The organism is Rhizobium sp. 'Codium 1' (genome assembly GCF_020889605.1).
Classification (GTDB): domain Bacteria; phylum Pseudomonadota; class Alphaproteobacteria; order Rhizobiales; family Rhizobiaceae; genus Allorhizobium; species Allorhizobium algae.
In genome coordinates, this window is sequence record NZ_JAJGPW010000005.1 from 168433 (window position 1) to 280556 (window position 112124).

General features: G+C 61.2%; 109 protein-coding genes, 2 tRNA genes, 1 pseudogene and 1 riboswitch (2 of these 113 only partly in view). Of the genes and pseudogenes, 70 read left to right on the forward strand and 42 right to left on the reverse strand.

The features are described from left to right. Nucleotides 1-1097, reverse strand: the 5' portion of a protein-coding gene (locus LJE98_RS14360; protein WP_229575909.1) for a GNAT family N-acetyltransferase. It extends 169 nt beyond the left edge of the window; 1097 of the gene's 1266 nt are visible here — the first part of the coding sequence; it begins with the start codon at nucleotides 1095-1097; its stop codon lies beyond the left edge, outside the window. 113 nt (nucleotides 1098-1210) lie between these two features. Then, nucleotides 1211-1438, reverse strand: coding sequence for a DUF2842 domain-containing protein (locus LJE98_RS14365; RefSeq protein WP_229575910.1), 228 nt, complete (start codon nucleotides 1436-1438; stop codon nucleotides 1211-1213). Nucleotides 1439-1554: 116 nt separating this feature from the next. On the opposite strand from LJE98_RS14365, the gene LJE98_RS14370 reads away from it, so the two are divergent. Then, a complete protein-coding gene (locus LJE98_RS14370) occupies nucleotides 1555-2658 on the forward strand; it encodes a COX15/CtaA family protein (protein WP_229575911.1) in 1104 nt (367 codons plus the stop codon). A gap of 6 nt (nucleotides 2659-2664) precedes the next feature. On the opposite strand, the gene LJE98_RS14375 is transcribed toward LJE98_RS14370, so the two are convergent. The 5 genes from LJE98_RS14375 to rplM all read right to left on the reverse strand — a co-directional run bounded on the left by LJE98_RS14375 (nucleotide 2665) and on the right by rplM (nucleotide 6679). Further along, on the reverse strand, nucleotides 2665-3489 hold the full coding sequence (locus LJE98_RS14375; protein ID WP_229575912.1) for a DODA-type extradiol aromatic ring-opening family dioxygenase: 825 nt from the start codon (nucleotides 3487-3489) through the stop codon (nucleotides 2665-2667). Nucleotides 3490-3636: 147 nt separating this feature from the next. Next, entirely contained in the window at nucleotides 3637-4569 is a 933-nt protein-coding gene (gene argC, locus LJE98_RS14380) for an N-acetyl-gamma-glutamyl-phosphate reductase (protein WP_229575913.1), read from the reverse strand. 68 nt (nucleotides 4570-4637) lie between these two features. Then, nucleotides 4638-5591, reverse strand: coding sequence for an agmatinase (speB, locus tag LJE98_RS14385; RefSeq protein ID WP_229575914.1), 954 nt, complete (start codon nucleotides 5589-5591; stop codon nucleotides 4638-4640). A gap of 156 nt (nucleotides 5592-5747) precedes the next feature. Next, entirely contained in the window at nucleotides 5748-6212 is a 465-nt protein-coding gene (gene rpsI / locus LJE98_RS14390) for a 30S ribosomal protein S9 (protein ID WP_229575915.1), read from the reverse strand. A 2-nt stretch (nucleotides 6213-6214) separates the two neighbouring features. Then, nucleotides 6215-6679, reverse strand: coding sequence for a 50S ribosomal protein L13 (gene rplM, locus LJE98_RS14395; RefSeq protein ID WP_229575916.1), 465 nt, complete (start codon nucleotides 6677-6679; stop codon nucleotides 6215-6217). Between the two features lie 429 nt (nucleotides 6680-7108). Between rplM and LJE98_RS14400 the strand changes: the two genes are divergently transcribed. Continuing rightward, nucleotides 7109-7540, forward strand: coding sequence for a VOC family protein (locus LJE98_RS14400; RefSeq protein WP_229575917.1), 432 nt, complete (start codon nucleotides 7109-7111; stop codon nucleotides 7538-7540). A 114-nt stretch (nucleotides 7541-7654) separates the two neighbouring features. Beyond that, the gene (locus LJE98_RS14405) at nucleotides 7655-8119 is read left to right on the forward strand and encodes a CoA-binding protein (RefSeq protein WP_229575918.1); all 465 of its coding nucleotides are present in this window, start codon (nucleotides 7655-7657) and stop codon (nucleotides 8117-8119) included. 14 nt (nucleotides 8120-8133) lie between these two features. On the opposite strand, the gene LJE98_RS14410 is transcribed toward LJE98_RS14405, so the two are convergent. Continuing rightward, nucleotides 8134-8478 carry a hypothetical protein gene (locus tag LJE98_RS14410; RefSeq protein WP_229575919.1) on the reverse strand — a complete coding sequence of 115 codons (345 nt, stop codon included), beginning with the start codon at nucleotides 8476-8478 and terminating at the stop codon, nucleotides 8134-8136. A gap of 118 nt (nucleotides 8479-8596) precedes the next feature. On the opposite strand from LJE98_RS14410, the gene LJE98_RS14415 reads away from it, so the two are divergent. After that, on the forward strand, nucleotides 8597-9028 hold the full coding sequence (locus tag LJE98_RS14415; protein ID WP_229575920.1) for a CoA-binding protein: 432 nt from the start codon (nucleotides 8597-8599) through the stop codon (nucleotides 9026-9028). A gap of 4 nt (nucleotides 9029-9032) precedes the next feature. Here the strand turns inward: LJE98_RS14415 and LJE98_RS14420 are convergent, their stop codons facing one another. Continuing rightward, nucleotides 9033-9464 carry a DUF6455 family protein gene (locus tag LJE98_RS14420; RefSeq protein ID WP_229575921.1) on the reverse strand — a complete coding sequence of 144 codons (432 nt, stop codon included), beginning with the start codon at nucleotides 9462-9464 and terminating at the stop codon, nucleotides 9033-9035. Nucleotides 9465-9631: 167 nt separating this feature from the next. Here LJE98_RS14420 and LJE98_RS14425 point away from each other — a divergent pair, with 167 nt between their 5' ends. Together LJE98_RS14425 and LJE98_RS14430 are read left to right on the forward strand one after the other, a co-directional pair. Then, entirely contained in the window at nucleotides 9632-10918 is a 1287-nt protein-coding gene (locus LJE98_RS14425) for an O-acetylhomoserine aminocarboxypropyltransferase (RefSeq protein ID WP_229575922.1), read from the forward strand. 59 nt (nucleotides 10919-10977) lie between these two features. Beyond that, nucleotides 10978-11322: a cupin domain-containing protein gene (locus LJE98_RS14430; RefSeq protein ID WP_229576024.1), complete on the forward strand. Its 345-nt coding sequence runs from the start codon at nucleotides 10978-10980 to the stop codon at nucleotides 11320-11322. Nucleotides 11323-11334: 12 nt separating this feature from the next. Here LJE98_RS14430 and LJE98_RS14435 read toward each other — a convergent pair whose 3' ends face one another. Continuing rightward, nucleotides 11335-11790 carry a MarR family winged helix-turn-helix transcriptional regulator gene (locus tag LJE98_RS14435; RefSeq protein ID WP_229575923.1) on the reverse strand — a complete coding sequence of 152 codons (456 nt, stop codon included), beginning with the start codon at nucleotides 11788-11790 and terminating at the stop codon, nucleotides 11335-11337. A 152-nt stretch (nucleotides 11791-11942) separates the two neighbouring features. Between LJE98_RS14435 and LJE98_RS14440 the strand changes: the two genes are divergently transcribed. Further along, on the forward strand, nucleotides 11943-12740 hold the full coding sequence (locus tag LJE98_RS14440; protein WP_229575924.1) for an SDR family NAD(P)-dependent oxidoreductase: 798 nt from the start codon (nucleotides 11943-11945) through the stop codon (nucleotides 12738-12740). A 58-nt stretch (nucleotides 12741-12798) separates the two neighbouring features. Here the strand turns inward: LJE98_RS14440 and LJE98_RS14445 are convergent, their stop codons facing one another. Next, nucleotides 12799-13458 carry a glutathione S-transferase family protein gene (locus LJE98_RS14445; RefSeq protein ID WP_229575925.1) on the reverse strand — a complete coding sequence of 220 codons (660 nt, stop codon included), beginning with the start codon at nucleotides 13456-13458 and terminating at the stop codon, nucleotides 12799-12801. A gap of 118 nt (nucleotides 13459-13576) precedes the next feature. On the opposite strand from LJE98_RS14445, the gene LJE98_RS14450 reads away from it, so the two are divergent. Then, the gene (locus LJE98_RS14450) at nucleotides 13577-14602 is read left to right on the forward strand and encodes a helix-turn-helix transcriptional regulator (protein WP_229575926.1); all 1026 of its coding nucleotides are present in this window, start codon (nucleotides 13577-13579) and stop codon (nucleotides 14600-14602) included. Here the strand turns inward: LJE98_RS14450 and LJE98_RS14455 are convergent. Both LJE98_RS14455 and LJE98_RS14460 read right to left on the reverse strand, forming a co-directional pair. Further along, nucleotides 14550-15794 (reverse strand): cytochrome P450, encoded by a 1245-nt coding sequence (locus LJE98_RS14455; RefSeq protein ID WP_229575927.1) that lies wholly within the window; start codon nucleotides 15792-15794, stop codon nucleotides 14550-14552. The genes LJE98_RS14450 and LJE98_RS14455 overlap by 53 nt on opposite strands. A gap of 51 nt (nucleotides 15795-15845) precedes the next feature. Continuing rightward, complete coding sequence (locus tag LJE98_RS14460) at nucleotides 15846-17102, reverse strand: GGDEF domain-containing protein (protein ID WP_229575928.1); 1257 nt, start codon at nucleotides 17100-17102, stop codon at nucleotides 15846-15848. Nucleotides 17103-17459: 357 nt separating this feature from the next. Here LJE98_RS14460 and LJE98_RS14465 point away from each other — a divergent pair, with 357 nt between their 5' ends. The 6 genes from LJE98_RS14465 (at nucleotide 17460) to LJE98_RS14490 (ending at nucleotide 26692) form a co-directional block, all read left to right on the forward strand. Further along, nucleotides 17460-18095: an ATP-dependent Clp protease proteolytic subunit gene (locus LJE98_RS14465; RefSeq protein ID WP_229575929.1), complete on the forward strand. Its 636-nt coding sequence runs from the start codon at nucleotides 17460-17462 to the stop codon at nucleotides 18093-18095. A 286-nt stretch (nucleotides 18096-18381) separates the two neighbouring features. Then, complete coding sequence (gene clpX / locus LJE98_RS14470; RefSeq protein WP_229575930.1) at nucleotides 18382-19659, forward strand: ATP-dependent Clp protease ATP-binding subunit ClpX; 1278 nt, start codon at nucleotides 18382-18384, stop codon at nucleotides 19657-19659. A 458-nt stretch (nucleotides 19660-20117) separates the two neighbouring features. Beyond that, nucleotides 20118-22535, forward strand: coding sequence for an endopeptidase La (gene lon / locus LJE98_RS14475; protein WP_229575931.1), 2418 nt, complete (start codon nucleotides 20118-20120; stop codon nucleotides 22533-22535). Nucleotides 22536-22741: 206 nt separating this feature from the next. Further along, complete coding sequence (hupB, locus tag LJE98_RS14480; RefSeq protein ID WP_147182257.1) at nucleotides 22742-23017, forward strand: DNA-binding protein HupB; 276 nt, start codon at nucleotides 22742-22744, stop codon at nucleotides 23015-23017. A 139-nt stretch (nucleotides 23018-23156) separates the two neighbouring features. Next, nucleotides 23157-23309: riboswitch (FMN riboswitch) on the forward strand. A 134-nt stretch (nucleotides 23310-23443) separates the two neighbouring features. After that, nucleotides 23444-24349, forward strand: coding sequence for a DMT family transporter (locus tag LJE98_RS14485; protein ID WP_229575932.1), 906 nt, complete (start codon nucleotides 23444-23446; stop codon nucleotides 24347-24349). A gap of 144 nt (nucleotides 24350-24493) precedes the next feature. After that, entirely contained in the window at nucleotides 24494-26692 is a 2199-nt protein-coding gene (locus tag LJE98_RS14490) for an esterase-like activity of phytase family protein (protein ID WP_229575933.1), read from the forward strand. Between the two features lie 78 nt (nucleotides 26693-26770). Here LJE98_RS14490 and LJE98_RS14495 read toward each other — a convergent pair whose 3' ends face one another. Beyond that, nucleotides 26771-27757, reverse strand: coding sequence for an aldo/keto reductase (locus LJE98_RS14495; protein ID WP_229575934.1), 987 nt, complete (start codon nucleotides 27755-27757; stop codon nucleotides 26771-26773). A 137-nt stretch (nucleotides 27758-27894) separates the two neighbouring features. Between LJE98_RS14495 and LJE98_RS14500 the strand changes: the two genes are divergently transcribed. The 7 genes from LJE98_RS14500 (at nucleotide 27895) to LJE98_RS14530 (ending at nucleotide 34682) form a co-directional block, all read left to right on the forward strand. Further along, nucleotides 27895-28059, forward strand: coding sequence for a DUF2256 domain-containing protein (locus tag LJE98_RS14500; protein WP_229575935.1), 165 nt, complete (start codon nucleotides 27895-27897; stop codon nucleotides 28057-28059). A 31-nt stretch (nucleotides 28060-28090) separates the two neighbouring features. Then, entirely contained in the window at nucleotides 28091-29416 is a 1326-nt protein-coding gene (locus tag LJE98_RS14505) for an MFS transporter (protein ID WP_229575936.1), read from the forward strand. A gap of 206 nt (nucleotides 29417-29622) precedes the next feature. Continuing rightward, nucleotides 29623-30939: a UDP-glucose dehydrogenase family protein gene (locus LJE98_RS14510; RefSeq protein ID WP_229575937.1), complete on the forward strand. Its 1317-nt coding sequence runs from the start codon at nucleotides 29623-29625 to the stop codon at nucleotides 30937-30939. A gap of 2 nt (nucleotides 30940-30941) precedes the next feature. Then, nucleotides 30942-31958 (forward strand): NAD-dependent epimerase/dehydratase family protein, encoded by a 1017-nt coding sequence (locus LJE98_RS14515; RefSeq protein ID WP_229575938.1) that lies wholly within the window; start codon nucleotides 30942-30944, stop codon nucleotides 31956-31958. Nucleotides 31959-32062: 104 nt separating this feature from the next. Then, nucleotides 32063-32800 carry a GntR family transcriptional regulator gene (locus LJE98_RS14520; RefSeq protein WP_229575939.1) on the forward strand — a complete coding sequence of 246 codons (738 nt, stop codon included), beginning with the start codon at nucleotides 32063-32065 and terminating at the stop codon, nucleotides 32798-32800. Between the two features lie 96 nt (nucleotides 32801-32896). Then, a complete protein-coding gene (locus LJE98_RS14525; protein ID WP_229575940.1) occupies nucleotides 32897-33799 on the forward strand; it encodes a dihydrodipicolinate synthase family protein in 903 nt (300 codons plus the stop codon). Nucleotides 33800-33959: 160 nt separating this feature from the next. After that, nucleotides 33960-34682 (forward strand): NYN domain-containing protein, encoded by a 723-nt coding sequence (locus LJE98_RS14530; RefSeq protein WP_229575941.1) that lies wholly within the window; start codon nucleotides 33960-33962, stop codon nucleotides 34680-34682. Between the two features lie 9 nt (nucleotides 34683-34691). On the opposite strand, the gene LJE98_RS14535 is transcribed toward LJE98_RS14530, so the two are convergent. Further along, nucleotides 34692-34767: transfer RNA gene (locus LJE98_RS14535), tRNA-Val, on the reverse strand. Between the two features lie 338 nt (nucleotides 34768-35105). Here LJE98_RS14535 and LJE98_RS14540 point away from each other — a divergent pair. The 26 genes from LJE98_RS14540 to LJE98_RS14665 all read left to right on the forward strand — a co-directional run bounded on the left by LJE98_RS14540 (nucleotide 35106) and on the right by LJE98_RS14665 (nucleotide 64446). Then, nucleotides 35106-35182: transfer RNA gene (locus LJE98_RS14540), tRNA-Asp, on the forward strand. Between the two features lie 235 nt (nucleotides 35183-35417). Continuing rightward, a complete protein-coding gene (locus LJE98_RS14545) occupies nucleotides 35418-35783 on the forward strand; it encodes an NADH-quinone oxidoreductase subunit A (protein WP_006727567.1) in 366 nt (121 codons plus the stop codon). Then, nucleotides 35774-36352, forward strand: coding sequence for a NuoB/complex I 20 kDa subunit family protein (locus LJE98_RS14550; protein WP_229575942.1), 579 nt, complete (start codon nucleotides 35774-35776; stop codon nucleotides 36350-36352). The genes LJE98_RS14545 and LJE98_RS14550 overlap by 10 nt, the downstream gene beginning before the upstream one ends. Before the next feature lie 18 nt (nucleotides 36353-36370). Next, nucleotides 36371-36973, forward strand: coding sequence for an NADH-quinone oxidoreductase subunit C (locus tag LJE98_RS14555; RefSeq protein ID WP_112242697.1), 603 nt, complete (start codon nucleotides 36371-36373; stop codon nucleotides 36971-36973). Nucleotides 36974-36990: 17 nt separating this feature from the next. Then, nucleotides 36991-38181 (forward strand): NADH-quinone oxidoreductase subunit D, encoded by a 1191-nt coding sequence (locus LJE98_RS14560; protein ID WP_229575943.1) that lies wholly within the window; start codon nucleotides 36991-36993, stop codon nucleotides 38179-38181. Continuing rightward, the gene (locus LJE98_RS14565) at nucleotides 38181-38423 is read left to right on the forward strand and encodes a hypothetical protein (protein ID WP_229575944.1); all 243 of its coding nucleotides are present in this window, start codon (nucleotides 38181-38183) and stop codon (nucleotides 38421-38423) included. Before LJE98_RS14560 ends, LJE98_RS14565 begins: the two co-directional genes overlap by 1 nt. Before the next feature lie 18 nt (nucleotides 38424-38441). After that, on the forward strand, nucleotides 38442-39560 hold the full coding sequence (nuoE, locus tag LJE98_RS14570; RefSeq protein WP_229575945.1) for an NADH-quinone oxidoreductase subunit NuoE: 1119 nt from the start codon (nucleotides 38442-38444) through the stop codon (nucleotides 39558-39560). Nucleotides 39561-39571: 11 nt separating this feature from the next. Further along, entirely contained in the window at nucleotides 39572-40876 is a 1305-nt protein-coding gene (nuoF, locus tag LJE98_RS14575; protein WP_229575946.1) for an NADH-quinone oxidoreductase subunit NuoF, read from the forward strand. A gap of 12 nt (nucleotides 40877-40888) precedes the next feature. Continuing rightward, nucleotides 40889-41734, forward strand: a complete 846-nt coding sequence (locus LJE98_RS14580; protein ID WP_229575947.1) for a 5' DNA nuclease — start codon at nucleotides 40889-40891, stop codon at nucleotides 41732-41734. 141 nt (nucleotides 41735-41875) lie between these two features. Continuing rightward, nucleotides 41876-43957, forward strand: a complete 2082-nt coding sequence (gene nuoG, locus LJE98_RS14585) for an NADH-quinone oxidoreductase subunit NuoG (RefSeq protein ID WP_229575948.1) — start codon at nucleotides 41876-41878, stop codon at nucleotides 43955-43957. Nucleotides 43958-43969: 12 nt separating this feature from the next. Continuing rightward, complete coding sequence (nuoH, locus tag LJE98_RS14590) at nucleotides 43970-45013, forward strand: NADH-quinone oxidoreductase subunit NuoH (RefSeq protein ID WP_229575949.1); 1044 nt, start codon at nucleotides 43970-43972, stop codon at nucleotides 45011-45013. A 39-nt stretch (nucleotides 45014-45052) separates the two neighbouring features. Then, nucleotides 45053-45544 carry an NADH-quinone oxidoreductase subunit NuoI gene (gene nuoI, locus LJE98_RS14595; protein ID WP_147888484.1) on the forward strand — a complete coding sequence of 164 codons (492 nt, stop codon included), beginning with the start codon at nucleotides 45053-45055 and terminating at the stop codon, nucleotides 45542-45544. A 150-nt stretch (nucleotides 45545-45694) separates the two neighbouring features. After that, a complete protein-coding gene (locus tag LJE98_RS14600; protein ID WP_229575950.1) occupies nucleotides 45695-46309 on the forward strand; it encodes an NADH-quinone oxidoreductase subunit J in 615 nt (204 codons plus the stop codon). A 28-nt stretch (nucleotides 46310-46337) separates the two neighbouring features. Next, nucleotides 46338-46646 (forward strand): NADH-quinone oxidoreductase subunit NuoK, encoded by a 309-nt coding sequence (gene nuoK, locus LJE98_RS14605; RefSeq protein WP_229575951.1) that lies wholly within the window; start codon nucleotides 46338-46340, stop codon nucleotides 46644-46646. A 7-nt stretch (nucleotides 46647-46653) separates the two neighbouring features. Next, a complete protein-coding gene (nuoL, locus tag LJE98_RS14610) occupies nucleotides 46654-48648 on the forward strand; it encodes an NADH-quinone oxidoreductase subunit L (RefSeq protein ID WP_229575952.1) in 1995 nt (664 codons plus the stop codon). Then, nucleotides 48648-50159: an NADH-quinone oxidoreductase subunit M gene (locus LJE98_RS14615; protein WP_229575953.1), complete on the forward strand. Its 1512-nt coding sequence runs from the start codon at nucleotides 48648-48650 to the stop codon at nucleotides 50157-50159. Before nuoL ends, LJE98_RS14615 begins: the two co-directional genes overlap by 1 nt. 18 nt (nucleotides 50160-50177) lie before the next feature. Continuing rightward, the gene (gene nuoN, locus LJE98_RS14620; RefSeq protein WP_229575954.1) at nucleotides 50178-51623 is read left to right on the forward strand and encodes an NADH-quinone oxidoreductase subunit NuoN; all 1446 of its coding nucleotides are present in this window, start codon (nucleotides 50178-50180) and stop codon (nucleotides 51621-51623) included. Beyond that, the gene (locus tag LJE98_RS14625; protein ID WP_229575955.1) at nucleotides 51620-52387 is read left to right on the forward strand and encodes a biotin--[acetyl-CoA-carboxylase] ligase; all 768 of its coding nucleotides are present in this window, start codon (nucleotides 51620-51622) and stop codon (nucleotides 52385-52387) included. The genes nuoN and LJE98_RS14625 overlap by 4 nt, the downstream gene beginning before the upstream one ends. A gap of 18 nt (nucleotides 52388-52405) precedes the next feature. Next, complete coding sequence (locus LJE98_RS14630) at nucleotides 52406-54073, forward strand: ribonuclease J (protein WP_229575956.1); 1668 nt, start codon at nucleotides 52406-52408, stop codon at nucleotides 54071-54073. A gap of 55 nt (nucleotides 54074-54128) precedes the next feature. After that, a complete protein-coding gene (mce, locus tag LJE98_RS14635; RefSeq protein WP_229575957.1) occupies nucleotides 54129-54533 on the forward strand; it encodes a methylmalonyl-CoA epimerase in 405 nt (134 codons plus the stop codon). Nucleotides 54534-54686: 153 nt separating this feature from the next. Beyond that, on the forward strand, nucleotides 54687-54959 hold the full coding sequence (locus tag LJE98_RS14640) for a DUF1467 family protein (protein WP_229575958.1): 273 nt from the start codon (nucleotides 54687-54689) through the stop codon (nucleotides 54957-54959). A 509-nt stretch (nucleotides 54960-55468) separates the two neighbouring features. Further along, nucleotides 55469-56791 carry a proline--tRNA ligase gene (proS, locus tag LJE98_RS14645; RefSeq protein WP_229575959.1) on the forward strand — a complete coding sequence of 441 codons (1323 nt, stop codon included), beginning with the start codon at nucleotides 55469-55471 and terminating at the stop codon, nucleotides 56789-56791. A 64-nt stretch (nucleotides 56792-56855) separates the two neighbouring features. Then, nucleotides 56856-58163, forward strand: coding sequence for a lipoprotein-releasing ABC transporter permease subunit (locus LJE98_RS14650; RefSeq protein WP_229575960.1), 1308 nt, complete (start codon nucleotides 56856-56858; stop codon nucleotides 58161-58163). A gap of 14 nt (nucleotides 58164-58177) precedes the next feature. Then, nucleotides 58178-58867, forward strand: coding sequence for an ABC transporter ATP-binding protein (locus LJE98_RS14655; RefSeq protein ID WP_229575961.1), 690 nt, complete (start codon nucleotides 58178-58180; stop codon nucleotides 58865-58867). A gap of 332 nt (nucleotides 58868-59199) precedes the next feature. Then, a complete protein-coding gene (gene dnaE / locus LJE98_RS14660; RefSeq protein WP_229575962.1) occupies nucleotides 59200-62700 on the forward strand; it encodes a DNA polymerase III subunit alpha in 3501 nt (1166 codons plus the stop codon). Between the two features lie 162 nt (nucleotides 62701-62862). Further along, nucleotides 62863-64446 (forward strand): sulfatase-like hydrolase/transferase, encoded by a 1584-nt coding sequence (locus LJE98_RS14665; protein ID WP_229576025.1) that lies wholly within the window; start codon nucleotides 62863-62865, stop codon nucleotides 64444-64446. A 21-nt stretch (nucleotides 64447-64467) separates the two neighbouring features. Here LJE98_RS14665 and LJE98_RS14670 read toward each other — a convergent pair whose 3' ends face one another. The 5 genes from LJE98_RS14670 to LJE98_RS14690 form a co-directional block, all read right to left on the reverse strand. Next, nucleotides 64468-65700, reverse strand: coding sequence for a L,D-transpeptidase family protein (locus LJE98_RS14670; RefSeq protein ID WP_229575963.1), 1233 nt, complete (start codon nucleotides 65698-65700; stop codon nucleotides 64468-64470). Between the two features lie 129 nt (nucleotides 65701-65829). Continuing rightward, nucleotides 65830-66627, reverse strand: a complete 798-nt coding sequence (locus LJE98_RS14675) for a YoaK family protein (RefSeq protein ID WP_229575964.1) — start codon at nucleotides 66625-66627, stop codon at nucleotides 65830-65832. A gap of 8 nt (nucleotides 66628-66635) precedes the next feature. Further along, the gene (locus LJE98_RS14680) at nucleotides 66636-67919 is read right to left on the reverse strand and encodes a DNA polymerase IV (protein WP_229575965.1); all 1284 of its coding nucleotides are present in this window, start codon (nucleotides 67917-67919) and stop codon (nucleotides 66636-66638) included. 69 nt (nucleotides 67920-67988) lie between these two features. Further along, the gene (locus LJE98_RS14685) at nucleotides 67989-68645 is read right to left on the reverse strand and encodes a hypothetical protein (RefSeq protein ID WP_229575966.1); all 657 of its coding nucleotides are present in this window, start codon (nucleotides 68643-68645) and stop codon (nucleotides 67989-67991) included. Beyond that, nucleotides 68645-68938 carry a DUF3572 domain-containing protein gene (locus LJE98_RS14690; protein ID WP_229575967.1) on the reverse strand — a complete coding sequence of 98 codons (294 nt, stop codon included), beginning with the start codon at nucleotides 68936-68938 and terminating at the stop codon, nucleotides 68645-68647. The genes LJE98_RS14685 and LJE98_RS14690 overlap by 1 nt, the downstream gene beginning before the upstream one ends. A 138-nt stretch (nucleotides 68939-69076) precedes the next feature. Here LJE98_RS14690 and LJE98_RS14695 point away from each other — a divergent pair, with 138 nt between their 5' ends. After that, nucleotides 69077-69448: a response regulator gene (locus tag LJE98_RS14695; RefSeq protein ID WP_229575968.1), complete on the forward strand. Its 372-nt coding sequence runs from the start codon at nucleotides 69077-69079 to the stop codon at nucleotides 69446-69448. 12 nt (nucleotides 69449-69460) lie between these two features. Continuing rightward, on the forward strand, nucleotides 69461-70834 hold the full coding sequence (locus LJE98_RS14700; RefSeq protein WP_229575969.1) for a PleD family two-component system response regulator: 1374 nt from the start codon (nucleotides 69461-69463) through the stop codon (nucleotides 70832-70834). 774 nt (nucleotides 70835-71608) lie between these two features. Here LJE98_RS14700 and rpmG read toward each other — a convergent pair. The 5 genes from rpmG to topA all read right to left on the reverse strand — a co-directional run bounded on the left by rpmG (nucleotide 71609) and on the right by topA (nucleotide 78794). Next, nucleotides 71609-71776 (reverse strand): 50S ribosomal protein L33, encoded by a 168-nt coding sequence (gene rpmG / locus LJE98_RS14705; protein ID WP_003547442.1) that lies wholly within the window; start codon nucleotides 71774-71776, stop codon nucleotides 71609-71611. A gap of 90 nt (nucleotides 71777-71866) precedes the next feature. After that, nucleotides 71867-73048, reverse strand: a complete 1182-nt coding sequence (locus LJE98_RS14710) for an MFS transporter (protein ID WP_229575970.1) — start codon at nucleotides 73046-73048, stop codon at nucleotides 71867-71869. Nucleotides 73049-73303: 255 nt separating this feature from the next. Continuing rightward, nucleotides 73304-73738, reverse strand: a complete 435-nt coding sequence (locus LJE98_RS14715) for a DUF983 domain-containing protein (protein ID WP_229575971.1) — start codon at nucleotides 73736-73738, stop codon at nucleotides 73304-73306. Nucleotides 73739-73761: 23 nt separating this feature from the next. Next, nucleotides 73762-76113, reverse strand: a complete 2352-nt coding sequence (rnr, locus tag LJE98_RS14720; RefSeq protein ID WP_420710155.1) for a ribonuclease R — start codon at nucleotides 76111-76113, stop codon at nucleotides 73762-73764. 5 nt (nucleotides 76114-76118) lie between these two features. Further along, nucleotides 76119-78794: a type I DNA topoisomerase gene (topA, locus tag LJE98_RS14725; RefSeq protein WP_229575973.1), complete on the reverse strand. Its 2676-nt coding sequence runs from the start codon at nucleotides 78792-78794 to the stop codon at nucleotides 76119-76121. A gap of 244 nt (nucleotides 78795-79038) precedes the next feature. Between topA and LJE98_RS14730 the strand changes: the two genes are divergently transcribed. Then, on the forward strand, nucleotides 79039-79272 hold the full coding sequence (locus LJE98_RS14730) for a hypothetical protein (protein WP_229575974.1): 234 nt from the start codon (nucleotides 79039-79041) through the stop codon (nucleotides 79270-79272). Here the strand turns inward: LJE98_RS14730 and dprA are convergent. The 4 genes from dprA to LJE98_RS14750 are packed head-to-tail and all read right to left on the reverse strand — an operon-like array spanning nucleotide 79225 to nucleotide 83271. Beyond that, complete coding sequence (gene dprA / locus LJE98_RS14735) at nucleotides 79225-80382, reverse strand: DNA-processing protein DprA (protein ID WP_229575975.1); 1158 nt, start codon at nucleotides 80380-80382, stop codon at nucleotides 79225-79227. The two genes, LJE98_RS14730 and dprA, sit on opposite strands and share 48 nt — an antisense overlap. A 9-nt stretch (nucleotides 80383-80391) precedes the next feature. Beyond that, entirely contained in the window at nucleotides 80392-81009 is a 618-nt protein-coding gene (gene plsY, locus LJE98_RS14740) for a glycerol-3-phosphate 1-O-acyltransferase PlsY (RefSeq protein WP_229575976.1), read from the reverse strand. Between the two features lie 16 nt (nucleotides 81010-81025). Continuing rightward, nucleotides 81026-82318, reverse strand: a complete 1293-nt coding sequence (locus LJE98_RS14745) for a dihydroorotase (RefSeq protein WP_229575977.1) — start codon at nucleotides 82316-82318, stop codon at nucleotides 81026-81028. After that, nucleotides 82315-83271: an aspartate carbamoyltransferase catalytic subunit gene (locus tag LJE98_RS14750; protein WP_229575978.1), complete on the reverse strand. Its 957-nt coding sequence runs from the start codon at nucleotides 83269-83271 to the stop codon at nucleotides 82315-82317. Before LJE98_RS14750 ends, LJE98_RS14745 begins: the two co-directional genes overlap by 4 nt. A 221-nt stretch (nucleotides 83272-83492) precedes the next feature. Between LJE98_RS14750 and LJE98_RS14755 the strand changes: the two genes are divergently transcribed. Next, on the forward strand, nucleotides 83493-85136 hold the full coding sequence (locus LJE98_RS14755; RefSeq protein WP_229575979.1) for an acyl-CoA dehydrogenase family protein: 1644 nt from the start codon (nucleotides 83493-83495) through the stop codon (nucleotides 85134-85136). On the opposite strand, the gene LJE98_RS14760 is transcribed toward LJE98_RS14755, so the two are convergent. After that, the gene (locus LJE98_RS14760; protein WP_229575980.1) at nucleotides 85118-86053 is read right to left on the reverse strand and encodes an AEC family transporter; all 936 of its coding nucleotides are present in this window, start codon (nucleotides 86051-86053) and stop codon (nucleotides 85118-85120) included. The two genes, LJE98_RS14755 and LJE98_RS14760, sit on opposite strands and share 19 nt — an antisense overlap. A gap of 202 nt (nucleotides 86054-86255) precedes the next feature. Between LJE98_RS14760 and LJE98_RS14765 the strand changes: the two genes are divergently transcribed. Then, nucleotides 86256-86441 (forward strand): hypothetical protein, encoded by a 186-nt coding sequence (locus LJE98_RS14765; protein WP_229575981.1) that lies wholly within the window; start codon nucleotides 86256-86258, stop codon nucleotides 86439-86441. Beyond that, nucleotides 86438-86773, forward strand: a complete 336-nt coding sequence (locus tag LJE98_RS14770; protein ID WP_229575982.1) for a DUF6105 family protein — start codon at nucleotides 86438-86440, stop codon at nucleotides 86771-86773. The genes LJE98_RS14765 and LJE98_RS14770 overlap by 4 nt, the downstream gene beginning before the upstream one ends. On the opposite strand, the gene ruvX is transcribed toward LJE98_RS14770, so the two are convergent. Together ruvX and LJE98_RS14780 are read right to left on the reverse strand one after the other, a co-directional pair. Next, nucleotides 86707-87204: a Holliday junction resolvase RuvX gene (gene ruvX, locus LJE98_RS14775; protein WP_229575983.1), complete on the reverse strand. Its 498-nt coding sequence runs from the start codon at nucleotides 87202-87204 to the stop codon at nucleotides 86707-86709. The two genes, LJE98_RS14770 and ruvX, sit on opposite strands and share 67 nt — an antisense overlap. Before the next feature lie 19 nt (nucleotides 87205-87223). Continuing rightward, the gene (locus LJE98_RS14780; protein WP_229575984.1) at nucleotides 87224-87520 is read right to left on the reverse strand and encodes an alkylphosphonate utilization protein; all 297 of its coding nucleotides are present in this window, start codon (nucleotides 87518-87520) and stop codon (nucleotides 87224-87226) included. Nucleotides 87521-87665: 145 nt separating this feature from the next. On the opposite strand from LJE98_RS14780, the gene LJE98_RS14785 reads away from it, so the two are divergent. The 4 genes from LJE98_RS14785 (at nucleotide 87666) to LJE98_RS14800 (ending at nucleotide 90760) form a co-directional block, all read left to right on the forward strand. Beyond that, the gene (locus tag LJE98_RS14785; protein WP_229575985.1) at nucleotides 87666-88370 is read left to right on the forward strand and encodes a metal-dependent hydrolase; all 705 of its coding nucleotides are present in this window, start codon (nucleotides 87666-87668) and stop codon (nucleotides 88368-88370) included. A 66-nt stretch (nucleotides 88371-88436) separates the two neighbouring features. Beyond that, nucleotides 88437-88724 carry an Asp-tRNA(Asn)/Glu-tRNA(Gln) amidotransferase subunit GatC gene (gatC, locus tag LJE98_RS14790; protein ID WP_229575986.1) on the forward strand — a complete coding sequence of 96 codons (288 nt, stop codon included), beginning with the start codon at nucleotides 88437-88439 and terminating at the stop codon, nucleotides 88722-88724. A 78-nt stretch (nucleotides 88725-88802) separates the two neighbouring features. After that, a complete protein-coding gene (gene gatA, locus LJE98_RS14795; protein WP_229575987.1) occupies nucleotides 88803-90284 on the forward strand; it encodes an Asp-tRNA(Asn)/Glu-tRNA(Gln) amidotransferase subunit GatA in 1482 nt (493 codons plus the stop codon). Continuing rightward, a complete protein-coding gene (locus LJE98_RS14800) occupies nucleotides 90278-90760 on the forward strand; it encodes a GNAT family N-acetyltransferase (protein ID WP_229575988.1) in 483 nt (160 codons plus the stop codon). Before gatA ends, LJE98_RS14800 begins: the two co-directional genes overlap by 7 nt. Here LJE98_RS14800 and LJE98_RS14805 read toward each other — a convergent pair. Genes LJE98_RS14805 through LJE98_RS14815 form a run of 3 tightly spaced genes read right to left on the reverse strand, consistent with a single transcriptional unit; the run spans nucleotide 90757 to nucleotide 91581 of the window. Then, nucleotides 90757-91014, reverse strand: a complete 258-nt coding sequence (locus LJE98_RS14805) for a BrnA antitoxin family protein (RefSeq protein WP_229575989.1) — start codon at nucleotides 91012-91014, stop codon at nucleotides 90757-90759. The genes LJE98_RS14800 and LJE98_RS14805 overlap by 4 nt on opposite strands. Further along, the gene (locus LJE98_RS14810; protein WP_229575990.1) at nucleotides 90989-91273 is read right to left on the reverse strand and encodes a BrnT family toxin; all 285 of its coding nucleotides are present in this window, start codon (nucleotides 91271-91273) and stop codon (nucleotides 90989-90991) included. Before LJE98_RS14810 ends, LJE98_RS14805 begins: the two co-directional genes overlap by 26 nt. Nucleotides 91274-91323: 50 nt before the next feature. Next, nucleotides 91324-91581, reverse strand: coding sequence for a YjhX family toxin (locus LJE98_RS14815; protein ID WP_229575991.1), 258 nt, complete (start codon nucleotides 91579-91581; stop codon nucleotides 91324-91326). A 271-nt stretch (nucleotides 91582-91852) separates the two neighbouring features. Between LJE98_RS14815 and LJE98_RS14820 the strand changes: the two genes are divergently transcribed. Further along, nucleotides 91853-92362 (forward strand): GNAT family N-acetyltransferase, encoded by a 510-nt coding sequence (locus LJE98_RS14820; RefSeq protein ID WP_229575992.1) that lies wholly within the window; start codon nucleotides 91853-91855, stop codon nucleotides 92360-92362. Here the strand turns inward: LJE98_RS14820 and LJE98_RS14825 are convergent. Beyond that, nucleotides 92359-92691, reverse strand: coding sequence for a DUF1294 domain-containing protein (locus LJE98_RS14825; RefSeq protein ID WP_229575993.1), 333 nt, complete (start codon nucleotides 92689-92691; stop codon nucleotides 92359-92361). The two genes, LJE98_RS14820 and LJE98_RS14825, sit on opposite strands and share 4 nt — an antisense overlap. 137 nt (nucleotides 92692-92828) lie before the next feature. On the opposite strand from LJE98_RS14825, the gene gatB reads away from it, so the two are divergent. The 8 genes and pseudogenes from gatB to LJE98_RS14865 all read left to right on the forward strand — a co-directional run bounded on the left by gatB (nucleotide 92829) and on the right by LJE98_RS14865 (nucleotide 99731). Then, the gene (gene gatB / locus LJE98_RS14830) at nucleotides 92829-94334 is read left to right on the forward strand and encodes an Asp-tRNA(Asn)/Glu-tRNA(Gln) amidotransferase subunit GatB (RefSeq protein ID WP_229575994.1); all 1506 of its coding nucleotides are present in this window, start codon (nucleotides 92829-92831) and stop codon (nucleotides 94332-94334) included. Between the two features lie 5 nt (nucleotides 94335-94339). Continuing rightward, a complete protein-coding gene (locus LJE98_RS14835; RefSeq protein ID WP_229575995.1) occupies nucleotides 94340-94837 on the forward strand; it encodes a GNAT family N-acetyltransferase in 498 nt (165 codons plus the stop codon). A 193-nt stretch (nucleotides 94838-95030) separates the two neighbouring features. Then, entirely contained in the window at nucleotides 95031-95498 is a 468-nt protein-coding gene (locus LJE98_RS14840; RefSeq protein WP_229575996.1) for a GNAT family N-acetyltransferase, read from the forward strand. A 106-nt stretch (nucleotides 95499-95604) separates the two neighbouring features. Continuing rightward, on the forward strand, nucleotides 95605-96003 hold the full coding sequence (locus tag LJE98_RS14845; RefSeq protein WP_229575997.1) for an NADH:ubiquinone oxidoreductase subunit NDUFA12: 399 nt from the start codon (nucleotides 95605-95607) through the stop codon (nucleotides 96001-96003). A gap of 107 nt (nucleotides 96004-96110) precedes the next feature. Continuing rightward, a pseudogene (locus LJE98_RS14850) lies at nucleotides 96111-96533 on the forward strand (DUF2155 domain-containing protein); the annotation flags it as partial. 481 nt (nucleotides 96534-97014) lie between these two features. Continuing rightward, nucleotides 97015-97254, forward strand: a complete 240-nt coding sequence (locus tag LJE98_RS14855) for a hypothetical protein (protein ID WP_229575998.1) — start codon at nucleotides 97015-97017, stop codon at nucleotides 97252-97254. A gap of 310 nt (nucleotides 97255-97564) precedes the next feature. Continuing rightward, entirely contained in the window at nucleotides 97565-98044 is a 480-nt protein-coding gene (locus LJE98_RS14860; RefSeq protein ID WP_229575999.1) for a VOC family protein, read from the forward strand. Nucleotides 98045-98249: 205 nt separating this feature from the next. Then, nucleotides 98250-99731 (forward strand): phospholipase D-like domain-containing protein, encoded by a 1482-nt coding sequence (locus LJE98_RS14865; RefSeq protein ID WP_229576000.1) that lies wholly within the window; start codon nucleotides 98250-98252, stop codon nucleotides 99729-99731. 209 nt (nucleotides 99732-99940) lie between these two features. On the opposite strand, the gene aat is transcribed toward LJE98_RS14865, so the two are convergent. The 5 genes from aat to LJE98_RS14890 all read right to left on the reverse strand — a co-directional run bounded on the left by aat (nucleotide 99941) and on the right by LJE98_RS14890 (nucleotide 103759). Further along, complete coding sequence (gene aat / locus LJE98_RS14870) at nucleotides 99941-100555, reverse strand: leucyl/phenylalanyl-tRNA--protein transferase (RefSeq protein WP_229576001.1); 615 nt, start codon at nucleotides 100553-100555, stop codon at nucleotides 99941-99943. 4 nt (nucleotides 100556-100559) lie between these two features. Continuing rightward, the gene (gene accC, locus LJE98_RS14875) at nucleotides 100560-101912 is read right to left on the reverse strand and encodes an acetyl-CoA carboxylase biotin carboxylase subunit (protein WP_229576002.1); all 1353 of its coding nucleotides are present in this window, start codon (nucleotides 101910-101912) and stop codon (nucleotides 100560-100562) included. A 4-nt stretch (nucleotides 101913-101916) separates the two neighbouring features. Then, on the reverse strand, nucleotides 101917-102393 hold the full coding sequence (gene accB, locus LJE98_RS14880) for an acetyl-CoA carboxylase biotin carboxyl carrier protein (RefSeq protein ID WP_229576003.1): 477 nt from the start codon (nucleotides 102391-102393) through the stop codon (nucleotides 101917-101919). Between the two features lie 22 nt (nucleotides 102394-102415). Further along, complete coding sequence (aroQ, locus tag LJE98_RS14885; protein WP_229576004.1) at nucleotides 102416-102856, reverse strand: type II 3-dehydroquinate dehydratase; 441 nt, start codon at nucleotides 102854-102856, stop codon at nucleotides 102416-102418. Nucleotides 102857-102997: 141 nt separating this feature from the next. Next, complete coding sequence (locus LJE98_RS14890) at nucleotides 102998-103759, reverse strand: DsbA family protein (protein WP_229576005.1); 762 nt, start codon at nucleotides 103757-103759, stop codon at nucleotides 102998-103000. A gap of 195 nt (nucleotides 103760-103954) precedes the next feature. On the opposite strand from LJE98_RS14890, the gene LJE98_RS14895 reads away from it, so the two are divergent. Together LJE98_RS14895 and LJE98_RS14900 are read left to right on the forward strand one after the other, a co-directional pair. After that, the gene (locus LJE98_RS14895) at nucleotides 103955-105121 is read left to right on the forward strand and encodes an aminotransferase class I/II-fold pyridoxal phosphate-dependent enzyme (protein ID WP_229576006.1); all 1167 of its coding nucleotides are present in this window, start codon (nucleotides 103955-103957) and stop codon (nucleotides 105119-105121) included. 213 nt (nucleotides 105122-105334) lie between these two features. Next, complete coding sequence (locus LJE98_RS14900; RefSeq protein ID WP_229576007.1) at nucleotides 105335-105799, forward strand: GNAT family N-acetyltransferase; 465 nt, start codon at nucleotides 105335-105337, stop codon at nucleotides 105797-105799. Nucleotides 105800-105873: 74 nt separating this feature from the next. Here LJE98_RS14900 and LJE98_RS14905 read toward each other — a convergent pair whose 3' ends face one another. Then, nucleotides 105874-108795: an Rne/Rng family ribonuclease gene (locus LJE98_RS14905; protein ID WP_229576008.1), complete on the reverse strand. Its 2922-nt coding sequence runs from the start codon at nucleotides 108793-108795 to the stop codon at nucleotides 105874-105876. Between the two features lie 697 nt (nucleotides 108796-109492). Here LJE98_RS14905 and LJE98_RS14910 point away from each other — a divergent pair. Both LJE98_RS14910 and LJE98_RS14915 read left to right on the forward strand, forming a co-directional pair. Beyond that, entirely contained in the window at nucleotides 109493-110758 is a 1266-nt protein-coding gene (locus LJE98_RS14910) for an N-acetylmuramoyl-L-alanine amidase (RefSeq protein ID WP_420710156.1), read from the forward strand. A 236-nt stretch (nucleotides 110759-110994) separates the two neighbouring features. Further along, nucleotides 110995-112124: the 5' end (the start) of a penicillin-binding protein 1A gene (locus LJE98_RS14915; protein ID WP_229576009.1), read on the forward strand. 1324 nt of this gene lie beyond the right edge of the window; only the first 1130 of its 2454 coding nucleotides appear in the window; it begins with the start codon at nucleotides 110995-110997; the stop codon falls past the right edge of the window.

Consider the following 112124-nt stretch of genomic DNA (forward strand, 5'->3'; position numbering starts at 1 on the left):
TGGTGCTCTGTCTGGATATTGCACCAGCGCCGCTTGTAATCCTGATCTCCAATGCCGAAATCGAACACGGCCGCACCGCTCAGCGCGCTGCGTTCAATTACCAGCCAGAAGAGCAATTCGCCCGGGCTTGCATCGGGCAGCAGGCTGTCGTCGATTGATCCGAACTGGCAGATCACATGGTCGCCCTTGCGGGACAGGCCGGTGATCGCCGCGATCCTGCCCTCGTATTCGCCCTTGAGCCGGATTGCGTGAAGTTCGAGCGGCACGTCGCTGCCGCCCTTGTCGCTTTCGAGCAGCGTGCGGAAGAATGCCTGTGTATCCGCCGGCTGGAAGACGTTCGGCAAGCCGCCGGCAGCAAAGCGGGCGGCCTTTTGCTGGAAGAAGCACTCGAGCAGGCTCTGTTGTTCGCCAAGTTGCGTCGGTCGGATATGCTCGTATCCTCCGGCCGCATCCAGCTTTCGCATCTGGGCGCGGTATTTCTTGCGGCGGCTCTTGGCATTGAGCGGTGCGATGCTCTCTTCCATGGTTGCGGCAAGCGGCAGCTGAAAGGAAGCGTTCTGGTTCCGGACATGGGGAAGTGCAGCCAGCGGATGGCGTTCGCCGCGCCAGTTGAGGGGCACATGGGTCAGGCTGAGCAGGTCCGCATGATCGTGCAACGCCTCGATGAACAGGGCCTCCAGGTCACGCGGCGCGATGGCAGCGGCGGCCTGCCTGAAGGGGGCGCTGAACAGACCGCTGTTGAAATTCGTAAAGGGTGATCCGACCAACTGCGCCCTGCGCACAAGGAATTGTCGGTCTATCTCAAGTGGCAGCAGGAAGGCGATCTGACCGTCCAGGCGACCTTCGACGATGGCCAGCGGATGATCGTGTGTCTGAACCCAGGCCCGGCACCAGTCATACCCCTGGTGTAGCGAGTTCCAAGGATCGGCTTCGAGCTGTCGCCAGCTGGCCTCCACCGGTTCCATCTGGTGATGGATGGCAAGCGTAAGTTCGCCCGCCGGGGTGTCGAGCATGGCTTTGCCGTTCAAGACGGCAGGGCCGACATCGGGCAGTTCTTCGGCAGATGCCGTTGCATCATGGTGCATCTGGGCTCGCATGTCCCCACCCCGTCCGGTTTCAAAGATGAGCGGCAGCTTAGACAGACACTGCGAACAAACGGTTATTGCACCGGCACTAAGCGCTTTCGCGACGTGCGAGGGTTAAGGCGGGGTTAATCCGCATCCTTGTTCTTGAACGGGCCGGCCATCCATTTGATGATGAGCATTGCGGGGATCACCCAGAGCAGGCCGGTCAGAAGGAAATAGAGGAGATGCCCCCACCAGGGAGCCGTGGCGAGCGTCGCCGTGGCGATGGTCGTCGCGAGAAGGGCATAGATCGATACGATCAGGATGATCAGGATCGTGCCGATGAAGGATCTCAGTTTCGGGCGCCTTGTCATGCCTCATTCCTATTCGACATCGCGCCTGTCTGCGACGCGACCGCTTGCCGCAAACCGGCGGGCTTGTTTTGCACGGCCGACTGATGCAAATCAACGGGTGAAAAGAGGATTGACGAATGAGCGCTGTATTGACCGGACCCGAGCTGCAAGTGCGCAAGGAAATCGCCCGCGTGGAGTCTGACCGCAAGGCGATCCGCATCTGGCTCGGTGTTGTGATATTAGCGCTTTTCTGTCTCGTTCTGGTAGGGGGCGCAACGCGCCTTACCGATTCCGGCCTGTCGATCACGCAGTGGAAACCCATCCATGGCGTTATTCCGCCATTGACGGTTGCGGAATGGGAAGAAGAGCTGGAGCTCTATCGCCAGATCCCCGAATACCAGCAGATCAACAAGGGCATGAGCCTCGACGAATTCAAGTTCATCTTCTGGTGGGAATGGGCGCACAGGCTGCTCGCCCGTTTGATCGGCCTGATCTTTGCCCTGCCGCTCGCCTATTTCTGGATCCGCGGCAAGGTCGAGCCGGGCATTCGCGCACCGCTGGTGGGCCTGCTCGCGCTGGGCGGCCTGCAGGGCTTCATCGGCTGGTGGATGGTCTCCTCGGGCCTCAGCGAGCGCGTCGATGTCAGCCAGTATCGCCTGGCAGTCCATCTGATGATGGCTTGCTTCATCTTTGCGAGCTGTGTCTGGATTTTCCGTAGCCTCAGCGTGCACAGCACCGATGCCGTGCCAACCGGGAACAGCCGCCTTTTCGCGGGTGTCCTGCTCGCCATGACCTTCGTGCAGATCTATCTCGGCGCGCTCGTCGCTGGCCTCGACGCGGGTTACAGCTACAACACCTGGCCACTGATGGATGGCGCCTGGGTGCCGCAGGGCCTCTTCGTCCAGTCACCGGCCTGGATCAACATTTTCGAGAACCCGAAGACTGTCCAGTATATCCACCGCATCGGCGCCTATCTGCTCTTTGCCGCAGCATTGGCGCACATGGTCCAGTGTCTGCGGGCCGCGCCGCAAACGACCCATGCCCGCCGCAGCGTGGTCTTCTTTGCCCTGATCAGTCTCCAGGCTGTAATTGGGATCGTGACGCTCGTGACGCAGGTTCCGCTGCATGCGGGTGTCACCCATCAGGGCATGGCGCTGGTCGTGCTCGCCTTTGCGGTTGCGCATCTGCGCGGCTTTTATGGGGAGCGCCCGAAGCCGGTGCTTGTCGAAGTTCGCAATTAAGGTCCGTCAGCCGAAGCGATAGGCGGAATAGGGCTTTCCAAGGAATTCGCCCCGGAAGACCTGCCTTCCGCCATCCGAACCCGCAGCACCGGACGCCACGAAGATCGGGACGAGGTGATCGTGGTCCGGCACGTGGCAGGCGAGCGCATCCGGGTTCTGATCCCAGGTGGCGAGAACCTTCGCACGCGCGCCAGCATCGGACCAGGCGACAGCCTCCGTCAGCCAGTTGTCGAAACGGACCGCCTGCTGCACATGGGCGGGATCGGCCTGCCGGAACATTCGCATGTTGTGATAGCTCATGCCGGACGCGATGATCAGCACCTCCTCGTCGCGCAGCGGCGCGAGCGCCTTACCGATCGCCACATGGCTTTCGACATCCAGCGTGTTCTTCAGCGAAATCATCGTGATCGGCACATCCGCATCCGGATAGACCAGCATGAGGGGAATGAAGACGCCGTGGTCGAAACCGCGCTTGTCGTCCTCCGCGCTGTCGATCCCAGCTTCGGCCAGCAGCGCCCTTGCGCGTGCAGCAAGGTCAGGCGAGCCTGGGGCAGGGTAGGAGAGCTCGTAGGTGTGTGGGGGGAAGTTGTAGTAGTCGAACAGCATACCGGGCTTCACGGCTGTGCTCACCGTCGGCACCGGTTCCTTTTCCCAATGGCCGGAAACCACGAGCACGGCTTTCGGCCGCCGCCCGATCTCGGCATCCAGGCCCTGCAGGAAGCCGCGCAGGTCATCCCAGGGTGCCTTGCCCTCGGTATCCCGCGGAAACTCCATGAACGGCCATGGGCCGCCGCCATGCGGGATGAAATAGACGGGCAAACGATTGGTCATGGCGTGGTCTCACTTTCAAAGCGAGACTAGCACCCACAATCATTCTCCATAACCGCACTGATGGACGACATTTCGTTCGACAATAGTGAACGCGCTGCCGGAGAGGTTGAGAAGATCAGACCTGACAGGTCGTCACGATCAGCCCCTTCAAGCCGACAGCATCAGATCCATGTTCTGCACGGCCGCACCGGAGGCGCCCTTGCCGAGATTGTCGAGCAGCGCGACGAGGTTGACATGCGCCGCACCGGGAGTGCCGAAGACGAAGAGTTTCATCGTGTCCTGGCCGACCAGTTCTTCGGCATCCACGCGTGGCAGCTTGGCGCTGTCGGCAAGCGGAACGACGCTGACGATATCCTGACCGGCATAGTGGGCAACGAGTGCCGCGTGAATGCTTTCCACTGTCGTGCCAACGGCGAGGTCTTCGAGGAAGAGCGGCACCTGCACGATCATGCCCTGCGCGAAGCGGCCGACGGAAGGGGCAAAGAGTGGCGCCCGGTCAAGAAGGCCGTGCGCCTGCATCTCCGGCACATGCTTGTGCTTGAGCGTAAGTCCATAGAGGAAATTGTTGGCCGCCAGATGCTCGGGATGACCAACATCTTCCATCTGCGCGATCATCTGCTTGCCGCCGCCGGTATAGCCCGAGACCGCGTTGACCGAAACCGGATAGCCGTCCGGCAGGATGCCCGCGGCGCGCAGCGGGCGAATGAGGCCGATGGCACCCGTCGGATAGCAGCCGGGATTGGAGACATGGCGCGCCGCCTGGATCTTCGCCTTCTGCGCCTTGTCCATTTCGGCAAAGCCATAGGCCCAGTCCGGATGCACGCGAAACGCCGTGGAGGCGTCGAGGAGGCGGACATTGTTGTTCGCGGCCGTCATCTCGTAAGCCTGCTTCGAGGCATCGTCGGGCAGGCAGAGAATGGCGATGTCTGCGCTGTTGAGCATGTCCTCGCGCATCTTCTCGTTCCGCCGCTCGGCTTCGGGGATGGACAAGAGTTCCAGATCGCGGCGGTCAGCCAGGCGTGTGCGGATCTGCAGACCCGTTGTGCCGTGTTCGCCGTCGATGAAGATCTTCGCTGCCATTTGTCTAGTCCCGTCAGAGATTTAGGTGAGAATGCGGAATCTGGTTCTGAGTGTGTTGAATCAATGTGTCAGCCGCGTGTCGCAAGCTTCTCCGCGCGCAAGCCCAGCATATACATTGCAACCGTCGCACCGGCAATTGCGGTGATGTCGGCATGATCATATGCGGGCGCCACTTCGACGATATCGGAACCTCTGATGTCGAGGGCGCCGAGCTTGCGCAGGACCGACAGCATCTTGGCCGAGGATGGGCCGCCCGCGACCGGCGTGCCTGTGCCAGGAGCATAGGCCGGGTCCAGGCAGTCGATATCGAAGGTCATATAGACCGGCGCCGGGCCGACATGCGAAAGAATGGTGTCGGCAATCGCCTGTGCGCCCATGTCCTCGACCTCGTAGCCCGGAATGATCCGGATGCCGAAATCCTCAGGCGCATCGGTGCGGATGCCGATCTGGATCGAGCGGACAGGATCGATCACGCCCTCGCGCACGGCACGGCAGACGAAGGAGCCGTGATCGATCCGCTGGCCGTCGTCATCCCAGGTGTCTTGATGCGCATCGAAATGCACCAGCGCCAGTGGCCCGTGTGTCGCCGCATGCGCCTTGAGCAGTGGCCAGGTCACGAAGTGGTCGCCGCCGAGCCCGAGCAGATAGGCGCCGGATGCGATGATGCGGGCCGCTTCCTGTTCGATCAGGGCAGGGGTCTGCTGGTGATTGCCGTAATCGAGCAGGACGTCGCCGTAGTCGATGACGGCCATCTGCTCGAAGAGGTCGCGCGAGAACGGATATTGCGGGTCGTTGTCGAAGATCGCCGAGGCGCGCCGGATCGCTTGCGGTCCGAAGCGGGCGCCGGGCCGGTTGGAGACAGCAGCGTCGAAGGGAATGCCAAGCACGACGGCATCGACGTCGGTGAGGTCCTTCGAATATTTCCGCCGCATGAAGGAGAGCACGCCCGCATAGGTCGGGTCCGTGGCAGCCCCGCGGAGCGCCTTGGCGGTGAAGGCGTTGTCGATCGATTTGCTGGCCATATGCGCTTCTCCCGGATTGAATTTGATCAAATTAAACAGTCGACTCGCTCGGTCAAGCCTCGAGCGGGCGCTCTGTAGCGTGAAGCCGTGTGGGGAGAACGAAAAAAAGGCGGAGCCGAAGCCCCGCCTTGATTTCCGTTTCCGGTGGTCCAGCGATTAACGCTTGGAGAACTGGAACGAACGACGGGCCTTCGCCTTGCCGTACTTCTTACGCTCGACGACGCGGCTGTCGCGGGTCAGGAAGCCACCCTTCTTCAGGACCGGACGCAGGCCCGGTTCGAAGTAGGTCAGGGCCTTCGAGAGACCGTGACGAACTGCACCGGCCTGGCCGGAGAGGCCGCCGCCGTGAACGGTCGCGATGATGTCGAACTGGCCGTCACGGGCCACTGCGACGATCGGCTGCTGCAGGATCATCTGCAGGACCGGACGGGCGAAGTAGGCGCGGAATTCCTTGCCGTTGACGGTGATCTTGCCGGAGCCCGGCTTGACCCAGACGCGGGCAACGGCGTTCTTGCGCTTGCCGGTGGCGTAGGAGCGACCCAGGGAGTCGACCTTGCGGACGTGAGCCGGAGCTGCGTCCTGTGCCGGGGCAAGGTCCTTCAGGGAAGAAAGATCGGCCATACTTAGGCGCTCCTTGTGTTCTTGCTGTTCAGCGAAGCGACGTCGAGAGCGACGGGCTGCTGAGCTTCATGCGGGTGGTTCGTGCCAGCGTAAACGCGCAGGTTCTTCATCTGGCGACGGCCGAGCGGACCACGCGGAATCATGCGCTCGACGGCCTTCTCAAGAACGCGCTCCGGGAAGCGGCCTTCGATGATCTGGCGAGCCGTACGCTCCTTGATGCCGCCCGGATAGCCGGTGTGCCAGTAGTACTTCTTGTCGGCATACTTGTTGCCGGTGAGTACGACCTTTTCGGCATTGATGACGATGACGTTGTCGCCGTCGTCAACATGGGGGGTGTAGGTGGCCTTGTGCTTGCCACGCAGGTGCATGGCGATGATGGTGGCGAGGCGGCCGACAACGAGCCCTTCGGCGTCGATGAGGATCCACTTCTTCTCCACCTCTGCAGGCTTCTGAACGAAGGTAGACATTGGGGTCTCTTTCAGTGTGATCCCGCGGTTCCGTCTGTCGAAACTGCAGGCGTTTCTTGTTGCTTGTTTCGCGCGTGTTGGGCGCAAAAAAGAAAGCGGTCCCGAAGGGCCGCAGTCTTGGGAGCGGTATAGAGATCCAGCAGAAAGACGTCAAGATCGATCAACTTGGCACCTAGTCAGAAAAAGTGTGTGAAAACAAGTGGATGGAGATGGGGTATTATTTTACCCCAATCAGGGGCTCGCTCAGGCATTCGTCATGCACTCTCGGATGGACAGCGACGGGATGCAGAGAGGGGTGTTCCACTTTCTTTGCATATGGAACAGGTGTGTCGGGAGGCGCCTTCGCAACCTATGATTTGGCTAATATGCACATGAACATAATGAAAACATAAACCGAACGTATCGGCAGGACCCTGAATGGAGACAAGCATGTCGCTGGAACGCCGAATCTCGCTCATTACCCTTGGCGTCACGGACGTCGCCCGCAGCACGGACTTTTATGCGAGACTGGGCTGGACGAAATCGTCCGCTTCCAACGACGACATCACCTTCATCCAGTTAAAGGGCACAGTCCTCGGTCTCTTTTCCCGAGCGAGCCTTGCCGAAGATGCGCATGTGGAGAACACGGCTGCGGGTTTCCGGGGCGTCGCGCTCGCCTACAATGTATCGAGCGAAATTGGTGTCGATGCCGTCGTGAAATTTGTTGTCTCCTGTGGCGGCACCCTGGTCAAGGCACCCCGGAAGGTGACTTGGGGCGGGTATTCCGGCTATGTCGCGGACCCCGACGGTCATCTCTGGGAGATTGCGTTCAATCCCTTCTTTCCGCAGGACGAGCACGGCCATGTCGTGCTGCCCGTCTGATGGGTGGTATTTGAGTGATCCTCCGATGGGGTCGTTAACTCGCCAGCGCTACAGTCGGATCGGGACATGAAAGGACGGGTGAACCAGAGGCCCTCGCGGGCCGGGAGGAACGCCATGAACCACGATTTCTATGCGAACAGCGACCTCGCCGATATCCTTGCGACGGCCAAGAACGTGGCCGTCCTTGGCGCTTCGACGGATGACAAGCGCCCCAGTCACTGGATCTCCGGCTTCTTGCTGGGCAAGGGATACCGCGTCTTTCCGGTCAATCCCCTGCACACTGGCGAACTCATCCTGGGGCAACGCGTCTACGGCTCGCTGGCCGAGATCCCCGAACCCATACATCTCGTCGACGTCTTTCGCCGCCCTGAGCATCTTACCGGCATCGTTGAGGATGTGTTGGCACTGAGCCCGCGCCCGGCCGCGATCTGGTGCCAGCTCGGCATTCGTGATGACGCCGCAGCTGCAAGGGCAGAGGCGGGCGGCATCAGGGTCGTCATGAACCGGGCGCTAGTTTCCGAATATCCGCTGGTCTACGAGCGCATGCATCCGGGCTCGGCTCAGGGGCACGCGGCCTGAACGCCACGATAGCGTCAGAACCGGATGACGGGCTTGCCGAGGCCGAAACGACGCGACTCGGGATCGTAGTCCTGGCAGTTCAGGACCGGGCAGCGGTCGGTGTCGCGCGTCGGCACATAGGCCCGTTCCGCATATTCGTGCGGATCGCACATGGCACTGCGGGTAACGTAGCGATCATAAAGGGTCATGCCCTTCACCCGTGTCGACGGATAGCGCAGGATCACCGCGCGTTCGTTGATCACGCGCTGGCGCACCTGATCACAGGTGAGGGTCGTTGAATTGTAGCGTGAGATCGCAAGGGCAGGCTCGGCCAGCGTCATGGTCGCGATCGTCATGATGGCAAGGTGAGACAGTCGCATCACGTTCCTCCTTCTCGGCGCTCGATCAACGTGTTGTGCGTCGTGGCGGTTCCATGCCTTGTTGCAGGTCATTGCCACCCCATTTAATCCTCTGAATACGGTGAAAGAGGAGATGCAGATGGCCGATCACGATCAATATAGCGCTGATTATCTGAGGGGCATCCTCGGCGAGGTGAAAACCATCGCGCTTCTCGGCGCATCGCCAAAGCCGGACCGTCCGAGCTTCGGCGTGATGCGGTTCCTGCTGTCGAAGGGCTACAAGGTCTATCCGGTCAATCCCGGTCAGGCCGGCAAGGAGATCCTCGGCCAGACCGTGTTCGCCACGATGGCCGATATTCCAGAGGCGATCGACATGGTCGACGTTTTCCGCGCACCGGAACATCTTGGTGAGGTGGTGACTGAAGCGCTCGCCCTGCCAACCCGTCCAAAGGTGATCTGGGGACAGCTCTCCGTGCGCGACGATATCGCAATCAAGCCGGCCGAAGAGGCCGGCATCCGTGTGGTCATGGATCGCTGCCCGGCGATCGAGATACCCAGGCTCGGGCTCTGAAGGTCTAGGCGCCGATCAGTAGGTCGGGATTGGCGCGGAGCGCGTTCAGCGTATCGGCATTTCCGCAATAGTCGATAAAGATTTGCTCGGCCTGGCCCTGCTGCAGATGCTGACGGCAGGTGTCCTTGGACGAACATTGCGCACAGGTAACCTGCATGTCGAGGAACACCCGGCGCATGTGGTATTCGACTTCGGCCGGATCGATGTTGAGCGCCCGCATCATCGCCGGCATTTCGTCGGCCGCATGCGGGCCGGCCTTCACGAGCGCCTGCAACTGGTGGGCGTTGATGCCGCAATCGTCAGCCAGTGCCTGAACTTCGGCATCGGACAGGCCTGCGAGCATTTCGCTCTGCGCGGGTTGTTCGAAGCCTCGGGCGAACCAGGAGACTATTTGCTGCACGGTGTGGCGGACGGGATCGGCGATCGTGGGTGTCATGGGGCTCTCCTTTGACTGGGAAGAGCATGCCAGCACTTCGCGCGGCGACATTGACCTCGATCAAGTATGAATTTCCTGATCACTGCCGCACTTTGGAATAATCCGGGCTGACATCGGGCGGCGACCGATTATGATCCGCCCCGAAGTCACACAGGGAGGACCAAACAATGTCGGAGAACAATCCGGGTTTCGCCACGCTAGCCATCCATGCCGGCGCCCAGCCGGATCCCACCACGGGCGCGCGCATCACGCCGATCTACCAGACCACAGCCTATGTCTTCAACGACAGCGATCATGCGGCAAATCTCTTTGCGCTCAAGGAGTTCGGCAATATCTACACCCGCATCATGAACCCCACCCAGGGCGTTCTGGAAGAGCGGATTGCCGCGCTGGAAGGCGGCACGGCAGCACTCGCGGTTGCCTCGGGTCATGCAGCCCAGCTCCTGATCTTCCATTCGCTGATGCAGCCCGGCGACAATTTCGTCGCGGCAAGGAAACTCTATGGCGGCTCGATCAACCAGTTCGGCCATGCCTTCAAGAATTTCGGATGGCAGGTGCGCTGGGCCGATCCGGCGGATCCGGAAAGCTTCGCAGCCCAGATCGATGACAAGACCAAGGCCGTCTTTATCGAAAGTCTCGCCAATCCCGGCGGCACCTTCGTCGACATCGAAGCCATCGCCGAGGTCGCCCATCGCCATGGCCTGCCGCTGATCGTCGACAACACCATGGCAAGCCCCTACCTGATCCGCCCGCTGGAGCATGGCGCCGACATCATCGTGCATTCGGTCACGAAGTTCCTCGGCGGCCATGGCAATTCCATGGGCGGTGTCATCGTCGATGGCGGCACGTTCGACTGGTCGGCCAAGCCAGGCCAATATCCGATGCTGTCCGAGCCGCGCCCGGAATATAATGGCGTCGTTCTGCACCAGACCTTCGGCAATTTCGCCTTCGCCATCGCCTGCCGTGTCCTCGGCCTGCGTGACCTCGGGCCGGCGATTGCCCCGATGAACGCCTTTCTGCTTCTGACCGGCATCGAGACACTGCCGCTGCGCATGCAGCGCCACTGCGACAATGCGATGAAGGTCGCGACCTGGCTGAAGAGCCATCCGAAGGTCGCCTGGGTCAACTATTCAGGCCTTCCCGACGATCCGAACAATGCCTTGCAGAAGCGCTATTCGCCGAAGGGCGCCGGCTCCGTCTTCACCTTCGGCATCAAGGGCGGGCTTGAAGCCGGCAAGGCGCTGGTCGGTGGCTTGAAGCTCTTCTCGCATCTCGCCAATATCGGCGACACCCGCTCGCTGATCATCCATCCGGCCTCGACGACCCATGCGCAGCTTTCCGAATCCCAACAGATCGCCGCCGGTGCCGGACCTGACGTCGTGCGCCTGTCTATCGGTATCGAGGATGCCGAAGACATCATCGCCGATCTCGAACAGGCTCTTTCCAACGCCTGATCTGCCTCTCAGCGGCGGTGCGAAAAAAAACACCGCCGCTTGTCTATCTGGAGACCATGATGAGCTTGTTCCTGCCTTTTGATCCCTCCACCGTCACCCCGGAGGAGGGGGCTCCCGCTGCCGACCGCCTGATCTCGGGCGATCCGCACTTCACCACCTGGAACATCGAGGAAGCGGAGGGCGGCATCTATGCCGGCATCTGGCAGTCGACGCCGGGCAAATGGCGGATTTCCTATGACGAATGGGAATATTTCCACATTCTCGAAGGCCACTCGGTGGTGACCGAGGATGGCGGCGCAGCGGTCGTCCTGAGAGCCGGCGACCGCCTGGTGCTCAGACCCGGCTTCAAGGGAACCTGGGAAGTCCTTGAAACGACTCGCAAGGACTATGTGATCCGCCTGTAAGGTAAGGTTGCTTCAGTTGGAGTTGAAGGCCTTCGCGAAATCCGGGGATGCGATGAACGCCAGAGTGCGCCGCAGTTCCTCCGATCTCTCCTTGCCAAAGGCCTTATCGAAGCGGTCTTGTGCCTCACGCCAGGCTTTGAGCATCTCGTCGCGCTGGCGTAGCCCTTGCTCGGTCAGTTGAACGCGGCGGGCCCGTCCATCCTTTTCGTCCGGCACGAGGATCACGAAGCCGTCGCGGATCAGCGGCTTCAGCGTATGGCCGAGAGCAGACAGGTCCATGACCATGGACTCGGCCAGGGCCTTCTGTGTGGGGTTGCCGAGCACCGCTATCTGGGACATCAGCGAGAATTGCGTGCCCTTCAGGCCGCTATCTCCTATGGCCTCGTCATAGAGCTGGCCGAGTTGGCGCGTTGCGCGCCGGATGGCGCTATTGTTGCAGTGAAACCAGACATCCTTCTCGTTTTGCATCCCGCAATGTCCTTTCCTTGAACGGCCCGATCGTCTGGGGCCTCCGATAGCTAAACGAAATTTCAACAAAATTCGCGCGGGCCTTGAAGTCTTCCCCTGCTTGCTGCATATATAGTGGCATATGCCAGTAAATTAAAGCCCGGAGATTGATCATGTCCTCGACCCTTGGAACTGCCCTTGTCACCGGCGCCTCGTCGGGCATCGGCGCAACCTATGCCCGAAAGCTTGCAGAACGTGGTCATGACCTGCTGCTTGTTGCCCGCGACGAAGAGCGCCTGGCGGCTCTGGCCGCCGAACTTAAGGACGGGCATGGTATTGCCGCCGACATCCTCAAGGCCGACTTGACGCTTCCCGCCGACGTCAAGCGTGTCGAGGAGAGGCTGCGGGCCGATCAGGCGATCTCGGTCCTGGTCAACAATGCCGGCATCGGTCCGAACGGCGTTCTGCTGGACGGCGACATCGACTATCTCGATCGCATGATCGCCATCAACGTCACCGCCGCCAATCGGCTGGCCGTCGCGGCAGCCCAGGCGTTTGCCCAGAGAGGGCGGGGCACGATCATCAATATCGCCTCTGTGGTGGCCCTCGCGCCGGAGATCTTTAACGGGACTTACAGCGCCTCGAAAGCCTTCATCCTGGCGCTGACCCAGTCGCTGGCGCATGAATTGCGCGAGACCCCGGTACGGATCCAGGCTGTCCTGCCAGGTTTGACCCGCACGGAAATCTTCGATCGCGTCGGCTCGAGCTTTGACCACATCGATCCGGAAAGAGTCATGGATGTAGAGGATCTCGTCAGGTCCGCAGTCGTGGGCCTCGATCAGGGAGAACTGGTGACTGTCCCGTCTCTGGAAGACGCCTCCCTGCTGGCTCAGTTTGGTGCGGCTCGACAAAACCTTGGCCCGCATCTGTCGAAGCGGGTCCCCGCATCGCGCTACATGGCCAAAGCCTGAACATCATTGCTGCCCTGAGGACCGGTCGATCTGCGGGCGACCGGTCCTCACACTTCGATCAGCCTACAAGCTCTCTCGCCTTTACGGCCGCTTCGTGCATGGCGACCATCGCGGCATCCTCGGCCCAGACTTTCTGAATACTCGCGCGACCGTCGATACGCGCCATATAGGCCTGAAAGGCAGGGCGGGTTTCGACGAGGCCGAACATCGTCGTCCAGCGGAGCGCAATACCCCAGAGCAGATCGGCCGCAGTGAACCGCTCGCCGAGCAGATAGGGTCCCTTCTTCAGTGTCTCCTCCACCAGGTCGATGAGGGAATCGTAGCTGGCATAGGGTGTTTCATTCATCGAGGCCGGATCGCGCTTCATGTGGCGATCGACGACCGCCGGCTCGAAGCAGTTGCCATAGATGAACAGCCAGCGAACATAGGCTCCACGCTCCGGATCGTCGATGGCAGGAGCAAGGCCTGCCTCGGGGTATAGATCCGCCAGATAGAGGTAGATCGCGCCCTGCTCGGTGACCAGCGTATCGCCGACTCGCACCGCCGGCACCTTGCCAAGCGGGTTGATCGCGAGATAGGCCGGCTGGCGCTGCTCATCCGCCTTCATATTGAGAACATGCAGCTCGTAAGGCGCCTTCAACTCCTCCAGCAGCACACGCGCGCCGGTGGCGCGGGTCTGGGGCGAGTAGAAGAGGGTGATCGGCCGGTTCGTGGTCATCTTGTGTCTCCCTTTGAAATGCGTTTCGCCACGCGGCGATGAGGGGAGAATGCGCCACCATACCTGTCAGAACCTGTCAGGTTGGTTTAGCATATTCATCGAGACGAGGTTTTTTTCGATGCGCGCGAGCCGGCTGATCAATATTCTGACGACGCTTCAGGCAAAGGGGCTGGTAACGGCCGAGGCGCTGGCCGCGGAAAACGATGTGTCGGTGCGCACCATCTATCGCGACATCGACGCTCTTTCGCTGTCGGGCATCCCCGTTTACAGCGAGCGCGGTTCCGACGGTGGCTACAGGTTGCTGGATGGATACCGCGTCCGGCTCAATGGCCTCACCCCCGCCGAAGCGCAGGCCATGTTTCTCTCCGGCATCCCTGGAGCTGCAGCCGATCTCGGCCTTGGTTCCCTGATGGCTGGCGCGCAGAAGAAGCTCACTGCCGCATTGCCCGAGGATCTGCGCGAAAGTGCCCGGCGCATGCAGTCGAAATTTCATCTCGATGCGCCCGCCTGGTTGGCTGAGGGCGAGCAGCCCGCCCACCTCCAGGCGATTGCGGATGCGGTCTGGAACTCCAAACGCATCCGAATGCGCTATCGCTCCTGGAAGGCGGAAAAGAACCGGGTCGCCGAACCGCTCGGCATCGTGATGAAGGGCGGCGCCTGGTATCTCGTCGCCCGCGTCGATGCTGCGGCGCGCACCTATCGCATCTCCCGCGTCCTCGATCTCCTCGTCACAGACGAACGTTTCGACTGGCCGATAGAGTTCGACCTTGCGGCCTATTGGCGCGAAAGCACGCGTCGGCTCGAACGCGAGCTTTACCCCGATTGGGCCACCATCAGGCTCTCCCCCTGGGGCTTGAAGGAAATCGGGCACATGGCGCCGCCTTATGTCCGAACCAATCTGGAATTCATCGGAGAACCTGACGAGCGCGGCTGGCGAACTCTCCGGCTACCCGTGGCGCATGAACGCATGGCCGTGTCTGAAATGCTCAAGCTTGGAACGGAGGTTGAGGTGCTCGACCCGCCAGACCTGCGTCTTGCCATGCGTCAGGCCGTCGAAAGCCTGACGGCCCGCTACACGGACACGTCCGACCTCACCAGCGAAGGTCGAGCCGCTCCAGTCCGTGGAAATGATAGACGTCCTTGACCGCGGGCGTCTCCGCGATTTTCAGTCCCGGCAGCCGCTTGAAGAGCAGCGGCAACACGATGTTGAGCTCGAGACGGGCGAGCGGCGCGCCGATGCAGAAATGGATGCCGGCTCCGAAGGAAAGATTGGCCCCTTCGTCGCGATCAGGTTTGAAGGTGAGCGGATCAGGAAATTTCTGCGGATCGAGATTGGCGGCAGCCAGGATCAGGCTCACCTTGTCCCCACGCTTGAAGGACACGCCGTCGATTTCGCAGGGCTCCAGGCACCAGCGCTGGAAGATGTGCACCGGCGCACCGATCCGGAGCGTCTCTTCCACGGTCCGTTCCGTCGACTTCTCGTCGGTGAACAGCACGGCCGGATCGATACCGCTTTCGAGGATTACCCGAACCGAATTGCCGATCTGGTGCACAGTGGCCTCGTGCCCGGCATTCAACAGCACGATGGTCGTCGAGATCAGCTCGTCCTCGGTGAGAAACTGCCCCTTGTGCTCGGTATGGATCATGTGGCTCAAGAGATCGTCGCGCGGCTCGTTCCGTCTCTCGGCGATGACTTCACGCACATAGTCTGCAAATTCCTTGGCGGAGCGATCTGCGGCGTCCTCGTCAGCACGGGTCCGCTTGAACATGTACATGCCGACATAGTCGTGGCTCCATTTGAGGAGCTGAGGTCCCATGGTCTCGGGAATGCCGATCATCCGCGCGATCATCGTCACTGGAATGATATCGGCAAAGCTCGAAAGAAGCTCTGTCTGGCCATCCTTCTCGAAAGTGTCGATCAAGCGGTTGGCCAGCGCCTCGATCTCGGGCGTCATCTTCTCCACGTGACGGGAGACGAAGGCACGGTTGACCAGTGTCCTCAACCGCGTGTGCTCTGGCGGTTCGATTTCCAGGAGCGAGTGTTCCTCGGCCTTGTCGAAATGTCGGGTATGTGCGGCGGGCTCGGCCATGCCAAGCTCCTCGCGCGTCGCAATATGCAGGATTTGCCGGCCGAAGCGGCGATCGCGAAGAAGCGCATTCACATGGTCATATCCGGTGAAGAACCACTGCTTCTGCTCCTCCCAGTAAAAGGTCGGACAGCTTGCATGGAGCGCCGCATATGTGCGGTTCGGATCACCGTAGAAGCCGGGATCGCGGGCGTTGAGCGAGACCCGGCGCATGGCCGGATCGATGGAGAGAAACGAGGTCTGTGTCATGCCGTCCTGTTTATCCCTTGCATTGCCCAGCGCAAGGGGAGGCGATGCCACTCAGTCGTTCAGCTTGTGGGCAACGGCGGAGATGCGATTGAGGATGGCCACATGCCGATCAGCCTGGCGGTCGACCTCTTCCAGCGGGCTCTCTTCCCGGGAAGGCGGGACGGTGACGGTCCTGTTGCCGGCGCGAACCGAGGTCCGGTTTCGCCCCTGCGCCTTGGCCGTGTAGAGCGCAAGATCGGCCTCCGAAAGGAGATGATCCAGATTGGCCGTATGGAGCGGGCTGACCGAGATGCCCACGCTCGTGGTGACCGAGATGGGTGCCTCGCCGGTTGGAAAGCTGCGGTCTGCGAATGCCAGCCGTACGGTTTCGGCAAAGAGCGCCGCATCCCTCGGCTCAGAGATGGCCAGGATGGCGGCGAACTCCTCGCCGCCGGTGCGCGCGAAGACGGCGCGCTGCGGCAGAAGCGAGCGGCAGACCTTTGCAAATTCCTGCAGCACCCTGTCGCCGGTCGTGTGGCCGTAGCGATCATTGATCTGCTTGAAGTGATCGAGGTCGAAAACCAGAACCCCGAGCATGTCGAGGGGGGAGGTCTCCGCCAGCCTCTGATAGGCCTCGGAAAAACCGCGCCGGTTGAGCGCCCCGGTCAGCGGATCTGTCCGGACCAGAGCCTGCAGTTGTTCCTCCGAGCGGTCCATCGTGATCTTGGCGAGAATGACGGCCGATGTGATGAAGCAGATCACAACGAACGTGCCCATCCACATCCCGAAGAAATCATCGGCGAAACTCGTCGGCCGTAGATGCAGGACAACGACGATGTGGCCGATGCCGGCAATGACCTGCATCCCCCAGAGAAGAGTGAGAAGCGTCCGGTCGCGGCTCGTGCTGAAGCGCGCGCGCGATGCAATCACCGCCAGGATCGCAAAGCCGAGCGAGGCGCCTGCATTGTAGAGCGAGACCCGGAAGGCGAAGTCGTCCCGAATGGATGGAACGAAGTTTCCGACGATCCAGAGGAGCGGCGGCAGCAGGAAAAAAGGCGAGCCCGGCCGGTGATCGAGGGCGGCTAGCCCCTTTGCCCAGAAGCTGAAGCCGACCAGCGAAAGGGTGTTGGCCACCTGGATCGAGATGAAGTCGGGGATCTGCCCGCGCATCCCCACCATGCCGAGACCGTTGGCATGGAATAGGAAGCCGATGCCGAACCAGAGGAAATGCTTCTGATCGCGTGCATGCAGCCAGATGGCAATCAGCAGAATCGCAAGCGTGTTGGCCTGGATCACCCAGAGAAAAAACGCGGTCTTCACGTCAATCACGATCAAATTCCTGAAATGAAAGCGGCAGATTATCGCCCAAGAATGGCTCAAGCAGGTTAAGCAGTCACTATGAATACCCCCAGGATCGTGTTGGTTCCCGGACGTGGGTGAAAGCCAGGCTTACCGAAATTTCACCATGTTAGCCGTTTCTTGTGTATCGATCCGAGGTGATGGCTCCAAGCGCGCTGTCGACCGACGGGAAACTCAGGTTCTGCAGCGCTCGACGCATTTTGACCATTAAGGATATCCGGTCCTCATGTCTTGAATGTCGGGGTGCGGACACTCTATGTAGGGATTGACAAAGATTACGTGATTCCCGCCACCGAACGTGCCGGGGAGAGGCTGAAAAGGACCGACATGAGAAATCCCGTTGATACCGCTCTCGCTCTGGTGCCGATGGTCGTCGAGCAGACCAATCGTGGCGAGCGCTCCTACGACATTTTTTCTCGACTGCTGAAGGAGCGGATCATCTTTCTGACAGGGCCGGTCGAAGACACCATGGCCTCGCTCGTCTGCGCCCAGCTTCTGTTCCTCGAGGCCGAGAACCCGAAGAAGGAAATCGCCATCTACATCAATTCGCCGGGCGGTGTCGTCACGTCGGGTATGGCGATCTACGACACGATGCAGTTCATTCGTCCGGCCGTTTCGACGCTGTGCATCGGCCAGGCCGCATCAATGGGGTCGCTGCTGCTGGCTGCTGGCGAAAAGGGTATGCGCTTCGCAACCCCGAACGCGCGCATCATGGTTCACCAGCCCTCTGGCGGTTTCCAGGGCCAGGCCTCCGACATTGAACGTCATGCTCGTGACATTATTAAGATGAAGCGTCGCCTGAATGAGGTCTATGTCAAGCACACGGGCCGGACCTATGACGAAGTTGAGAACACGCTTGATCGTGACCACTTCATGGAATCGAGCGAAGCCAAGGACTGGGGTCTGATCGACCGTATCCTGACCTCGCGCGTCGAAATGGAAGGCGCTGCACCGTCTGCTTGATCCGCGCTTCTGCCGCCGGCATCGGCCAGATGCCGGCAGACGTGATGGCAGGCGGGGTTTAAAGTCGGCGTAAAAGCGCTATTAGTAGGATTAAGGCTATGTTGAATCTTTATGACATAGTCTGCCGAGACTGGGAGTTTTCGTTGCCGCCGCTCCGACATGGTCGGATCGGCTAGTAGCTCCGGATCGGAAGAGGTTCCCCCCAACGGCGGCGGTGGGAGCCGGACAGTGTGAGTGACCGCCCTGCCGTGACTGCGGTGGCGCGGCGTGCTGGAAGGATAAAGACATGAGCAAAGTCAGCGGAAGCAACGGCGGTGACTCCAAGAATACCCTTTATTGTTCCTTCTGCGGCAAGAGCCAGCACGAGGTCCGCAAGCTGATTGCCGGACCGACTGTGTTCATCTGCGATGAATGCGTCGAACTCTGCATGGATATCATCCGCGAAGAGAACAAGTCTTCGATGGTCAAGTCTCGCGACGGCGTTCCCACGCCGCAGGACATCATCAAGATTCTCGATGAATACGTGATCGGTCAGAAGCAGGCGAAGAAGATCCTGTCCGTGGCCGTTCACAACCACTACAAGCGCCTGTCGCACGCCTCCAAGGGCGGCGAAGTCGAACTGGCGAAGTCGAACATCATGCTGGTCGGCCCGACCGGCTGCGGCAAGACTTATCTGGCCCAGACATTGGCGCGCATCATCGACGTTCCCTTCACCATGGCCGATGCCACGACCCTGACCGAAGCCGGTTACGTCGGTGAAGACGTCGAAAACATCATCCTCAAGCTCCTGCAGTCTGCGGATTACAATGTCGAGCGCGCTCAGCGCGGCATCGTCTACATCGACGAAGTCGACAAGATTTCCCGCAAGTCGGACAATCCCTCGATCACCCGCGACGTATCGGGCGAGGGCGTCCAGCAGGCGCTGCTGAAGATCATGGAAGGCACGGTCGCATCCGTTCCTCCGCAGGGTGGTCGCAAGCATCCCCAGCAGGAATTCCTGCAGGTGGATACGACCAACATCCTATTCATCTGCGGCGGGGCCTTTGCCGGCCTCGACAAGATCATCTCTGCCCGCGGCGAAAAGACCTCGATCGGTTTTGGCGCAACGGTGAAGGCGGAAGACGATCGTCGCGTTGGCGAAGTGCTGCGTGAACTGGAGCCGGAAGATCTCGTCAAGTTCGGTCTCATCCCGGAATTCATCGGCCGTCTGCCCGTTCTGGCAACGCTCGAGGACCTGGACGAGGACGCGCTGATCCAGATCCTCTCCGAGCCGAAGAACGCGCTCGTCAAGCAGTACCAGCGCCTGTTCGAGATGGAGGATGTCGAACTGTCCTTCCACGAGGACGCGCTTCGCGAAATCGCCCGCAAGGCGATCACCCGCAAGACCGGCGCGCGTGGCCTTCGTTCGATCATGGAGAAGATCCTGCTCGATACGATGTTCGAACTGCCGGAGCTGGAAGGTGTCCGCGAGGTTGTCATCTCCGACGACGTCGTCAACGGCAGCTCCCGTCCGCTCTACATCTATGCCGACCGTCAGGAAGAGAAGGCCAACGCTTCCGCCTGATCGATCCGGATCAATTCAGACGAAGAGCCCGCCCTTGTGGCGGGCTTTTCCGTTTAAGATGACCTTTTTTGCCGTTGCCTGTGGTTTTCGCGGCCCGCCTGCGCATATACGGCATTCCGCAGTTGTCAGGCGCGCTGATTGGGCTAGAACAAGGGCGAGAGTGAACGCCTGTGTGCTTGATGCCATCGCCGCGTATCCCTGTCTGCGACCACCCATATGATTGTGAGGAGCCAGCCGGGCGACGAAGCGACGCGAATGCCTCGCATCAGGTTTGATTTGTAGTGTGAAAGCCGACGAGGTTTGTCATTCTGGCGTCACAGATTCGGCGCCGGCCTTGGCGGCAGACTTGAATTGGCGGAGGCGCCACTCCACTTGTTGGAGGATCGAAAGTATGCCTGACGCCTCTTTTGGGTCGGCATGGAGTCCCGGTTTCCCCGGGACGTTTGAAAGGAAGTGAAATGACGAATACGTCAGCTGCAAACGAGGTGAACACCTATCCGGTGCTTCCTCTGCGCGACATCGTGGTGTTTCCTCACATGATCGTCCCGCTGTTCGTCGGCCGTGAAAAATCCATCCGCGCTCTGGAAGAGGTGATGGGTTCCGACAAGCAGATCATGCTGGCCACGCAAATCAATGCGAGTGATGACGATCCCACGCCCGACGCGATTTACGAAGTCGGCACCGTCGCCAATGTGCTCCAGCTCCTGAAGCTGCCCGACGGCACCGTGAAGGTGCTGATCGAGGGACGCGCACGTGCGAAGGTCGAGGCCTACACGGCCCGCGAGGACTATTACGAGGCCAAGGCCATCATCCTTGCCGAACCGGCAGAAGATGCCGTGGAAATCGAGGCGCTGTCCCGCTCGGTGGTTTCCGAATTCGAAAACTACGTCAAGCTGAACAAGAAGATCTCCCCCGAGGTCGTCGGTGCCGCGAGCCAGATCGAGGACTACTCGAAGCTGGCCGACACGGTCGCTTCGCATCTCTCCATCAAGATCACCGAAAAGCAGGAAATGCTGGAAACGGTGAGCGTCAAGACGCGTCTGGAAAAGGCGCTCGGCTTCATGGAAGGCGAGATCTCCGTCTTGCAGGTCGAGAAGCGCATCCGCTCGCGCGTCAAGCGCCAGATGGAAAAGACCCAGCGCGAATACTACCTCAACGAACAGATGAAGGCGATCCAGAAGGAACTCGGCGACGGCGAAGACGGCCGTGACGAGATGGCCGAACTGGAAGAGCGCATCGCCAAGACCAAGCTTTCCAAGGAAGCCAAGGAAAAGGCCGATGCGGAGCTGAAGAAGCTGCGCCACATGAGCCCGATGTCGGCGGAAGCCACCGTCGTGCGCAACTACCTCGACTGGCTGCTCGGTCTGCCCTGGAGCAAGAAGTCCAAGGTCAAGATCGACCTCAACGCGGCCGAGAAGACCCTCGACGAGGACCATTTCGGTCTAGACAAGGTCAAGGAACGCATCGTTGAATATCTCGCCGTTCAGGCGCGCGCGACGAAGCTCAAGGGCCCCATCCTCTGCCTCGTCGGTCCTCCGGGCGTCGGCAAGACCTCGCTCGCCAAGTCGATCGCCAAGGCGACCGGCCGCGAATACGTGCGCATGGCCCTCGGTGGCGTCCGTGACGAAGCGGAGATCCGTGGTCACCGCCGCACCTATATTGGTTCGATGCCCGGCAAGATCGTGCAGTCGATGAAGAAGGCCAAGAAGTCCAACCCGCTCTTCCTGCTCGACGAAATCGACAAGATGGGCATGGACTTCCGTGGCGACCCGTCGTCGGCCCTGCTCGAGGTGCTGGATCCGGAACAGAACTCGACATTCATGGACCACTATCTCGAAGTGGAATACGACCTGTCGAATGTCATGTTCGTCACGACTGCCAATACGCTGAACATCCCGGGTCCCCTCATGGACCGCATGGAGATCATCCGCATTGCCGGTTACACCGAGGATGAAAAGCTCGAAATCGCCAAGCGGCACCTGTTGCCCAAGGCGATCAAGGAACACGCCCTGCGCCCGGAAGAATTCTCCGTGGCGGATTCGGCGATCATGGCGATCATCCAGCAGTACACCCGCGAAGCCGGTGTGCGCTCCTTCGAACGCGAACTGATGAAGCTCGCCCGCAAGGCCGTGACCGAAATCATCAAGGGCAAGGTGACCTCGGTTGCCGTGACCGGTGCGAACATCAACGAATATCTGGGCGTTCCGCGCTTCCGCCACGGCGAAGCCGAGGGCGAAGACCAGGTCGGCGTTGTCACGGGTCTGGCCTGGACGGAAGTGGGCGGCGAATTGCTGACCATCGAAGGCGTCATGATGCCCGGCAAGGGCCGCATGACGGTCACCGGCAACCTGAAGGAAGTGATGAAGGAATCGATTTCGGCAGCGGCATCCTATGTCCGTTCGCGCGCCGTCGATTTCGGTGTCGAACCGCCGCGTTTCGACAAGTCCGACATCCACGTTCACGTTCCGGAAGGGGCGACCCCGAAGGATGGTCCGTCCGCAGGTGTTGCCATGGCAACGGCGATCGTCTCGATCATGACCGGCATCCCGGTCAACAAGGACGTCGCCATGACGGGTGAAATCACCCTGCGCGGTCGTGTCCTGCCGATCGGTGGCCTGAAGGAAAAGCTGCTCGCAGCCCTTCGCGGTGGCATCAAGAAAGTTCTCATTCCGGAAGAGAACGCCAAGGATCTGGCGGACATTCCGGACAATGTGAAGAACAACATGGAGATCGTTCCGGTGTCGCGCATGGGCGAGGTTATCAGGCACGCCCTGGTCCGTGTCCCCGAGCCGATCGAGTGGGATGGAACCGTTGATACGCCGGCGATCGGCGTGGTCGATGGCACCGATGAAACCGGTGCAACCATCGCTCACTGAGGCAAATCTGCCATAAGTGAGCCACAAAGCTCCAAAACCGACAAAAAGGCTGGCATTTATGCCAGCCTTTTTTGTGAAATGCCGCGTGAAAGGCTTGTTTTCCGGGGCTTTCAGGTGCTTTTGAGTTGCGAAGGGCAGAAGCTTTCGTATTCTCCGCCCGACTTAATCATTTGAGTCGTTTCATACCAATCAGAAAGGGTGGAAACATGAACAAGAACGAACTCGTATCCGCGGTCGCCGAGAAGGCTGGCCTCACCAAGGCTGACGCTGCCTCTGCCGTTGATGCCGTTTTTGAAACGGTCCAGGCTGAACTGAAGAACGGCGGCGACATTCGTCTCGCTGGCTTCGGCGCCTTCACCGTTGGCCGTCGCGAAGCCTCCAAGGGCCGCAACCCGTCCACCGGCGCTGAAGTCGACATCCCGGCTCGCAACGTTCCGAAGTTCACGGCCGGCAAGGGCCTGAAGGACGCTGTCAACAGCTGATCCGTCGTGACCGTCGCACCCTTCGGTGCCGATGGTCAGCTGACATACTGGTGAGCCCGGCTTAGTGCCGGGCTTTCTTTTTGCCCTTCTTGCGCTGCAGCGAGACCTGTCTTATCTGTGAGGCGCCGGTTGTACCGGCATTCGTTCTCAGGGCGGGGTGAAACTCCCCACCGGCGGTAACGGGGAAACCCGAAGCCCGCGAGCGCCTGCCTTTCATTCGCGAAAGGCAGGGTCAGCAGATCCGGTGCAAACCCGGAGCCGACGGTTAAAGTCCGGATGAAAGAGAATGAGGTCAGGCCACGCCCCTGTTCCGCTCGCTGCGGATCGCGGAGGCGTTGCTGCGCAGATCCGTGCCCGTCCGGGTGCGCTTTTCGTCGTCCTCATCTGTCCTGGTTTGTGTTGGTCCTTTGGAAAAGGAAAAATGACATGAATCAGAGCTCCGTTTCGCTCTTGCGCTCCCGGGCCGTCCTCGGCGCCGGTTTCATGGTTCTGGCGGGCGTCGCCTTCGCCGCTCTCAACGTCGTCACGCAATGGCTTGCCATGACGCTCGGTTTCCCGCCGGCCTCAACAGCCTTCTGGCAATATGGCTTTGCCCTCGTCCTCTCTCTCCCCTTGCTCTTCCGGCTCGGTCTGCGTGCCATGAAGACCGACTATCCGGTGCGCCACATCCTGCGGGTCCTGCTGGCCGCCTTCGGCGTGCAGGCCTGGGTCACGGGCCTCGCCACCGTCCCGATCTGGCAGGCCATCGCTCTCGTCATGACCTCGCCCTTCTTCATCATCATCGGCGCACGCCTCTTTCTCGGCGAGACCGTCGGCCGCGACCGCTGGCTTGCGACGCTGACGGGCTTCGTCGGCGCGATGATCATCCTCCAGCCCTGGTCGGACAGCTTCACCCTGGCCGCCCTCCTGCCGGTCTTTTCGGCCCTGCTCTGGGGCGGTTCCTCTTTGATCATGAAGAACCTTACGCATTACGAGGCACCGGAAACGGTCACGGTCTGGCTGCTGGTTCTGCTGACGCCGATCAATGCCGGGCTCGCAGTGGCCGGTGGCTTCGCTGTGCCGGAAGGCCTCACCCTCTGGCTGTTGCTCGCCGCCGGTCTGCTGACGGCCTTTGGGCAATATCTGCTGACACTCGCCTACAATGCCGCTGACGCGGCCTATGTTCAGCCGTTTGACGACCTGAAGCTCCCGCTCAACGTCTTTGCCGGTTGGCTGGTCTTCGGCTATGCGCCGAGCGGCTATCTCTGGTTGGGCGCATTGCTGATCCTCGGGGCTTCACTCTTCCTGATGTTGCGCGAGGCCGGCAAGGAAGCATCGCCGGCGTCCCAATGACAGGTCTCGAGAACAGCAACCTATAGGAACAGCTTATCGGGATATCCGGCAGGAAACGTCGGACGACCGCCAATCTGTCATCCGACTGTCACCCGACTGCCCCAGAAACCTCTTGTTCCATTTCTGGATACTGGAGGTTTCCCGATGACCCATGGTCTCTCCCGCGTCGCCCTGACGGCGGCGCTTTTTGCATCCGTGGCCCTGCCGGCCGCTGCCGAACAGGTTTTCAACCGCATTGCCGCCTTCCCGGTCGCCGCCAATTTGCCGGCCGACAAGGACAAGTTGACCACCACCTCTGCCGAGATCATCACCGCCTCGGAAGACGGCAACACACTGATCTACTCCGACAGCCCGCTCGGTGGCATCGGCTTCATCGACATCACGGACGCCAGGGCACCGAAGGCTGCGGGCGCTGTGATGATGGACGGCGAGCCGACTTCCGTGGCTGTCGCTGGCGGCAAGGTACTCGTCGGGGTCAACACCTCCGAGAACTTTACCAGCCCGTCCGGCAAGCTCGCCATCGTGGACATTGCCTCGAAGGCTGTCGATTCCACCTGCGATATCGGCGGTCAGCCGGATTCGGTCGCCGTGGCCAAGGACGGCTCGTTCGTCGCCATCGCCATCGAAAACGAGCGTGACGAAGACCTGAACGATGGCGCCCTGCCGCAGATGCCGGCCGGTGACCTCGTCATCCTGTCGCTCAACGATGGCGTTGCTGATTGCGGCTCGATGAAGCGCGTCACGTTGACCGGTCTCGCCGAGATTGCACCTGAGGATCCGGAGCCGGAATTCGTCGCGATCAACAGCCTCGGCGAAATCGCCGTGACGCTGCAGGAAAACAACCACATTGCCATCGTCGACGGCAAGACCGGTGACGTGAAGGCCCATTTTTCTGCCGGTACGGTCGACCTTGAAGGTATCGACACCAAGTCGGATGGAGCACTCAAGTTCACCGGTACAAGGGAAGGCGTTCCGCGCGAGCCTGATGCCGTGAAGTGGCTCGACGACAACCGTCTGGTTATTGCCAATGAAGGCGACTGGAACGGTGGCTCGCGCAGTTTCACCATCTTCGACAAGACCGGCAAGGTTGCCTATGAGTCCGGTCCGTCGCTGGAAATGGCCATCGCCCAGATCGGTCACTTTCCCGACAAGCGTGCCAAGTCCAAGGGCGTCGAGCCGGAAGGCATGGAAGTCGCAACCTTCGGCGATCACAACTACTTCTTCGTTCTGTCCGAGCGTTCCTCGATCGCCGCGGTCTACAAGGACACCGGCGCCGAGCCGGAACTGACACAGCTTCTGCCGTCCGGTGTATCGCCGGAAGGCGCCGTTGCCATTCCGTCGCGCAACCTGCTGGTCACCGCCAACGAGGTCGACCTCGGCGAAGACGGCGGCCCGCGCTCGCATGTCATGCTCTATGAACTGGCTGAAGGCACGCCTGCCTATCCAATGCTGAAGTCGGCCATGGTCGATGGTGCACCGATCGGCTGGGGCGCTCTGTCTGGCCTCGTCGGCGATGCCGAAAAGGCAGGCACGCTCTATGCGGTCAATGACAGTTTCTACGCGATGCAGCCGACCATCTACACGATCGACGCAACGCAGAAGCCGGCCGTCATCACCTCGGCTCTGCCGGTCACCCGCGGCGGCGCCGCTGCCCAGAAGCTCGATCTCGAAGGTATCGCGCTGGACGGCAAGGGCGGCTTCTGGCTGGCCTCGGAAGGCGATGCTGCCAAGCTCGTCGGCCATGGCCTCTACAATGTCGATGCCAAGGGTGAGATCAAGGCCGAGATCGGCCTTCCAGTTGAACTGCTCGCAGGCCAGACCCGCTTCGGCCTCGAAGGTGTCACCAGTGTCGGCACCGGTGACGACATGACCCTCTGGATGGCAGTTCAGCGCGAATGGGGTGACGACGAGAAGGGCTCGGTGAAGCTCCTCTCCTACAACCCCAAGTCCAAGGAATGGGGCGCCGTTCGCTATCCGCTGGAAAAGGCCGCTGAAGGCTGGGTCGGCCTGTCGGAAATCACCGCCCATGGCGACTATGTCTATATCGTCGAGCGCGACAACCAGATCGGCGACAACGCCAAGCTCAAGAAGCTTTTCCGAGTTGCCGTCGCCGATTTGAAGCCCGCCAAGCTCGGCGAGCAGCTTCCGACGGTCACCAAGGAAGAAGTCCACGACTTCATTCCGGACCTGAAGGCCGCCACCAATGGCTACGTGGTCGACAAGCTCGAAGGCTTTGCCTTCGACGCCTCGGGCAAGGCCTTTGCGGTCACCGACAACGACGGTGTGGACGATTCGTCCGGCGAAACGCTGTTCTGGGAAGTGAACCTGCAGGGCACGAACTGATCGACGAATCGACGTTTTGATAAAAGAGAGGCCGGGTGATCGCTCACCCGGCCTCGTCCTTTTGAGAGCGCCCGCCTGCTACCAGCGGTGGTGCACATGCGGCGCGATCAGGCGTTCATAGACCTCGCGCGATGCAGCCATGAGATCGGCAGAGAGGGCTGCCAGATCGGACGCTGCCGCATTCGCTTTGGCCTGCTCGCCATTGCGGGCGCCGGGGATGACGACCGTGACGGCCTCATGCATCAGGATCCAGCGCAGCGCAAACTGCGCCATCGAGGCACCTGATGGTACCAGCTTGCGGACTTCCTCGACCGCCGCGAGACCTGTCTCGAAAGGCACACCCGCAAAGGTCTCACCAACGTCAAAGGCCTCGCCATTGCGGTTGAAATTGCGGTGGTCTTCAGCAGCAAACTGTGTGCTCGCGGTGATCTTGCCCGAAAGCAGCCCGCTTGCCAGCGGCACGCGCGCGATGACGGCGACGTTGCGGCGCTTGGCTTCCTGGAAGAACAGGCTGGCGGCACGCTGGCGGAACATGTTGAAGATGATCTGCACCGAAGCCACACCCGGATATTCGATCGCCTTGAGCGCTTCCTCGACCTTTTCCACCGAGACACCGTAGTGCTTGATCTTGCCGGCCTTGCGGATCTCTTCGAGCCCCTCGAACATGTCCTGTCGATAATAGACTTCGGTCGGTGGGCAGTGCAGCTGCACGAGATCGAGACTGTCGATTTCCAGATTCTTCAGCGAGCGGTCGATGAACGCCTCGATATTGGCCTTGGTGTAACCGTCAGCCACATGCGGGTTCAGCCGGCGACCGGCCTTGGACGCCACCATCGGCCGCTCGCCGCCGCGTGCCTTCAGCACCTCGGCGATGATCTTTTCCGACCGGCCGTCGCCATAGACGTCGGCCGTATCGATGAAGGTCATGCCGGCATCGAGGGCCGCATTGAGCGCTGCCCGGCCGTCGGCCTCGGAAACCTCGCCCCAGGACCCACCGATCTGCCATGCGCCGAAGCCGATATCGCTGACCGTGAATTCCGTCCGGCCAAATTTATGTTCTCGCATCGTGATGTCTCTCCCGTGATTGTGGCTTCGAGCTAGCAAGTGGGGCAGGGGGTGGCAAGCTTCAACAGCTTGATTGTCCTGAAGTGATCCGCTCAGCCCTCAGATGCGAATTGCAGCGCAGGAAGCGAGGGAGCGAAATGCCGAAAATGATCCGCAAGGGCGATCTGCCCGACAAGACCTGCCCCGCCTGCCGCAGACCCTTCGCCTGGCGCAAGAAGTGGGAGCGCAACTGGGAGAGCGTCATCTACTGTTCCGAACGCTGCCGTCGTTCCGGTAAAACCGCAAGCGCGGCAAAATCGTAGACGTCTGAGACAGCCAATTGATCGGGATATCATGACACACCAGGCTCCGGCGCCCTCTCGCCTCGCGCTTTACGCCCTGCCAGCGATCCCCATGGCCGCCATAGCGCTGCCCTTCTACATCGTTCTGCCGACCTTTTACGCGGATCACTTCGCCATGTCGCTGGCAACGATCGGTATCGTGCTGCTCGGCATCCGTCTGATCGACGCGGTCACCGATCCCCTGTTCGGCTGGCTTTCCGACCGCGTACGATCCCGCTTCGGCCGCCGCCGTTTCTTCTTCCTGATCTCCACGCCGCTGACGGCGCTCGCGGCCTTCATGCTGTTTTGGCCGCCGGAGGATGCCAGCATCGGCTATCTCGCGTTCTGGGGCGTGGCGCTCTCCATCGGTTCCACCTGGTCGCTGTTGCCCTACACGGCCTGGGGGGCTGAACTCGCGACCGGCTACCAGGCGCGTGTGAAGCTTTCGGCGTGGCGGGAGGGGGCGACGCTCATTGGATCGCTGATCGCCATCACACTCCCGTTCGTCGGGGGGCTCCACACCGCGATCGGTTTTCACGGCCTCGCCTGGATCGCCGTCTTCATTGCCGTGATGCTGCCGCTGACGGGTCTGCTCGCCGTAACCACAGTGCCCGAGCCGGTCGACTTCTCCCGGCGCAAGCTATCCTTGCGGGAGGGGTTTCGCCATCTGCGCGCCAATGGCCCGTTCCTGCGGTTGGCCTCCGCCTTTCTGCTGAACAGCTTTGCCAATGCCATTCCAGCCTCGCTGTTTATCTATTTCGTAGGGCAGCGCCTCGGTGCGCCGGCACTGCAGGGGCCACTGCTCTTCACGTATTTTCTCTGCGCCATCGCCGGCGTGCCCTTGGCGGTCGCAACCGCCCGGCGCCTCGGCAAGCATCGCGCCTGGTGCTTCGCCATGATGCTGGCCTGCGCGGTCTTCTCGGTTGCCGGCTTCCTTGGTGAGGGGGATGTCTTCGCCTTCACGATCGTCTGCGTCGTCACCGGCCTGCTGCTCGGATTCGACCTGACACTGCCGCCGGCGATCCAGGCCGACGTCATCGACAATGACACGGTCGCCTCCGGCGAACAGCGCTCCGGCCTCTATTTCGCGGCCTGGAGCTTTATCACCAAGCTAGCGGTCGCACTCTCCGCCGGCATCGTCTTCCCACTGCTCGACCTCGCCGGATTCATCGGAAGCCAGTCGGCGGCCCAGACGCCGGAGGCCCTGACGATGCTGGCCGCCCTCTACGCCTTCCTGCCCATCCTTCCCAAGCTCGCCGCGATCACCCTGATGTGGAATTTCTCGCTCGATGAAGCCGCACACCAAAGGCTGCGGGCAAACCTCACGCCGCTCGGTTAACCGTCCCGTCAATGGGTTTTGACAGATTTGCTATCGATGGCTAGACCGAGACGGGGGGCAGGATTTCCTCGCATCGTCGCGGATCACTTCGGATGCGATGACGAATTCTGCGCGACTTAACAGGTTTGTCATCTCTGCGTCGTGTTCTACGCGCCATAGCGGAACGGACGGCAGCCGGATGCAATCATGGTCAGGATAGGTGTTCAATGCGCATTGTGATGATTGGCTCGGGTTATGTCGGCCTGGTGTCGGGAGCCTGTTTGGCGGATTTCGGTCACGAGGTGATCTGTGTCGACAAGTCGACCGAAAAGGTCGAGGCGCTGGAGCGCGGCGAAGTGCCGATCTTCGAGCCGGGGCTCGAAGCGATCATTGCCCATAACCGCGCTTCCGGCCGCCTGAGCTTCTCGCTTGATCTGGCTGGCCCCGTCGCAAACGCGGATGTCGTCTTCATTGCTGTGGGCACGCCGTCTCGCCGCGGCGATGGTCATGCCGACCTGACTTACGTCTATGCCGCCGCGCGCGAAATCGCCGCCGCCGTCACCGGCTTTACGGTGGTGGTCACCAAGTCCACGGTCCCTGTCGGCACCGGCGACGAAATCGAGCGCATCTTCCGCGAGGAATTTCCGGACAAGGACATCGCCGTCGTCTCCAATCCGGAATTCCTGCGGGAAGGGGCCGCCATCTCCGACTTCAAACGTCCCGACCGCATCGTCATCGGCACGGGCGACGGACGCGCCACCGAACTGATGCGAGAAGTCTACCGTCCGCTCTATCTCAACGAGGCGCCGCTCTATTTCTGCGAACGCCGCACCTCCGAGCTGATCAAATATGCCGCCAACGCCTTCCTGGCGATGAAGATCACCTTCATCAACGAGATTGCCGATCTCTGCGAGAATATCGGGGCCGATGTGCAGAAAGTGGCCAAGGGCATCGGCATGGACAAGCGCATCGGCGACAAGTTCCTGCATGCCGGGCCGGGCTATGGCGGCTCCTGCTTCCCGAAAGACACGCTGGCGCTGGTCAAGACGGCGCAGGACTTCGACAGCCCGTTGCGCCTGATCGAGACGACGGTGATGGTCAACGACAACCGCAAGCGCGCCATGGGCCGCAAGGTGATCGCCGCCTGTGACGGCACTGTGCGCGGCAAGAAGATCGCCGTGCTCGGCCTGACCTTCAAGCCGAACACCGACGACATGCGCGATGCGCCCGCCATCACCATTGTCCAGGCGCTGCTCGATGGTGGCGCCGACGTGCATGTCTTCGATCCCGAAGGCATGGAGGCGGCCAAGGCCGTACTTGGCCCTGTCACTTATGGCACGAACCCTTACGAGATCGCGACCGATGCCGAGGCCATCGTCGTGGTCACCGAATGGGACGAGTTCCGTGCGCTGGATTTTCGCCGCCTGAAGCAGGAGATGAAGGCGCCCGTCATCGTCGACCTGCGCAACATCTACAAGCCGGAGGAGATGGCGAAATACGGCTTCAAGCACCTCCCGATCGGCAAGCGGACCGCAAAGGCCTGAGCATGCATTACTTCATCACCGGCACAGCCGGCTTCATCGGTTTCCATCTCGCCCGCCGGCTTCTGGCGGACGGACATGAGGTGACCGGCTTCGATGGCATGACGCCCTACTACAACGTCAAGCTCAAGCACATGCGCCACGCGGCCCTTGCGCAGTATCCGGCCTTCAAGCCGGTCATTGCCATGCTCGAGGATCGTTCGGCGGTCGAAGAAGCCATGGCCACGGCCAAACCCGATGTGGTGATCCACCTCGCGGCCCAGGCGGGTGTACGCTACAGCCTGGAAAACCCGCAATCTTATCTGACGTCCAACGTCACGGGCTCCTACAACATCATCGAGCTTGCCGAGCGACACAAGGTCAAGCACCTGATGCTCGCCTCCACCTCCTCGATCTATGGTGCCAATCCGACGGTGCCATTCCGCGAGACGGACCGCGCCGACGAGCCGCTGACCATCTATGCCGCCACCAAGAAGTCGATGGAGCTGATGGCGCATGCCCATGCCCATCTCTACAAGACGCCGACCACGGCCTTCCGCTTCTTCACGGTCTATGGCCCATGGGGCCGGCCGGACATGGCGCTGTTCAAGTTCGTCGATCTGATGCTGAAGGATCAACCGATCGAGATCTACGGTGAAGGCAAGATGAGCCGCGACTTCACCTATATCGACGATCTCGTTGAGGCGATCGTCAGGATCTCGCATGCCATCCCGGACGAATCGAATCGCGTCGACGATGAGGGGATCGAGACGCTCTCCCGCCAGGCGCCTTACCGCCTGGTCAATATCGGCGGCGGCCAGCCTGAAAACCTGATGGATTTCGTTGAATTGGTGGAAAAGGCACTTGGCCAGCCGGCGATCCGCCACATGCTGCCGATGCAGAAGGGCGATGTTCCGCGCACCTACGCGGCACCCGATCTCCTGCAGGCGCTGACCGGCTATACGCCGACCACAAAGCTCGAAGACGGCGTGAAGGCCTTCGTCGAATGGTATCTCGAGGCCCGCCCGGAATTGCAGGGGTAAGAGAATCCCTCCGCCGCTTGAATGCCAGCCTTGACTTTCGCGGCTGTTAACCGCTGTTCTGACGCCGAATGACAGGCTGCGGCGGTTGCCGGCAGAGCGAGACGATGGGCATGGACGAGACAGGCATCGCACACACCGAGAATGGCAAGGCTGAGGGGCCGCGCACACGCGGCTCCGGCACCGAATCGGTCTACAAGGCGCTGCGGCACGAAATCCTGACCATGGAACGCGCTCCGGGCAGTCCTCTCGATGAAACGCGTCTCTCCGAACATTTCGGCATGTCGCGCACACCGATTCGCGAGGCGCTGCTGCGGCTCACCTCCGAGGGGCTGGTCACCAGTCTGCCCAACCGCAACACGATCGTTGCCGTCATCGATTTTTCCAGCCTGCCGACCTATTTCGAGGCGCTCTGCCTGATGTACCGTGTGACCACGCGTGGTGCTGCCGAGCGTTCCGGCGATGCCTGGATGGCCGAAATTGTCCGTCATCAGGAGAGCTTCGCAAAAGCCGTGGAAGCACAGGACGCCTTTGCCATGATCGAGGCAAACCGCGAATTCCACGTCGCCATCGCCGAGCGCGCCGGCAATCCCTATTACACATCCTTCTTCACTCGCCTGCTGGACGAGGGGCGCCGGATCCTGCGCCTCTATTATCAGACCTTCGACGATCGCTTGCCACGCCGCTATGTCGAGGAACACGAGAAGATCATCGAGGCGATCCGATCAGGCGATGTGGAGGAGGCCGACAGTCTGTCGGTCGCCCATGCCGACCAGATCGTGCGCCAGATCCAGGATTATGTGGCGCGCAATATTGCCGCCGCCGCACAACTCCCCAACCTCTGAACTCGCCAAACACCGCTCCCGCAGCCCTCACGGGCGCCCCTTGATTTTGTCGACAAACTGTATACGGTGAATACACCTCATCAACAGGAGTTTCCCATGACCACCGGCTGGCACGGCGTATTCCCCGCCGCAACGACTCAATTCCACGAAGACTATTCGGTCGACATCGACGCCACCCAGCGCGTGCTCGACGCCCTCGTCAACGATGGCGTCAACGGCCTGATCGTCATGGGCACCTGCGGCGAGAACAACTCGCTCGATCCGGAAGAAAAGCGCACCATCCTGAAGGCCGCCGTCGAGGTGGTGAACGGCCGCGTGCCGATCGTCACCGGCGTATCGGAATTCGACACGCGCCGCGCGTCAGCCTATGCCCGCGATGCGGAAAAGATCGGCGCCGATGGCCTGATGCTTCTGCCGGCCATGGTCTATGTGCCGAAGCCGCACGAACTCGTCGCTCATTTCAAGACGGTGGCGGACGCAACCGGCCTGCCGATCATGCTCTACAACAACCCGCCGGCCTACCGCGTCAACATCGGCGCGGAAGTGCTGGAAGCGCTTGACGGCGTGAAGAATATCAAGGCCGTCAAGGAAAGCGCGCCCGACCCGCGTCGCTTCACCGACCTGATCAACGCCTTCGGCGACCGCTACGACATCTTCGCCGGCCTCGACGACGTGGCGCTCGAAGGCCTGATGCTGGGCGCCAAGGGCTGGGTCTCCGGCCTCACCAGTGCCTTCCCGGCCGAATCGGTGGCGCTGGTCGCTGCCGCCGACCGTGGCGACTGGATGGAAGCGCGCCGCATCTACCGCTGGTTCATGCCGTTGTTGCATCTCGACGCCGAACACGACCTCGTCCAGTCGATCAAGCTCGCCGAGCAGATCATGGGCCGCGGGTCAGAGCGCGTCCGCATGCCGCGCATGCCGCTTGAGGGTGCACGCCGTGCCGAAGTGACTGATATGGTCGAGAAGGCGGCAGCGACTAGGCCAATCGGCGGGAAGTAAGCGGCTCAGGAATTCAGAAAGAAACTGGCCCGCTGGAGCGATCCGGCGGGCCTTTGACGATCTATGCGGCGGTCACGCTTTGTCAAAGAAACGATGATAGGTTGTATGTGAATTAATTTTCTATCGGTTGAGTTCCAGAGATCTACGGACAGGAAAATCCATGGCAGCCAGCAGTCGTCACCGTCGTCTTGCAGTCCTCATCGACGCCGAGAACACTTCAAGCAAGGCTGCGGACGGGGTGTTCGAGGAAGTCGCGCGCTTGGGCGAGGCGAGTGTCAGGCGAATCTATGGCGACTTTTCCAGTGCCGGCTCCAAGGGTTGGGCCGACACGTTGATGCGCCACGCAATCATTCCGCAACAACAGTTTGCCTATACGACCGGGAAAAATTCCTCGGACATCGCCCTTGTCATTGATGCGATGGACTTGCTGTACAGTGGGCGGGTCGATGGATTCTGCCTCGTGACATCGGACGGTGATTTTGCCCGGCTCGCTGCACGAATCCGCGAACATGGCCTTGAGGTGTTCGGTTTTGGACAGCAGAGGGCGCCCGAATGCTTCCGTAAGGCTTGCCAGGAGTTTATCTATACCGAGAGCCTAATGGCCAAGACGGCCCCTGGGGGGAAGCCGAAGGCTGCCAGTCCTCTGCGGAGCGCGACCGACGCAATTCCGATTCTGGAGAAAGTGCTGTCCATCATGAAGGGAGGTGAGGAATGGGTCCCTCTCTCCGAGCTGGGAAAGCAATTGTCGAATGCCAAACTTAATTTTGATTCTGGAACATTTGGTTCGAGCAACCTGAGCAAATTGGTGCTCAAGACTGGGGCCTTCGAGGTCAAGCAGGCCGGCAAAGCCATGCATGTAAGACGAAAAAAGATGCAAAACTGACGGGAAAAATGGTGGGCGATGACGGACTCGAACCGCCGACATCCTCGGTGTAAACGAGGCGCTCTACCAACTGAGCTAATCGCCCGTGCGCTGACCGGATCATCTCCGCCGCGTCGGTGGCCGTGATCTATGCGGATCGGGCAAAATCCGCAAGAGCGATTATGCAGATTTTTTGTTTTTTTGTCATGCAGCGTGAGCGCGCCATGTGGATAAGCGACGAGAATCCCTGTTTTCCGCCTGCGGCGCGTTGTCGCGAACACGATGCCCGCAGGAGGTGTGGGGGAGGGCTCTTGGCAAAAAATCGAGTGGTCGCGGATTTGTTTTGAATGCTGCTTGACACCTCCAAATGAACCCCGTAGAGAGCCGGTCATCGAACGGCAAGCCGCTCGACGGGGATCGCCTTGAACCCCGATTTGGAAATGCGCGGGTGTAGCTCAGTTGGTTAGAGTGCCGGCCTGTCACGCCGGAGGTCGCGGGTTCGAGCCCCGTCACTCGCGCCACTTCTAAAACTCCAAAAAAAAGCCTCCACCACAACTTTTTGCATCGCACGCGCGATTGCGCGAGACACACATTTTACCCGCTGGTAAGGTGCCCTCGGGTATCGGGTGAAAAGGCTTTGGTTGGACTTGCGCTGGGTGGCTGCCTGCGCTAACCACGGCGCGTTGCAACTCTATTTACGGCTTGTCGACTCCGCCCTAGATGCCATCAGGCATGCGAGACAAGCAGGGTGATATGATGACTGAACTGCTCGGTTCTTACCTTCCGATCGCCATCTTCATCGGCATATCCTTGATTATCGGTATCGCGCTCTTGGTGGCGCCGTTTGCCGTGGCCTACAAGGCGCCTGATTCGGAGAAGCTGTCGGCCTACGAGTGCGGCTTCAATGCGTTCGACGATGCCCGCATGAAGTTCGACATCCGCTTCTACCTGGTGTCGATCCTCTTCATCATCTTCGACCTCGAAGTCGCCTTCCTGTTTCCCTGGGCAGTCTCCTTCGGTGAAATCGGCTGGTTCGGCTTCTGGTCGATGATGGTTTTCCTCGGTGTTCTCACCGTCGGCTTTATCTATGAATGGAAGAAGGGGGCGCTCGAATGGGAGTGATCCAGTCCGATACGATGATCGCGCCGCAGGCGAAGGGTATTATCGATCCCAACACCGGCAAGCCTCTTGGCGCCGATGACCGCTTCTTCGGCGAGATCAACAATGAGCTCGCCGACAAGGGTTTTCTGGTCACCTCGACCGACGAGCTGATCAACTGGGCTCGTACCGGCTCTTTGATGTGGATGACCTTTGGTCTGGCCTGCTGCGCCGTCGAGATGATGCAGCTTTCCATGCCGCGCTACGACGCCGAGCGCTTCGGTTTCGCGCCGCGCGCCAGCCCGCGTCAGTCCGACGTCATGATCGTCGCCGGCACGCTGACCAACAAGATGGCGCCCGCACTCCGCAAGGTCTATGACCAGATGCCGGAGCCGCGCTATGTCATCTCGATGGGCTCTTGTGCCAATGGCGGCGGCTACTATCATTACTCCTATTCCGTCGTGCGCGGCTGCGACCGCGTCGTGCCGGTCGATATCTACGTGCCGGGCTGTCCCCCCACGGCAGAAGCTCTGCTTTACGGCGTGATGCTCCTGCAGAAAAAGATCCGGCGCACGGGCACGATCGAGCGGTAAGGCGAAGGGACTGAGAACATGAGTGAAGCCCTGAACGAGCTCGCTTCCTACCTCGCCGAAATGCGCGGTGCGCTGATCGCGTCGAGCGAAATCAACTTTGGCGAGCTGACGCTGACGGCGAAGTCCGAGAATCTGATCTCGCTTCTGACCTTCCTGCGCGACGACGTCCAGTGCGGCTTCGTCAACCTGATCGACATCTGCGGCGTTGACTATCCCAAGCGCGAAGACCGTTTCGACGTGGTCTACCACTTGCTGTCGCCGCGCCAGAACCTGCGCATCCGCATCAAGGTCGCGACCGGCGAATTCAAGCCCGTGCCTTCGGCCTGTCCGGTCTTTCCGGGCGCCGACTGGTTCGAGCGTGAAGCCTGGGACATGTACGGTATCCTCTTTACGGATCACCCGGACCTGCGCCGCATTCTGACCGATTACGGTTTTGAAGGACATCCGCTCCGCAAGGACTTCCCCACGACCGGCTTCGTCGAGGTTCGCTACGACGACAGCGCAAAACGTGTTGTCTACGAACCGGTCGAGCTCAAGCAGGAATTCCGCAATTTCGACTTCCTCTCGCCCTGGGAAGGCACGGACTACGTGCTGCCTGGCGATGAAAAAGCGGCCAAGTGAGCGGAAGGGCAGGGACCATGAACGAACACAACGTCCGCAACTTCAACATCAACTTCGGCCCGCAGCACCCGGCAGCGCACGGCGTTCTGCGCCTGGTGCTCGAACTCGACGGTGAAATCGTCGAGCGCGTGGATCCCCATATCGGGCTCCTGCATCGTGGCACCGAGAAGCTGATCGAGACCAAGACCTATCTGCAGGCATTGCCCTATTTCGATCGTCTCGATTATGTCGCGCCGATGAACCAGGAACATGCCTATTCGCTGGCCGTCGAAAAGCTGCTCGGCATGGAAATCCCGATCCGTGGCCAGCTGATCCGCGTTCTCTACTCGGAAATCGGCCGCATCCTGTCGCATCTGCTCAACGTCACCACTCAGGCCATGGACGTTGGCGCGCTCACGCCGCCGCTCTGGGGCTTCGAGGAGCGTGAGAAGCTCATGGTATTCTATGAGCGTGCCTCGGGTTCGCGCATGCATGCCGCCTATATCCGTCCCGGTGGCGTGCACCAGGATCTGCCCCACCAGCTCGTCGAGGACATCGGCAAATGGTGTGACCAGTTCCCGGAAAAGCTCGATGATATCGACGATCTCCTCACCGGCAACCGCATCTTCAAGCAGCGTAACGTCGATATCGGCGTTGTCAGCCTCGACGACTGCTGGGCCTGGGGCTTCTCGGGCGTCATGGTCCGTGGCTCCGGCGCTGCCTGGGATCTGCGCAAGTCGCAGCCCTACGAGTGCTACGCCGATCTGGATTTCGACATCATGGTCGGCAAGAATGGTGACTGCTACGATCGCTACCTGATCCGCATGTTCGAAATGCGCGAATCGGTGAAGATCATGAAGCAGTGCGTCAACCGTCTGCTGGGCGATGCCAAGACCGGTCCGGTTTCCTCGCTGGACGGCAAGGTCGTACCGCCGAAGCGTGGCGAGATGAAGCGCTCGATGGAAGGCCTGATTCACCACTTCAAGCTCTACACCGAAGGCTATCACGTGCCGGCCGGTGAGGTTTATGCCGCTGTCGAAGCCCCCAAGGGCGAGTTTGGCGTCTTCCTCGTCTCCGACGGCACCAACAAGCCTTATCGCTGCAAGATCCGCGCCCCGGGTTACGCACATCTGCAGGCCATGGATTTCCTGTGCCGCGGTCACCAGCTGGCCGACGTCTCCGCGATCCTCGGCTCGCTCGACATCGTGTTCGGGGAAGTTGACCGCTGATGCTGAAGCCTCTCGTCGCAGCACTGATCTGTCTCGGCGCCACCCAGGCGGTGGCCCAGGAGAACAGCGCGATCTCGTCGAGGGGTTCCGTATCGATGGCCAAGCTGATCGAGGATGGATACGAGATCAAAAGCTCGAGCTGGACTGGCTCCAAGCTTTTCGTATTCCTCCAGAAAGACAATTCGGCCTATGCCTGCGAATTCGCCAATGTGACGAATACGCGGTGTGGTTCCATAAACTGAGACAAGGCGTGAGGAAGTATGTCCGTTCGTCGACTAGCCGAAGAGCAATTCCAGCCGGCAGGCTTTTCCTTCAATCCGGAAAATGCCACCTGGGCTGAAGCCACCATCCGCAAGTACCCGGCGGGCCGCCAGCAATCGGCTGTCATCCCGCTTTTGATGCGTGCACAGGAACAGGAAGGCTGGGTCACCAAGGCTGCGATCGAGTATGTCGCTGAAAAGCTTGACATGCCCTATATCCGCGTCCTGGAAGTCGCGACCTTCTACACCCAGTTCCAGCTGCGGCCGGTCGGCACGCGGGCCCATATCCAGGTCTGTGGCACGACGCCCTGCATGCTGCGCGGTGCCGATGATCTCATTCACGTCTGCAAGTCGCGCATCCATCCGGAGCCCTTCGAGCGCAATGCCGAAGGCACGCTGTCCTGGGAAGAGGTCGAGTGTCAGGGCGCCTGCGTCAATGCGCCGATGGTGATGATCTTCAAGGATGCCTATGAAGATCTGACGGTCACGCAGTTCGAGCACATCATTGATCGTTTCGCTGCAGGCAAGGGTTCTGACATCAAGCCCGGTCCGCAGGTCGATCGCATCTATTCGGCACCCGTCGGTGGCCCGACCACGCTGACCGACGAGATCCAGCCGATCCGTTTCAACGACGCCCCGGCGCCAGCAAAGACGGAAGACGCCTCCGTGCCGCCGGCCAACGCGGCCAAGCCGGTCACGGATGCGCCGGAAACCGACAAGAAGCTGAAGACGCCGGCAACCGCCAAGAAGGCGGCTGCCGAGAACGTCAAGCAGAAGGGCGACAATGCCGATACGGCACGCCCGGTCGAGAAGGAAGCTGCAGCGGCGCCTGTCGTGGACGAGAAGAACCGTCCCGCCGGCATCGACCGTCCGGCAATGCCTGATGATCTGAAGATGATCTCGGGCGTCGGCCCGAAGATCGAGGCCACGCTGAACGGTCTCGGTGTCTACACCTTCGAGCAGATCGCCAAGTGGAAGAAGGCAGAACGCGAGTGGGTCGACACCTATCTCAAGTTCTCCGGCCGCATCGAGCGGGACGACTGGGTCAAGCAGGCCAAGGCGCTCGCAAAGGGCGGCGAAGCGGAATACATCAAGGTCTTCGGCAAGAAGCCGCGCTGAGAGGTTAGGATATGTTGAGAGATCAGGATCGCATCTTTACGAATATCTACGGCCTCAAGGACAAGTCCCTGAAGGGCGCCATGGCGCGCGGCCACTGGGACGGCACCAAGCAAATCCTCGAAAAGGGCCGGGATTGGATCATCAACGAGATGAAGGCGTCCGGCCTTCGCGGTCGTGGCGGCGCAGGCTTCCCCACCGGTCTCAAGTGGTCCTTCATGCCGAAGGAATCGGACGGCCGTCCGCATTACCTCGTCGTCAATGCCGACGAGTCGGAGCCCGGCACCTGCAAGGACCGCGAGATCATGCGTCATGATCCGCACACCCTGATCGAAGGCTGCGTCATCGCCTCCTTCGCCATGAATGCGCATCATGCCTTCATCTATGTTCGCGGCGAATTCATGCGCGAGCGCGAAGCCCTCCAGGCCGCGATCGACGAGTGCTACGACCACGGCCTGCTTGGGAAGAACAACAAGCTCGGCTACGACATCGACATTATCGTGCATCACGGCGCCGGCGCTTATATCTGCGGCGAAGAAACCGCACTTCTGGAAAGCCTCGAAGGCAAGAAGGGCCAGCCGCGTCTGAAGCCGCCGTTCCCAGCGAACATGGGTCTCTACGGCTGCCCGACCACGGTCAACAATGTCGAATCGATCGCCGTTGCCCCGTCGATCCTTCGTCGTGGTGCGTCCTGGTATTCGAGCTTCGGCCGGCCGAACAATGCCGGCACCAAGCTTTTTTCGATCTCCGGTCACGTCAACAAGCCGTGCACGGTCGAGGATGCCATGTCGATCACCTTCCAGGAGCTGATCGAAAAGCATTGTGGCGGTATCCGCGGCGGCTGGGACAACCTGCTCGCCGTCATTCCGGGCGGCTCCTCGGTGCCTTGCGTGCCGGGCGCCCAGATGAAGGACGCCATCATGGATTATGACGGCCTGCGCGAGTTGGGCTCCGGCCTCGGCACTGCCGCTGTCATCGTCATGGACAAGTCGACCGACATCGTAAAGGCGATCTGGCGCCTTTCGGCCTTCTACAAGCACGAGAGCTGCGGCCAGTGCACGCCGTGCCGTGAAGGCACGGGCTGGATGATGCGGGTGATGGAGCGCATGGTGAAGGGCAATGCCCAGAAGCGTGAAATCGACATGCTCTTCCAGGTGACGAAGCAGGTGGAAGGCCACACCATCTGTGCGCTGGGTGATGCCGCCGCATGGCCGATCCAGGGCCTGATCAAGCATTTCCGTCCCGAGATGGAAAAGCGCATCGACCAATACACCCGCAACGCGATCGCCCACGGGGTGGTCATGGAAGCGGCAGAGTAAGGGGACAAGAGGATGACGAGCTCTTCGGACAAGGGCGGGAAGAAGGGGCCGGACGACAAGGCTTCGGATGCTCGTGCTCCCGAGGGTCTCGACGACTTCATCTCCAACCCGGCGGCCGCCATGGCCGCCGCCACGGCCTTTGGTATGGGCATGGCGGCTCAGATGGGCAGGCTCTTCCTCGGCACCCTCCAGGGCGCGATGGATGTGACCGGCCAGCTCGCGCGGCAGCTGGAAGAAGAACGCAAGGTAGCGGAAGCCGACAAGGCAGCGGCACCTGAAGGGAAGACGGAAGCGCCGGCCGGAGTTGCTCGTACAGAGCCGCCCGCAGCAAAGGCAAATGCAAAGGCGCAGGCCGCAAAGCCGATCGCGCCGAAAGCAAAGGCCAAGGCGCCAGTGAATGCAGTGGTAGCGAAGGCAGTGGTTGCGAAGGCTGAAAAGCCGAAGCCTGCGCCAAAGGAAAAGGCCGCGGCAAAGCCGAAGGCCAGGGCTGTGCCCGGGGCCACGGTTGCGACGAAGGGCAAGGCAGCGCCGAAAGCGAAGGCCCTGCAGAAGGCTGACGTGAAGCCGAAGGTCGAGGCCAGGGTTGAATCAGCCGCTGCGGCGCCGAAGCCGAAGAAGGCGACGAAGACGATCGCTGGCAAGGCCGATGATCTGAAGAAGATCGACGGCATCGGACCGAAGGTCGAACAGGTCCTGAAGGGCAGGGGGATTTCCCGCTTCCAGGATCTGGCGTCCATGGACGAAGCAGCGCTGTCGGTGCTCGACAAGGATTTGGGTCTCGACGGCCGCGTGCTGCGAGACGACTGGGCAGGCCAGGCACGCCGGTTGGCGGGCGGCAAGGCTCGGTCAGGCAAGTGAGATTAGGGTTCGGCCGCGCGGGGGCGCTGCGCCGGGCTTGAGGGATAATCGGGTGGCCTTTGATCCTGTGCGGAGAAGGCTGCCAGTCGCGGCAGAGATGCCACGGCAGGATGCGCGGAAGCGTGAGGCAGGAAGGCGAATATGACTAAGCTGAGGATCGACGGAAAAGAGATCGAGGTTCCGGATCATTTCACGCTGTTGCAGGCGTGCGAGGAAGCTGGCGCCGAGGTTCCGCGCTTTTGTTTCCATGAACGGCTGTCGGTCGCCGGCAATTGCCGCATGTGCCTCGTCGAGGTGAAGGGTGGCCCGCCGAAACCGGCAGCCTCCTGCGCCATGGGCGTGCGCGACATTCGTGGCGGCCCGAATGGCGAGCTTCCGGAAGTCTTCACCAACACGCCGATGGTCAAGAAGGCCCGCGAAGGCGTGATGGAATTCCTGCTGATCAACCACCCGCTGGATTGCCCGATCTGCGATCAGGGCGGCGAATGCGACCTGCAGGACCAGGCCATGGCGTTCGGCATCGACAGCTCGCGCTACACCGAGAACAAGCGCGCCGTCGAAGACAAGTATATCGGACCGCTGGTCAAGACCGTGATGAACCGCTGCATTCACTGCACGCGCTGCGTCCGCTTCACCACCGAAGTTGCCGGCATTGCCGAACTCGGCCTGATCGGTCGCGGCGAAGATGCCGAGATCACGACCTATCTCGAGCAGGCAATGACGTCCGAACTCCAGGGCAATGTCGTCGACCTCTGCCCGGTCGGAGCACTGACGTCCAAGCCCTTCGCCTTCACGGCCCGTCCGTGGGAACTGAACAAGACCGAATCGGTCGACGTCATGGACGCGCTCGGCTCCGCCATCCGCGTCGACACCCGCGGCCGCGAAGTCATGCGCATCATGCCGCGCGTCAACGAGCAGATCAACGAAGAGTGGATCTCCGACAAGACCCGCTTCATCTGGGATGGTTTGAAGACCCAGCGTCTCGACCGCCCCTACGTCAAGAAGGATGGCCGTCTGCAGCCCGCAAGCTGGGCGGAAGCCTTTGCCGCGATCAAGTCGGCGGTCGCCTCGACCTCTGCCGACAAGATCGGTGCCGTCGCCGGTGACCTCGCTTCGGTCGAAGAGATCTTCGCACTGAAATCACTCGTCAACGCACTGGGCTCGTCGAACACCGACTGTCGCCAGGATGGGACGGCAATCGATCCGTCGCTCGGTCGCTCGACCTATGTCTTCAATGCCGGCATCGAAGGCATTGAGGCAGCCGACGCCATCCTCATCGTTGGCGCCAACCCGCGTTACGAGGCGGCCGTTCTCAACGCCCGCATCCGCAAGCGCTGGCGCCGTGGCGGCCTGCCGATCGGCGTGATCGGCGAGGGCGGCGACCTCCGCTACCCATACGAATACCTCGGTGCCGGCACCGAGACCCTGGCCGAGCTCGTCTCGGGCAAGAACAATTTCGCTGAAGCGCTGAAGGCCGCCAAGAACCCGCTGATCATCATCGGCCAGGGCGCGCTGTCTGGTGCCAATGGCAAGGCCGTTCTCGCCAATGCAGCCAAGCTCGCAGCCGATGTCGGCGCGCTGACGGACGAGTGGAACGGCTTTGCCGTCCTGCACACCGCAGCCTCCCGTGTCGGCGCCCTCGACCTCGGCTTCGTGCCGAGTGAAGGTGCGGTTGCCGCCGGTGACATGCTGACCTCGCTCGACGTTGTGTTCCTGCTGGGCGCTGACGAACTGGACTTCTCCGCCAAGACTGCCAAATGCGTCGTCTATATCGGCAGCCACGGCGACAACGGCGCCCATTATGCCGACGTCATCCTGCCGGGCGCGACCTATACCGAGAAGTCGGGCACCTGGGTCAACACCGAAGGCCGCGTCCAGATCGGCAACCGCGCCGGCTTCGCGCCGGGCGAGGCCCGCGAAGACTGGGCGATCCTGCGTGCACTTTCCGACGTGCTCGGCAAGAAGCTGCCCTTTGATTCGCTGTCGCAGCTGCGCTCCGCCCTCTATGCGGCCTACCCGCATTTCGCCGAGATCGACGAGATTGCAGCCGGCTCTTCGGCCGATATTGCTGCGCTGGCGAAAAAACCCGGGAAGATGGGCAAGTCTCTGTTTGCGTCGCCGGTCAAAGACTTCTATTTGACGAACCCGATCGCACGCGCTTCGGCCGTCATGGCAGAGTGCTCGGCATTGGCCCGCAACAATTTCAAGGCCGCGGCAGAGTAAGGGCAGGGGACCATGGATAATTTTGTTTCCACCTATGTGTGGCCGGCGGCCATCATGATCGGGCAGTCCCTTCTGCTGCTCGTCAGCCTGCTCGTCTTCATCGCCTATATCCTGCTTGCAGACCGCAAGATCTGGGCGGCCGTTCAGCTGCGTCGCGGCCCGAACGTCGTCGGCCCCTGGGGTCTCTTCCAGTCTTTCGCCGACCTGTTGAAATTCGTCTTCAAGGAGCCGGTCATTCCGGCCGGCGCCAACAAGGGCGTCTTCCTGCTGGCACCGCTCGTTGCCGTGACACTGGCGCTTGCGACCTGGGCCGTCATCCCGGTCAATGCCGGATGGGTAATCGCCAACATCAATGTCGGCATCCTCTTCGTCTTTGCGGTCTCTTCGCTCGAAGTCTACGGCATCATCATGGGTGGCTGGGCATCGAATTCGAAATACCCCTTCCTCGGAGCGCTCCGCTCGGCAGCGCAGATGGTCTCCTACGAAGTCTCCATGGGCTTCGTCATCGTCACCGTGCTCCTCTGCGTCGGGTCACTGAACCTGACCGACATCGTTCTTTCCCAGAACGACGGCCTTGGGACGATGATGGGTCTCCCGGCCTCCTTCCTCGATTGGCACTGGCTGGCGCTCTTCCCGATGTTCGTGGTGTTTTTCATCTCGGCACTGGCAGAAACCAATCGTCCGCCCTTCGACCTTCCGGAAGCCGAATCCGAACTCGTTGCCGGCTTCATGGTCGAATACGGCTCCACGCCTTACATGATGTTCATGCTCGGCGAATATGCCGCCATCGTGCTGATGTGCTCGCTGACCACGATTCTCTTCCTCGGGGGCTGGTTGCCGCCGGTCGACGTCTGGTTCCTGAACTGGGTACCTGGCATCATCTGGTTCGTGCTGAAGGCCAGCTTTGTCTTCTTCATGTTCGCCATGGTGAAGGCCTTCGTTCCGCGCTACCGCTATGACCAGCTGATGCGTCTCGGCTGGAAGGTCTTCCTTCCGATCTCGCTCGCCATGGTCATCATCACTGCATTCGTGCTGAAGCTGATGGGTTGGGCGTGATGACGCCCGCCCGGACACTCAGCTGATTAGGAGAACAAGATGGCTGCACTGACCCAGGCTATCAATTCGATCTTCCTGAAGGAATTCGTCGGCGCATTCTTCCTGTCGATGCGCTACTTCTTCAAGCAGAAGGCGACGATCAACTATCCGTTCGAAAAGGGCCCGGTTTCGCCGCGCTTCCGTGGCGAGCATGCGCTGCGCCGCTACCCGAACGGCGAAGAGCGCTGCATCGCCTGCAAGCTCTGCGAGGCGATCTGTCCGGCCCAGGCCATCACCATCGAGGCCGGCCCGCGCCGCAATGACGGCACCCGCCGCACGGTGCGCTACGACATCGACATGGTGAAGTGCATCTATTGCGGTTTCTGTCAGGAAGCTTGCCCGGTCGACGCGATCGTCGAGGGACCGAACTTCGAGTTCGCCACCGAGACCCGCGAAGAACTTTATTTCGACAAGGCTCGCCTCCTCGACAATGGCGACCGCTGGGAACGTGAAATCGCGCGCAATATCGCGATGGACTCTCCCTACCGCTGATCCCTCGGGGTCTATCGTCTTGGGCGGAGCGCGGGGCTTCGCCGGGGCAAACATGAATTTTGTAACGGGCGTGCCGATGGGGATATCGGTCACGCCTTATCGGGCGGCGGGGCAGGGCCCTCGTCCGGGGGAAGATGAAAAGGCACCAACATGGGTCTTCAGGCTCTCTTTTTCTATCTCTTCGCCTTTGTCGCGGTGGCTTCGGCCTTCATGGTGATATCGGCTCGGAATCCGGTCCATTCGGTCCTGTTCCTCATTCTGACCTTCATCAACGCATCGGGCCTTCTGCTCCTGACCGGAGCTGAATTCCTGGCGATGATCCTGCTTGTCGTCTATGTCGGCGCAGTCGCGGTTCTCTTCCTCTTCGTCGTGATGATGCTCGACATCGACTTCACGGAGTTGAGGGCAGGGGCGGCGAAATATGCCCCCATCGGCGCGCTGATCGGTCTCATCGTTGCGGTCGAGCTCGTGGTTGTCATCGGCGGAACCACGATCAGCCCGGAAGCGATGAATGCGATCACCCAGCCCATCCCGGCTGTGGCGGAACGTCAGAACACCCAGGCGCTCGGCGACGTGCTCTACACGGATTACGTCTTCTTTTTCCAGATCGCGGGTCTCGTCCTGTTCGTCGCCATGATCGGCGCAATCGTGCTGACGCTGCGCCACCGCACCAACATCAAGCGCCAGGACATCTCCGCCCAGGTCGCCCGCACGCCGGAAACCTCCGTCAAGGTGGTCAAGGTCAAGTCGGGCCAGGGCGTCTGAGCCGAGCAAGAGGTCAAGGAACAGTATTATGGAAATCGGTCTTTCCCACTACCTCACGGTCAGTGCCATCCTCTTCACTCTCGGGGTCTTCGGCATCTTCCTGAACCGCAAGAACGTCATCGTCATCCTGATGTCGATCGAATTGATCCTGCTCGCGGTCAACATCAACATGGTGGCTTTCTCGAGCTTCCTCGGCGATTTGGTCGGCCAGGTCTTCGCTCTGTTTATCCTGACGGTCGCGGCCGCCGAAGCGGCGATCGGTCTTGCGATCCTGGTGGTCTTCTACCGTAATCGCGGCTCCATCGCCGTCGAAGACGTCAACATGATGAAGGGCTGATCGGGTCATGATCTACAAGGCTATCGTCTTTCTCCCCCTGATCGGCTTTCTGATCGCCGGCTTGCTTGGCCGCCAGATCGGCGCCAAGGCGTCGGAATACGTCACGACCGGTCTGATGATCATCGTGGCGCTTCTCTCCTGGATCGTCTTCTTCAACGTCGCCATGGGTCATGAGGCTCACGAGGTCATCAAGGTTCCCGTTATGCGCTGGATTCAGTCCGGCGGCATCGACGTCGAATGGGCTTTCCGCGTCGATACGCTGACGGCCGTCATGTTCGTGGTCGTCAATTCGGTGTCGTGCCTCGTGCACCTCTATTCGATTGGCTACATGCACCATGATCCGCATCGGCCGCGCTTCTTCGCCTACCTGTCGCTCTTCACCTTCGCGATGCTCATGCTCATCACGTCGGACAACCTGCTGCAGATGTTCTTCGGCTGGGAAGGCGTAGGCCTGGCGTCCTATCTGCTGATCGGTTTCTGGTTCAAGAAGCCGTCGGCGTCGGCTGCCGCCATGAAGGCCTTCATCGTCAACCGCGTTGGTGACTTCGGCTTCATCCTCGGCATTTCCGCGCTCTTCGTGATGTTCGGCTCGATCAATCTCGAGACGATCTTTGCCTCGGCCCAGTCCTATCTGCCGGCCGATCCCGCAGCGTCGCCAGAAGTTGTACTCAATCTCTTCGGCATGCAGCTCGATCGCAGCCATGCGCTCACCGGCGCCTGCCTCCTGCTTTTCATGGGCGCGATGGGCAAGTCGGCGCAGTTCCTGCTGCACACCTGGCTGCCGGACGCCATGGAAGGCCCGACCCCGGTCTCGGCGCTGATTCACGCCGCTACCATGGTCACCGCCGGCGTCTTCCTCGTCGCTCGCATGTCTCCCATCTTCGAACTGTCGCCGGATGCCCTTGTCGTTGTGACCATCGTCGGCGCAATCACGGCCTTCTTTGCCGCGACTGTCGGTCTGGTGCAGAACGACATCAAGCGCGTCATCGCTTATTCGACCTGCTCGCAGCTCGGGTACATGTTCGTGGCGCTCGGCGTCGGTGCCTATGGTGCGGCCGTCTTCCACCTCTTCACGCACGCCTTCTTCAAGGCGCTGCTGTTCTTGGGCGCGGGCTCCGTTATCCACGCTGTCGATGGCGAGCAGGACATGCGTTACATGGGCGGTCTGCGCAAGCACATCCCCTACACCTTCTGGGCGATGACCATCGGCACGCTGGCGCTGACCGGCGTCGGCATCCCCGGGACGATTATCGGCTTTGCCGGCTTCTTCTCGAAGGACGCCATCATCGAATCCGCCTTCGCCTCGCATAGTTCGGTCGGCATTTTCGCCTTTACCCTGCTCGTGATCGCGGCTCTCTTCACCAGCTTCTATTCGTGGCGTCTGGCCTTCATGACCTTCTTCGGCAAGCCGCGCGCATCTGCCGACGTCATGCACCATGTGCATGAATCGCCGATGGTCATGCTGCTGCCGCTGCTCCTGCTTGGTATCGGTGCGGTCTTCGCCGGTGTCGTATTCCACGACTCCTTCTTCGGACACCACTATGTCGAATTCTGGAAGGGCGCGCTCTTCACGCTTCCCGACAACCAGATCCTCGATGAGTACCACCACGTTCCCCTATGGGTGAAGTGGAGCCCGTTCTTCGCCATGGCGCTCGGCTTCGTCACGGCCTGGTACATGTATATCAAGAACCCGGCGGCCCCGAAGAAGCTCGCCGAACAGCAGTGGATGCTCTACCAGTTCCTGCTCAACAAATGGTACTTCGACGAGCTCTACGACTTCCTCTTCGTCCGTTCCGCCAAGGCGCTCGGCCGCTTCCTGTGGAAGAAGGGTGACGTCGCCACCATCGACGCCTATGGCCCGAACGGTATCGCTTCGGCCGTCGGCGGCCTGACCCAGAGGGTCGTCCGCCTGCAGTCGGGCTATCTCTACCACTATGCCTTCGCGATGCTTATCGGCATTGCGGCCCTCGTTACCTGGATGATGCTCGGGAGCTCCCTCTGATGACCGATTGGCCCATTCTCTCGACGGTCACCTTCCTTCCTCTGGTCGGCGTGGCGCTGCTGCTGCTGACCCGTGGTGACACCTCTCTCGGCCGCCGCAACATCCTGAACGTCTCGCTGCTGACGACGGTCTTCACCTTCGTCGTGTCGCTCTTCATCTGGATCAACTTCGACAATTCGAATGTCGGTTTCCAGATGGTGGAGAAGCATGCCTGGCTCGGTACGGGGATCTCCTATCATCTGGGCGTCGACGGCATTTCCATGCTCTTCGTCATCCTGACGACGCTTCTCATGCCCTTCTGTGTTCTCGCCAGCTGGACATCGGTTGAGAAGCGCCTGAAGGAATACATGATCGCCTTCCTGGTCCTCGAGACCCTGATGATCGGCGTCTTCGTGTCGCTGGACATCGTGCTCTTCTACGTCTTCTTCGAAGCCGGCCTGATCCCGATGTTCATCATCATCGGCGTCTGGGGCGGCAAGGACCGCGTCTATGCGTCCTACAAGTTCTTCCTCTACACGCTGCTCGGCTCCGTGCTGATGCTGCTGGCCATCATGGCGATGTACTGGGATGCCGGCACGACGGATATCGCAGCTCTGCTGCAGCATGATTTCCCGCCGCAGATGCAGACCTGGCTCTGGCTTGCCTTCTTCGCCTCGTTTGCAGTGAAGATGCCGATGTGGCCCGTTCACACCTGGCTGCCGGATGCGCACGTTCAGGCGCCGACGGCGGGTTCGGTCATCCTGGCGGGTATCCTGTTGAAGCTCGGCGGCTACGGCTTCCTGCGCTTCTCGCTGCCGATGTTCCCGTTGGCATCGGACTTCTTCGCGCCCTTCGTCTTCACGCTGTCGGTCATCGCCATCGTCTACACCTCGCTGGTTGCCCTGATGCAGGAGGACATGAAGAAGCTGATCGCCTATTCGTCCGTTGCCCACATGGGTTACGTGACCATGGGCATCTTCGCCGCCAACCAGCAGGGCGTGCAGGGTGCGATCTTCCAGATGATCAGCCACGGCTTCGTCTCCGGCGCGCTCTTCCTCTGCGTCGGCGTGATCTATGACCGTCTTCATACCCGCGAGATTGCGGCCTATGGCGGTCTGGTCAACAACATGCCGAAATATGCGCTCGCCTTCATGGTCTTCACCATGGCCAATGTCGGCCTGCCGGGCACGTCTGGCTTCGTCGGTGAATTCCTGACCCTGATCGGCGTCTTCCGCGTCAATACCTGGGTTGCGCTCTTTGCGGCCACCGGCGTTATCCTTTCGGCCGCCTATGCGCTCTGGCTCTATCGCCGTGTCGTCTTCGGTGCGCTCGAAAAGGAGAGCCTCAAGAGCATGCTCGATCTCAATGCCCGCGAAAAGCTGGTGCTCTACCCGTTGATCGCACTCACCATCTTCTTCGGCGTCTATCCGGCTCCCATCCTCGATGCGACCGCAGCTTCCGTTGACAATCTGGTGAACAACTACTCCGCAGCCTTGCAAGCAGCCCAGTCCCTGGCGCTGATTGCGAACTGACGACAGGATCCTTTGGACATGACCGTTGAAACTCTCATTGCTAGCCTGCATCTGGTCACGCCGGAACTGATCCTGGCCGTGGGCGCCATGGTGCTGCTCATGATCGGCGTGTTTTCGGGCGATCGGTCGAACAGTGTCGTCACGGGGCTGGCGATCGCGCTGTTGATCTTCTCCGGCGCCTGGCTCGTCTTCTCGGGCGCCGAAGGCCAGGCCTTCAACGGTGCCTACATCGCCGACGGCTATGCCAAGTTCATGAAGATCCTCGCGCTCATCGGTTCGGTGACCGCCATGATCATGGCTGTCGGTCACGCCCGTTTCGACCACCTCGACAAGTTCGAGTTCCCGGTCCTGCTCGTGCTCGCGACCCTCGGCGTCATGCTGATGATCTCGGCCAACAACCTGATCACGCTCTACATGGCGCTCGAACTGCAGTCGCTCGCGCTCTATGTCGTGGCCGCGATCAACCGCGACAGCCTGCGCTCGACGGAAGCCGGCCTCAAGTACTTCGTGCTCGGCGCGCTCTCTTCGGGCATGCTGCTCTACGGCATGTCGCTGGTTTACGGCTTCACCGGCAATATCGGCTTCGAACAGATCTCTGCCGTTCTGTCGCAGGGCGAACCTTCTCTCGGCCTGATCTTCGGTCTCGTCTTCGTGCTCGCCGGTCTGGCGTTCAAGATCTCGGCCGTGCCGTTCCACATGTGGACGCCTGACGTCTATGAAGGCGCTCCGACCCCGGTCACCGCTTTCCTGGCCGCCGCCCCGAAGGTCGGCGCCATGGCAATCTTCGTCCGCATCGTCATCGATGCCTTCCTGCCGATTTTCGCCGAATGGCAGCAGATCGTCGTCTTCATCGCCATCGGTTCGATGGTGCTGGGATCGGTTGCCGCGATCGGTCAGAAGAACATCAAGCGACTGATGGCCTATTCCTCCATCGGTCACATGGGCTATGCGCTGGTTGGCCTGGCCGCCGGCAATGACACCGGCGTCGCCGGCGTCCTGCTCTACATGATGATCTACCTGGTAATGACGCTCGGCACCTTCGCCTGCATCATGGCCATGCGCCAGAAGGAAGGCGGCAATGTCGAGAGCATCGACGATCTCGCCGGCCTGTCGACGACGCGGCCCTTCATGGCCTTCGTGCTGACCGCGTTGATGTTCTCGCTGGCGGGCATCCCGCCGCTTGCAGGCTTCTTCGCCAAGTACTTCGTCTTCGTGGCCGCCATCGAAGCCAAGCTCTACGCACTCGCCATCATCGGTGTTCTCGCCTCGGTTATCGGTGCCTACTACTACCTGCGCATCATCAAGGTCATGTGGTTCGACGAAGCCAAGGGTGAATTCGCCCGCACCTCGGTCGAGTTGCGCCTTGTCTTCGGTGCCTCCGGGCTCTTCGTGGTCGGTTACGTCCTCTTCGGCGGCCCGCTCGGTACGGCCGCGGAGGCAGCTGCAAAGACGTTGTTTAATTGACCAGCCTTGGAATACCGCGCCGGATATCGCTCGATGATTTCCGGCACGAAGCCCTCGACGAAGTCTCGTCCACCAATACGGAAGCATTCGCCCGCGCTCGCGCGGGCGATTCCGGTTTTCTGTGGTTGACGGCCGAGCTCCAGACCGGTGGACGCGGCCGTCGCGGCCGCCCGTGGGTGTCGGAACGCGGAAACCTTTACTCCACATTGCTGCTGATCGATCCGGCGCCAACCGAGCAGCTTGGTTCCCTGCCGCTCGCCGTGGCACTCGCGGTCCATGCGGCAGTTCAATCGGTCATGCCGCCTGATGGTGAACCAGTCGAAATCAAGTGGCCGAACGACGTGCTGATCGGCCGCAAGAAGACCTCTGGGATCCTGCTGGAAGCAGAGCGTGTCGCTGATGGTCGCATGGCACTCGCGATCGGCATCGGCATCAATATTGCGCACCGGCCCGATTTGACGCTCTACCCGGTGACCTCGCTCGCGGACCAGGGCGTGTCGATTTCTCCGCCGGAATTTTTTGCGCATCTCTTTGCAGAGATGACCGAGGTGCTCGGCGTCTGGGACGAGGGCAGGGGTATTGCAGAAATCATGCGCCGGTGGCGCCGTGTCGCCTGCGGCATCGGTGAGAAAATCACGGTGAACCTACCGGATCGCTCGATTTCCGGTATCTTTTCCGGAATCGATGATAAGGGAATTTTGTTGCTCGACCGGGGCGCCGACGGAATGATGTCGGTTGCGGCCGGAGATGTGTTTTTCGGGTAGACTGGATCGGAAAGAAGAATGGCCAAGAACGACGAACTGGTTTTCCTGCCGCTGGGCGGCGTGGGTGAAATCGGCATGAACCTCGCATTGTACGGCTATGGCCCGCCGTCCAATCGTCAGTGGATCATGGTCGACTGCGGTGTGACCTTCGCCGGTCCGGACCTTCCCGGCGTCGATCTGGTGTTGCCTGATATCCGCTTCATCAAGAAGCAGAGGAAAAACCTCAAGGGCATCATCATCACGCACGCCCATGAGGACCACTACGGCGCCCTGAACGACCTTTGGCCCGGCCTCAATGTGCCGGTCTACGCCTCGCGTTTCACCGCCGGCATGCTGGAAGCAAAGCGCGACTATGAAGGTTCGCGCGCCCAGATCCCGATCACGCCTTTCAAGCAGGGCGACCGGATCAATGTCGGTCCGTTCGAAATCGAGGCGATCGGCGTCAACCACTCGATCCCCGAACCCATGTCGCTGGTCATCCGGACCCCGCTCGGCAATGTGGTGCATACCGGCGACTGGAAGATCGATCACAATCCGTCGCTTGGACCTCTGACCGATGAAGCCCGCTTCCGCGCCGTGGGAGACGAGGGTGTGCTGGCGCTCCTGTGCGACAGCACCAATGCCGTGCGGGACGGCGTGTCGCCTTCAGAAGAAGAAGTATCAGCAGGCCTGCAGAAGATCATCGAGGCTGCGGAAGGCCGCGTCGCGATTACCACATTCTCCTCCAACGTCGGCCGTATCCGGTCGATCGCCCAGGCCGCCGAAGCGGCTGGCCGCGAAGTCCTGCTGCTCGGGAGCTCGTTGAAGCGAGTGACGAATGTTGCCCAGGACATCGGCATCATGGAGGGCATTCGTCCGTTCATTGCCGAGGACGAATACGGTTTCATCCCGCGCAACAAGGTTGTCGTCATTCTGACCGGCAGCCAGGGCGAGGCACGTGCGGCACTCGCCAAGCTTTCGCGAGACGAGATGCGCAATGTGGCATTGACCGCAGGCGACACGGTCGTCTTCTCCTCGCGCGCCATCCCGGGCAATGAAAAGGCCATCCTTGAGATCAAGAATGGCCTGATCGAACAGGGTGTGCACATTATCACCGACAGTGAATCCCTCGTTCACGTCTCGGGTCACCCGCGTCGCAACGAACTTCTGCAGATGTACGAGTGGACCCGTCCACAGATGCTGGTCCCCGTACATGGCGAGGCGGCACATCTGGTCGCTCAGAAGGAGCTGGGATTGCAGGCCGGCATTCCAACGGTGCCGCGTGTCCGCAATGGCGACATGCTGCGCATCGCGCCGGGTCCGGCTGAGGTCATCGACCAGGCGCCCTTCGGCCGCGTCTACAAGGATGGAAAGCTCGTCGGCGATATCGATGAGATGGGCATTGCCGACCGCAAGAAGCTGTCCTATGTCGGCCATGTCGCCATCAGCGTGCTTCTCGACAGCCGTTTCGACTTCCTCGGTGATCCTGATGTCGTGGCTTTCGGTCTGCCGGAGGTCGATCACGAAGGCGAGTTGATGGAGGATACGCTTTATGACGCCGTCCTCGGTGCCGTCGAAAGCATTCCGCGCAGCCGCCGCAAGGATCTGGAAACTGTCCGGGAAGCCATCCGCCGGTCAGTGCGCTCGACTGCCAACGAAGTTTGGGGCAAAAAGCCGATCGTCACGGTGTTCCTGACCAAAGTCTGAGGGACGACGCGGGCAGGGATGACCTAATCTTTGCCCGCAACGTCAGGAGGAAACAATGCTCGGCCGCGTCAACCACATCGCCATTGCCGTTCCCGATCTCGCTCTCGCAACCGCTGGCTATCGCGACACGCTGGGCGCCAAGGTTTCCCAGGCGCAAGCCCTGCCCGAACACGGTGTGACCGTGGTCTTCGTCGAACTTGAAAATACCAAGGTCGAACTCCTGGAGCCGCTCGGTGAAGCCTCGCCGATTGCGGCGTTCCTGGACAAGAACCCCTCCGGCGGCATGCATCATATCTGTTACGAGGTCGCAGACATCCTAGCCGCGCGGGACCAGCTTTCGGCCACCGGCGCCCGCGTTCTCGGCAGCGGCGAGCCCAAGATCGGTGCTCATGGCAAGCCGGTGCTCTTTCTGCATCCGAAAGATTTCTTCGGCACCCTGATCGAGCTCGAGCAGGTCTGAAGCAGCAATTTTAACCTGGTGACGTCTTGTTGATCGACGGGAATCACTGCCTGCGACGCTTTTGCCTTTGAACCGGCCGGCTTCCGCGATTATAGGGGGACGAACGGCAAGGGCATGCATGCCTCTGTCGGATCTGGTCTGGAGCGAGACATCATGGCGATCCTGTCGGGACTGGCAGTTTATTTTGTAATCTGGTGGCTGGTCCTGTTCACCGTCCTGCCGATCGGCCTGCGCACACAGGACGAGGACCGGAATGTCGTGCCGGGAACGGTAGCAAGTGCACCCACCCGCTTTCGTGCGGCACGGATCTTCCTGTTGACCACGCTGATATCAGGGCTGATCTACGGGGCCTGGTACGTCGCAGGCACCTATTTCGATATTGGTTTCAAGGATCTGCCGGTGATCATGCCGGGCGTCGATCCGTAAGCTCGGCACTCGCGCCCGATACGGGCATCCCGGCATGAAGGCAAAAAAAAACAAGGTCCAAAGACCTTGTTCCAAATAATCGCGTGATCCTTCACCATTTAAGGGGCTGCGAACTGGCGCGCCTAGATCTGATCCTCCCAAGACTTGACCGCGAGTGTGGCAAAGATTTGAACTCCCTGCCTCTTTTATGGGCTGAACCTAGCCCAAACAGTGATCGTTGTCACCCCTGAATCTTGCAGAATTGTAACACTCGTCGAAAAAAATGCTTGATGGCGATTTTGTCGTATGAGGGTCATGCAATGACCGGATTTGCAGTATTTCTCGGGCCGGATGCAACGCGCCTGTGCCCGTCGCCAATCCCTTGTGGCATCCCCCTGTGGGTGAGGAGATCGAGCGGCGCTTGCGGGTTTTCTTCTCATGCCCAACCGGCTATGAACGCTTCCTGACAACCCGTTTCAATCGCTGATTCCGCCTGTTTTGGCGGCATCGACAACCATCTGGAATTCGTTATGCGTCTGTCGCGCTACTTCTTGCCGATCCTGAAGGAAAACCCCAAGGAAGCCGAGATCGTTTCCCACCGCCTGATGTTGCGGACGGGCATGATCCGCCAGCAGAGTCAGGGTATCTATTCCTGGCTGCCGCTTGGCAAGCGCGTGCTCGACAAGGTGAACGCCATCATCCGCGAGGAGCAGAACCGCGCCGGCGCCATCGAGCTCTCCATGCCGACCTTGCAGTCGGCCGAGCTCTGGCAGGAAAGCGGGCGCTACGAGGACTATGGCAAGGAAATGCTGCGCATCCGCGACCGTCAGGATCGCCCGATGCTTTACGGCCCGACCAATGAGGAGATGATCACCGACATCTTCCGTTCGTCGGTGAAGTCCTACAAGAGCCTGCCGCTCAACCTCTACCACATCCAGCTCAAGTTCCGCGACGAGATCCGCCCGCGGTTCGGCACGATGCGCTCGCGCGAATTCCTGATGAAGGATGCCTATTCCTTCGACCTGACCCAGGCCGATGCCATCCATTCCTACAACAAGATGTTCGTGGCATATCTGCGCACTTTCGATCGTCTCGGCTTGCGCGCCATCCCGATGCGTGCCGATACCGGCCCGATCGGCGGAAACCACAGCCATGAATTCATCATCCTGGCCGATACCGGCGAGTCTGAGGTCTTCTGCCACAAGAGCTTCGTGGATTTCGACATTCCCTCGGTCGACACCGATTTTGACGACGTGGACGGCCTGCAGTCGATCTTCGACAAGTGGACCTCTGTCTATGCCGCGACCTCGGAAATGCATGACGAGGCAGCCTTCGACACGATTGCAGACGCCGATCGCCTGTCAGCCCGCGGCATCGAGGTTGGCCACATCTTCTATTTCGGGACCAAATACTCCGAACCGATGGGCGCCAAGGTTCAAGGTCCCGACGGCAAGGAACACCTTGTCCACATGGGCTCATACGGCATCGGCCCGACGCGCCTTGTTCCCGCCATCATCGAGGCCTCGCATGACGAGAACGGAATCATCTGGCCGGCCTCGGTCGCGCCCTTTGATGCCGTTGTCATCAACATGAAGGCCGGCGACGAGGCCTGCGATTCGACCTGCGAACGTCTCTATGCCGCTTTGCAGAACGCCGGCAAGGATGTGCTCTATGACGATACCGACGATCGCGCCGGCACGAAATTCGCGACCGCCGATCTGATCGGCGTTCCGGTTCAGGTGATCGCGGGCCCACGGGCTGTCGCAGCTGGCGAGGTCGAGCTCAAGGATCGCAAGACCGGCGCTCGCGAGACCCTGACCATTGAGGCGGCGATCAACAAGCTGACGGCCTGAGGCATCAGCCTCAGCCGACACGAGGTGGGTGACCGAGATCGCGATCCCGATGCAAGGAGAGACCATGGCGACCACGGCCGCTGGCAACGAAACGGCAGCACCCGGCAAGGCGGCATCCGCCAAGGCCTTTTCCGGCTTCGAGCGCATGGTGGCGTGGCGCTACCTGCGCGCCCGGCGCAAGGAAGCTTTCATTTCCGTGATCGCCGGCTTCTCCTTCATCGGCATCATGCTCGGCGTTGCAACGCTGATCATCGTCATGGCGGTGATGAACGGTTTCCGCACCGAACTTGTCTCACGCATTCTCGGCATCAACGGCCACATGATCGTCCAGGCGGTCGACCAGCCGCTGAGCGACTATGCCGGTCTTGCAGAACGCTTTGCCGCCGTGCCCGGCGTTACCATGGCGCTGCCGCTGGTCGAGGGCCAGACGCTGGCCTCGGGCCGCGAAGGCGCCGGCACCGGTGCGCTGGTACGCGGTATCCGCCCGGATGACCTCACCAAGCTCTCGGTCGTCTCGTCCAATATCCGATCCGGCGATATGGTCGGTTTCGCCACGGGGCAGGGCGTGCTGATCGGCTCGCGCATGGCGGCCCAGTTGGGTCTGGCCGCGGGCGATACGATCACGCTGGTTTCCCCGGAAGGTGACGTAACGCCGCTCGGCGTCAATCCGCGCGTCAAATCCTATCCCGTCTCGGGCATCTTTGAGATCGGCATGTCGGAATATGACGCCTCGATCATCTACATGCCGCTCGAGGAATCGCAGCTCTATTTCAACGTCGAAGGCATCGTTCAGTCCATCGAACTCTTCATCGCTGACCCCGATGCCGTGGACGAACTGCGCCCGCTGATCGAGGAGGCTGCCGGCCGCCAGATCTTTCTGACCGACTGGCGCCAGCGCAACCAGACCTTCTTCTCGGCCCTTCAGGTCGAGCGCAACGTCATGTTCATGATCCTGACGCTGATCGTTCTCGTGGCCGCCCTCAACATCATTTCCGGCCTGATCATGCTGGTGAAGGACAAGGCGAGCGATATCGCCATCCTGCGCACCATGGGCGCGACATCAGGCGCCATCATGCGGATCTTCTTCATGACGGGGGCCGCGATCGGCACCGTCGGGACGATGGCCGGCGTCGCCCTCGGTGTCATCGTCTGTCTCAACATCGAGAGCATTCGCCAGTTCTTCTCCTGGGTCTCCGGCACGGTGCTGTTTGATCCGGAACTGTATTTCCTGAGCCAGTTGCCGGCCGACATGAACATGAGCGAGACGATCTCAGTGGTCGTCATGGCGCTCAGCCTGTCTTTCATGGCGACAATCTTCCCGGCCTGGCGGGCCTCGCGTCTGGATCCCGTCCAGGCCCTGCGTTACGAATGAGGATGCCGAAACCCATGGCAAAAGACGTGGTTCTCTCGCTTGCCGGCATCGACCGCCACTATGGTCAGGGCGAGACTGTACTCTCGATTCTGAAAGGCGCTGACTTCACCCTGCGCACCGGCGAGACTGTCGCACTGGTCGCGCCTTCGGGCACGGGCAAGTCGACGCTGCTGCATGTTGCCGGCCTGCTGGAACATCCAGATGGCGGCGAGGTGACCGTGGGCGGCGTCGCCTGCCAGGAGCTCGGCGACGAGGAACGCACCGCGATCCGCCGCAAGTCGGTCGGCTTCGTCTACCAGTTCCATCACCTTCTGCCGGAATTTTCCGCCCTTGAAAACGTGATGATGCCCCAGCTGATTGCCGGTCTTGCCAAGCCGGAAGCGGCAGAGCGCGCCAAGCAACTGCTCGACTACATGCGCGTCGGCCATCGCGCTGACCATCGCCCGGCCGAACTCTCCGGCGGTGAACAGCAGCGCGTGGCGATCGCCCGTGCCGTCGCCAATGCACCGCTTGTTCTGCTTGCCGATGAGCCGACAGGCAATCTCGACCCCGAGACTGCAAGCTATGTCTTCTCTGCCCTCGAGGCATTGGTTCGCCAGTCGGGCCTCTCGGCGATGATTGCGACCCACAATCATGACATCGCCCGGCGTATGGACCGCTGTGTGACGCTGGTTGACGGCAAGGTCGTCCCACTCGAGGTCTGACCTCTCCCTTCACGTCTGAACCTTGTTGAACCCCGGTGGATTTGTTCCGCCGGGGCGTGCGGTCATTTTGGGTTGACATGGGAACAAGAGTAGAACAAAATACAAACATAAAGGGACAAGGAGACAGAAATGACCGAAATTCTTCGTGACGTTGCTGCATTTGCCTCGATGGCTGTGTTTGTATCCAGCATGACCTTGCTGATGATGGCCCTCTGACATTCTTCGGGCGGCAAAGCTGGTGAGGAAAGCCTTGCCGCCCGACTTCGTTCTGGACTTCGCAACCGCAAAAGCCGAAAATCCCGTCCGATTCAGATTGTCAGGGATGAAGCGGTATGGGCGAGGACAGCCTCGGAACGGAAGCGTCCGGTGAAGCGGGCAATGGCCCGGGTTTCGTGCACTTGCGGGTGCATTCGGCCTATTCGCTTCTCGAAGGCGCGCTGCCGCTGAAGAAGATCCTGGGCAAGGCCGTCGCCGACGACCAGCCGGCAATCGCGGTGACCGACACCAACAATCTTTTCGTCGCGCTCGAATTTTCGCAAAAGGCGCTCGGAGATGGCATCCAGCCGATCATCGGCTGTCAGCTGTCGATCGATATGGAAGATTCCACCGGCGAGAAGCGCGGCGGTAACGGCCACATGCCGGATCTGCCGGCCGTTGTCGTCCTGGCATCGGATGCCGACGGTTACGAGCGGCTCGTTGACCTGGTCAGCCGTGCCTATCTCGGCGGCGATGCCGGTCAGCCGACCCATGTCAAACTCTCCTGGTTCGAGGAGACCGGCACCGAAGGCCTGATCGTGCTGACGGGCGCAGGCGGCGGGCCGGTGGACCGTATGCTCAAGGATGGCCACAAGGCGCAAGGCGAAAGCCGCCTCCTGTCCCTGAAGCGCCTCTTCGGCGATCGCCTCTATGTCGAGCTGCAGCGGCATGGCGAATATGATCGCACCCACGAGCGCCGCATGGTCCAGCTCGCCTATGAGCATGACATTCCGCTGGTTGCGACGAATGAGGCCTTCTTTCCGGCGCGCGACGACTACGACGCGCATGACGCTTTGATGGCTGTGGCACACAACGCCATTGTCTCCAACGACGACCGCTTCCGCCTGACCCCGGACCACTATCTGAAGAGCCGGGCGGACATGATGAAGCTTTTCGCCGATCTGCCGGAGGCGCTCGAAAACTCGGTGGAGATCGCGCGCCGCTGCTCCTTCGTGCTCGATACCCGCAAGCCCATCCTGCCGCGCTTTACCGGCGGCAGCGACGATCCGGAAGAGGCCGAGCGCGAGGAAGCGCTGGAACTGCGTCGGCAGGCGGAGGAGGGGCTCGATCATCGTCTCGCCGCCCTCGGCATGGCGCCTGGCTATGAAGAGCAGGAATATCGAGACCGGCTCGAATTCGAGCTCTCCGTCATCGAGCGGATGAAATTCCCCGGCTACTTCCTTATCGTTGCCGACTTCATCAAATGGGCAAAGCAGCATGACATCCCCGTTGGCCCGGGCCGTGGTTCCGGTGCAGGCTCGCTGGTCGCCTACGCGCTGACCATCACCGATGTCGACCCCTTGCGTTTCTCGCTCCTCTTCGAACGCTTTCTCAATCCGGAACGCGTCTCGATGCCCGACTTCGACATCGACTTCTGCCAGGAGCGCCGCGAAGAGGTCATTCGCTACGTGCAGAAGAAATACGGCCGCGAACAGGTGGGGCAGATCATCACCTTCGGATCGCTGCAGGCTCGTGCGGCCCTGCGCGACGTCGGTCGGGTGCTCGAAATGTCCTATGGCCAGGTCGACAAGATCTGCAAGCTGGTGCCGAACAATCCGGCCAACCCGACGCCACTCTCCAAGGCGATCGAGGAGGAACCCAAGCTGCAGGAGGCGGCCGCCGAAGAGCCTGTCGTCGCCCGTCTGCTCGAAATCGCCCAGAAGATCGAAGGCCTCTATCGCCACGCCTCGACCCATGCCGCCGGTATCGTCATCGGGGACCGCCCGTTGTCGAAGCTGGTGCCGATGTATCGCGATCCCCGCTCCGACATGCCGGTCACCCAGTTCAACATGAAATGGGTCGAGCAGGCGGGCCTGGTGAAGTTCGACTTCCTCGGCCTGAAGACGCTCACGGTTTTGAAGACGGCGGTCGATTTCGTTCAGGAACAGCGCGGCCACAAGGTCGATCTCGCGGCCATTCCGCTCGATGACGTCAAGACCTATGACATGCTCTCGCGCGGCGAAACGGTTGGCGTCTTCCAGGTGGAAAGTGCCGGCATGCGCAAGGCCCTGATCGGCATGCGCCCCGACTGTATCGAGGACATTATCGCGCTCGTGGCGCTCTATCGGCCGGGCCCGATGGAGAATATCCCGGTCTACAATGCCCGCAAGCATGGCGAGGAGGAAGTCGCCTCGATCCATCCGAAGATCGACTATCTGCTGAAGGAAACCCAGGGCGTCATCGTCTATCAGGAACAGGTCATGCAGATCGCGCAGGTCCTGTCGGGTTATTCGCTCGGCGAAGCCGACCTTCTGCGTCGCGCCATGGGCAAGAAGATCAAGGCGGAGATGGACCAGCAGTCCGCCCGTTTCGTCGATGGCGCAATGAAGAATGGCGTCTCCAAGCCGCAGGCCAACAACATCTTCGAACTGCTGGCAAAGTTTGCGAACTACGGCTTCAACAAGTCGCACGCCGCAGCCTACGCCATCGTCTCCTACCAGACGGCCTATATGAAGGCGCATTATCCGGTCGAGTTCCTCGCCGCATCGATGACGCTCGATATGTCGAACACCGAAAAGCTGGTCGATTTCCGCCAGGATGCCGGCCGCCTCGGCATCGAGGTCGTGCCGCCCTCGGTGCAGACCTCCTTCCGTCACTTCCAGACCGGCCCGAACCGCATCTACTACGCGCTCGCCGCCCTCAAGGGTGTCGGCGAAGGTGCCGTCGACCACATTGTCGAGGTCAGGGGCGATACGCCCTTCGATAGCATCGAGGATTTCTGCCTGCGGATCGATCCCAAGCAGATCAATCGCCGCGTTTTCGAAAGCCTGATCGCCGCTGGTGCCTTCGACTGCTTCGGCCGCGACCGTGCCGAACTGGTCGGCAGCATCGACCGGATCATGGGCTACGCCCAGCGCGCCCAGGAAAATGCCGTCAGCGGCCAGTCCGACATGTTCGGTTCGGGTGGTGCGAGCGGTCCCGAACGGATCGCCTTCGCACCCTATACGCCCTGGCTCTCGTCCGAAAAGCTCATGCGTGAATTCCAAGTGCTCGGCTTCTATCTCTCGGCCCATCCGCTTGATGCTTACCGGGACCTGCTCGACAAATTGCGCGTCCAGAATTTTGCCGATTTCTCGGTCGCGGTGAAGCAGGGTGCTTCGGCCGGTCGTCTCGCCGGCACGGTCATTTCGCGTCAGGAGCGCAAGACCCGCACCGGCAACAAGATGGGCATCATCACCTTCTCGGATGCATCAGGACAGTATGAAGCCGTACTCTTCTCGGAAGGGCTCAACCAGTACCGCGATCTCCTCGAACCCGGAAAGTCGCTGGTGCTGACCGTCCAGGCCGAGGAGCGGCCCGAGGGCATCGGCCTGCGCGTCCAGACAGCCCAGTCACTGGAGGAACAGTCGATTCGCATGCAGAAGGCCATGCGCGTCTATGTCAGGGACTCCGGTCCGTTGCGCGCGGTGGCAGCCCGCCTCAATGCCCGGGGTGACGGTCTCGTGTCCTTCATCGTGATCAAGGATGAGGGACAACGCGAGATCGAGGTCGAGCTCACCGAACGTTTCCGTATCTCGCCGGAGATCGCAGCTGCCATGCGCTCGACCCCGGGCGTCCTGGATGTCGAACTGGTATGATTTGGCTCGCACCTGCAGCCTGATGTTGTGTGACTGTATGAGCGGCGGCTCCATATATCAGTGGGCGATTGAGACAACTTTACGAAGTTCGCTAAGGGAAGCGAAATAAAATACCCCCTATGAGTTGCATAATGCAGCCATGCGGAGGTGTTTGTGAAGAAGATGATTGAAAGTTCGCGCAAAGGTAGCGCTTCAATTTTTGTCGGCATTTTCTGGGCAGTTGTATTTTCTTGGGCGCTCGCCATGACGGTGGCTGCAACCTTAAGATTGTCGGAGACGCTCCATTCCGTGGTGTTCTGCGTGACCTTGGTCACGGTCTACGCTCTGATGAAAACTGCTCCTGGTGCCGTGCCATCAGAGCCCCAGATACGTTGGACCGTTCTCGCTGCATCGCTGATGGCGATCTGGTTTATGTTCATTCGCCTTTTCGGCAGTGTAGATATCGACGCGATTGCATTTCATCTTCGTTATGACGTTGGATCCAATGAGATTGTTGGAGATGTCCTTTGGGATGCCATGGTGGCATTGCTTCCCTTCGCCTTGATGTGCGTTAGCTGGTGGCGGTTATCGATGAGATCCGGCGGTCTGCGGATCTTCAATCGTATCCTCCCGGTCTTTCTGCTTGTCTGCAATCCGCTGCTATGGACTGCCGCGGGGCGGGCGTTAGCTTCGTCTGTTCCGCCGGTCGTGGACCTCAATGACCACTATCATCCGCCGTCAGTCACGCCTCCGCCTGAGCGCAGGAATCTGATTCACGTCTTTGTTGAAAGTGCAGAGGGAACTCTCTGGCAAGCAAATGTCTTCGGTGACGTTGCAGATCCCCTCAAGAGGCTCGCCGCGAATGGCTGGCGATCGACGGGCATGATGCAGTTGGGGTCAACCGGCTGGACACTGGCTGGGCATGTCGCGTCGACCTGCGGTGTGCCTTTGTTTTCCTTGGGTGTGATACACACGAATGGCTATGACAACGTGGACGAAATCCTGCCCCACGCCAACTGCCTTGGGGACATCCTGGCAAACAATGGCTATTTCAACGTTTTCCTCAAGGGAGCGTCGCTGGATTTTGCAGGAACGCGCGGATTTGCGGAAGCTCATGGCTATAATCGCTTGCTTGGGTATGAAGAGCTTCAGGAGCGCTTTCCCGGTCGCAAGAATACTTGGGGATTGCATGACGAGGATCTGTTCACCATCGCGCATGAGCAGGTGAAGTCCCTAAGCGCCTCTGAGCGACCATTCAGCCTGACGATGACCACCATTGGTGGTCATGCCCCTGAGGGATATGTCTCACCGTCCTGCAAGACGGAGGCCTTCGTTCAGAAGCAGGTAAATAATACTCTGAAGGCATTTGCCTGCACCAACGTTCTGCTGGAGCGCTTCATCCAAGCCCTTCACCGAGACGGGCTTCTCAACGATACCGTGCTCATCATTCAAAGTGACCACTTGGCTATGCGCAATGACGCGTCTCATCTTCTGGAAGCTCTGCCCCGAGAAAACATGTTCTTTGTCTTGGGTGCCGAGGTTCACGGCGTCACAAACAAGGCAGCTTCAACGATTGATATCTTCCCCACGATCTTACAATTGATGGGTTACAATGTGCCAGACGCCAAAGTCGGATTGGGACGGTCTTTGTTGTCACCACAACCGACCTTGGTCGAACAATACGGCGTGGGCGACCTAGATCATGCCATCGGAGAGGCTGATGACCTGCGAGATCGTCTTTGGGGGTTGGTTCGCCAGGCCAGTTGACCGAGGACGCTTCTCTCAAGACTAGCGCTTGGGACTGGGTCGCGTCACCGTGATGAAATCCGTGCCGTTTCCGGTTTCCGGGCCAAGCCCCGTGTCCTGGATCGTGAGCGACGATCCCTCGCTGAGCATGGTTTCGATCCGGGCCCGCAAGTCATCCGGCAGGACGATGCGTGCCAGCGCGGCTTCGGCGGTAAAAACGGCTGGATCGTCAGCCGGTAAGGTGATGCCGAGCCGCTTCTGTGTGGAGGCCGCCAGATGGTCGTCGAGTGTTACACCGCGCCATTCGGCCTTGCGCTTGAAGCGGTCAACCGCTGTCGCCTCCAGGAAATGTGTGCCGAGCGCTTTCTCCGGCTCCTTGATGTCGATGGCAGCTGAAAAGAGTGGCTGGAACTTCTGCCGGATCATCAACTGTCCCATGGGGGGGTGATCTTCCCCAGCCTGGGTGTAGAGCGCCGCAAGGAAAGGTTTCGACAGGATCTCGCCGTCCTTCTCGACGGCGTGTTTCTCCTTGAAGGCCTTGACCGCCGCAATCGTGCGCGTGCCGAGCAGGCCGTCGGGAACTCCGGCATCGAAACCGACCTTGTTCAGCAGGCGCTGGACGTCGGTTGCCACGTCACGCTGCGTGCGTCGGGTGATCAGTATCCTGAGCGGCGGCGGTTCCTCTATGCTGAGTTTCGCTTCCGCCCCGCTGCGCGGCAGCACCGCATTCATCGCCACTTCCACCGGCTTCAGGCTCGCTTCGACGCGGCCGGGGCGCAGTTCCACATCCGAGAGAAGTCCGCCATCGTCGATCGGCAATCTCGGCGTGAAGAGATTGGCATGGGTCACCTGCCGCGGCGTCACCGGTTCGTCGGTGATGATCACATGCGCCCCGCGCTCGGTCATCGAGAACAGCGACTTGGCAAAGCCGTTCGGCAGCCGGACGCAGCCATGCGAGGCCGGGTGGTTCGGAACCTTGCCCTCGTGCAGCGCGATACCGGACCATGTCAGGCGCTGCATGAAGGGCATGGGCGCGTTCGAATAGAGATTGGACTCGTGATACTTTCGCTTCTCGAGGATCGAGAAGATGCCGGACGGTGTCGCGTGCCCCGGCTTGCCGGTCGAGACCTTTGTCGTCGCGACCACCGTATCACCATCATAGACGGTGAGCGTCTGATCCGCCTTGGAGACGAAGATTTGCAAGGGGCCATCTGCGGCAAGCGCGGTACTGGCCAGAAGGGAAAGACTGAAGGCGACGGCGAAACGCTGGAACATGGTCGACCACTTGGAACGCGAGACAAAGCTGCCGAAGTGTATGGGACGATGTTTAAGAAAAGTTTCGCAGCGGATCGGTGATCGCAAGCCGTCACGCGGCTGTGATCATGTATCCCCAGTTGTTCACACTCACTGCGGCGACAGCGGACGTGGGCGCAATTGCGGGGATGCGACGGCGAGGAGCAGCGCCGCAATCGGCAGCGAGAAGGCATGGCCGAGATGTTTGAAGCCGAGCGCCCCGATCAATCCACCCAGAAAGAACATGCCGATGATCGGCAGGAGAATGCCAAGCTTGCGGACATCGGTCGCAATGGGGGGATGGTGAAGAACGCGTGCAACCACTCCATAGGCGAGCTTGCCCAGTTCGATCCCGATATCGGTCGTCATGCCGGTCAGGTGGGTGGTGCGGATGCGTGCGCCGGAAATCTTGGTGATCGTCGCATTCTGCAGTCCCATGACGAAGCAGAGCAGTACCGCTGTCACAGGTGCGGCGGCAGCGGCCGGGATCACGGCCCCGATCCCGGCAAAGGCAATGAGCAGGCCGGATTCAAGCGCCAGCGGATAGGCATATTGCTGGCGACGGGCATGTCGCCTTGCCCAGTTGATCAGGACCGCCGAGCAGGCGGCCCCCAGCGTGAAGCTGATCAGGAGCGCAAGGCCCGATCCGACCAGCCCGAAGACACCGAGCGCCAGATTGTCGGCGATCGCAGAGACGATGCCCGTCATATGCGACGTATAGTGGCCGATCGCGAGAAATCCGCCGGCATTGATGGCACCGGCCACGAAGGCGAGAATCGCGCCGAGCATCAGATCATTGCGCCCTGTGCGGCGATGCGAGGCCGCGATCCGCAACAGCCTCAGCCTTGTCTGCGAGCTGGAGTCCCGGCGGCTCGGATCCCTGCTCTTGCTTGCGGGCGCATCTGTCACGGTGCAGTCTATCTCCTGGGGGGAAAGGTGTAGCCTGTCTGAACGGTACCCTTGCCGAACTTGTCGCGCAATTTGTCCATTGCGGCTTCCGCTGCTGCGCGCCGTCCAGCCTGCACGTCGACGAGATCGGGCGGATCGGCAAGCGCTGGATCCTGGAGGTCGCTCACCCCGATCCCGATCAGCCGAAACCTCGTCCCGTCAGTCTCTTTCTCCAGCAGCGACATGCCGGTCCGGAAAATCCGGTCAGCGAGCTGTGTCGGATCATCGAGCCGCCGGTTGCGGGTACGCAGCTTGAAGTCGGACGTCTTCAGCTTCAGGACAACAGTCTGGCCCGCAATCTCATGCCGCTTCAGCCGCCATGCGACTTTCTCGGAAAGCGCGCGCAGATGCACGACGAGGTCGTCGATTCGGTGGATGTCATCGAAGAATGTCGTTTCGGCCGAGACGCTCTTGGCCGGGTCATTCGGATGCACGGTGCGATCATCGATACCGCGCGAAAGTCGTGCCAGCCTTTGCCCCATAACCCCGTAGCGACGCATCAGCTCGGTCTCGTCCATGCTCTGCAACTGGCCGATCATGCGTATGCCATCGGCCTGCAGCGTCGCGGCCAGGGCCTTGCCGACACCCCAGATCATCGTCACCGGCTTGTCTGCAAGGAAGGAGAGCGCCTCGGCAGCGCCGATGACGGAAAAGCCGCGTGGCTTCTGCAGGTCGGAAGCGACCTTGGCCAGGAATTTGCAATAGGATAGCCCGACGGAGACCGTGATGCCGATTTCCTTCTCGATCCGTCCTGCAAGGCGGGCAAGCACCCGTGCCGGCGGCTCGTGATGCAGGAGTTCGGTGCCCCTGAGATCGAGAAAGGCCTCGTCGATCGAGATCGGCTGCACCAGCGGCGTCAGTTCCTCCATCATGGCCCGGATCTGCTGGCCAACGTGGGCATATTTCTCCATGTCCGGCCGGATAACCACCGCCTGCGGACAGGCCTCCAGCGCCTTGAACATCGGCATGGCCGACCGGACGCCGTGAATGCGAGCGACATAGCAGGCGGTGGAGACGACCCCGCGCTTGCCGCCACCGATGATCACGGGCTTGTCGATGAGCTCAGGATTGTCACGCTTCTCCACCGAGGCATAAAAAGCGTCGCAATCGATATGCGCGATCGAAAGGTCGAACAGTTCCGGGTGATAGACGAGGCGGGGACTGCCGCAGGAACGACACCGGCGCAGACCCTCTGCCTGCCCGGTCAGGCAGTCGCGACAAAAGCCGGTGTGATCATGGACGGAGCGCATCATTGCAGGAACAAAGGTTGAACATTGCCACCATAGGCCCCGTTCGCGGTGTAGACAAGTACCGCGACGGCGTCAGCCGTGACTTGCCACGTCCTGTGCGGTGAAATGTGATCGGATGAGCCTGGATGCCTGCGGCCAGTTTTCGACCCGTCGGACGGTCTCGTGCGGATCGGGTGCAAACTGGAAGATCTCGAGTGGTGGTGGAAGATAGACCAGCAGACAGCTGGGTACATGGTCACCGACCGAGTGAAGATTGTGGACCATGTCGTCGACGAAGGCGACGGGCAGGGGCCTTTCGCCGTGCAGCTTCGCGACCATCGGCCCCTTCGCCGCTTCTGTCGCGATCATCGGGAAGGTCAGTGCCAGCTGGTCGAGCAGCCGCCGCCGGATCTCGGCATGGCGTGGCGGCATGGCCGTCAGGAAGACGAGATCGGCCTCAGCGCCGAGCGCGTGCAGGCTGTCAACCGCATCGGCAAACGGCGTCTGCCAGCGTTCCTGCTCGACGAAGAAGTCGTCGATCAGGGCCTTTACCAAAGGCGCCTCCAGAACCCTGTCGTCCGTGCCGCTCACGATATTGCCGGTGAGCTTGAACGAGCGGGGCAGGAGCCGGTGACCGCGGGTCGCGAGGAACGCCTCGAATGGGGTCGCGAACTGCAAGACCACGTCGTCCACGTCACAGACGATCAAGGGGCGATCTTTGACTGTGATGTGGTCGATGTCCGTCAGCATCAGTATTCACCCGAATCGAGGCCTGGTCGAACATAGTGGTGATAGGCCGATACCACGGTTTCGGGTTTCGTCTCGGTGGCAGCACAGAAGGCCATCAGGGTCGGTTCGTGCTGCATGAGGAATTCGAGCATTCCCGCAAGAAAGCCGGGATCCTTCACTGCCTCGCGCAATTGACCTGGCTGTACCCCGGAGAGCGCAAGAAACCGCGACAGCATCTCGGGTTCATTTGCCAGCCAGCCGAGCACCGCAACCGCCGTCTCTTCGGCGCCAGACGGTATATCTCTGTTTTTCATCAAGTCTTTTCCCCCGACACCGCCAAATTACCGATTTCGAAACCAAATAGCACTAGCATGCTCGGTGACGGAAGATGCAACTCGCGCCGCGCCCGCCGTTCTGGGCTGCCTGAATGCGTGGGACAAAGGACCGGGTGAATGCCGAAAAAGGTTATGATTGTCGAAGACAACGAGCTCAACATGAAGCTCTTCCGCGATCTGATCGAGGCGTCCGGCTATGAAACGGTGCAGACGCGCAACGGCATGGAAGCGATGGATCTCGCACGTCGCCACAAGCCGGACCTGATTCTCATGGACATCCAGCTTCCCGAGGTGTCCGGGCTCGAAGTCACCAGATGGCTGAAGGACGATCCGGAACTGCATGTCATTCCCGTCATCGCTGTCACGGCCTTTGCGATGAAGGGCGATGAGGAGCGCATCCGCCAGGGCGGCTGCGAAGCCTATGTCTCCAAGCCGATTTCGGTGCCGAAATTCATCGAGACGATCAAGACCTATCTCGGGGATGCGTGAGGAAGAAGTGACATGACTGCGCGCATTCTGGTCGTCGATGATGTTCCCGCCAATGTGAAGCTGCTCGAAGCGCGGCTCATGGCGGAATATTTCGACGTTCTCACCGCGAGCAATGGCCGCGACGCACTCGACATCTGCGACCGGACCCAGGTCGATGTGATCCTGCTCGACATCATGATGCCGGAAATGGACGGCTTCGAGGTTTGCGAGAGGCTGAAGTCCAGTCCGCGCACGGCTCATATCCCTGTTGTCATGGTCACCGCACTCGATCAGCCATCGGATCGCGTACGCGGCCTGAAGGCCGGTGCCGACGATTTCCTCACCAAGCCGGTCAACGATCTGCAGCTGATCTCCCGCGTGAAGAGCCTGGTGCGCCTGAAGACGCTGTCCGACGAACTGCGCATCCGTCACGACACGACCCGCCAGGCGGGTATGGACGACATTCTGCGGCTTCAGGACGGCCGGTTGGAAGAGCAGGCTCATGTCCTGCTCGTCGATAGCCGTGCAGCCTCCCAGGAGCGCATCATCAAGTCGCTGAAGCCGATTGCCGAAGTCTTTGCCATGTCCGACCCGCAGGCTGCGGTGTTCGAGGCAGCGGAGAACACCTTCGACCTCATCATCGTCAACTGCAATCTCGAGGATTACGACCCCTTGCGCCTGTGCTCGCAGATCAGATCGCTGGAGCGCACCCGCTTCATTCCGATCCTGCTGATCACGGAACAGGGCGACGAGCAGATGATCATCCGCGCGCTTGATCTCGGCGTGAACGACTACATCGTGCGCCCGCTCGATCCAAACGAACTCATGGCACGCGCCCTGACACAGGTTCGTCGCAAGCGATACAATGATCTCCTGCGCAACAGCGTGCGCCAGACGGTCGAGCTTGCTGTCACCGACGGCCTGACCGGCCTCCACAATCGCCGCTATCTCGACACCCAGCTGCGCACGCTCTTTGCACGCGCCAAGGTCCGCGGCCGGCCGCTGACGATCTGCATTACCGATATCGACCGCTTCAAGCTGGTGAATGACGGTTACGGACACGATGCCGGAGATGAGGTGCTGAAGGAATTCGCCGGGCGCATCCGTGCGACCGTGCGCGGCGCCGATCTCGCCTGCCGCTTCGGCGGTGAAGAGTTCGTACTAGTCATGCCCGACACACCGGCAGAAGTGGCAGCAACCGTGGCCGAGCGCTTGCGGGGGATGATCGAGGCGCGGCCCTTCCAGCTCCGCTCCGGCGAGACACCGCTGATGCTCACGGCCTCCATGGGCATCGCCACGGTCGGGCCGGGGATCGATACGCCCGAGCAGCTGCTGAAACAGGCAGACCGTGCACTCTATGAGGCGAAGAATTCCGGCCGGAACCGTGTCGTCGCTGCTGCTGCCTGACCATCCCTTCGAAATAGATCAGTAGTTTCAGCGGTAGGCGCCGCTGTCAGCAAAGATTTGCACAGCTTTTTGCGGTCCCAGTTCGGCTATGGATTTGATCAATTCCTGCTGTCATTTTGAACAGTTACAAATCGACTTATCAACCGATGTCAGAATAGTCTTGCACCAAATGGGGCAGATGCCGGTGCCAGCCACCGGCAACATGCTTGCCCCGGTTTGTATTTATCTGAATATTAGCGTTCTCTTTGAGGGGGTGACCTAGGTTTGTGTGCTCCATGCTCTATGGAGCTCGTAAAATAGACTTCAGAAGAACTTGAATGGACTGGTAGTCATTTCAAGTTTCAATGTGTGTAGTACTGACGATTGTTGCCTAACGCCAAGTTCAACCTCTCGAGATTTAACCATATTCGTAGGCTGATCGGTCCAGCGGTTAATAAAATGTTGATTTTTGTCTCTATTTGGGAGAACTTACACCCAACAGACAAGGCCTCTTCGGAGGTTCAAGATACCCCATGATGCTCAGGTCCGCCGCATCTCCTGGGTCGTGGGGTCGGTCGGTTGGTATGCAACTACAAAACGGTTCCTCGTGCCGTGTTGCATGCCGGCCGACCCCCTATTCTAGAAGACACCGGTTTCCGCAAGGAGGCCGGTGTCTTTCGTTTTGGGCTTGTGACGACAATCTTGTGACGACAATCAAGGGGCGGGGACGAGGCAAAAGAAAAAGGCGCGCCGCAGGAAGCGGCACGCCTTTTTGGATAATCCGTCGATCAAGTCTTACTTGATCTTGGTTTCCTTGAACTCGACATGCTTCTTAGCAACCGGGTCGTACTTGGTCTTCGTCATCTTGTCCGTCATGGTGCGGCTGTTCTTCGTGGTAACGTAGAAGAAACCCGTGTCAGCCGTCGACAGAAGCTTGATCTTGATGGTTGTAGCCTTGGCCATGGTCGTCCTGCCTCTAATAAACGAAGCCGTGGACGACCGAACGAGGCCCACGGCAAATCTGGCGCGAAACTACAAATCGCGCCCGAAAAGTCAAGTGCGTTTCGGCTTAAAAAGCAGGCGTCCCAGGGAAAGCACCACATAGAGGGCGAAGAAGCCCGCGATTGCCCATGCAAAACCGTCATTGCCGGTGATGTCGATGGCAGCCCCGATCGCCTGCGGACCAGCAACCGTACCCACCGCATAACAGAAAATGAATGCGGCATTGGCCGCTGCCAGATCCGCGCCAGTGAGTCGCGAGCCGAGATGGCTCAAGCCCACGGTGTAGAGGCCCGAGACGCAGCCACCCCAGAACAGCAGCACCACAGCCATCAGTTGCCAGTGGCCGGAGAGCCACGGAAGCGTCAGCGAGCCGGCAAGGCCCACGGCAGCGAGGATGGACAGGAGCATGCGCCGGTCGCGCATCCGGTCTGAGAGCAGCCCCAGCGGGATCTGGAAGACCATGTTGCCAATGCCCATCACGGTCAGCAGAAGCGCCGCCTGGGTCTCTGTGAAGCCGCTGCGGGTGGCATAGATCGGGAAGAGCGACAGGCCGCCCGCCTCGACCGCACCGAAGACGAAAACGGCCACCGTCGCGGTCGGTACCAGGAAGATGTAGCGCAGGAAGTGCATCTCGGGCTTGTCACCCAGGACGGGGCTTTCGTAGCGCGCGATGTAGATTGGGATCGCAGCCGCCAGGATGGCGATGGCGCCCACCGCAAAGGGCAAGATGCCTTCACTGCCAAGTACCGAAAAGAGCAGGGGGCCGCAGGCGAAACCGACGGCCAGCATGGTGGCATAAATTCCCATGACCAGCCCGCGCTTGCGCGAGGGGGCCGCCGCATTGATCCAGAATTCGGAGAGGATGAAGAGCGTGGTCGTTGCGCCATGAAAGACGATGCGCAGCGGAAACCACATCCAGAATTCGGTCGCAAAGTAGAAGCCGACCGCGCTGACGGCCGAGAGCACGACAGCCCACAGCATGGTCGGTACGACGCCGAGTTTGTGGGCAAGCTTGGTGGTGACCGGTGCTGCCGCCATCGCAGCAATGCCGGCCATGGCGGAATTGAGCCCGATCAGCGTCGAGGAAATGCCCCGCTTCTCCAGGATGATGCTGAGCAGCGGCAGGCCGAGGCCAATCGCAATGCCGACGGCTGAGATCGCGGAAATGGCCGCAACCAGCGAAGGCCAGTGGATCTCCTCGCGGTGGCCGTGAAGGCCATTGGTTTCAGACATCCGCAACCTCGCGAACCGACCGGACCATGGGCACGAGAGCAGCCGGGGGCAGGGTAAAAATCTGCATGTTCAATGGCATATGGGTTTACGAGCTCCCCCGGGCATCCTTGATCGGCGCGGCATGTTCAGACTGGAAATCGTCCGGCTGTCAAGCTGCTTGGCATGCGGCACCGCGAATCACGGTTTACCGTAAAACTCAGTCCTATCGGTAAACGACCAAAGTCAGGTGACTGCTTTTCTCGGCACTCGCGCCTGTCACGAAGGCTCCGCTTCGTCCCTCTCTCCACCGAAGCCGTGCATCCGCAGCGCCCATTGCAGGCCGACGACCCCGCCCTTGATCGGCTGCAGGCAGAGGAGGGAAGTCACGACCCCGATCGGCGCCCAGATGGCGAAATGCACCCATGCGGGCAGAACGAAGACGAGGTCGGTCGCCATGAAGCCCCCGACAAGGACATGGCCGAGGATCAGGATGACGAGATAGGCCGGCAGGTCGTCCGCCCTGTGGTGATGATAGTCCTCACCGCAGGCGGCGCAATTGTCGACGACCTTCAGATAGTTGCGGAAGAGCTTTCCGGACCCGCAGGCCGGGCACTGGTTCAGCATTCCGCGCTTGATGGACCGGCCGAGCGGGCGCTCGGTCTTCCCTGCTGCGCCATATTGCATCGTCACATGGGTCTGGTTGGCGGTCATGTCCTGCCTCCGGGGCAAAAGTGTCAACGTCGCGAGCGCGGCGGACGTGTGCCTGGTTGTTTCTGGCCACGCCGTCCCGCCTTGTGGAAGGAGCGCGTGCCGGCCGGCATCTTGCGTCCCTCACTCAGCATTTCGAAGCGGAGCGCACCGGCAAGCGGCACGGCCTCGGCCAGTCGAACCTCGACGGTATCGCCGAGCTGGTAACCGAGCCCGGATTTTTCGCCCGTCAAAGCCTGATGCGCTTCATCGTAGATATAGTAGTCGCGACCGAGTGTGGAAACCGGGACAAAGCCATCTGCGCCAAATTGCGGCAGGGCGACGAACAGGCCGGATTTCGTCACGCCTCTGATCTGTCCGTCGAATTGCTCGCCGATGCGCCCGGCAAGGTGATGCGCGATCAGCCGGTTGACGGTGTCACGTTCGGCAGCCATCGCGCGCCGCTCGAAGGTCGAGATTTCGGCTGCGATATCCTCGAGGCTCGCCTCTTCCTCGGGCGTGATCCCGCCTTCGCCAAGGCCGACAGATCTCACCAGAGCGCGATGCACGATAAGGTCGGCATAACGGCGGATCGGTGAGGTGAAGTGGGCATACTTCATCAGGTTGAGGCCGAAATGGCCGATATTGTCAGGGCTGTAGATGGCCTGGCTCTGGCTTCGCAGCACCATCTCGTTGACGATGGTCTGATGCGGCGTGTCTTGCGCCTTGGCGAGGATTCCGTTGAAGGAATTGGACCGCATGTTGCCGCCCTTGACCAAGGACATGCCGAGCGTTGCGAGAAATTCGCGCAGCACTTCCTGCTTGGCAAGTGTCGGCGCATCATGAATGCGGTAGATCAGCGCCTGACGCTTCTTCTCCAGGGTCTCGGCGGCCGAGACATTCGCCTGGATCATCATTTCCTCGATCAGCTTGTGCGCATCGAGTCTCTCCGGCACATGCACGCGATCGACGGTGCCATCTTCCTTGAGAATGATCTTGCGTTCGGGCATGTCGAGTTCAAGTGGCTGGCGCCTGTCGCGCCCGCGCTTCATCACCTCATAGGCGTGCCAGAGCGGCTTCAGGATCGGCTCCAGCAGCGGGCCGGTCTGCTCATCCGGCTTTCCGTCGATCGCCGCCTGCGCCTGCTGGTAGGACAGCTTGGCCGCACTCTTCATCATGATGCGGTGGAAAGTGTGGCTCGCCTTGCGGCCCTCATGCGAAAAGACCATGCGCACGGCAAGTGCCGGCCGATCGACGCCTTCGCGCAGCGAGCAGAGATCGTTCGAGATCCGCTCTGGCAGCATGGGCACGACCCGGTCCGGGAAATAGACGGAGTTGCCGCGCTTCAGCGCCTCGCGGTCGAGCGCGGATTTCGGTCGGATATAGTAGGAGACGTCGGCGATCGCGACCGTCACGATCACGCCGTCAGGATTGTCCGGCGACGGGTCGAGCTCGGCATAGACGGCGTCGTCATGGTCCTTGGCGTCATGCGGATCGATGGTGATCAGCGGCAGGTTGCGCCAGTCCTCGCGATGCGACATCGAGGCAGGCTCGGCTGCTTCGGCCTCTGAAATCACCGATTGCGGGAAGATGTGCGGAATGCCATGTGCATGGATCGCGATCATCGAGATCGCCTTTTCCGAGGCGACCGATCCGACGACGGTGAGCACCTTGGCCCGCGTCAGGCCGAAACGGGAAGCCCGCGCGACCTCCACTTCGACCAGGTCGCCATCCTTGGCGTCGCTGATATCGGTGGCGTCGATCTGCATTTCCTCGCCGCGCCGCTCGATTGGCATGAGCCGTGCGCCACCCTCCGGCATCATGCGCACCACACCCATGACCGCGCCGACATGCCGGTCGAGGATCTTGATGACCCGGGCCGTGTAGGCCGGACCCGAGCGGTCCTTGTTGGCAAAGATCTTGGCGAGTACCCGGTCGCCGAGGCCGCCGACAGGCGCCTTTCCCTTGGAACGATCGGAACTCGACTGGCGGATCAGCACCGCCGGTGCAGCTCCGGCCTCTTCTGGCCATTCCGCCGGGCGCCCGATCAGTTCGCCGTCCTTGTCGCGGGTGGTGATGTCGAGCACGGTGACCGGCGGCAGGGCGCCCGGCCTCGTCAGCGACTTGCGGCTCTTCTGCACCAGCCCGTCGTTTTCGAGATCCTTCAACGCCTGCTTCAGCTCGACCCGCTGCTCACCCTTCAACCCGAAGGCCTTGGCAATCTCGCGCTTGGAGGCCCGGTCGGGATTATCGGTAATAAACTGCATCAGGACGTCGCGCGGCGGAACCTCCCCGTGGATCAAGGCCGTGGGGTTTTCGCTCCGGGCCTTGGCCGCGCCCTCCGCACGCCGGCTCTTGCGGTTGCCGGAGCCAGGGGAGCGGGAGGTGTCGCGGGTCATTTTGCTCAAGTCGCACTCTTCTTCGTTGTTTTTGCCTTCGCCGGAGCTTTGGCCTTCGGCTTGGCGGCTGCCTTCTTCGGCTTCGCTGCAGCACCGTCTTCCGACTTTGCCTTCGCTGCCTTGGCCGGAGCCTTCTTCGCCTTCGTCTTGCCGCCATCCTTGGCCGCGCGTTCGGCGATCAGCACCAGCGCTTCCTCGACGGTGACCGCCTGCGGATCCTTGCCCTTCGGCAGGGTGGCATTCACCTTGCCCCAATTGACATAGGGGCCGAAGCGACCGTCACGGACGGTCATTGCACCACCATCGGGATGCTCTCCGAGTTCCTTGAGGGCCACGGCTGCCGTACGGCCACGGCCACCCGGATTGGCCTTCTTTTCGGCGAGCACGGTAACGGCGCGGTTGAGGCCGATCGACAGAACGTCCTCGATGCCTTCGAGATTGGCATAGGTGCCGTCATGCAGCACGAAGGGTCCGTAGCGCCCGAGGCCCGCCGAGATCATCTTGCCGGTTTCCGGGTGTGCCCCGACGTCGCGCGGCAGCGACAGCAGCGACAAGGCTTTCTCAAGGTCAATATCGGCTGGCGCCCAGCCCTTCGGCAGCGAGGAGCGCTTAGCCTCCTTGCCGTCGCCGCGCTGGACGTAAGGCCCGAAACGGCCGGAGCGCAGCGTGATTTCTTCCTCGGTCACCGGATCCTTGCCCAGCGCCCGCGGTTCATTATTGCCGTTCGCTTCCGCTTCCGCGCCACCTTCCGAGCTCAGCTGTCGGGTGAAGTTGCATTCCGGATAGTTCGAGCAGCCGACAAAGGCGCCATACTTGCCGAGCTTCAGCGACAGATTGCCGGTGCCGCAGACCTGGCAGATGCGCGGATCGGACCCGTCCTCGCGCTTTGGAAACACCAGTGGGGCCAGCGCCTCGTTCAGTGCATCCAGAACATTGGTGACGCGCAGTTCCTTGGTGTCTTCGATCTGGGCGAAGAAGTCCTGCCAGAAGGCGCGCAGCACGTCCTTCCAGTTCAACTCTCCGGCAGAGATCTTGTCGAGCTTCTCTTCGAGATCGGCCGTGAAATCGTATTCGACGTATTTGGTGAAGAAGTTCTCGAGGAAAGCCGTGACCAGCCGACCCTTCGAATGGGGGATCAGCTTGCGCTTGTCCATGATGACATATTCGCGGTCGCTGAGCGTCTTTAGCGTCGCAGCATAGGTGGAGGGGCGGCCGATGCCGAGCTCTTCCATCTTCTTGATCAGCGAGGCTTCCGAATAGCGCGGCGGCGGCTCGGTGAAATGCTGGCTCGAATTGACCTTTTGCTTGGCCAATGCCTCCCGGGCATTGATCTCCGGAAGACGGCCATCCTCGTCGTCACCGTCCTCTGCCGGCTCGCCCTCTTCGCGCTGGTCGGTATAGGCGGCGATGAAGCCGTCGAAGCGGATGACGGAGCCAACGGCGCGAAGCCCGGCCTTGTCACCCTTGTTGTCGGCCAGGATCTCGACCGTCGTGCGCTCGATTTCGGCAGATGCCATCTGGCTTGCAATGCCGCGCTTCCAGATCAGGTCGTAAAGACGCAACTGGTCGGCATCGAGGAAGCGGCGCACCTTGTCCGGCGAGCGATTGAAATCGGTCGGGCGGATCGCTTCGTGCGCTTCCTGGGCATTCTTCGCCTTGGTCGAGTAGATGCGCGCCTTTTCCGGCACGTAGCGCGGGCCGAACTGGTCGGCGACAGCGGACCGGGCAGCCTCGATCGCCTCGGGTGCCATCTGGACGCCGTCGGTACGCATATAGGTGATCAGACCGACGGTCTCGCCGCCGATGTCGATGCCTTCATAGAGCTTCTGCGCCACCTGCATGGTGCGCGAGGCCGAGAAGCCGAGCTTCGACGATGCCGCCTGCTGCAATGTCGATGTCGTGAAAGGCGGGCCCGGATTGCGCTTGACCGGCTTTGCCTCGACACTGTCGACGGCAAAGGCTGCGCCCTCGAGCAAGGCCTGGATGCCCGCTGCCTGGTCGCCATTGGTCACCGAGTTGCGCTGCATGCGCTTGCCCTGGTGCGAAACGAGCTTCGCCACGAATTCTTCGCCGCGCGGCGTCTTCAGGAGGGCCGAAATATTCCAGTATTCCTCGGCGACGAAGCGTTCGATCTCGGTTTCGCGATCGCAGACGAGGCGCAAAGCCACCGACTGGACGCGGCCGGCGGAGCGGGCGCCGGGCAGCTTGCGCCAGAGCACCGGCGAGAGATTGAAGCCGACGAGATAGTCCAGTGCACGGCGGGCGAGATAGGCATCGACGAGCGGTGTGTCGATGTCGCGCGGATTGGCCATTGCGTCGAGCACGGCCTTCTTGGTGATCGCGTTGAAGACGACGCGCTTCACCGGCTTGTCGCCGATCACCTTCTTCTTCTTCAGAAGATCGAGCACATGCCAGGAAATGGCTTCACCTTCGCGATCAGGGTCGGTCGCGAGAAACAGGCCGTCTGAGGATTTCACCGCATCGGCAATATCCTTCATCCGCTTTTGCGAGGCTGTATCGACCTCCCAGAACATCTCGAAGTCTTGGTCCGGCAGAACGGAGCCATCCTTGGCCGGCAGATCGCGCACATGGCCGAATGAGGCGAGCACCGTGTATCCGGGACCCAGATACTTGTTGATCGTCTTGGCCTTGGCCGGGGATTCTACGACTACGACGTTCATTGGACAGATGTACCTTCAACGCATCCGATCAGCGGCACCGCACCACAGTCTTCGGAACACGGTTTTCCGACATGGAGGGCGAAACGGCTGCGGTCAAGAGGCGAGGCTTATTTTCCGGCCTTTCGGCCGATGCAACCTGTGGGGGATCATTGGTAGATTGCAATCTAGGATAAATGCTCTATTGTGGTGTGGAGAGCAGCGAGGCCGTGGTTGCAGCGACCTCCGGGGACGACGGGCGAGAGCGATGACACGAGACACAGTCGATTCGAATGATCGCGGTAACCGCACGATGGAAAAAATCGCATACATCAGACAGATGCTCGCCGAATTGCGGCTGGTCGCCGAAAACGAAGGCGCCGATATGCTGTGTTATCTGATCGAGATGGCCTATGTGGAGGCGGGCGACGTCCAGTCCGGCCGCCGTTCGCTGTCAATCAATCATGCTCAGCGAAACAAATCCACCCGCATGCCGCTCTAGGCGCCCGGCAATGTCCAGTTCCAGCAGAACCAGGTAGACGGACGAGGCCGGCAGGCCCGTATGACGGATGATGTCATCGATCTCGACCGGCGTCGGCCCAAGTGCCTGGATGATGATCAGGCGCTCGTCGTCGTTCGGGGGCGGGGCCAGCGGACGCTCGCCGGGATCGCCATCGCCGGGTTCACCCGCCTCGGTCTGCGAGAAGAGATCGACGTCCGATATCGGTGCGAGCGCCTGCAGCACGTCCTGCGAACGCGTCGTGACCGTCGCGCCATCCTTCAGCAGACCATTGGTCCCCTCGCAGCGCGGATCCAGCGGTGATCCAGGGACGGCAAAGACCAGCCGTCCGAATTCGCCGGCCAGTCGCGCCGTGATCAGCGACCCGGAGCGAGCGGCCGCCTCGATCACCACGACGCCGAGAGCCACGCCGGCGATCAGTCGGTTGCGCCTCGGAAAGTCCCGCGCCCGGGGCTCCCAGCCGAACGGCATCTCCGAGATGGCAAGCCCCCGGCCTTCGCAAATCTGGGCGAGGAGGTCGATGTTTTCAGGGGGATAGGGCTGGTCCAGCCCCCCGGCCATCGCAGCGATCGTTCCCGTCTCGAGGCTTGCTCGATGGGCGGCCGCATCGATCCCCCGTGCAAGCCCGGAGACGATGCCGTAGCCCGATAGCCCGATCTCCCTTGCCATCATCGCTGCGAATTTCGCACCGCTGATCGAGGCATTGCGCGAGCCGACAATCCCGACGGTGGGAAGCGTGGCGACACTGAGGTCGCCCTTGGCCGCGATCAAGGGAGGGGCGGCGTCGATCTGTCTGAGAGCGGGCGGATAGTCCGGTTCGCCGATGCCGATGAAGCAGGCCCCGAAACGATGGGCGGTTTCGATCTCGCGCTCGGCATCCGCTGTCGTCGCGATGCGGATGGCGCGTGTCGAACCACCCCGGCGCGACAGTTCGGGAAGCGCGTCGAGTGCGGCCTCCGCCGAGCCGAAATGATTGATCAGATCGCGGAATGTGGAGGGGCCGACATTGTCGCTGCGGATCAGCCGCAACCACGCGATCCTTTGTCGATCCGTCAGCGCAATTCCCTTCCGTCCTGCGCCGACTGACCCCATGGCCTTCCTCTAGCCTTTTTGACCGATCTTGCCCTCGGTGCCCGCGACGAGACGCTGGATATTTGCCTTGTGACGCCAGAAGGTGATGGCCGTCATGGCCGCGGTGACGAGGGCCGTCTCCTCAACCCCCAGTATCCACAATACAACCGGAATGACAAGTGTGGCGACGAGCGCCGACAACGAAGAGTAGCGTGTCAGGAAAGCGACCGAAAGCCAGACGACGGCAAAGACCAGCACCATCAGCGGGGCAACACCGAGCAGCGTGCCGATATAGGTCGCAACGCCTTTGCCGCCCTTGAAACCAAGCCAGACGGGGAAGAGATGGCCGATGAACGCGGCAAAGCCGGCGAACAGTCCGGCATTGTGGCCGAAGACCGCCTGGGCAATGAGCGCTGCAGCGGTTGCCTTCAGTGCATCGAGCAGCAGCGTGGCGGCAGCCAGCTTCTTGTTGCCGGTGCGCAGCACATTGGTCGCGCCGATATTGCCAGACCCGATCGACCGCAGGTCGCCGAGCCCGGCCATCCTGGTCAACAGCAGGCCGAAGGGGATGGAACCAAGCAGGTAGCCGAGCACGAGCACGATGGCGAGGTTTGGAAAGCCGAGAGCGGAATAGTCGACGATAGGCATTTCTGTCCCCTCTATCTTAAAGCGAGTGCACGCATCGGCCGGCGACATAGGTCGCAACGGCCCGGCCCGAGAAGCGGGCATCTTCGAATGGCGTGTTTTTCGAGCGCGCAAGCAGGCTGTCGCGCGACACGAGCCACGGCTCATCGAGGTCAACAAGGGTGATGTCGCCAGGCGCACCCGGTTTCAGCGTGCCGCCGGGCAGGCCGAAGATCTCTGCCGGCCGCGTCGTCATGGCCTCGATCAGCCGCATCAGCGGCACCTGGCCGGCATGGTGCAGGCGAAGCGCGGCCGCCAGCATCGTTTCGAGCCCGATCGCACCATCCGCCGCCTCGCCGAAGGGCAGACGCTTGGTGTCGACATCCTGCGGATCATGCGAGGAGACAATGATGTCGATCTGCCCCTTCGCGAGCGCATCGACCATGGCCATGCGGTCGTCTTCCGAGCGCAACGGCGGATAGAGCTTGAAGAAGCTCCGGTACTCGCCGATGTCGTTTTCGTTGAGGCTCAGGTGGTTGATCGAGATGCCGCAGGTGACCTTGGCGCCGCGCTTGCGGGCGACTTCGATCGCCTCCACCGATTCCGGCACCGAGATCTGCGAGGCGTGGTATTTCGCGCGGGTCAGGGCTGCGATGCGCAGGTCCCGTTCCAGCGGAATGATCTCGGTTTCGCGCGGGATGCCGCCGAGCCCGAGCCAGCTTGCGAGCAGTCCTTCGTTCATCACGCCGTTCGCGGCCAGATATTTCTCGCGGGTTTCAAGCGCGATCACGGCGCCGAATTCGCGGGCGTAAGTCATGGCCCGTCGCAGGACCTGCGTGTCATTGAGCCCGTAGCGACCATTGGTGAAGGCGACAGCTCCGGCTTGCTGCAGCAGTCCCATCTCCGTCATCTCGGCACTTTTCAGCCCCTTGGTCAGGGCCGCCGCCGGATAGACGTTGACATCGGCCGTGTCGCGGGCGGTCTTCTTGACGAATTCGACGAGCGCGATGTCGTCGATGACCGGATCCGTTTCCGGCATCATGATGAAGGAGGTGATGCCGCCGGCCGCTGCCGCACGGCTCGCGGACGCGATCGTCTCGCGGTGCTCGGCACCCGGTTCGCCGACGAAGACGCGCGCATCGACCAGACCCGGAATGGCGGTCAGCCCTCGGGCATCGCGGATTTCGGCACCTTCCGGCGCGCCTTGGTTCTGCGCATCGGCGCCGGACGCGACGATCAGCCCGTCATGGCCGACGATGATGGTGCCGACTTCGTCGAGCTTGCGCGAGGGGTCGAGGATCCGTGCATTCTTGAGGACAAGCGGCTTTTTCATGCGCCCATTCCCTCCGAACGCGGACCCTGGTTCTGCGAGACCAGCAGCGTCTCCATGACGGCCATGCGCACGGCCACCCCCATCTCGACCTGGCTCTCGATCACGCTCTGCGGTCCATCGGCCACTTCCGAGGCAATCTCGACGCCGCGGTTCATCGGACCCGGATGCATCACGAGCGCATCTTCTTTCGCAGCCTTCAGCTTTTCGGCATCCAAGCCATAAAAATGGAAGTATTCGCGCACCGAAGGCACGAAGGAACCGGACATGCGCTCGCGCTGCAGGCGGAGCATCATGACGACGTCGGCATCCTTGAGACCTTCCTTCATGTCGTGGAAGACCTCGCAGCCCATGTCGGCGATCCCGGCCGGCAGCAGTGTCGCGGGCGCAACCACCCGGACACGGGCGCCCATGGCATTGAGCAACAGGATGTTGGAGCGCGCGACGCGCGAATGCAGCACGTCACCGCAGATCGCGACGATGATGCGGGACAGCTTGCCTCTGGCGCGGCGGATGGTGAGCGCGTCGAGCAGCGCCTGCGTCGGATGCTCGTGCTGGCCGTCCCCGGCATTGACCACCGAGCAGGCGACCTTCTGCGAAAGAAGGGCAGCGGCACCCGCCGAGGAATGCCGCACGACGAGCACATCCGGTCGCATGGCATTCAGCGTCATGGCCGTGTCGATCAGCGTTTCGCCCTTTTTGACGGATGAATTGCCGACCGACATGTTCATCACGTCGGCGCCAAGGCGTTTTCCCGCAAGCTCGAAGGAGGCTTGCGTTCGCGTCGAGGCTTCGAAGAACAGGTTGATCTGGGTGAGGCCACGCAGCGTGGAAGTCTTCTTCTCCCGCTGGCGGCTGATTTTGACGGCTTCGTCTGCCTTGTCGAGGAGGAACGTGATGTCCTGCTCGGTAAGGCCTTTGATGCCGATTAGATGGCGATGGGGAAAGAAGACCAATGGACGTCCTCCTGAGATGTCACGCGGTCTATAAAGTGTGGGATCGGGCCGGGCAAGCACATGCTAGGTGGATTGACGCGCGGTCCCCATGTAATAGGAGCGGAGAGACGGTAGGGGACACCGGCGCAGCAGGCGCCCTGGAGGCTTCTGCCGCATTGGAAATTATGAAGGCAAGGCGTTGGCGGGACGACGTGCGTCTTCTTACAAGATCGGCAGGATTGATGAACCGGACTGAAGAAAAACTCGCAGCGCTGAACCAGCCCAAGCCTTGGTCCGGCGTCAACGCCTATCGCTCCGATCCGCTGCTCGTCGATCTGACCTCGTCTCTCTCGCGTCCGCTGCGCGAGGAATACGACGTCATTGGCAAATATGTGACCTCGCCTGAAGCCCAGGAACTGGCCCGGATGGCCAATGCCAGCCCGCCGCAGCTCAGAACCCACGGCGTGCGCGGCGAACGTCTTGACGTTGTCGAATTTCACCCGGCCTGGCATGCCCTCATGCGTCGCTCGATGGCCTCAGGCTTGCATTCCTCCGTCTGGGAAAATGCGCCGGAAGCCCGCGGCCACGAACACAAGGCCCGCGCCGTCCGCTTCTTCCTGACGGCCCAGCTCGAATCGGGGCATCTCTGCCCGCTGACCATGACCAGCGCTTCGGTCGCAGCCCTTGTTGCCTCCCCGGCCGTGCAGAAGGAATGGACGCCGCGCATCCTGTCGCGCAAATACGACAGCAGCAACAAGCCGCCAATGCAGAAGACTGCCGTGACCATCGGCATGGGAATGACCGAAAAGCAGGGCGGCACGGATGTGCGCACCAATACCACCACGGGAGAACGGGTGGGCGAGGGGATCTACCGTCTCTCCGGCCACAAATGGTTCATGTCGGCCCCGATGAGCGATGCCTTCGTCATGCTCGCGCAGACCAAGGACGGCATGGGCTGCTTCCTGGTGCCCCGCCTTCTGGAGGATGGCTCGGCCAACGGGCTCGAATTCCAGCGCCTGAAGGACAAGCTCGGCAACCGTTCCAACGCCTCCTCCGAAGTCGAATTCGCCGAAACCTTCGGCTTCCTCCTCGGTTCGCCCGGCGACGGCGTGCGCACCATCCTCGATATGGTCACGCTGACCCGCCTCGATTGCGCGCTCTCCTCTGCCGGCATGATGCGCGCCTCCATGGCCGAGGCCATTCACCACGTCCGCGGCCGCGTCGTTTTTGGCAAGGCGCTGATCGATCAGCCGATGATGACGCGTGTTCTGGCGGACATGGCGCTCGACGTTGCGGCCGCGACGGCGCTTGCCTTCCGTCTCGCCGACAGCTTCGACAAGGCGCGGGAAAACCCGGTCGATGCGGCTTACGCCCGCGTCATGACGCCGGTCGCCAAATACTGGATCTGCAAGATCGCGCCAGGATTGATCTACGAAGCCATGGAATGCATCGGCGGCAGCGGCTATGTCGAGGAGCGGCCGATTGCTCGCCACTACCGCGAAGCCCCGGTGAACGCGATCTGGGAAGGCTCCGGCAATGTCATGGCGCTGGATGTCTTGCGGGTCTTGAGCCGTGGCAAGGATCTCTTCGAAACACTCTTCGCCGGCCTTGAGCGGGATCTCGGTCCGTCCGGCAAGAAGACCGTCGAAGTCCTGCGCGCGGCGACCGCTCTTGCCGAACGCGACGAGGCCGCCGGCCGACTGCTCATCGAGCAACTGGCACTCGCGGCCGGTGCCGCCGAGCTTTACCGACTGGGCGCCGGCAAGATCGCCGATGCCTTCCTCGAATCACGCCTCGCCGGCGGCTGGCGCCATACCTATGGCGTGCTCGATGCGCGCTTCGATTCTCGCTATGTGCTCGACCTGCTCTATCCGCCCGCCACCTGAGCGGCGAGATAGAGCATGACAGGGATGGTGAAGAAGGCCGCGACTGTCTGCACGGTGGCCGCTGCCGCATAGAGGTCGGCATCGCCGCCCATCTGCTTGGCCAGCACATAGCCGTTCATCGCCGTCGGAACGGCAGCCCCCAGCGCGACCATCACCACGATTTCACCGGAAAGACCGAAGGTGAGGGCGAGGCCGACGGCGACGACCGGGAACACGATCAGCTTCAGCATGACCGTGAGCAGGACGCTCGGCTGTGGCTTCAGCGCGTCCGCGATCCGCAGCCCCGCACCAACAGTGACCAGTCCCAGCCCGAGGGAAGCGCTCGCGATGAGATCGACCGCCGTCATGAATGGTGCGTAGACCGTCCAGCCGGAGAGGTTCACCACGACGCCGGCGGCAGCACCGATGATGATGGGATTGGTGATGATCTTGAAGGCGAATGTCTTGAAATTGCGGCTTTCCCCTGAGAACCACACCATGATCCCGACATTGATCAGGTTCAGCGGCACGATAATGGACGCCATGATGACCGCGATGACCGTCAGCCCCATGGTCCCGGTCAGTTTCTCCGCAATGGCGAGCGCCATGAAGCCGTTCCAGCGAGTCGAGGTCTGAAAGACGGAGGTATAGGCCGGGCCTCCCATGCCGCTCCTCTTCAGGAGCGGCCAGCACGCCAGCACGATCCCCGTCATCACGCCGACGGCAAGCAGGGAGACGATGCCGACGCTGCCGCTGTCCGTCGCGGAGAAATCTGCGGTCGAAAGCGTCTGGAAGAGCAGGGCAGGGAAAAGCACGAAATAGCCGAATTGCTCGAGCCCTCCCCAGAAATTCGCGTTGATCAAGGGTGTACGCTTGAGCACGACCCCGAGAATCACAAGCAGGAAGATGGGCAGGATGCTTTCGAAGATGATGAGCATGACAGGTCCAAAATGGCAGGCAGGGAGCCGTAGCCCCGGAGATCCGCGCAAACAATCGAAAAACGTGTCTCGGCGACATTTTTGACCAAGTCACTGAAACTGCTCATCCACAGGCGCCGTTAACCTTAACAAAGGGTTTACGTTGCGCCTTGGCGCCGAACCGGCCACCTTTTGCATGGGACAGACGTTAAAGGGTAGAGTGGTGACGGACGCGCTTTTGGCACGACCGATGGCGACCATCATGATGATGGTATTTTTCTCGGGGCTGGCGCTCGACATCGCCGTCCCGGCGGCCGTGCTCAGCGTGATGGCGTCACTGAAATGGCTGGTGGAAAACTGGCCGGCGGCAAATGATTTGCCGTTCGATCAAAAGGCGGAAACGGCATGAAGACACTTCTGCTCTTGTGGGCATTGCCCATCACGATCCTCGGCGCCTGGTACGGTCTGTCCTATTACAACATGAGCTTCGGCATCTTCATGCTGACGCGCGACGCGCATGACCTCGTCTTCCAGATCTACGGAAACGTGCTGGGCATTGCGCCGGAAACGATACCGCCGCTGGTCGCGCGCGCCATCATCGTCGACAGCCTGATTCTCTTCGCGATCATCGGCTTTCGCCGCCGCAGGCAGATCAAGGCCTGGTGGTTGGCACGTCAGGCAAAATCGTCGGACGTGTCGGACATGCGGGCGAGCCCCGAAAGCCTGTCCAGCGCACCCTGAAGAATGAAGCTCGCAGCGGCGGAATCGATCCGTTCGCTGCGCTTGGCCCGCGACACATCCATCTCGAGCAGCGCCCGTTCCGCAGCCACCGTCGAAAGCCGCTCGTCCCAGTAGACGAAGGGAATGTCGGTCTTCTCCGACATCGAGCGCACGAAAGCACGGGTTGCCTGCACGCGCGGCCCCGACGAGCCGTCCATGTTGACCGGCAGGCCGATCACGAAGGCAACGATCTTTTCCTTTGCCGCGAAGGCCAGAAGCACTTCGGCATCCTGAGTGAATTTCACCCGCTTGATAACAGGGCGAGGGGTGGCGAAGCGGCGACCGAGATCGGAGGCCGATAGCCCGATCGTCTTCGTGCCGAGGTCGAGCCCGGCAATCGCCTCGCCGGGTTGCAACCGTTCCGCCAGTTCCTCGATCGTCAGTGTCGCCATGATCTCGCCTGTCCGGTGGTCAGCGCTTGCGCACGAATTCGGTGCGAAGCACGAGGCCCTTGATCGCATCGTGTCGGCAATCGATGTGCTCGGGATCGTCGGTGAGGCGGATGGAGCGGATGACCGTGCCCTGCTTCAGCGTCTGGCCCGCACCCTTGACCTTGAGGTCCTTGATCAGGACCACCGAATCGCCATCGGCAAGCTCGGTTCCGGATGCGTCGCGGGCCACGGGTTTGGCCGCGGCCGCCGCGGCAACTTCGGACGCCGGACGCCATTCGCCGGTTGCCTCGTCATACACGTAGTCGTCATCGGCCATGGTCGGTCCTTCCTTGCGCTGAGCGCTACGGCTGTCATGCTCGTCGCTTAGACCAGCATAGGCAGAGAAGCAACTCGGCCGCCCGTTGCCGAAGGGGCCGCTTGCCATATATTGCAGACGACAGTCAAAGACCGGAGACGCACCTATGAAAATCACCTGGCTCGGCCACGCCGCCTTCCGCCTCGATTCGGCCAAGGCATCGATCCTCATCGATCCCTTTCTGACCGATAACCCGGGCTTCGCCGGTCTCGACCTCAAGGACATGACCAAGGGTGTCACGCACATCCTCCTGACCCATGGACATGGCGATCATGTCGGCGACACGGTTCAGCTCGCCAGGGAGACCGGTGCCACGGTCCTCGCCAATGCCGATCTTGCTGCATGGCTTGGCACCAAGGGCGTCGACAAGCTTGAAATGGGCAATACCGGCGGCACGGTACATTTCGAAGGTTTCAGCGTCACCTTCACCAATGCCCTTCACTCCTCGGCCCAGATTACCGAAGACGGCGTCTCCCACGCGCTTGGAAATGCCAACGGCCTGATGATGCATTTCGAGGACGAGGCCTCCGTCCTGCACATGGGAGACACCGACATCTTCTCCGACATGAAGCTGATCAACGAATTGCACCAGCCGGATGTCGGCATCGTGCCGATCGGTGACCGCTTCACCATGGGCGGCGCGGTCGCGGCACTGGCCTGCCAGCGGTTTTTCGACTTCAAGACGGCGATCCCGTGCCATTACGGGTCCTTCCCGATCATCGACCAGACGCCGGAAAAATTCGTCGCCGGCATGGACGGCACGCGCACCCGTGTAGCCACCCCGCAGGCCGGTTCGGCCATCGAGGTCTGACAATCCCCGTTGCTTCGGCGCCTGACGGCCATTATAGCGAAGAAAACAGCTTATCCGGAGAATGCCATGTCTGTTGACCTCGCCACCGTCAAGCGCGTCGCGCGCCTTGCCCGCATCGCTGTCAGCGAGGAGGATGCCGCGCGCATGACCGGGGAGCTGAACGGCATTCTCGGTTTTGTCGAGCAGCTCGACGAGGTCGACGTGACAGGCGTGGAGCCGATGACATCGGTCATGCCCATGGCGATGAAGAAGCGCGCCGACATTGTGACCGACGGCGACAAGGCGGACGCCATCGTCGCCAACGCGCCGGCCACCGACCGCAATTTCTTCCAGGTGCCGAAGGTCGTCGAATAAGATCCGACATCAGCCCCCTGAGCCAGCCTCCCGAATTTCCCGCCCTGATCGGCGAAGACAGTCTGAAGTGAACCTGCCATGAGCGAACTGACAAGCCTCACCATTGCCGAAGCCCGCGCCAAACTCGCCGCCAAGGAGATCAAGGCCGTCGAACTGACGGATGCCTATCTCTCCGCGATCGAGGGAGCGAATGGCGCGCTGAACGCCTATGTTGCGGTCACGCCTGAGATCGCCCGCGACATGGCGAAGACATCCGACGCGCGCATTGCCGAGGGCAAGGCCGGCGTACTCGAAGGCATTCCGCTTGGCGTCAAGGATCTCTTCGCCACCCGTGACGTCCACACCCAGGCCTGCAGCCACATCCTTGACGGCTTCAAGCCGAAATATGAATCGACCGTCACCCAGAACCTGTGGGATGCCGGCGCCGTGATGCTCGGCAAGCTCAACATGGACGAATTCGCCATGGGTTCGTCGAACGAGAGCTCGTATTACGGTCCCGCCGTCAACCCGTGGAAGGCTGAAGGCTCGGACGAGAAGCGGGTGCCCGGCGGTTCTTCCGGTGGTTCGGCGGTCGCCGTGGCGGCCAAGCTCTGCGCCGGCGCGACGGCAACCGATACAGGCGGCTCCATCCGCCAGCCGGCCGCGTTCACCGGCACCGTCGGCATCAAGCCGACCTATGGCCGCTGCTCGCGCTTCGGGATTGTCGCGTTCGCCTCGTCGCTCGATCAGGCAGGCCCGATCGCCCGCGACGTCCGCGATGCCGCCATCCTGTTGAAGTCCATGGCCAGCATCGATCCGAAGGATACGACCTCGGTCGACCTGCCGGTGCCAGATTACGAGAAGGCCATCGGCGGCTCGGTAAAGGGCATGAAGATCGGCATTCCCAGGGAATACCGCATCGAGGGCATGTCCGAGGAAATCGAGGCCCTCTGGCAACAGGGCATTGCCTGGCTCAAGGAGGCTGGTGCCGAGATCGTCGACATATCCCTGCCGCACACGAAATATGCGCTGCCGGCCTACTACATCGTGGCACCCGCCGAAGCCTCGTCGAACCTCGCCCGCTATGACGGCGTCCGCTATGGTCTGCGTGTCGACGGCAAGGACATTGCCGACATGTATGAGAAGACGCGCGCCGCCGGTTTCGGCAAGGAAGTCCAGCGCCGCATCATGATCGGCACCTATGTGCTCTCGGCCGGCTATTACGACGCCTATTACCTCAAGGCACAGAAGGTCCGTACGCTGATCAAGCGCGACTTCGAGCTTGCCTTCGAAGCCGGCGTGGATGCGATCCTCGCGCCCATTACTCCGTCCTCGGCCTTCGCCATCGGCGACAAGGAACTGGCGGCTGACCCGGTCAAGATGTACCAGCAGGACGTGTTCACCATCACGCTGAACATGGCGGGTCTGCCCGGGATCTCTGTTCCCGCCGGTCTCGACAGCAAGGGACTGCCGCTTGGCCTCCAGGTCATCGGCAAGCCCTTCGAGGAGGAAACCCTCTTCAAGACCGCCCATGTCATCGAACAGGCTGCCGGCAAGTTCACGCCGGCCAAGTGGTGGTAAAGGACTTCGTCATCCGTGACATGGTCGCGGCCGATGCTGATAGTGTCGGCCGCGTCGGTTTTGATGCCTGGGCTGCCAATCCGGTGCTGAACGCCTTCGGCGTCGATATGATGGTCCGCATTCGCCTGAGCTTTCGCCGCTTTGCCCAGGAGCATTTCAGCTTGATCACCATCGGTGAACTCGGTGGCGAAATCGCCGGCTGGACCGCTCGCGAAGGTGCGCGAGACTACATATCCGATCTCTGGGTGAGCCCCGTCCATCAGGGTCTCGGTATTGGCTCTGCCCTGGTCTCGGCGACGCTGCGCGAGATGCGCTCGGAGGGCCTGAAGAGGGCACGGATCGATACCCACGCCGCGAATGAAAGCGCCGTCCGGCTCTACCAGGATCTGGGGTTCTCCATCGTCTGGCGCGGCATGCAGCATTCACCGTCCATGGGTCTGATGGTCGAGAAGGTGAAGATGCAGCAGGTATTTTAGCGGGAGCGACGGCGCTGGCTCTCCATGTAAGCCTTTAGGACGGCGTTCATTCGTGTCTGATAACCCTTGCCCTGCCCGCGGAACCACTCAAGCACGTCCCGGTCGAGCCGGACGGTGATTTGCGTTTTGGCCGATGGCGTAACGAGTGCCGCGGTTTCGAAGAACGTGTCATCGAGCTCCGGGATATCGCTATAATCAATGTCCGCGTCCGACTGCGACTGAAGCTCCTTAAGGCGAGCGGCGGAGATGGTCATGATACTTCTGCCTTTCTTTGCGGTACGCGAGACGAGCTGAAATGATCCGGGTCACGTCGCCTCGGAGTGTATGGACGACGACAACGACGATCAATCTCTCGATGGCGCCGATGCTGGTATAGCGGGTCTCGCCATAATCACGACGGTTGTCGACGCCGGTCAGAACGTCGCCTTCGAAGATCAAACGGGCTTCTTCGAACGAGATCCCGTGCTTGATCTGGTTAGCGATATTCTTCGCGGCGTCCCACTCATAGCCCATGACGCATTGTAGCTACACTTGTAGTGTCGTTCAAGCGCCGACCTTCGGCGTCACCGGTTGTCCAGTTCCGACCTCACCAGCCGTAGGCCCCGTTCGGTGATGCGATAGGGTCTGCCCTGTTTCGAGCTGATCGCCTTCAGGCGTTTCAGCCTTCGAAAGAGCTCGATATCGAAGCCGGGATAGAGCCAGCCGTCGCGGGAGAAGCACAAGACCTTCTCGATCTTGCGTCGGTCGTCGCGGTGGAGTTCGATCCAGCCGCCCTGTGCCATGAGGTGAAGGATACGCTGGTCGATGCGTGAAATGTCCATGGAATGATGTCCGGAAAGCGCGTTGAAAAGCGCGCATGAAAACGGGTCCGGCGCCACAAGGCGTCGGGGCTTCGTTTTCTGGCCCTGGCCGATGGATCCCAAAGAAGGGATCGCGGGCAGGGCCTTTACCGGGTCTCGGACGAGCCGAACATCAAAACTCCTATCGACTTGCCCCCTTAGCATGACGTTTCGGAGCCGTCCATTCCGGCCGAACGGGTGTCTGGCCAAGAATCGCAGTCGATGATTTACTGCCGGCAACAATGAGGTGATGATGGCCACGATCCGCAAAGCTCGACAGGACGACGCGCAATACCTGACGGCGATCGGCTTGCGTGCCTGGCGCAAGGCGATGTCGTCGGTGGGGGAGGCGGCGGAAATGGCTGCCAATGCCCGCGACGCCTTTGCCCGCTTCACGCAGGATGGCTGGATCACGATTACGATCGTCGAGAAATCGGGGATGATCGCCGGCTGGGCGGCCCGCGAGGACATGGACGAAGTTATCTCCGATTTCTGGATCGATCCGGATCACGAAGGCCAGGGTCTCGGTACCGCGCTTCTGGCCGCCTTGGAAGACGAGATGCGGGCGCAGGGTTTCTCGCTCGCCCGCCTGCAGACGCATGCGATGAACGGCGACGCGCTGAACTTCTTCGAGAAGAGGGGCTATGCCGTGAACTGGCTGACCGTCAGCTACAATCCGAAGCTTGACCGCGACGTGCAATCTGTCGGTCTGTCGAAAATGCTGTCGGAAGAACCTGCCACCGGCTACGGGCAGGAATTCTAGGCGATGCCGACAACTCTCAGCACGTGGCCCAACGCGTCCAGGGCTGTGCTGGGGAACAGGGCCGTGAACAGAGCCAGCAGCCCTTGCAGCATTGCCATGACCGGGAGCAGGACGGGGAAGACACCCTTTTTCGTCTTGTGCCGCAGCCATTTCTGGCAGGCAAAGGCGCCGATGCCGCCCAAAGCGATGGCCAGCAGGATCAGCGTATCCTCTCGCACGCGCCACGCACCCTCGCGTGCCGCCTGCTTGTCATAGGCGTAGACGCAGAACACGACGACGTTCCACAGAGCATAGATCGCAACGAAGGTGAGACGTGTCTCCAGGGTCATGGCAGGCAAGGTAGCCGGTTTTGCTTAAGCTTTTCCCTTTGGGAAGCGTCGGCCGGTGCGCGCCCTGGAGCCTTGCACCTTCGGGCCAATTGCTCTACCTCACGAGACAACACGTCCACGCATGACACGAGCATCCGATGACCCTGGTAGACACCCGCACGCCTGATCCGAAACGCTTCATTCCCGGTGCCACCGGTGACTGGGAAGTCATTATCGGCATGGAAGTCCATGCCCAGGTCCTGTCCAATTCCAAGCTGTTCTCGGGCGCGTCCACCATCTTTGGCAATGCGCCGAATTCCAACGTCTCGCTTGTCGATGCCGCCATGCCCGGCATGCTGCCCGTCATCAACGAGGAATGCGTGGCCCAGGCCGTGCGCACGGGTCTCGGTCTGAAGGCGCAGATCAACAAGCGCTCGATCTTCGACCGCAAGAACTACTTCTATCCGGACCTGCCGCAGGGCTACCAGATCTCGCAGTTCAAGGACCCGATCGTCGGCGAGGGCAAGATCGTGATTTCGCTCGGGCCGGACCGTCAGGGCAATTTTGAAGACATCGAGATCGGCATCGAGCGCCTGCATCTGGAGCAAGACGCCGGCAAGTCGATGCATGACCAGCATCCGACCATGTCCTATGTGGATCTCAACCGCTCCGGCGTTGCGCTCATGGAAATCGTCTCGAAGCCCGACATGCGCTCGTCCGACGAAGCCAAGGCCTACATGACGAAGCTGCGCTCGATCGTGCGTTATCTCGGCACCTGTGACGGTAACATGGACGAAGGCTCGATGCGCGCCGACGTGAATGTCTCCGTGCGCAAGCCCGGCGGCGAATTCGGCACGCGCTGCGAAATCAAGAACGTCAACTCGATCCGCTTCATCGGCCAGGCTATCGAATACGAAGCCCGTCGCCAGATCGCGATCATCGAGGACGGCGGCACGATCGATCAGGAAACCCGCCTCTTTGATCCGGGCAAGGGCGAGACGCGCTCCATGCGCTCGAAGGAAGATGCGCATGACTATCGCTACTTCCCCGATCCGGACCTGCTGCCGCTCGAATTTGACGATGCCTTCATCGAGGCGATGAAGAAGGACCTGCCGGAACTGCCCGACGACAAGAAGGCCCGTTTCGTTGCGGAGCTTGGCCTCTCTATCTACGACGCCTCCGTGCTCGTTTCGGAAAAGGCGATCGCCGACTATTTCGAGGCCGTGGCCGAAGGCCGCGACGGCAAGACGGCTGCCAACTGGGTCATCAACGACTTGCTGGGCGCCTTGAACAAGTCGGGCAAAACCATTGAAGAGACTCCGGTTTCGCCTGCCCAGCTTGGCGGCATCATCGACCTCATCAAGTCGGAAACCATCTCCGGAAAGATCGCCAAGGACCTGTTCGAGATCGTCTTCACCGAAGGCGGTGATCCGGCGGAAATCGTCGACATCAGAGGCATGAAGCAGGTCACGGATACGGGCGCCATCGAAAAGGCGGTCGACGAGATCATCGCCGCCAACCCGGATCAGGTCGCCAAGGTCCTGGCCAAGCCGACACTCGCCGGCTGGTTCGTCGGCCAGGTGATGAAGGCGACCGGCGGCAAGGCCAACCCGCAGGCCGTCCAGGCGCTGGTCAAGGCCAAGCTTGGAATCGTCGAGGAGTAAGCCCCTTGTTCTTCGTCCGCACCGCCACTGACCGCGATGTCGAACCTCTGCGCAGCCTGCTGACGCAGAGTTTCCACGCGACCTATGACCGGTTCTACGGGCCGGCCAAGGTGGCCGAGCTGGTTTCAGCTTGGCACAGTTCAGCGGAGATCAAGCGGCGCATTCAAGTGAAGGGCGGCGAATATCTCGTCGCCGACGACGGCAAGCGGATCGGCGGCATGGCCTTTGCGGCCATGTCGGAAAAGCTCTCTAAGACTGCGATCCTGCACCAGCTCTATGTCCACCCGGATCACCAGCGTCAGGGCGTCGGCCGCGATCTCTTCGCCGAAATCGAGACCTGTTTTCCGGATGCCGAAATCCTGCGGCTGGAAGTCGAGCCACAGAATGCCGGTGCCATCGCCTTCTACGAGGCGCATGGCTTTGCCGAGGTCGACCGCACGACGAATTGCGGTGGTCCCGATAGCGGCATCGAAGCGCTGATTCTGGAAAAGCCGCTCCGCTGAACGGCTTTTTCGTTCTCGGCCTCCTGCCTTAGTCAAAGGGGGGCTGCGTGACCCTTGCAATATTGGACGATCACATGCGGCGCAGGGGCGGGCGGGTTACGCACAGAATTGTCACCAGCCGTCGCATGCCTGTCATCAGCAAGTCCCCCGGGATCGTTATGGAAGGCCGGACTGACGCAAGGGCGGGGTAGACATGCAAGGCCAAACAGTGACCATCCGGGAAGCCAACGAGAATGATCTGAAAGCGATCATCGCCCTCTTCGCCGATGACCCGCTGGGCGGCCATGGCGACACGAGCGATCCCGAGGCGCTGCCCGACTACCGCGCCGCTTTCCACAAGATCGCTGCCTCGCTGAACGAGACCCTCTATCTCGCGGAACTGGACGGTGAAGTCGTCGGCACCTTCCAGACCATGGTGACGACGACGCTCACGGCGCGGGGTTCCGCCTCGATGATCATCGAGGCGGTGCAGACACGGGCCGACATGCGGGGCAGGGGCATTGGCGCTGCAATGATCAGCTTTGCCATCGACAAGGCCCGCCGCGACGGCATGCGCCTCGTCCAGCTCACCTCGAACGCCGTGCGCAAGGATGCCCACCGCTTTTACGAGCGGCTTGGCTTCATCCCCTCCCATATCGGCTTCAAGATGAAGTTGAAATGACGAGGGTGCGACGGGGAATCACTGGACAAGCCGAAGGCGAGGCGGCATAAGCGAACGGGATCGACAAGGCCGTCCCACGGCCTGCGGCTAGAGCCAAGGATACACGATGAAGCAGCTCCTCTTGCAGATCTTCACCTGGTGGAACGGTCAGACCATGGGCACCCGTTTCTTCACCTGGCGTCACGGCAAGCGCGTCGGCGAAGACGAATTCGGCAATGTCTACTATGAAGGCCCGATGACGAGCTGGGGCCAGCCGAAGCGCTGGGTGATCTATAACGGTTACGCCGAAGCCTCGAAGATCGCGTCGGGCTGGCATGGCTGGATGCATTACCGCACCGACACACCGCCGTCGAAGGAAGACTACAAGCCGCGCGAATGGGAAAAGGCGCATCGCCCGAACCAGACCGGCACGGCCGCCGCCTATCGTCCGCAGGGTTCGATTGCCGCCACCGGCGAGCGTCCGCGCGTCACTGGCGACTATGATGCCTGGACGCCGGGCAGCTGATACCCGATTTGGCCATATTCCGGCATTAGGGCCTCTTGAGTGGGGCCCTTCTTGTATCTGGCCTCCGGTCGATTAGGGCCAGTGGATCTTTGAAAGCGAGCGGGACGATGAAATTGAGTGCATGGGCATTTGCCATTCCGGTTGTCGGGCTTGCCGCTGCGGCATCGCTTGGCCTTGCCGGCAAGGCTGACGCCGCCCGCCTCGAAAATCCCGTCGCCGAATTCGCCGGCATCGACAAGATCACGGGCCGCATCACCACTTTCGACGTCTATGTCAACGAGACCGTCCAGTTCGGCGCGCTCCAGGTGACGCCGAAGATCTGCTATTCGCGCGACGAGACCGAGGCCCAGAAGATCGACGCCTTCATCGAGGTTGACGAGATCACGCTGGACCGCAAGATCCGCCGCATCTTCTCCGGCTGGATGTTTGCCGACAGCCCGGCGCTGAATGCCGTCGAACACCCGATCTATGACGTCTGGCTGACCGGCTGCAAGGCGAACTCCGAAGTTCCGGCTCCGCCCGGTGTCGAGACTGTGGCCAAGCCCGCGCCCGAGCCCGAAAAGCCCGCCGAGGCGGCAGCTCCGGCCACGGCCCCGCAAGACCCGACCCAGACTGGCACGGATCCGTCTCTGGCCACCGTGCCGGGTGACGATCCCAATCAGGCCGCCCTGCCGCCACTCGATGCCCCGGTGGACGTGCCCGACGACGTCTATGGCGGCGCCGAGCCGCCTGTCGAATTCCCGCTGGACGGTAATCCAGCGCCGCAGGATCAGGTACTCGTGCCCCCGGCGCCCGTCGCCCCGCCCGGCGGCGTCGGCCTCTACTGAGGCCAGGAGCGCCGCCACCGGATTGTCTCGCGGCCCAGGCGATGGTGATCGCACCGGCGGCAGTCCGCTCTTCCTTGTGGAGTGTTTGCCCCGGCAAGGACGTGGGTGTGAACCGACGCGGGCCGCTTGCCGATTGACATGCCCCTCAATAGCGAACAAGAAGAGAACGAACAGGAGTTCTCCCATGTCCCTCTCCGAAAAATTTATCGTCCTTCCCTTCAAGAAGAACCGTGGCAACATCGTGCCCGGCGAAATGCGCCAGGCCTCCAGCGCCGCCTCCGCCGAAAAGATCGCCACCGCCATGTCGACCCGCCACCTCGGCGTGGCCGCCTATGCGATACAGGTCGACGAAGAAAGCGGCGACATGACCAGCCCCAAACTGATCATTTCCTTCGGCGAGACTGCGGATCTGACGGTGAACTGAGACAGCTGAGGCAAAAACCCCTCCCAGACCTTCCCCGCAACCGGGAGGAGTTGATCCGGTTGCGCCCCTGTGCCCCGGTGATGCCTGCCCGGCGGCTCCCGTGGTTGAGCGCAACAATCGACTGTTTTGCCAAGGGGCCGAGACACCGCCCCCAAGGTCCTTTCTTCCTAGTGGGGAAGAGATGCCCTCTCATCGAAAGACCGAGAGGGCCAGGGGACATTCCCGAGATCGCTTCAATCCGTTTCCCCTTGACGCAACCGTCCCGCAGGCGTGCAATGCAGGGATGTCGAAGCCTCTGGGAGGAAGAGCAATGGCAACGCCGAAGAACATCATCTGCATCTGGTACGACCGCGACGCCGAAGAGGCCGCGCACTTCTACGCAAGCGTCTTCCCCGACTCGGAGGTGAAGGCCGTCCACCATGCCCCTTCCGATTATCCCTCCGGCAAGGCCGGCGACGTGTTGACCGTCGACTTCACCGTCGCCGGCATCCCCTGCATGGGTCTCAACGGCGGCCCGGCCTTCAAGCACTCCGAAGCCTTCTCCTTCCAGATTGCAACCGAGGACCAGGAGGAAACCGACCGCTACTGGAGCGCCATCGTCGGCAATGGCGGCAAGGAAAGTGCCTGTGGCTGGTGCAAGGACAAATGGGGCATCAACTGGCAGATCACGCCCCGCGCCCTGACGGAGGCGTTGGCGGCCGGAGGCGCGGAAGCGAAGCGCGCATTTGAGGCAATGATGGAGATGGGCAAGATCGACGTGGCAAAGATCGAGGCGGCGCGCCGGGGTTGAGCGCATGCGCACTTCGTTTGTCGATGCCGGATGTCGGGAATAACCGATCTCGTAAACAAAAAAAATTCACGCAGCTTCGGACTTTTCTTGTGCCTTAAGGGGCTCCTGCGCGTTGTAGGCCGGAGCGAAGCCGTTATCGTGAAGACTGGACGCGAAGCAATGGTTGCGCTCGCCGAATTTGGCGATCCGGTGTCTGGAGTATTTGATGGCGCTACCCACTCTCTTTTCGCCTTCCGGGAACTGCTGGCGGACCGAAACGGCGGATGAATTCTCGATCCTCATCGATGCCAATGACTATTTCACCTCGATCCGCGCCTCCATGATGGCGGCAAAACACGCCATCTTCTTTGTCGGATGGGACTTCGACGCCTCCATCACGCTCGGCCACCCGCAGGTCGATGATGGGGCGCCTCGCGGTGTCGGTGACTTTCTTCTCTGGCTGGCGCGCCGCACCCCGGGTCTCGAGATCCGGATCTTGCTGTGGAGCCCGGCACCGCTCGCGAGTTGGGCGAGACTGTCGAACCTTCCCTATCTGCTGCGATGGAAATGGAACCGCCAGATATCCGTCCGTCTGGACGGCAAGCATCCTCTCGGCAGTTCCCACCATCAGAAGATGCTGGTGATCGATGATGCCGTCGCCTATTGCGGCGGCATCGACGTGACGCTCGACCGCTGGGACACGCGCGAGCATCTCGATGATAACCCCGACAGGCGCCGGCCAAACGGCAAGCCCTATGGGCCCTGGCACGACCTATCCAGCCGGTTCACCGGGCCGGCAGCCCGCGCACTTGGCGAACTGTGCCGCTACCGCTGGACGCGTGCAGGCGGAAAGGACGTTGCCCCGGTGGCCGCAACGCCACCGCCTGCAGAGCGCGCGCCGAACTTCTCCTTCGGCAGCGTCGACCTTGCGATCGCGCGCACGAGCCCGGCCTATCAGGAGGAGCACGCCGTCACGGAGATCGAGCAGCTCTATCTCGACATGATCAACGCTGCGCGCCACACCCTTTACGCCGAGAGCCAGTACTTCGCATCCCGCGCCGTCGCCCAGGCGATCGCAAGACGGCTTGCCGAACCGGATGGTCCGGAATTTGTTCTGATCAATCCGACGACATCCGACAACTGGCTCGGAACCGTCGCCATGGATACGGCGAGGGCACGGCTCTTCGAATCCCTGCGCCGTCACGACCGCCACGGACGGTTCAGGATCTATCACCCGGTGACGGCCAGGGGCCAGCCGATCTATGTGCATGCAAAACTGCTGATCGTCGATGACCAGTATCTTCGCGTCGGCTCGTCCAACATGAACAACCGTTCGATGCGCTTCGACCAGGAATGCGACGTAGCGCTCGAGGCGGGCGGCTCGGAGAGGCTTTCCTCAAGGATCTTGAGTTTCAGGAATGATCTCCTGGCGGAACATCTGGATGCGACGCCCGAGGCCGTTGAACAGGCGATCCGCCAGTCCGGTTCGCTGATTGGTGCGGTCGAGATGTTGCGCACCAGAAGCGCAGAACTGGGTCTTTGCACACTCAGACCCTATGATACCCCGGAAATCTCGGACCTCGAAGAATGGCTGGCCGACCACGAGATCCTCGATCCGGAGGGTTCCGAAGCGGTCTTCGAGCCGATCGAGAAGCGCGGCCTGTTTCGGGGGCGGTTGAAGCGGCCGAGGCGGCGGAAAGCCCCTTAGCTCTGATACGACGGGGCAAATATAAGTCGAAACCTCTACGGGAAGGCTATCTTGCCGCCGCACACGAAGAATGGCGCTGACGCAGCGAAGGAAACAACCGGATGGTAGAGAAAGGAACGGAGGAGTCAGAGGCGTAGCCCGCGTCAACCATCTCCGCCGTCATTGATCTCTGGGGTGTGTGACCTCCCGAGCCATCCGCGCGATAGCTTCTATAACCGAATAGTCTCGCTCTCCATCGCCTTGTCCAGCAACAGCCCATACGCTTCCTTCGGTATATCCACCGCCCCGAACGTCTTGAGGTGTTCGGTGGTGAACTGCGTATCGAGGAGCGTGAACCCGCGTTCCCTCAACCGCTCCACCAGATACACGAGGCAGATCTTCGACGCATTGGTGCGCCTGGAAAACATGCTCTCCCCGAAGAAGGCCGAACCGAGCGACACGCCGTAGAGACCACCAACCAGTTCATCGCCTTCGAAGGCCTCGACGCTATGGGCGTGGCCGAGGCGATGGAGGGCCCCGTAGAGCTCGCGGATGGTCTGGTTGATCCAGGTGCTCGGCCGGTCGGGGGCCGCCTCCGCGCATTTGTCCACCACCTCGTCGAAGGCGGTGTCGAAGCGGATGTCGAAGGGTCGTTTGCGGATTGCCTTGGCAAGGCTCGACGAAACGTGGAAGTCGTCGAGGGGGATAATGCCCCGGATCTCCGGTTCGACCCAGAAGAGCTCCGGGTCGTCGGCTGAATCCGACATCGGGAACATCCCGATGGAATAGGCGCGCAGCAGGAGTTCCGGCGTAATGCTTCGGTCCCTGCTGCGTCGCCCAGCCATTGTTTTACTTGGCCGAGGTTTCGGCCAGGTATTTTTCCAGCCAGTGGATGTCGTACTCGCCATTGGCGATGTCCTGGTTGGACACGAGATCCTGGAACAGCGGCAGCGTGGTCTTGATGCCGTCGACGACGAATTCGTCGAGCACCCGGCGAAGCCGCATCATGCATTCGACGCGGGTGCGTCCATGCACGATCAGCTTGCCGATCAGGCTGTCATAGTAGGGCGGGATCTTGTAGCCGGCATAGGCACCGCTATCGACGCGAACGCCCAGACCACCCGGGGCATGGAAATGCGTGATCGTGCCAGGCGACGGCACGAAGGTGCGCGGGTCCTCGGCATTGATGCGGCATTCGATGGCATGACCGGAGAAGACGATCTCGTCCTGTGTGACCGAGAGGCCGGCGCCGGAGGCGACGCGGATCTGCTCATGCACGAGGTCGATGCCGGTGATGGCTTCGGTGATCGGATGCTCCACCTGCAGGCGGGTGTTCATTTCGATGAAATAGAACTCGCCGTTTTCGTAGAGGAATTCGATCGTGCCGGCGCCCCGGTACTTCATCTTCTTCATGGCTTCGGCGCAGATCGAGCCGATCTTCATCCGCTGCTCGACATTGAGGGCAGGGGAATTCGCCTCTTCCCAGACCTTCTGGTGGCGGCGCTGCAGCGAGCAATCGCGTTCGCCGAGATGGATCGCGTTGCCCGCACCATCGCCCACGACCTGCACTTCGATATGGCGCGGCTTGCCGAGATACTTTTCCATGTAGACGGCGTCATTGCCGAAGGCGGCGAGCGCTTCGGAACGGGCGGTCGAGACGGCCTCTTCCAGCTCTTCCTCGGTCTTTGCCACCTTCATGCCGCGGCCACCGCCGCCGGCCGTCGCCTTGATCAGCACGGGAAAGCCGATTTCGCGGGCGATTTCCAGCGCATTTTCCGGCAGAACTTCGCCGGCGGAGCCTGGAACGACCGGGATGCCGAGTTCGACCGCGGTCTTCTTCGCCGTGATCTTGTCGCCCATCAGGCGGATATGCTCCGCCGTCGGTCCGATGAAGGTGATGCCATGGGCGTCGAGAATGTCGGCGAACTTGGCGTTTTCAGACAGAAAGCCGTAGCCCGGATGAACGGCGTCAGCGCCGGTGATCTCGCAAGCAGCCACGATCTGGTGGATGTTGAGATAGCTGTCGCGGGACGGCGGTGGGCCGATGCACACGCTTTCGTCGGCAAGGCGCACATGCATGGCATCAGCGTCTGCTGTGGAGTGCACGGCCACCGTCTGGATGCCGAGTTCCTTGCAGGCGCGCAGCACGCGCAGGGCGATTTCGCCTCTGTTGGCGATGAGAATTTTCGAGATACCGCTCATCGGCTCACTCGATGATCACAAGAGGCTCGCCGTATTCGACCGGGCTTGAATCGTCGATAACGATTTCGACGACCTTGCCGGACTTGGGCGAGGGGATCTGGTTCATGGTCTTCATCGCTTCGATGATCAGCAGCGTCTGGCCTTCCTTGACCATCTGTCCGACTTCGACGAAGGCGCGGGCGCCCGGCGCCGGCGACAGATAGACGGTGCCGACCATGGGGGCCGTCACGGCATTGGAGAGATCGCGGCCGGCGGGAGCGGCCGGCGCTGCGGCAGCCGCAGGGGCGGCAGCTGGTGCAGCCGGCGCCTGATAGGCATAACCTGCCATCTGCTGCGGCATCATCATCGGGGTCCCGTTGCGCGAGACGCGGATGCGCAGGTCGTCCTGCTCCACTTCGATCTCGGTGAGATCCGTGTCGTTGAGGATGTTTGCGAGATCGCGGATCAGCGACTGGTCGATGCCCGATTTCTTGTCAGCCATGGGTTGATGTCCTGTATTCTTGTTATTGCGTGATGGTTTTCAGCGCCTGAAGCGCCAGGATGTAGCTATGAGGTCCGAAACCACAGATGACGCCCTTTGCGGCGGGCGCTATCATCGATTTGTGGCGGAATTCCTCGCGCGCATGCACGTTGGAAATGTGCACCTCGATCACCGGGATCGGCGAAATGGCACGGATCGCGTCATGCAGCGCAACCGAGGTGTGCGTATAGGCGCCGGCATTGAAGGCAACGCCGGCTGCCTTGTCGGCGGCCTCATGCAGCCAATCGACGAGCATGCCCTCATGATTGGACTGGCGGAAGTCGATGGTCAGGCCGAGCTCGTCACCGGCGGCCTTGCAGTCGGCCTCGATGTCGGCGAGCGTCTTGCCGCCATAAATCCCGGGCTCCCGCTTTCCCAGCATGTTGAGATTGGGGCCGTTCAGCACGAAAATGGTCTTGCTCATCTACGCTTCCGTCGACTTTCAACCGCCTCCTATAGACCGAGAGGCCTTATAGGGAAAGCCCTTTGCCGTGATCACGCCAAACCGTCCCCGGAAATCCGGGGCAGGGTTAAGATCGAAGGGCAAAGGCGGGCCGGATTTGTCTCAGCAGGTGGCCTTGCCGCAAGCGCGAATATTGGCGACCTTGGCCTCGATCGCCTCTTTGCCGACGGCACCCGGAACGGTCTCGTTGCCGATCACGTAGGACGGCGTGCCGGTGATCCCGAGGCTGGTCGCCAGCTGATAGGCTTCCTGCACCTGTTCCGTGTTCGGGCTCTCGCTCATCTTGGCGCGGATCGCATCTTCGGCAATGCCCAGTTCGCCGGCGATCGCCATCGCGCTCTCTTCCGAGGCGCGGCCATCCTGGGTCATCATGGCGCGGAAGAAGGCGCCGTAATTGTCCGGAGACAGCTTGCGCACGGCATCGGATACCTTGTGCGCAGCTTCCGAATCCGGCCCGAGAATCGGGAATTCCTTCAAGACGTAGCGGACATTCTTGTCCCCTTCGATGACGGCTTCCATGTCGGCATGGGCGCGACGGCAATAGCCGCAATTATAGTCGAAGAACTCGACGACCGTGACATCGCCCTTCGGATTGCCAATGGCGAGATCATAGGCGGACTTGAAGATCGCATCCTGGTTGGTCGAGAGCGCCTCTGCCGAGCGCTGCGAGCGGATCTCCTCCTGCTTCTTCTGCAGGGCGTCCTGCACTTCGAGCATGATCTCCGGGTTCTCGATCAGGTATTCGCGGATGAATGCGCCGAATTCCTTTTTCTGCGCCTCGTCGAGGGCGGCGGCCGGAAGCGGCATCAGGGCAGGGAGAAGCGCGATACCGGCGCTGGCGATCATTTTGAAGTTCATGCCCATGGTGTTCCTCGTCCTTGCTGCCATCTGTCGTGTCTTCGGCCACAGGCATTTCCATCCCGAAGGCCGGCTTGCGCCGAGCCTGAAGCCTGACGCTTTCATGCGGAATGGCTTTTTTGCACCGCCTTGTCCAGCCTCTCCATTGTGATGCCATGCGCTTTGCGGCAAATGTCTGGCATGTGACCGAGGAGCATCAAGTTGATTTCGATTTCCAAGCGCAGTGCCGTCGAACCCTTCCACGCCATGGACATTCTGGCCGAGGCTACCCGCAGGCGGCAGGATGGCCGTCCGGTCATCTCCATGGCCGTTGGGCAGCCAGGTCACCCCGCACCGCAGGCAGCGCTTGAAGCCGCCCGCAAGGCGCTGGAAGGGGGCCGCATCGGCTATACGGATGCGCTGGGCATGACGGGGCTGCGCCAGGCGCTTGCCGAGGAATATCGCCGCCGGCACAATGTCTCGGTCGACTGGAACCGGATCGTCGTGACAACCGGTTCATCTGCCGGCTTCAACCTCGCCTTCCTCTCCCTCTTTGACGTTGGCGACGCCGTGGCGATTGCCAGACCCGGCTACCCCGCTTATCGCAGCATCCTCGCCGCCCTCGGCCTCAAGGTCGTCGAGGTCGCCGTCGGCCCGGAAACCGGCTTCACCCTGACACCTGAAAGCCTGGAACGCGCTCAGGCAGAAGCCGGTATTCGCCTCAAGGGCGTCCTGCTCGCAAGCCCCGCCAACCCGACAGGCACCGGCACGACCAGGGTGCAGCTGAAGGCTGTCTACGACTACTGCCATGGCCAAGGCATCACCCTGATTTCCGACGAGATCTACCATGGCCTGACCTACGGCTCCGAAGAGACGACGGCGCTGGAGATCGGCGACGAGGCCGTGATCATCAATTCCTTCTCCAAGTATTATTGCATGACCGGCTGGCGCATCGGCTGGATGGTCTTGCCCCAAGAACTGGTCCGCCCCGTCGAATGCGTCGCCCAGAGCCTCTACATCTCGGCGCCTGAACTTTCACAGATTGCCGCGCTTGCGGCCCTGAGCGCAACCGTGGAACTGGAGCATTACAAGGCGGCCTGCCGGGCCAATCGCGACTTCCTGATGGAGCGACTGCCAGCGCTTGGCCTGCCGTTGCTCTCGCCGATGGACGGCGCTTTCTACGCCTATGTCGATGCGACGCGCTTCACCAATGACAGCATGGCTTTTGCCAGGAAGATCCTCGCGGAGACGGATGTCGCCGTCACGCCGGGGCGTGATTTCGACCCGGCGGAGGGCCATCTGGCGCTGCGCCTCTCCTATGCGGGTACGATGGCGGAGATGGTCGAGGCGACCGACCGACTGGAGAAATGGCTGCCACGAAGCGATTAGGCAGTGAGCGAAATGGATTCGCGATCAAGGCCTTCGCAGCGGAACGTGAATCAGATTGCGAACCGGCTCACGCAGTCTCTGAACTCCGCAGCCTGATGGAAACGGGAAGCGCGCATATGCCGATCGAAAGAACGAGCCCCTTCATCACCGCGCCCGAAATCCGGACGGAGCGAACCATACTCAGGGGCCCATCGCCTCGAAGATTTCGGTCCGATGCTCGCCATGTGGCAGGATGAGGCCGTCTACCGCCATATCTTGGGTCGCCCTTCGACAGGCAGTGAGACCTGGTCGCGGCTTCTCCGCTATATCGGCCATTGGACAGCACTCGGTTTCGGCTATTGGGTGATCGAGGACCGGCACACGGGCCTTTTCCTCGGAGAGGCAGGCTTCGCTGATTTCCGCCGCGATATGGATCCGCCGCTCGGCCCCGCGCCTGAGGCCGGCTGGGCGCTTGTGCCTTCCGGGCACGGACGTGGTCTCGCGACGGAGGTCGTGTTGGCCGCCCATGTCTGGATGGACGCTCACAATACGCAGGACCACACATTCTGCATCCTCGATCCGGAGCATCGGGCGTCACGCCGGATTGCGGAGAAATGCGGCTATCGCCACGCCTATAACACCACAATCGCCGGTGGTCCGACATCGGTCATTAAGCGCATATCCGCCGTGGCGATCTGATCGGCAATCACGCGACGAACGAAAAAGGGCCCCGTTGAGGGCCCTTTTTGCATTTTGTCAGAACGTCACCATTCTTAGAAGAAACCACCGCGCTTCTGCCACCAGCCGCCCTTCTTGGGCTTTGTCTCGGTCGCATCTTCCGCCGCCTTGACCGAAGTCACGACCGGCTCGGAGGACGCGACGTTGGATTCGCGGTTGGCGCGGGCCGGTTTGGCCTCTTCGGTGACCGGGGTAGGCGCAGGCGCAGGGGCTGGAGCAGGAGCCGCTGCGGCCGGCTCGGCAGCAGGTGCCTCCACGGCAACGACTTCAGCAACGGCCTCCACCGGTGCGGCAGCGACGGGTGCAATTTCGGCGGCCACTTCGGGCTCGGCCACGGCCTTTGCCTTGCGCGTCCGGCGCGGCTTGGGCTTCACCGCTTCCGGAGCGTCCACCACGACTGCGGCGGGTTCCGGCTGAGCGTCGACCGTTTCGGCGACTGCGACATCGTCCGAGCGATCGCCGGCATCATCGCCATCGTCACCAGACTCGTCGGAGCCTTCCATCGAGCCTTCTTCGCCCGGCCGGTTGCGACGGCCACCGCGCTTGCCGCGACGGCGGCGCTTGCGCTTCTGGGCGTCGTCGCCATTTCCATCACCTTCGGCTTCAGTGGCGCGGATTTCGCCATTGCTCTCGCCGGCGTCGTCCTCGTTTTCGTCACCATCCTCATCATCGAGGTCGGAACCGTTGTCACCGTTCTGAGCATCGCCATTCGGGCCATTGCCGTTCTGGCCATTCTTGCCACGACGGCGACGACGACGCTTGCGCTTGCGATTGCCATCGTCGGCATCGGCACGCGCCGCTTGCGGTGCGCTCTCGGCCTTGGCGGCGACGACGATCTCTTCTTCGTCTTCCTCCTCCGGCTCCGGAACGTAATCGTCCTCCTCCTCGATGTCTGGCAGGAGAGACATCAGGCTCTCGATCTTCACCGGGTTCTCGACGGCTTCGCCGCGTTCGATCGTGAAGTGCTGCGCGCCGCCATGCTGTGCCGGCATGCCGCCGTCGATGACGATCGAGACGCCGAAACGGCCTTCGTAGTCGACGATGGTGTCACGCTTCTGGTTGAGGAGGTAGAGCGCCGTGTCCGGCGTCGTGTGCACGACGATGTCGTGCGTGGTGCTCTTCAGCAGGAACTCCTCGATGCCGCGCAGGACATGCAGGGCAACTGAAGACTGCGAGCGGATGAGGCCGGTCCCGGTGCAATGCGGGCAAACCTGCGTGGTCGATTCCAGCACCGAGGCGCGAATGCGCTGACGCGACATCTCGAGCAGGCCGAAATGCGAGATGCGGCCGACCTGGATGCGGGCGCGATCGTTCTTCAGGCAATCCTTCAGCTTCTTCTCGACAGCGCGGTTGTTGCGCTTTTCTTCCATGTCGATGAAGTCGATGACGATCAGGCCGGCCAGGTCGCGCAGGCGCAGCTGACGCGCCACTTCTTCCGCCGCTTCCAGGTTGGTCTGCAGCGCGGTGTCCTCGATCGAGTATTCGCGGGTCGAGCGACCGGAGTTTACGTCGATGGAGACCAGCGCTTCGGTCTGGTTGATGATGATGTAGCCACCGGACTTCAGCGTCACCTGCGGCTGCAGCATCTTGTCGAGCTGGGCTTCGATGCCCGAGCGCGCAAAGATGGGATGGAGATCGCGATAGGGCTGAACCACCTTGGCATGGCTCGGCATCAGCATCTTCATGAAGTCTTTCGCTTCACGATAGCCTTCCTCGCCCGAAACGACGATCTCGGAAATATCCTTGTTGTAGAGGTCGCGAATGGAGCGCTTGATCAGCGATCCCTCTTCATAGACAAGGCACGGCGCAGTCGAGGCGAGCGTCAGCGTGCGGACGTTCTCCCACAGGCGCATCAGATATTCGAAGTCGCGCTTGATCTCGACCTTGGTGCGGTTGGCACCGGCGGTGCGCAGGATCACGCCCATGCCCTGCGGTACTTCGAGCCCGCGGGCAATTTCCTTCAGGCGCTTGCGGTCGGTCGGCTGGGTGATCTTGCGGGAAATGCCGCCACCACGCGCCGTGTTCGGCATCAGCACCGAGTAGCGGCCGGCCAGAGACAGATAGGTGGTGAGAGCTGCACCCTTGTTGCCGCGTTCTTCCTTGGCGACCTGCACGAGCAGGATCTGCCGGCGCTTGATCACTTCCTGGATGCGGTACTGCTTGCGCGGCTTGCGCTGGACGCGGTCCGGAACCTCTTCCATGGCGTCTTCGGCGCCGACGGATTCGATCTCTTCTTTTTCCTCGATGTGATCGTCGTCGTCATCATCGTTGCCCTCGTCGTCGTCGCGGCGACCGCCGCGGCGTCCGCCGGCTTCCTCGGAAATCTCGTCCATGTCGACCATGGCGGCAATCGTGCCACCCGCAGCGTCATCAGAAGCGTCGCTGCCTTCCTCGGCAGGCGTCTCTTCGGCGGCGGCCTTCTTGGCGCGCGGCTTGCGGACGCGCTTCGGCTTTGCCTTGGCCGCCGGCTCTTCTGCTGCGGTCTGGCCCTCGACCGAGGCGGCGGCTGCCACGTCGGCATCGGCTTCTGCGGCGAGTTCGGCGGCTACATCGTCGACGATCGCTGACGCGACGGAAGACGTGGTGTTGATTCCGACATCGGGCTGATCCTGCTCGGCCGGATCATTGCTCATGACCTCGTCGCCCTCGACGTCATTTTCCTTGCGGTGCTCTTCGGCTTCCGCACGAAGCAGCGCCTGACGGTCGGCGAGCGGGATCTGATAATAATCGGGATGGATTTCGGCGAAAGCCAGGAAGCCGTGGCGGTTGCCGCCGTAGTCGACAAAGGCGGCCTGCAGCGAGGGTTCGACCCTCGTTACCTTCGCCAGATAGATATTGCCCCGGATCTGCTTTTTGTGTTGGGATTCGAAGTCGAATTCTTCAATGCGGTTACCACGAACGACGACAACGCGCGTCTCTTCTTCGTGAGACGCGTCGATAAGCATTTTGTCTGCCATTTAAGCTGTGCTCCTCGGCGCCCTCGGTCTGTGGTCCACCCGCGCGCTGAACTTGGAAGCGGCTGGAACCTAGCGGACTGTGCGCCGGATATAGATGTAGACACACGGTGGACCGGGTTCGCAGCATACGGACGGACGACGGGGCTCTTTCCGATCCCGGTCCGTTCCTGGTCATGTCAACCTGCTGCAAAGACATCAAATACCGTACGTCAACGACAATGATATGGACCCCTCGGGATCCGATGAATGCTCGGTAAAGAGCTGTTGGTGGAGAGCCACCGATGAAGTGCCGACCAAGTCGGCGTGTTGAACCAGTTTCAGGAAAAAAATGCGGAGACGGCAGATGAATGTCCGGTCGAACAGGCGCCAAATCCATTGTCTGAGGTTGGCAGCCGTGGGCGGAAATTCTATCCCGTTTGCACTTTTATCCCTCGTTTGCCTTGTATGTTTTCTACGTCACAATAGCAAGCGCAAACGGATTTATGCCATAATGGCAGTCGATTAGGGGAGTTGTCTCATTCTGCGTGATTCCGATGGGTAAAAAGCGGTCTTCGGCCGTAATTTCGATAGCCATCGGGCCAGCACGGCGAGGCATGTGGCGGATAATCTGAGAAAATGGCGCGATATGCGACGTGTGACTTGTGTCACAGTTTTGTCGCTGTCATGACGGGGGCAGGATTTGACAAGAGCTTTGGCGCTGTCGGCGGGGCGAAATCTCGTATTTTGGGCCCGAATCGTTCAGGCGTTTGCCTCACTGGCGGGACCCTTGTTGCTGACGCCGCTATTGCTCGCACCGAATGTCGCCCATGCGGTCACGGCCGACGTGCCGGCGCAGCGATTGGTCGCCTATGCCGCTCGCATTGCCGGTGACGAGGCTCGAACCCGCATCGTCCTCGACTTTGATCGCGCCCCGACCTTCGAGACCCGTTACATTGCCAATCCGGATCGCATCGTCATTGATCTGCCGGCAACGGCCTTCGCTTTTGCCGAGGCCGATCTGAAGGCGACCGGCTTGTTCAGCGATATCCGATACGGGTCGATGGATGCGGCCTCGGCCCGTCTCGTCCTGACAGCGGCCCGTCCGGCCAGGCTCGCTGCTGCGGAAGTTCAGCCCAATGAGGATGGCAACGGTTACCGCCTGGTTCTCGATGCTGAACTGGTGCCGGAGGAGGACTTTGCAGCGCTCGTCTCGGCTCAGGCCTGGGCATCCACGCAATCCGACGCGGCTGTGACCGGCACGGTGCCCATCGCCACTGCGGCGGCGGATGAATTCGTCATCGCGATCGACGCTGGCCATGGCGGCATCGATGCCGGTGCAACGGGTGCGTCAACCAAGACGTCGGAAAAGGACATCACGCTCGCCTTTGCGAAGATCCTCAGCGAAAAGCTGAAGGATCTGCCGGGCATTCGCGCTGTCATGACCCGCGATACCGACAAGTTCCTGTCGCTCTCCGAGCGCGTGTTGATCGCTCGCCAGAAGGGGGCAGATCTGCTGATCTCGCTCCATGCCGATACGCTGCGCCAGGCCGACATCCGTGGCGCAACCGTCTACACCATTTCCGACAAGGCCTCCGACCACATGGCAGCCCAGCTCGCCGAGCGGGAAAACTTCTCGGACACCGTGGGAGGCGTCGCGCTACCGACCGAGACCGAGCCGGAGGTTGGCGACATCCTTCTCGATCTGACCCGGCGCGAGACCCAGGCCTTCTCGATCGCCATGGCACAGGCCGTGGTCGGCTCCTTCGAGGGCCAGATCTCGCTCATCAACAATCCCCATCGTCATGCCGGCTTCCGCGTCCTTCAGGCCCCGGACGTGCCGTCGGTTCTGCTCGAACTCGGTTTCCTTTCGAACAAGGACGATGAGAAACTCTTGCTCGACCCCGTCTGGCGCGAACGGGTGGCGGGCCTGCTCGTGGAGGCGATCAGGAAGTATCGGCAGCCACAGCTCGCCAATGGCGGTTAGGTCACATCCCCCGAGGAAGCTGTGACCGGGCAGCGCTTCCCGTGCTACCGGCCCTATTTTCCTCACATTGTGCCCGTTACTCGGGGAAATCGCACAAGTCGGACCATTGTCGAATCGCCGCGCTTGTGCAGGAAATCGGCATGTCTTGCCATCCATGGCGTGACGTGCAAAACGCCACAGGGCGTGCGAAGCTTGTCGCGGCGCGCGAAACCTGAAGCAGAGCCGGTAGCGGAAACATGATCAGACTGATTGGATATCTCTTCGGATTGGCGTCCGTGCTGGCGCTCGGCGTCGCGGCCGTTGTCGCCGTCTATCTGAACGGGGTGACCAAGGACTTGCCGAACTACGAGGTTCTGGCGAGCTACTCTCCGCCGGTCACGACGCGCATTCATGCCGGCAACGGCGCGCTGGTGGCCGAATATGCCCGCGAGCGTCGCCTCTTCCTGCCGATCCAGGCGATCCCGGACCGGGTCAAGGCAGCCTTTCTCTCGGCCGAAGACAAGAATTTCTACAACCATCCCGGCGTCGATATTTATGGTCTCGGCCGCGCCATCCTGGTCAACGTCCAGAACCTCGGCTCCGGACGCCGTCCGGTCGGTGCCTCGACGATCACCCAGCAGGTGGCGAAGAACTTCCTTTTGTCCTCTGACCAGACCATGGACCGCAAGATCAAGGAAGCGATCCTCTCCTTCCGCATCGAGCAGGCCTATTCCAAGGACAAGATCCTTGAACTCTATCTGAACGAGATCTTCTTCGGCCTGAACGCCTATGGCATCGCCGGTGCAGCGCTGACCTATTTCGACAAGTCGGTCACCGAACTGACAATCGCTGAAACAGCCTATCTCGCGGCTCTGCCCAAGGGGCCGAACAATTATCATCCCTTCCGCCGCACGGATGCTGCCCTCGAGCGCCGCAATTGGGTCATCGATCGCATGGTCGAGAACGGCTTCGTCGCACGGCAAGAGGGTGAGGACGCCAAGACGCAGCCGCTCGGCGTCAACCTGCGCCGTTCCGGTTCGTCACTTTTTGCCTCCGACTATTTCGCCGAAGAGGTCCGCCGCCAGATCATCGAGAAATATGGGGACAAATCTCTCTATGAAGGTGGCCTCTCGGTCCGCACCTCGCTCGATCCCCAGATGCAGATCGCGGCCCGCAAGGCTCTGCAGTCGGCACTCCTGACCTATGACCAGCGTCGCGGCTTCCGCGGACCCATCAAGCAGATTCCGCTCGAAGGCGACTGGGGGGTGCCGCTCGCTGAGATCCCTGGTCTCGCCGACGTGCCGGAGTGGAAGATCGCCGTCGTCCTCGACGTGGCTGCCGACGGCGTCGATATCGGTCTGCAGCCCGCCAAGGAAGGGGGCGGCAA

Excerpts from the sequence above, each read along its gene's own strand:
- LJE98_RS14770 (WP_229575982.1), top strand. The coding sequence starts at position 86,438 with ATGAAGACACTTCTGCTCTTGTGGGCATTGCCCATCACGATCCTCGGC.
- LJE98_RS14545 (WP_006727567.1), top strand. The coding sequence starts at position 35,418 with ATGACTGAACTGCTCGGTTCTTACCTTCCGATCGCCATCTTCATCGGC.
- LJE98_RS14700 (WP_229575969.1), top strand. The coding sequence starts at position 69,461 with ATGACTGCGCGCATTCTGGTCGTCGATGATGTTCCCGCCAATGTGAAG.
- rplM (WP_229575916.1), bottom strand. The coding sequence starts at position 6,679 with ATGTCTACCTTCGTTCAGAAGCCTGCAGAGGTGGAGAAGAAGTGGATC.
- LJE98_RS14500 (WP_229575935.1), top strand. The coding sequence starts at position 27,895 with ATGCCGAAAATGATCCGCAAGGGCGATCTGCCCGACAAGACCTGCCCC.
- LJE98_RS14710 (WP_229575970.1), bottom strand. The coding sequence starts at position 73,048 with ATGTCTGAAACCAATGGCCTTCACGGCCACCGCGAGGAGATCCACTGG.
- LJE98_RS14490 (WP_229575933.1), top strand. The coding sequence starts at position 24,494 with ATGACCCATGGTCTCTCCCGCGTCGCCCTGACGGCGGCGCTTTTTGCA.
- LJE98_RS14825 (WP_229575993.1), bottom strand. The coding sequence starts at position 92,691 with ATGACCCTGGAGACACGTCTCACCTTCGTTGCGATCTATGCTCTGTGG.
- argC (WP_229575913.1), bottom strand. The coding sequence starts at position 4,569 with ATGGCAGCGAAGATCTTCATCGACGGCGAACACGGCACAACGGGTCTG.
- nuoL (WP_229575952.1), top strand. The coding sequence starts at position 46,654 with ATGATCTACAAGGCTATCGTCTTTCTCCCCCTGATCGGCTTTCTGATC.
- LJE98_RS14525 (WP_229575940.1), top strand. The coding sequence starts at position 32,897 with ATGACCACCGGCTGGCACGGCGTATTCCCCGCCGCAACGACTCAATTC.
- nuoN (WP_229575954.1), top strand. The coding sequence starts at position 50,178 with ATGACCGTTGAAACTCTCATTGCTAGCCTGCATCTGGTCACGCCGGAA.
- LJE98_RS14785 (WP_229575985.1), top strand. The coding sequence starts at position 87,666 with ATGAAAATCACCTGGCTCGGCCACGCCGCCTTCCGCCTCGATTCGGCC.
- LJE98_RS14415 (WP_229575920.1), top strand. The coding sequence starts at position 8,597 with ATGGCCGATCACGATCAATATAGCGCTGATTATCTGAGGGGCATCCTC.
- aroQ (WP_229576004.1), bottom strand. The coding sequence starts at position 102,856 with ATGAGCAAGACCATTTTCGTGCTGAACGGCCCCAATCTCAACATGCTG.
- rpsI (WP_229575915.1), bottom strand. The coding sequence starts at position 6,212 with ATGGCCGATCTTTCTTCCCTGAAGGACCTTGCCCCGGCACAGGACGCA.
- LJE98_RS14485 (WP_229575932.1), top strand. The coding sequence starts at position 23,444 with ATGAATCAGAGCTCCGTTTCGCTCTTGCGCTCCCGGGCCGTCCTCGGC.
- LJE98_RS14655 (WP_229575961.1), top strand. The coding sequence starts at position 58,178 with ATGGCAAAAGACGTGGTTCTCTCGCTTGCCGGCATCGACCGCCACTAT.
- clpX (WP_229575930.1), top strand. The coding sequence starts at position 18,382 with ATGAGCAAAGTCAGCGGAAGCAACGGCGGTGACTCCAAGAATACCCTT.
- lon (WP_229575931.1), top strand. The coding sequence starts at position 20,118 with ATGACGAATACGTCAGCTGCAAACGAGGTGAACACCTATCCGGTGCTT.
- gatC (WP_229575986.1), top strand. The coding sequence starts at position 88,437 with ATGTCTGTTGACCTCGCCACCGTCAAGCGCGTCGCGCGCCTTGCCCGC.
- LJE98_RS14515 (WP_229575938.1), top strand. The coding sequence starts at position 30,942 with ATGCATTACTTCATCACCGGCACAGCCGGCTTCATCGGTTTCCATCTC.
- LJE98_RS14505 (WP_229575936.1), top strand. The coding sequence starts at position 28,091 with ATGACACACCAGGCTCCGGCGCCCTCTCGCCTCGCGCTTTACGCCCTG.
- topA (WP_229575973.1), bottom strand. The coding sequence starts at position 78,794 with ATGAACGTCGTAGTCGTAGAATCCCCGGCCAAGGCCAAGACGATCAAC.
- LJE98_RS14665 (WP_229576025.1), top strand. The coding sequence starts at position 62,863 with ATGATTGAAAGTTCGCGCAAAGGTAGCGCTTCAATTTTTGTCGGCATT.
- LJE98_RS14685 (WP_229575966.1), bottom strand. The coding sequence starts at position 68,645 with ATGCTGACGGACATCGACCACATCACAGTCAAAGATCGCCCCTTGATC.
- ruvX (WP_229575983.1), bottom strand. The coding sequence starts at position 87,204 with ATGGCGACACTGACGATCGAGGAACTGGCGGAACGGTTGCAACCCGGC.
- LJE98_RS14780 (WP_229575984.1), bottom strand. The coding sequence starts at position 87,520 with ATGGCCGATGACGACTACGTGTATGACGAGGCAACCGGCGAATGGCGT.
- LJE98_RS14550 (WP_229575942.1), top strand. The coding sequence starts at position 35,774 with ATGGGAGTGATCCAGTCCGATACGATGATCGCGCCGCAGGCGAAGGGT.
- LJE98_RS14815 (WP_229575991.1), bottom strand. The coding sequence starts at position 91,581 with ATGGACATTTCACGCATCGACCAGCGTATCCTTCACCTCATGGCACAG.
- LJE98_RS14810 (WP_229575990.1), bottom strand. The coding sequence starts at position 91,273 with ATGGGCTATGAGTGGGACGCCGCGAAGAATATCGCTAACCAGATCAAG.
- LJE98_RS14845 (WP_229575997.1), top strand. The coding sequence starts at position 95,605 with ATGAAGCAGCTCCTCTTGCAGATCTTCACCTGGTGGAACGGTCAGACC.
- LJE98_RS14600 (WP_229575950.1), top strand. The coding sequence starts at position 45,695 with ATGGGTCTTCAGGCTCTCTTTTTCTATCTCTTCGCCTTTGTCGCGGTG.
- rpmG (WP_003547442.1), bottom strand. The coding sequence starts at position 71,776 with ATGGCCAAGGCTACAACCATCAAGATCAAGCTTCTGTCGACGGCTGAC.
- LJE98_RS14435 (WP_229575923.1), bottom strand. The coding sequence starts at position 11,790 with ATGCAAAACGAGAAGGATGTCTGGTTTCACTGCAACAATAGCGCCATC.
- LJE98_RS14370 (WP_229575911.1), top strand. The coding sequence starts at position 1,555 with ATGAGCGCTGTATTGACCGGACCCGAGCTGCAAGTGCGCAAGGAAATC.
- LJE98_RS14890 (WP_229576005.1), bottom strand. The coding sequence starts at position 103,759 with ATGGGCATGAACTTCAAAATGATCGCCAGCGCCGGTATCGCGCTTCTC.
- LJE98_RS14840 (WP_229575996.1), top strand. The coding sequence starts at position 95,031 with ATGCAAGGCCAAACAGTGACCATCCGGGAAGCCAACGAGAATGATCTG.
- LJE98_RS14405 (WP_229575918.1), top strand. The coding sequence starts at position 7,655 with ATGAACCACGATTTCTATGCGAACAGCGACCTCGCCGATATCCTTGCG.
- gatB (WP_229575994.1), top strand. The coding sequence starts at position 92,829 with ATGACCCTGGTAGACACCCGCACGCCTGATCCGAAACGCTTCATTCCC.
- LJE98_RS14520 (WP_229575939.1), top strand. The coding sequence starts at position 32,063 with ATGGGCATGGACGAGACAGGCATCGCACACACCGAGAATGGCAAGGCT.
- nuoK (WP_229575951.1), top strand. The coding sequence starts at position 46,338 with ATGGAAATCGGTCTTTCCCACTACCTCACGGTCAGTGCCATCCTCTTC.
- LJE98_RS14420 (WP_229575921.1), bottom strand. The coding sequence starts at position 9,464 with ATGACACCCACGATCGCCGATCCCGTCCGCCACACCGTGCAGCAAATA.
- LJE98_RS14565 (WP_229575944.1), top strand. The coding sequence starts at position 38,181 with ATGCTGAAGCCTCTCGTCGCAGCACTGATCTGTCTCGGCGCCACCCAG.
- LJE98_RS14745 (WP_229575977.1), bottom strand. The coding sequence starts at position 82,318 with ATGAAAAAGCCGCTTGTCCTCAAGAATGCACGGATCCTCGACCCCTCG.
- LJE98_RS14510 (WP_229575937.1), top strand. The coding sequence starts at position 29,623 with ATGCGCATTGTGATGATTGGCTCGGGTTATGTCGGCCTGGTGTCGGGA.
- LJE98_RS14495 (WP_229575934.1), bottom strand. The coding sequence starts at position 27,757 with ATGCGAGAACATAAATTTGGCCGGACGGAATTCACGGTCAGCGATATC.
- plsY (WP_229575976.1), bottom strand. The coding sequence starts at position 81,009 with ATGCCTATCGTCGACTATTCCGCTCTCGGCTTTCCAAACCTCGCCATC.
- LJE98_RS14860 (WP_229575999.1), top strand. The coding sequence starts at position 97,565 with ATGGCAACGCCGAAGAACATCATCTGCATCTGGTACGACCGCGACGCC.
- LJE98_RS14530 (WP_229575941.1), top strand. The coding sequence starts at position 33,960 with ATGGCAGCCAGCAGTCGTCACCGTCGTCTTGCAGTCCTCATCGACGCC.
- LJE98_RS14650 (WP_229575960.1), top strand. The coding sequence starts at position 56,856 with ATGGCGACCACGGCCGCTGGCAACGAAACGGCAGCACCCGGCAAGGCG.
- LJE98_RS14560 (WP_229575943.1), top strand. The coding sequence starts at position 36,991 with ATGAACGAACACAACGTCCGCAACTTCAACATCAACTTCGGCCCGCAG.
- LJE98_RS14580 (WP_229575947.1), top strand. The coding sequence starts at position 40,889 with ATGACGAGCTCTTCGGACAAGGGCGGGAAGAAGGGGCCGGACGACAAG.
- LJE98_RS14430 (WP_229576024.1), top strand. The coding sequence starts at position 10,978 with ATGAGCTTGTTCCTGCCTTTTGATCCCTCCACCGTCACCCCGGAGGAG.
- LJE98_RS14630 (WP_229575956.1), top strand. The coding sequence starts at position 52,406 with ATGGCCAAGAACGACGAACTGGTTTTCCTGCCGCTGGGCGGCGTGGGT.
- LJE98_RS14555 (WP_112242697.1), top strand. The coding sequence starts at position 36,371 with ATGAGTGAAGCCCTGAACGAGCTCGCTTCCTACCTCGCCGAAATGCGC.
- dnaE (WP_229575962.1), top strand. The coding sequence starts at position 59,200 with ATGGGCGAGGACAGCCTCGGAACGGAAGCGTCCGGTGAAGCGGGCAAT.
- LJE98_RS14695 (WP_229575968.1), top strand. The coding sequence starts at position 69,077 with ATGCCGAAAAAGGTTATGATTGTCGAAGACAACGAGCTCAACATGAAG.
- accB (WP_229576003.1), bottom strand. The coding sequence starts at position 102,393 with ATGGCTGACAAGAAATCGGGCATCGACCAGTCGCTGATCCGCGATCTC.
- rnr (WP_420710155.1), bottom strand. The coding sequence starts at position 76,113 with ATGACCCGCGACACCTCCCGCTCCCCTGGCTCCGGCAACCGCAAGAGC.
- LJE98_RS14900 (WP_229576007.1), top strand. The coding sequence starts at position 105,335 with ATGCTCGCCATGTGGCAGGATGAGGCCGTCTACCGCCATATCTTGGGT.
- LJE98_RS14760 (WP_229575980.1), bottom strand. The coding sequence starts at position 86,053 with ATGCTCATCATCTTCGAAAGCATCCTGCCCATCTTCCTGCTTGTGATT.
- LJE98_RS14730 (WP_229575974.1), top strand. The coding sequence starts at position 79,039 with ATGACACGAGACACAGTCGATTCGAATGATCGCGGTAACCGCACGATG.
- nuoE (WP_229575945.1), top strand. The coding sequence starts at position 38,442 with ATGTCCGTTCGTCGACTAGCCGAAGAGCAATTCCAGCCGGCAGGCTTT.
- nuoH (WP_229575949.1), top strand. The coding sequence starts at position 43,970 with ATGGATAATTTTGTTTCCACCTATGTGTGGCCGGCGGCCATCATGATC.
- speB (WP_229575914.1), bottom strand. The coding sequence starts at position 5,591 with ATGGCCAGCAAATCGATCGACAACGCCTTCACCGCCAAGGCGCTCCGC.
- nuoF (WP_229575946.1), top strand. The coding sequence starts at position 39,572 with ATGTTGAGAGATCAGGATCGCATCTTTACGAATATCTACGGCCTCAAG.
- aat (WP_229576001.1), bottom strand. The coding sequence starts at position 100,555 with ATGGCTGGGCGACGCAGCAGGGACCGAAGCATTACGCCGGAACTCCTG.
- LJE98_RS14855 (WP_229575998.1), top strand. The coding sequence starts at position 97,015 with ATGTCCCTCTCCGAAAAATTTATCGTCCTTCCCTTCAAGAAGAACCGT.
- LJE98_RS14400 (WP_229575917.1), top strand. The coding sequence starts at position 7,109 with ATGTCGCTGGAACGCCGAATCTCGCTCATTACCCTTGGCGTCACGGAC.
- LJE98_RS14465 (WP_229575929.1), top strand. The coding sequence starts at position 17,460 with ATGAGAAATCCCGTTGATACCGCTCTCGCTCTGGTGCCGATGGTCGTC.
- LJE98_RS14865 (WP_229576000.1), top strand. The coding sequence starts at position 98,250 with ATGGCGCTACCCACTCTCTTTTCGCCTTCCGGGAACTGCTGGCGGACC.
- LJE98_RS14365 (WP_229575910.1), bottom strand. The coding sequence starts at position 1,438 with ATGACAAGGCGCCCGAAACTGAGATCCTTCATCGGCACGATCCTGATC.
- LJE98_RS14805 (WP_229575989.1), bottom strand. The coding sequence starts at position 91,014 with ATGACCATCTCCGCCGCTCGCCTTAAGGAGCTTCAGTCGCAGTCGGAC.
- LJE98_RS14640 (WP_229575958.1), top strand. The coding sequence starts at position 54,687 with ATGGCGATCCTGTCGGGACTGGCAGTTTATTTTGTAATCTGGTGGCTG.
- dprA (WP_229575975.1), bottom strand. The coding sequence starts at position 80,382 with ATGGGGTCAGTCGGCGCAGGACGGAAGGGAATTGCGCTGACGGATCGA.
- proS (WP_229575959.1), top strand. The coding sequence starts at position 55,469 with ATGCGTCTGTCGCGCTACTTCTTGCCGATCCTGAAGGAAAACCCCAAG.
- LJE98_RS14375 (WP_229575912.1), bottom strand. The coding sequence starts at position 3,489 with ATGACCAATCGTTTGCCCGTCTATTTCATCCCGCATGGCGGCGGCCCA.
- gatA (WP_229575987.1), top strand. The coding sequence starts at position 88,803 with ATGAGCGAACTGACAAGCCTCACCATTGCCGAAGCCCGCGCCAAACTC.
- LJE98_RS14615 (WP_229575953.1), top strand. The coding sequence starts at position 48,648 with ATGACCGATTGGCCCATTCTCTCGACGGTCACCTTCCTTCCTCTGGTC.
- nuoG (WP_229575948.1), top strand. The coding sequence starts at position 41,876 with ATGACTAAGCTGAGGATCGACGGAAAAGAGATCGAGGTTCCGGATCAT.
- accC (WP_229576002.1), bottom strand. The coding sequence starts at position 101,912 with ATGAGCGGTATCTCGAAAATTCTCATCGCCAACAGAGGCGAAATCGCC.
- LJE98_RS14455 (WP_229575927.1), bottom strand. The coding sequence starts at position 15,794 with ATGACACAGACCTCGTTTCTCTCCATCGATCCGGCCATGCGCCGGGTC.
- LJE98_RS14440 (WP_229575924.1), top strand. The coding sequence starts at position 11,943 with ATGTCCTCGACCCTTGGAACTGCCCTTGTCACCGGCGCCTCGTCGGGC.
- LJE98_RS14410 (WP_229575919.1), bottom strand. The coding sequence starts at position 8,478 with ATGCGACTGTCTCACCTTGCCATCATGACGATCGCGACCATGACGCTG.
- LJE98_RS14905 (WP_229576008.1), bottom strand. The coding sequence starts at position 108,795 with ATGGCAGACAAAATGCTTATCGACGCGTCTCACGAAGAAGAGACGCGC.
- LJE98_RS14425 (WP_229575922.1), top strand. The coding sequence starts at position 9,632 with ATGTCGGAGAACAATCCGGGTTTCGCCACGCTAGCCATCCATGCCGGC.
- LJE98_RS14820 (WP_229575992.1), top strand. The coding sequence starts at position 91,853 with ATGGCCACGATCCGCAAAGCTCGACAGGACGACGCGCAATACCTGACG.
- mce (WP_229575957.1), top strand. The coding sequence starts at position 54,129 with ATGCTCGGCCGCGTCAACCACATCGCCATTGCCGTTCCCGATCTCGCT.
- LJE98_RS14450 (WP_229575926.1), top strand. The coding sequence starts at position 13,577 with ATGCGCGCGAGCCGGCTGATCAATATTCTGACGACGCTTCAGGCAAAG.
- LJE98_RS14715 (WP_229575971.1), bottom strand. The coding sequence starts at position 73,738 with ATGACCGCCAACCAGACCCATGTGACGATGCAATATGGCGCAGCAGGG.
- LJE98_RS14680 (WP_229575965.1), bottom strand. The coding sequence starts at position 67,919 with ATGATGCGCTCCGTCCATGATCACACCGGCTTTTGTCGCGACTGCCTG.
- LJE98_RS14445 (WP_229575925.1), bottom strand. The coding sequence starts at position 13,458 with ATGACCACGAACCGGCCGATCACCCTCTTCTACTCGCCCCAGACCCGC.
- LJE98_RS14690 (WP_229575967.1), bottom strand. The coding sequence starts at position 68,938 with ATGAAAAACAGAGATATACCGTCTGGCGCCGAAGAGACGGCGGTTGCG.
- hupB (WP_147182257.1), top strand. The coding sequence starts at position 22,742 with ATGAACAAGAACGAACTCGTATCCGCGGTCGCCGAGAAGGCTGGCCTC.
- LJE98_RS14755 (WP_229575979.1), top strand. The coding sequence starts at position 83,493 with ATGAACCGGACTGAAGAAAAACTCGCAGCGCTGAACCAGCCCAAGCCT.
- LJE98_RS14670 (WP_229575963.1), bottom strand. The coding sequence starts at position 65,700 with ATGTTCCAGCGTTTCGCCGTCGCCTTCAGTCTTTCCCTTCTGGCCAGT.
- nuoI (WP_147888484.1), top strand. The coding sequence starts at position 45,053 with ATGGCTGCACTGACCCAGGCTATCAATTCGATCTTCCTGAAGGAATTC.